Annotated in this window: 115 protein-coding genes, 2 tRNA genes and 1 riboswitch (2 of these 118 running past the window's edge); of the genes, 61 read left to right on the top strand and 56 right to left on the bottom strand. The window is 63.4% G+C overall.

Annotation, left to right across the window (positions count from 1 at the left end; all coding sequences use genetic code 11):
* A protein-coding gene (locus tag AC0C6X_RS08800; protein WP_472952604.1) for a GNAT family N-acetyltransferase crosses the window boundary here: on the bottom strand, positions 1-845 show its 5' portion. Its footprint begins 79 nt before the window's first position; 845 of the gene's 924 nt are visible here — the first part of the coding sequence; its start codon is at positions 843-845; its stop codon lies off the left edge, out of view.
* 134 nt (positions 846-979) lie between these two features.
* Here AC0C6X_RS08800 and AC0C6X_RS08795 point away from each other — a divergent pair, with 134 nt between their 5' ends.
* Positions 980-1,915 carry a tyrosine recombinase XerC gene (locus AC0C6X_RS08795; RefSeq protein WP_472952602.1) on the top strand — a complete coding sequence of 312 codons (936 nt, stop codon included), beginning with the start codon at positions 980-982 and terminating at the stop codon, positions 1,913-1,915.
* 99 nt (positions 1,916-2,014) lie between these two features.
* The gene (locus AC0C6X_RS08790; RefSeq protein WP_472952600.1) at positions 2,015-3,112 is read left to right on the top strand and encodes a TraB/GumN family protein; all 1,098 of its coding nucleotides are present in this window, start codon (positions 2,015-2,017) and stop codon (positions 3,110-3,112) included.
* Positions 3,113-3,139: 27 nt separating this feature from the next.
* Here the strand turns inward: AC0C6X_RS08790 and AC0C6X_RS08785 are convergent, their stop codons facing one another.
* The gene (locus tag AC0C6X_RS08785) at positions 3,140-3,628 is read right to left on the bottom strand and encodes a DUF2867 domain-containing protein (protein WP_247959461.1); all 489 of its coding nucleotides are present in this window, start codon (positions 3,626-3,628) and stop codon (positions 3,140-3,142) included.
* Positions 3,629-3,850: 222 nt separating this feature from the next.
* Here AC0C6X_RS08785 and AC0C6X_RS08780 point away from each other — a divergent pair, with 222 nt between their 5' ends.
* On the top strand, positions 3,851-4,345 hold the full coding sequence (locus AC0C6X_RS08780) for an acyl-CoA thioesterase (protein ID WP_173517742.1): 495 nt from the start codon (positions 3,851-3,853) through the stop codon (positions 4,343-4,345).
* Between the two features lie 136 nt (positions 4,346-4,481).
* Here AC0C6X_RS08780 and lpdA read toward each other — a convergent pair whose 3' ends face one another.
* From lpdA to sdhC, 17 genes are all read right to left on the bottom strand, one after another.
* On the bottom strand, positions 4,482-5,888 hold the full coding sequence (gene lpdA / locus AC0C6X_RS08775) for a dihydrolipoyl dehydrogenase (RefSeq protein ID WP_173517743.1): 1,407 nt from the start codon (positions 5,886-5,888) through the stop codon (positions 4,482-4,484).
* A 24-nt stretch (positions 5,889-5,912) separates the two neighbouring features.
* A complete protein-coding gene (locus tag AC0C6X_RS08770; protein WP_472952598.1) occupies positions 5,913-6,665 on the bottom strand; it encodes an SDR family oxidoreductase in 753 nt (250 codons plus the stop codon).
* Positions 6,662-7,177: a hypothetical protein gene (locus AC0C6X_RS08765; RefSeq protein ID WP_472952596.1), complete on the bottom strand. Its 516-nt coding sequence runs from the start codon at positions 7,175-7,177 to the stop codon at positions 6,662-6,664. Before AC0C6X_RS08765 ends, AC0C6X_RS08770 begins: the two co-directional genes overlap by 4 nt.
* A 2-nt stretch (positions 7,178-7,179) precedes the next feature.
* Entirely contained in the window at positions 7,180-7,821 is a 642-nt protein-coding gene (locus AC0C6X_RS08760; RefSeq protein ID WP_173517746.1) for a LysE family translocator, read from the bottom strand.
* Complete coding sequence (locus AC0C6X_RS08755; protein ID WP_173517747.1) at positions 7,818-8,243, bottom strand: VOC family protein; 426 nt, start codon at positions 8,241-8,243, stop codon at positions 7,818-7,820. The genes AC0C6X_RS08760 and AC0C6X_RS08755 overlap by 4 nt, the downstream gene beginning before the upstream one ends.
* A 32-nt stretch (positions 8,244-8,275) precedes the next feature.
* Complete coding sequence (locus AC0C6X_RS08750; RefSeq protein WP_472952594.1) at positions 8,276-8,689, bottom strand: MAPEG family protein; 414 nt, start codon at positions 8,687-8,689, stop codon at positions 8,276-8,278.
* Positions 8,690-8,844: 155 nt separating this feature from the next.
* Positions 8,845-10,089, bottom strand: a complete 1,245-nt coding sequence (gene odhB / locus AC0C6X_RS08745) for a 2-oxoglutarate dehydrogenase complex dihydrolipoyllysine-residue succinyltransferase (protein WP_472952592.1) — start codon at positions 10,087-10,089, stop codon at positions 8,845-8,847.
* 56 nt (positions 10,090-10,145) lie between these two features.
* The gene (locus tag AC0C6X_RS08740; RefSeq protein ID WP_173517750.1) at positions 10,146-13,142 is read right to left on the bottom strand and encodes a 2-oxoglutarate dehydrogenase E1 component; all 2,997 of its coding nucleotides are present in this window, start codon (positions 13,140-13,142) and stop codon (positions 10,146-10,148) included.
* A gap of 241 nt (positions 13,143-13,383) precedes the next feature.
* The gene (gene sucD / locus AC0C6X_RS08735) at positions 13,384-14,286 is read right to left on the bottom strand and encodes a succinate--CoA ligase subunit alpha (protein ID WP_058321727.1); all 903 of its coding nucleotides are present in this window, start codon (positions 14,284-14,286) and stop codon (positions 13,384-13,386) included.
* A gap of 17 nt (positions 14,287-14,303) precedes the next feature.
* Positions 14,304-15,497, bottom strand: a complete 1,194-nt coding sequence (gene sucC / locus AC0C6X_RS08730) for an ADP-forming succinate--CoA ligase subunit beta (protein ID WP_247959456.1) — start codon at positions 15,495-15,497, stop codon at positions 14,304-14,306.
* 112 nt (positions 15,498-15,609) lie between these two features.
* Entirely contained in the window at positions 15,610-16,575 is a 966-nt protein-coding gene (gene mdh / locus AC0C6X_RS08725; RefSeq protein WP_173517753.1) for a malate dehydrogenase, read from the bottom strand.
* A gap of 183 nt (positions 16,576-16,758) precedes the next feature.
* Entirely contained in the window at positions 16,759-17,913 is a 1,155-nt protein-coding gene (zapE, locus tag AC0C6X_RS08720; protein ID WP_472952589.1) for a cell division protein ZapE, read from the bottom strand.
* 59 nt (positions 17,914-17,972) lie between these two features.
* Positions 17,973-18,518: a protease inhibitor Inh/omp19 family protein gene (locus AC0C6X_RS08715; protein WP_472952587.1), complete on the bottom strand. Its 546-nt coding sequence runs from the start codon at positions 18,516-18,518 to the stop codon at positions 17,973-17,975.
* Positions 18,519-18,822: 304 nt separating this feature from the next.
* Entirely contained in the window at positions 18,823-19,602 is a 780-nt protein-coding gene (locus AC0C6X_RS08710) for a succinate dehydrogenase iron-sulfur subunit (RefSeq protein ID WP_173517756.1), read from the bottom strand.
* An 18-nt stretch (positions 19,603-19,620) separates the two neighbouring features.
* Positions 19,621-21,462, bottom strand: coding sequence for a succinate dehydrogenase flavoprotein subunit (sdhA, locus tag AC0C6X_RS08705; RefSeq protein WP_472952585.1), 1,842 nt, complete (start codon positions 21,460-21,462; stop codon positions 19,621-19,623).
* 7 nt (positions 21,463-21,469) lie between these two features.
* A complete protein-coding gene (gene sdhD, locus AC0C6X_RS08700) occupies positions 21,470-21,850 on the bottom strand; it encodes a succinate dehydrogenase, hydrophobic membrane anchor protein (RefSeq protein ID WP_472952584.1) in 381 nt (126 codons plus the stop codon).
* A gap of 18 nt (positions 21,851-21,868) precedes the next feature.
* The gene (gene sdhC, locus AC0C6X_RS08695; RefSeq protein WP_173517759.1) at positions 21,869-22,261 is read right to left on the bottom strand and encodes a succinate dehydrogenase, cytochrome b556 subunit; all 393 of its coding nucleotides are present in this window, start codon (positions 22,259-22,261) and stop codon (positions 21,869-21,871) included.
* Between the two features lie 305 nt (positions 22,262-22,566).
* Here sdhC and AC0C6X_RS08690 point away from each other — a divergent pair, with 305 nt between their 5' ends.
* Positions 22,567-23,373 carry a hypothetical protein gene (locus AC0C6X_RS08690; protein ID WP_472952582.1) on the top strand — a complete coding sequence of 269 codons (807 nt, stop codon included), beginning with the start codon at positions 22,567-22,569 and terminating at the stop codon, positions 23,371-23,373.
* A 15-nt stretch (positions 23,374-23,388) separates the two neighbouring features.
* On the opposite strand, the gene AC0C6X_RS08685 is transcribed toward AC0C6X_RS08690, so the two are convergent.
* The 6 genes from AC0C6X_RS08685 to tsaD form a co-directional block, all read right to left on the bottom strand.
* Positions 23,389-23,802: a DUF1761 domain-containing protein gene (locus AC0C6X_RS08685; protein ID WP_472952580.1), complete on the bottom strand. Its 414-nt coding sequence runs from the start codon at positions 23,800-23,802 to the stop codon at positions 23,389-23,391.
* Between the two features lie 52 nt (positions 23,803-23,854).
* Positions 23,855-24,520 carry a class I SAM-dependent methyltransferase gene (locus AC0C6X_RS08680; RefSeq protein ID WP_472952578.1) on the bottom strand — a complete coding sequence of 222 codons (666 nt, stop codon included), beginning with the start codon at positions 24,518-24,520 and terminating at the stop codon, positions 23,855-23,857.
* A 66-nt stretch (positions 24,521-24,586) separates the two neighbouring features.
* A complete protein-coding gene (locus AC0C6X_RS08675) occupies positions 24,587-25,018 on the bottom strand; it encodes an EVE domain-containing protein (protein ID WP_247959448.1) in 432 nt (143 codons plus the stop codon).
* A gap of 6 nt (positions 25,019-25,024) precedes the next feature.
* The gene (locus AC0C6X_RS08670) at positions 25,025-25,318 is read right to left on the bottom strand and encodes a YciI-like protein (protein ID WP_472952576.1); all 294 of its coding nucleotides are present in this window, start codon (positions 25,316-25,318) and stop codon (positions 25,025-25,027) included.
* Between the two features lie 78 nt (positions 25,319-25,396).
* Positions 25,397-26,380 (bottom strand): NAD(P)H-dependent glycerol-3-phosphate dehydrogenase, encoded by a 984-nt coding sequence (locus AC0C6X_RS08665; RefSeq protein WP_173518195.1) that lies wholly within the window; start codon positions 26,378-26,380, stop codon positions 25,397-25,399.
* Positions 26,381-26,419: 39 nt separating this feature from the next.
* On the bottom strand, positions 26,420-27,514 hold the full coding sequence (gene tsaD / locus AC0C6X_RS08660; RefSeq protein ID WP_173517765.1) for a tRNA (adenosine(37)-N6)-threonylcarbamoyltransferase complex transferase subunit TsaD: 1,095 nt from the start codon (positions 27,512-27,514) through the stop codon (positions 26,420-26,422).
* A 74-nt stretch (positions 27,515-27,588) separates the two neighbouring features.
* Between tsaD and hemC the strand changes: the two genes are divergently transcribed.
* From hemC to AC0C6X_RS08630, 6 genes are all read left to right on the top strand, one after another.
* Positions 27,589-28,518 carry a hydroxymethylbilane synthase gene (hemC, locus tag AC0C6X_RS08655; RefSeq protein ID WP_472952573.1) on the top strand — a complete coding sequence of 310 codons (930 nt, stop codon included), beginning with the start codon at positions 27,589-27,591 and terminating at the stop codon, positions 28,516-28,518.
* A 4-nt stretch (positions 28,519-28,522) separates the two neighbouring features.
* Positions 28,523-29,233 carry a uroporphyrinogen-III synthase gene (locus AC0C6X_RS08650; RefSeq protein ID WP_173517767.1) on the top strand — a complete coding sequence of 237 codons (711 nt, stop codon included), beginning with the start codon at positions 28,523-28,525 and terminating at the stop codon, positions 29,231-29,233.
* A gap of 156 nt (positions 29,234-29,389) precedes the next feature.
* The gene (locus AC0C6X_RS08645; protein WP_472952571.1) at positions 29,390-30,664 is read left to right on the top strand and encodes a COG4223 family protein; all 1,275 of its coding nucleotides are present in this window, start codon (positions 29,390-29,392) and stop codon (positions 30,662-30,664) included.
* An 11-nt stretch (positions 30,665-30,675) separates the two neighbouring features.
* Complete coding sequence (locus AC0C6X_RS08640) at positions 30,676-32,328, top strand: heme biosynthesis HemY N-terminal domain-containing protein (RefSeq protein WP_472952570.1); 1,653 nt, start codon at positions 30,676-30,678, stop codon at positions 32,326-32,328.
* A gap of 26 nt (positions 32,329-32,354) precedes the next feature.
* Positions 32,355-32,837 carry a tellurite resistance TerB family protein gene (locus AC0C6X_RS08635; RefSeq protein ID WP_472952569.1) on the top strand — a complete coding sequence of 161 codons (483 nt, stop codon included), beginning with the start codon at positions 32,355-32,357 and terminating at the stop codon, positions 32,835-32,837.
* A gap of 1 nt (position 32,838) precedes the next feature.
* The gene (locus AC0C6X_RS08630; RefSeq protein ID WP_472952568.1) at positions 32,839-33,579 is read left to right on the top strand and encodes a glutamine amidotransferase; all 741 of its coding nucleotides are present in this window, start codon (positions 32,839-32,841) and stop codon (positions 33,577-33,579) included.
* A gap of 28 nt (positions 33,580-33,607) precedes the next feature.
* On the opposite strand, the gene AC0C6X_RS08625 is transcribed toward AC0C6X_RS08630, so the two are convergent.
* The gene (locus AC0C6X_RS08625; RefSeq protein ID WP_472952567.1) at positions 33,608-34,849 is read right to left on the bottom strand and encodes an MFS transporter; all 1,242 of its coding nucleotides are present in this window, start codon (positions 34,847-34,849) and stop codon (positions 33,608-33,610) included.
* 134 nt (positions 34,850-34,983) lie between these two features.
* Between AC0C6X_RS08625 and AC0C6X_RS08620 the strand changes: the two genes are divergently transcribed.
* Both AC0C6X_RS08620 and AC0C6X_RS08615 read left to right on the top strand, forming a co-directional pair.
* On the top strand, positions 34,984-35,277 hold the full coding sequence (locus tag AC0C6X_RS08620) for a YggT family protein (protein WP_113535285.1): 294 nt from the start codon (positions 34,984-34,986) through the stop codon (positions 35,275-35,277).
* Positions 35,278-35,279: 2 nt separating this feature from the next.
* Positions 35,280-35,597: a DUF167 domain-containing protein gene (locus AC0C6X_RS08615; RefSeq protein WP_247959439.1), complete on the top strand. Its 318-nt coding sequence runs from the start codon at positions 35,280-35,282 to the stop codon at positions 35,595-35,597.
* A gap of 57 nt (positions 35,598-35,654) precedes the next feature.
* On the opposite strand, the gene ppa is transcribed toward AC0C6X_RS08615, so the two are convergent.
* On the bottom strand, positions 35,655-36,188 hold the full coding sequence (ppa, locus tag AC0C6X_RS08610) for an inorganic diphosphatase (protein WP_173517774.1): 534 nt from the start codon (positions 36,186-36,188) through the stop codon (positions 35,655-35,657).
* A 158-nt stretch (positions 36,189-36,346) separates the two neighbouring features.
* Here ppa and AC0C6X_RS08605 point away from each other — a divergent pair, with 158 nt between their 5' ends.
* The gene (locus tag AC0C6X_RS08605; protein ID WP_472952565.1) at positions 36,347-36,946 is read left to right on the top strand and encodes a hypothetical protein; all 600 of its coding nucleotides are present in this window, start codon (positions 36,347-36,349) and stop codon (positions 36,944-36,946) included.
* Between the two features lie 39 nt (positions 36,947-36,985).
* Here the strand turns inward: AC0C6X_RS08605 and AC0C6X_RS08600 are convergent, their stop codons facing one another.
* The 3 genes from AC0C6X_RS08600 to AC0C6X_RS08590 all read right to left on the bottom strand — a co-directional run bounded on the left by AC0C6X_RS08600 (position 36,986) and on the right by AC0C6X_RS08590 (position 41,407).
* Positions 36,986-37,492, bottom strand: a complete 507-nt coding sequence (locus AC0C6X_RS08600) for a GNAT family N-acetyltransferase (protein ID WP_173517776.1) — start codon at positions 37,490-37,492, stop codon at positions 36,986-36,988.
* Between the two features lie 326 nt (positions 37,493-37,818).
* Positions 37,819-39,645 (bottom strand): translational GTPase TypA, encoded by a 1,827-nt coding sequence (gene typA, locus AC0C6X_RS08595; protein WP_173517777.1) that lies wholly within the window; start codon positions 39,643-39,645, stop codon positions 37,819-37,821.
* Between the two features lie 199 nt (positions 39,646-39,844).
* Positions 39,845-41,407: an alkaline phosphatase D family protein gene (locus AC0C6X_RS08590; protein ID WP_173517778.1), complete on the bottom strand. Its 1,563-nt coding sequence runs from the start codon at positions 41,405-41,407 to the stop codon at positions 39,845-39,847.
* A gap of 260 nt (positions 41,408-41,667) precedes the next feature.
* Between AC0C6X_RS08590 and AC0C6X_RS08585 the strand changes: the two genes are divergently transcribed.
* Positions 41,668-42,978, top strand: a complete 1,311-nt coding sequence (locus AC0C6X_RS08585; protein WP_173517779.1) for an amidase — start codon at positions 41,668-41,670, stop codon at positions 42,976-42,978.
* 199 nt (positions 42,979-43,177) lie between these two features.
* On the opposite strand, the gene AC0C6X_RS08580 is transcribed toward AC0C6X_RS08585, so the two are convergent.
* Positions 43,178-43,339 carry a hypothetical protein gene (locus tag AC0C6X_RS08580; protein WP_173517780.1) on the bottom strand — a complete coding sequence of 54 codons (162 nt, stop codon included), beginning with the start codon at positions 43,337-43,339 and terminating at the stop codon, positions 43,178-43,180.
* A gap of 404 nt (positions 43,340-43,743) precedes the next feature.
* Between AC0C6X_RS08580 and AC0C6X_RS08575 the strand changes: the two genes are divergently transcribed.
* The 4 genes from AC0C6X_RS08575 (at position 43,744) to AC0C6X_RS08560 (ending at position 47,893) form a co-directional block, all read left to right on the top strand.
* A complete protein-coding gene (locus AC0C6X_RS08575; RefSeq protein ID WP_173518196.1) occupies positions 43,744-44,253 on the top strand; it encodes a hypothetical protein in 510 nt (169 codons plus the stop codon).
* Between the two features lie 161 nt (positions 44,254-44,414).
* Complete coding sequence (locus AC0C6X_RS08570; RefSeq protein WP_173517781.1) at positions 44,415-45,548, top strand: PspA/IM30 family protein; 1,134 nt, start codon at positions 44,415-44,417, stop codon at positions 45,546-45,548.
* 5 nt (positions 45,549-45,553) lie between these two features.
* A complete protein-coding gene (locus AC0C6X_RS08565) occupies positions 45,554-46,183 on the top strand; it encodes an OB-fold-containig protein (RefSeq protein ID WP_173517782.1) in 630 nt (209 codons plus the stop codon).
* A gap of 33 nt (positions 46,184-46,216) precedes the next feature.
* Positions 46,217-47,893: a flotillin family protein gene (locus tag AC0C6X_RS08560; RefSeq protein WP_173517783.1), complete on the top strand. Its 1,677-nt coding sequence runs from the start codon at positions 46,217-46,219 to the stop codon at positions 47,891-47,893.
* A 120-nt stretch (positions 47,894-48,013) separates the two neighbouring features.
* Here the strand turns inward: AC0C6X_RS08560 and AC0C6X_RS08555 are convergent.
* Positions 48,014-48,103: transfer RNA gene (locus AC0C6X_RS08555), tRNA-Ser, on the bottom strand.
* A gap of 291 nt (positions 48,104-48,394) precedes the next feature.
* On the opposite strand from AC0C6X_RS08555, the gene rplU reads away from it, so the two are divergent.
* The 4 genes from rplU to AC0C6X_RS08535 all read left to right on the top strand — a co-directional run bounded on the left by rplU (position 48,395) and on the right by AC0C6X_RS08535 (position 50,413).
* The gene (rplU, locus tag AC0C6X_RS08550; protein WP_057254969.1) at positions 48,395-48,769 is read left to right on the top strand and encodes a 50S ribosomal protein L21; all 375 of its coding nucleotides are present in this window, start codon (positions 48,395-48,397) and stop codon (positions 48,767-48,769) included.
* Positions 48,770-48,802: 33 nt separating this feature from the next.
* Positions 48,803-49,072, top strand: coding sequence for a 50S ribosomal protein L27 (gene rpmA / locus AC0C6X_RS08545; RefSeq protein WP_037470908.1), 270 nt, complete (start codon positions 48,803-48,805; stop codon positions 49,070-49,072).
* A gap of 127 nt (positions 49,073-49,199) precedes the next feature.
* On the top strand, positions 49,200-49,832 hold the full coding sequence (locus AC0C6X_RS08540; protein ID WP_173517784.1) for a GNAT family N-acetyltransferase: 633 nt from the start codon (positions 49,200-49,202) through the stop codon (positions 49,830-49,832).
* Positions 49,829-50,413 carry a GNAT family N-acetyltransferase gene (locus AC0C6X_RS08535; protein ID WP_472952559.1) on the top strand — a complete coding sequence of 195 codons (585 nt, stop codon included), beginning with the start codon at positions 49,829-49,831 and terminating at the stop codon, positions 50,411-50,413. The genes AC0C6X_RS08540 and AC0C6X_RS08535 overlap by 4 nt, the downstream gene beginning before the upstream one ends.
* A 37-nt stretch (positions 50,414-50,450) precedes the next feature.
* On the opposite strand, the gene AC0C6X_RS08530 is transcribed toward AC0C6X_RS08535, so the two are convergent.
* A complete protein-coding gene (locus tag AC0C6X_RS08530; protein WP_173517786.1) occupies positions 50,451-51,311 on the bottom strand; it encodes an endonuclease/exonuclease/phosphatase family protein in 861 nt (286 codons plus the stop codon).
* A 146-nt stretch (positions 51,312-51,457) separates the two neighbouring features.
* Here AC0C6X_RS08530 and obgE point away from each other — a divergent pair, with 146 nt between their 5' ends.
* The 10 genes from obgE to AC0C6X_RS08480 all read left to right on the top strand — a co-directional run bounded on the left by obgE (position 51,458) and on the right by AC0C6X_RS08480 (position 61,824).
* Positions 51,458-52,468, top strand: a complete 1,011-nt coding sequence (obgE, locus tag AC0C6X_RS08525) for a GTPase ObgE (RefSeq protein WP_472952557.1) — start codon at positions 51,458-51,460, stop codon at positions 52,466-52,468.
* A gap of 1 nt (position 52,469) precedes the next feature.
* Positions 52,470-53,639 carry a glutamate 5-kinase gene (proB, locus tag AC0C6X_RS08520; RefSeq protein WP_173517788.1) on the top strand — a complete coding sequence of 390 codons (1,170 nt, stop codon included), beginning with the start codon at positions 52,470-52,472 and terminating at the stop codon, positions 53,637-53,639.
* Complete coding sequence (locus AC0C6X_RS08515; RefSeq protein ID WP_472952554.1) at positions 53,632-54,915, top strand: glutamate-5-semialdehyde dehydrogenase; 1,284 nt, start codon at positions 53,632-53,634, stop codon at positions 54,913-54,915. The genes proB and AC0C6X_RS08515 overlap by 8 nt, the downstream gene beginning before the upstream one ends.
* Positions 54,916-54,952: 37 nt before the next feature.
* Positions 54,953-55,540, top strand: a complete 588-nt coding sequence (locus AC0C6X_RS08510; protein WP_173518197.1) for a nicotinate-nucleotide adenylyltransferase — start codon at positions 54,953-54,955, stop codon at positions 55,538-55,540.
* 87 nt (positions 55,541-55,627) lie between these two features.
* Positions 55,628-56,074, top strand: coding sequence for a ribosome silencing factor (gene rsfS, locus AC0C6X_RS08505; protein ID WP_173518198.1), 447 nt, complete (start codon positions 55,628-55,630; stop codon positions 56,072-56,074).
* A gap of 263 nt (positions 56,075-56,337) precedes the next feature.
* Complete coding sequence (gene rlmH / locus AC0C6X_RS08500; RefSeq protein WP_173517790.1) at positions 56,338-56,820, top strand: 23S rRNA (pseudouridine(1915)-N(3))-methyltransferase RlmH; 483 nt, start codon at positions 56,338-56,340, stop codon at positions 56,818-56,820.
* Between the two features lie 159 nt (positions 56,821-56,979).
* On the top strand, positions 56,980-58,377 hold the full coding sequence (locus AC0C6X_RS08495) for a murein hydrolase activator EnvC family protein (protein WP_472952551.1): 1,398 nt from the start codon (positions 56,980-56,982) through the stop codon (positions 58,375-58,377).
* Positions 58,367-59,689: a S41 family peptidase gene (locus AC0C6X_RS08490; RefSeq protein ID WP_173517792.1), complete on the top strand. Its 1,323-nt coding sequence runs from the start codon at positions 58,367-58,369 to the stop codon at positions 59,687-59,689. Before AC0C6X_RS08495 ends, AC0C6X_RS08490 begins: the two co-directional genes overlap by 11 nt.
* 347 nt (positions 59,690-60,036) lie before the next feature.
* Complete coding sequence (locus tag AC0C6X_RS08485) at positions 60,037-61,245, top strand: divergent polysaccharide deacetylase family protein (RefSeq protein ID WP_173517793.1); 1,209 nt, start codon at positions 60,037-60,039, stop codon at positions 61,243-61,245.
* A gap of 51 nt (positions 61,246-61,296) precedes the next feature.
* Positions 61,297-61,824 carry an RNA pyrophosphohydrolase gene (locus AC0C6X_RS08480; protein ID WP_247959432.1) on the top strand — a complete coding sequence of 176 codons (528 nt, stop codon included), beginning with the start codon at positions 61,297-61,299 and terminating at the stop codon, positions 61,822-61,824.
* 236 nt (positions 61,825-62,060) lie between these two features.
* Here the strand turns inward: AC0C6X_RS08480 and bfr are convergent, their stop codons facing one another.
* The 5 genes from bfr to AC0C6X_RS08455 form a co-directional block, all read right to left on the bottom strand.
* A complete protein-coding gene (gene bfr, locus AC0C6X_RS08475) occupies positions 62,061-62,552 on the bottom strand; it encodes a bacterioferritin (RefSeq protein WP_247959431.1) in 492 nt (163 codons plus the stop codon).
* Positions 62,518-62,865, bottom strand: a complete 348-nt coding sequence (locus tag AC0C6X_RS08470) for a (2Fe-2S)-binding protein (RefSeq protein ID WP_349508032.1) — start codon at positions 62,863-62,865, stop codon at positions 62,518-62,520. Before AC0C6X_RS08470 ends, bfr begins: the two co-directional genes overlap by 35 nt.
* 337 nt (positions 62,866-63,202) lie before the next feature.
* A complete protein-coding gene (locus AC0C6X_RS08465) occupies positions 63,203-66,562 on the bottom strand; it encodes an error-prone DNA polymerase (RefSeq protein WP_472952546.1) in 3,360 nt (1,119 codons plus the stop codon).
* On the bottom strand, positions 66,559-68,112 hold the full coding sequence (locus tag AC0C6X_RS08460; protein WP_472952697.1) for a Y-family DNA polymerase: 1,554 nt from the start codon (positions 68,110-68,112) through the stop codon (positions 66,559-66,561). The genes AC0C6X_RS08465 and AC0C6X_RS08460 overlap by 4 nt, the downstream gene beginning before the upstream one ends.
* The gene (locus tag AC0C6X_RS08455) at positions 68,027-68,980 is read right to left on the bottom strand and encodes an ImuA family protein (RefSeq protein ID WP_472952543.1); all 954 of its coding nucleotides are present in this window, start codon (positions 68,978-68,980) and stop codon (positions 68,027-68,029) included. The genes AC0C6X_RS08460 and AC0C6X_RS08455 overlap by 86 nt, the downstream gene beginning before the upstream one ends.
* A gap of 170 nt (positions 68,981-69,150) precedes the next feature.
* Here AC0C6X_RS08455 and AC0C6X_RS08450 point away from each other — a divergent pair, with 170 nt between their 5' ends.
* Complete coding sequence (locus AC0C6X_RS08450; RefSeq protein WP_173517799.1) at positions 69,151-69,585, top strand: metallopeptidase family protein; 435 nt, start codon at positions 69,151-69,153, stop codon at positions 69,583-69,585.
* A gap of 271 nt (positions 69,586-69,856) precedes the next feature.
* Here the strand turns inward: AC0C6X_RS08450 and AC0C6X_RS08445 are convergent, their stop codons facing one another.
* Positions 69,857-70,063 carry a DUF1737 domain-containing protein gene (locus tag AC0C6X_RS08445; protein WP_472952540.1) on the bottom strand — a complete coding sequence of 69 codons (207 nt, stop codon included), beginning with the start codon at positions 70,061-70,063 and terminating at the stop codon, positions 69,857-69,859.
* Positions 70,060-70,965, bottom strand: a complete 906-nt coding sequence (locus tag AC0C6X_RS08440; protein ID WP_472952538.1) for an HpcH/HpaI aldolase/citrate lyase family protein — start codon at positions 70,963-70,965, stop codon at positions 70,060-70,062. Before AC0C6X_RS08440 ends, AC0C6X_RS08445 begins: the two co-directional genes overlap by 4 nt.
* 125 nt (positions 70,966-71,090) lie before the next feature.
* Between AC0C6X_RS08440 and AC0C6X_RS08435 the strand changes: the two genes are divergently transcribed.
* The 9 genes from AC0C6X_RS08435 to AC0C6X_RS08395 all read left to right on the top strand — a co-directional run bounded on the left by AC0C6X_RS08435 (position 71,091) and on the right by AC0C6X_RS08395 (position 78,037).
* Entirely contained in the window at positions 71,091-71,345 is a 255-nt protein-coding gene (locus AC0C6X_RS08435; RefSeq protein WP_247959426.1) for a hypothetical protein, read from the top strand.
* A 204-nt stretch (positions 71,346-71,549) separates the two neighbouring features.
* Positions 71,550-71,981 carry a VOC family protein gene (locus AC0C6X_RS08430; protein WP_173517803.1) on the top strand — a complete coding sequence of 144 codons (432 nt, stop codon included), beginning with the start codon at positions 71,550-71,552 and terminating at the stop codon, positions 71,979-71,981.
* Between the two features lie 152 nt (positions 71,982-72,133).
* Positions 72,134-72,739, top strand: coding sequence for a 3-isopropylmalate dehydratase small subunit (leuD, locus tag AC0C6X_RS08425; protein WP_173517804.1), 606 nt, complete (start codon positions 72,134-72,136; stop codon positions 72,737-72,739).
* A 10-nt stretch (positions 72,740-72,749) separates the two neighbouring features.
* A complete protein-coding gene (locus AC0C6X_RS08420) occupies positions 72,750-73,130 on the top strand; it encodes a RidA family protein (protein ID WP_247959425.1) in 381 nt (126 codons plus the stop codon).
* A 113-nt stretch (positions 73,131-73,243) separates the two neighbouring features.
* Positions 73,244-74,083 carry an AAA family ATPase gene (locus AC0C6X_RS08415; RefSeq protein WP_173517806.1) on the top strand — a complete coding sequence of 280 codons (840 nt, stop codon included), beginning with the start codon at positions 73,244-73,246 and terminating at the stop codon, positions 74,081-74,083.
* On the top strand, positions 74,080-74,505 hold the full coding sequence (locus AC0C6X_RS08410) for an NUDIX hydrolase (RefSeq protein ID WP_173517807.1): 426 nt from the start codon (positions 74,080-74,082) through the stop codon (positions 74,503-74,505). Before AC0C6X_RS08415 ends, AC0C6X_RS08410 begins: the two co-directional genes overlap by 4 nt.
* A gap of 115 nt (positions 74,506-74,620) precedes the next feature.
* A riboswitch (SAM riboswitch) is annotated at positions 74,621-74,698 on the top strand.
* A gap of 61 nt (positions 74,699-74,759) precedes the next feature.
* Positions 74,760-75,686 carry a homoserine O-acetyltransferase MetA gene (metA, locus tag AC0C6X_RS08405; RefSeq protein WP_173517808.1) on the top strand — a complete coding sequence of 309 codons (927 nt, stop codon included), beginning with the start codon at positions 74,760-74,762 and terminating at the stop codon, positions 75,684-75,686.
* A 9-nt stretch (positions 75,687-75,695) separates the two neighbouring features.
* A complete protein-coding gene (locus tag AC0C6X_RS08400) occupies positions 75,696-76,880 on the top strand; it encodes a vWA domain-containing protein (RefSeq protein WP_173517809.1) in 1,185 nt (394 codons plus the stop codon).
* A gap of 140 nt (positions 76,881-77,020) precedes the next feature.
* Positions 77,021-78,037: an aldose epimerase family protein gene (locus AC0C6X_RS08395; protein ID WP_472952694.1), complete on the top strand. Its 1,017-nt coding sequence runs from the start codon at positions 77,021-77,023 to the stop codon at positions 78,035-78,037.
* A gap of 292 nt (positions 78,038-78,329) precedes the next feature.
* Here the strand turns inward: AC0C6X_RS08395 and AC0C6X_RS08390 are convergent.
* Positions 78,330-78,404, bottom strand: a tRNA-Gly gene (locus AC0C6X_RS08390).
* 252 nt (positions 78,405-78,656) lie between these two features.
* Here AC0C6X_RS08390 and AC0C6X_RS08385 point away from each other — a divergent pair.
* The 4 genes from AC0C6X_RS08385 to AC0C6X_RS08370 all read left to right on the top strand — a co-directional run bounded on the left by AC0C6X_RS08385 (position 78,657) and on the right by AC0C6X_RS08370 (position 81,269).
* Positions 78,657-79,166 (top strand): prolyl-tRNA synthetase associated domain-containing protein, encoded by a 510-nt coding sequence (locus AC0C6X_RS08385; RefSeq protein ID WP_247959421.1) that lies wholly within the window; start codon positions 78,657-78,659, stop codon positions 79,164-79,166.
* A gap of 58 nt (positions 79,167-79,224) precedes the next feature.
* Positions 79,225-80,193 carry a thioredoxin gene (trxA, locus tag AC0C6X_RS08380; protein WP_173517811.1) on the top strand — a complete coding sequence of 323 codons (969 nt, stop codon included), beginning with the start codon at positions 79,225-79,227 and terminating at the stop codon, positions 80,191-80,193.
* A gap of 191 nt (positions 80,194-80,384) precedes the next feature.
* Positions 80,385-81,065: an LON peptidase substrate-binding domain-containing protein gene (locus AC0C6X_RS08375; protein WP_173517812.1), complete on the top strand. Its 681-nt coding sequence runs from the start codon at positions 80,385-80,387 to the stop codon at positions 81,063-81,065.
* A 15-nt stretch (positions 81,066-81,080) separates the two neighbouring features.
* Positions 81,081-81,269, top strand: coding sequence for a Trm112 family protein (locus tag AC0C6X_RS08370; protein ID WP_043626122.1), 189 nt, complete (start codon positions 81,081-81,083; stop codon positions 81,267-81,269).
* Positions 81,270-81,513: 244 nt separating this feature from the next.
* On the opposite strand, the gene AC0C6X_RS08365 is transcribed toward AC0C6X_RS08370, so the two are convergent.
* Complete coding sequence (locus AC0C6X_RS08365; RefSeq protein WP_472952534.1) at positions 81,514-82,728, bottom strand: ubiquinone biosynthesis hydroxylase; 1,215 nt, start codon at positions 82,726-82,728, stop codon at positions 81,514-81,516.
* 85 nt (positions 82,729-82,813) lie between these two features.
* Here AC0C6X_RS08365 and tesB point away from each other — a divergent pair, with 85 nt between their 5' ends.
* From tesB to AC0C6X_RS08335, 6 genes are all read left to right on the top strand, one after another.
* Complete coding sequence (tesB, locus tag AC0C6X_RS08360; RefSeq protein WP_247959419.1) at positions 82,814-83,698, top strand: acyl-CoA thioesterase II; 885 nt, start codon at positions 82,814-82,816, stop codon at positions 83,696-83,698.
* Between the two features lie 234 nt (positions 83,699-83,932).
* The gene (locus tag AC0C6X_RS08355) at positions 83,933-84,271 is read left to right on the top strand and encodes a P-II family nitrogen regulator (protein WP_034802765.1); all 339 of its coding nucleotides are present in this window, start codon (positions 83,933-83,935) and stop codon (positions 84,269-84,271) included.
* A 27-nt stretch (positions 84,272-84,298) separates the two neighbouring features.
* Complete coding sequence (locus AC0C6X_RS08350; protein WP_173517815.1) at positions 84,299-85,726, top strand: ammonium transporter; 1,428 nt, start codon at positions 84,299-84,301, stop codon at positions 85,724-85,726.
* Positions 85,727-85,965: 239 nt separating this feature from the next.
* Positions 85,966-88,635, top strand: coding sequence for an FtsK/SpoIIIE family DNA translocase (locus AC0C6X_RS08345; protein WP_472952532.1), 2,670 nt, complete (start codon positions 85,966-85,968; stop codon positions 88,633-88,635).
* A gap of 146 nt (positions 88,636-88,781) precedes the next feature.
* Positions 88,782-89,444 (top strand): outer membrane lipoprotein carrier protein LolA, encoded by a 663-nt coding sequence (locus AC0C6X_RS08340; RefSeq protein ID WP_246304335.1) that lies wholly within the window; start codon positions 88,782-88,784, stop codon positions 89,442-89,444.
* Between the two features lie 195 nt (positions 89,445-89,639).
* Complete coding sequence (locus AC0C6X_RS08335) at positions 89,640-90,446, top strand: exodeoxyribonuclease III (RefSeq protein ID WP_173517818.1); 807 nt, start codon at positions 89,640-89,642, stop codon at positions 90,444-90,446.
* A gap of 133 nt (positions 90,447-90,579) precedes the next feature.
* Here AC0C6X_RS08335 and AC0C6X_RS08330 read toward each other — a convergent pair whose 3' ends face one another.
* On the bottom strand, positions 90,580-91,035 hold the full coding sequence (locus tag AC0C6X_RS08330) for a cyclic nucleotide-binding domain-containing protein (protein WP_173517819.1): 456 nt from the start codon (positions 91,033-91,035) through the stop codon (positions 90,580-90,582).
* A 96-nt stretch (positions 91,036-91,131) separates the two neighbouring features.
* Complete coding sequence (locus tag AC0C6X_RS08325; protein ID WP_034802783.1) at positions 91,132-91,815, bottom strand: response regulator transcription factor; 684 nt, start codon at positions 91,813-91,815, stop codon at positions 91,132-91,134.
* A gap of 143 nt (positions 91,816-91,958) precedes the next feature.
* Here AC0C6X_RS08325 and AC0C6X_RS08320 point away from each other — a divergent pair, with 143 nt between their 5' ends.
* Positions 91,959-92,507 carry a L,D-transpeptidase family protein gene (locus tag AC0C6X_RS08320; protein ID WP_472952692.1) on the top strand — a complete coding sequence of 183 codons (549 nt, stop codon included), beginning with the start codon at positions 91,959-91,961 and terminating at the stop codon, positions 92,505-92,507.
* Positions 92,508-92,529: 22 nt separating this feature from the next.
* On the opposite strand, the gene AC0C6X_RS08315 is transcribed toward AC0C6X_RS08320, so the two are convergent.
* The 5 genes from AC0C6X_RS08315 to rplS form a co-directional block, all read right to left on the bottom strand.
* The gene (locus AC0C6X_RS08315) at positions 92,530-93,066 is read right to left on the bottom strand and encodes a SixA phosphatase family protein (protein WP_472952530.1); all 537 of its coding nucleotides are present in this window, start codon (positions 93,064-93,066) and stop codon (positions 92,530-92,532) included.
* Between the two features lie 239 nt (positions 93,067-93,305).
* Positions 93,306-94,715, bottom strand: a complete 1,410-nt coding sequence (leuC, locus tag AC0C6X_RS08310; RefSeq protein WP_173517821.1) for a 3-isopropylmalate dehydratase large subunit — start codon at positions 94,713-94,715, stop codon at positions 93,306-93,308.
* Between the two features lie 242 nt (positions 94,716-94,957).
* Positions 94,958-95,755: an amino acid ABC transporter permease gene (locus tag AC0C6X_RS08305; RefSeq protein ID WP_210266588.1), complete on the bottom strand. Its 798-nt coding sequence runs from the start codon at positions 95,753-95,755 to the stop codon at positions 94,958-94,960.
* A 29-nt stretch (positions 95,756-95,784) separates the two neighbouring features.
* Positions 95,785-96,594, bottom strand: coding sequence for a basic amino acid ABC transporter substrate-binding protein (locus tag AC0C6X_RS08300; RefSeq protein ID WP_173517823.1), 810 nt, complete (start codon positions 96,592-96,594; stop codon positions 95,785-95,787).
* A gap of 125 nt (positions 96,595-96,719) precedes the next feature.
* Positions 96,720-97,238 (bottom strand): 50S ribosomal protein L19, encoded by a 519-nt coding sequence (gene rplS / locus AC0C6X_RS08295; RefSeq protein WP_173517824.1) that lies wholly within the window; start codon positions 97,236-97,238, stop codon positions 96,720-96,722.
* 327 nt (positions 97,239-97,565) lie between these two features.
* Here rplS and AC0C6X_RS08290 point away from each other — a divergent pair, with 327 nt between their 5' ends.
* Positions 97,566-98,312, top strand: coding sequence for a sulfite exporter TauE/SafE family protein (locus AC0C6X_RS08290; RefSeq protein ID WP_173517825.1), 747 nt, complete (start codon positions 97,566-97,568; stop codon positions 98,310-98,312).
* Here the strand turns inward: AC0C6X_RS08290 and trmD are convergent.
* From trmD to AC0C6X_RS08260, 6 genes are all read right to left on the bottom strand, one after another.
* Positions 98,294-98,986 (bottom strand): tRNA (guanosine(37)-N1)-methyltransferase TrmD, encoded by a 693-nt coding sequence (gene trmD, locus AC0C6X_RS08285; RefSeq protein WP_173517826.1) that lies wholly within the window; start codon positions 98,984-98,986, stop codon positions 98,294-98,296. The genes AC0C6X_RS08290 and trmD overlap by 19 nt on opposite strands.
* 11 nt (positions 98,987-98,997) lie before the next feature.
* Positions 98,998-99,561, bottom strand: coding sequence for a ribosome maturation factor RimM (gene rimM, locus AC0C6X_RS08280; protein ID WP_173517827.1), 564 nt, complete (start codon positions 99,559-99,561; stop codon positions 98,998-99,000).
* Positions 99,562-99,707: 146 nt separating this feature from the next.
* Positions 99,708-100,082 carry a 30S ribosomal protein S16 gene (rpsP, locus tag AC0C6X_RS08275; protein WP_173517828.1) on the bottom strand — a complete coding sequence of 125 codons (375 nt, stop codon included), beginning with the start codon at positions 100,080-100,082 and terminating at the stop codon, positions 99,708-99,710.
* A 37-nt stretch (positions 100,083-100,119) separates the two neighbouring features.
* Positions 100,120-100,455 (bottom strand): chorismate mutase, encoded by a 336-nt coding sequence (locus AC0C6X_RS08270; RefSeq protein ID WP_057254921.1) that lies wholly within the window; start codon positions 100,453-100,455, stop codon positions 100,120-100,122.
* A gap of 13 nt (positions 100,456-100,468) precedes the next feature.
* The gene (ffh, locus tag AC0C6X_RS08265) at positions 100,469-102,034 is read right to left on the bottom strand and encodes a signal recognition particle protein (protein WP_173517829.1); all 1,566 of its coding nucleotides are present in this window, start codon (positions 102,032-102,034) and stop codon (positions 100,469-100,471) included.
* Between the two features lie 352 nt (positions 102,035-102,386).
* Positions 102,387-102,863, bottom strand: coding sequence for a MarR family winged helix-turn-helix transcriptional regulator (locus AC0C6X_RS08260; protein ID WP_173517830.1), 477 nt, complete (start codon positions 102,861-102,863; stop codon positions 102,387-102,389).
* 117 nt (positions 102,864-102,980) lie between these two features.
* On the opposite strand from AC0C6X_RS08260, the gene AC0C6X_RS08255 reads away from it, so the two are divergent.
* The 7 genes from AC0C6X_RS08255 to AC0C6X_RS08225 all read left to right on the top strand — a co-directional run bounded on the left by AC0C6X_RS08255 (position 102,981) and on the right by AC0C6X_RS08225 (position 110,505).
* Entirely contained in the window at positions 102,981-103,994 is a 1,014-nt protein-coding gene (locus AC0C6X_RS08255) for an MBL fold metallo-hydrolase (RefSeq protein ID WP_173517831.1), read from the top strand.
* Between the two features lie 92 nt (positions 103,995-104,086).
* A complete protein-coding gene (dapF, locus tag AC0C6X_RS08250) occupies positions 104,087-104,998 on the top strand; it encodes a diaminopimelate epimerase (protein WP_247959409.1) in 912 nt (303 codons plus the stop codon).
* Positions 104,995-106,269 carry a tRNA (N(6)-L-threonylcarbamoyladenosine(37)-C(2))-methylthiotransferase MtaB gene (gene mtaB, locus AC0C6X_RS08245; protein WP_247959408.1) on the top strand — a complete coding sequence of 425 codons (1,275 nt, stop codon included), beginning with the start codon at positions 104,995-104,997 and terminating at the stop codon, positions 106,267-106,269. The genes dapF and mtaB overlap by 4 nt, the downstream gene beginning before the upstream one ends.
* A gap of 18 nt (positions 106,270-106,287) precedes the next feature.
* Positions 106,288-108,021 (top strand): signal recognition particle-docking protein FtsY, encoded by a 1,734-nt coding sequence (ftsY, locus tag AC0C6X_RS08240; RefSeq protein ID WP_472952526.1) that lies wholly within the window; start codon positions 106,288-106,290, stop codon positions 108,019-108,021.
* Between the two features lie 99 nt (positions 108,022-108,120).
* Positions 108,121-108,753: a septation protein A gene (locus AC0C6X_RS08235; RefSeq protein WP_472952525.1), complete on the top strand. Its 633-nt coding sequence runs from the start codon at positions 108,121-108,123 to the stop codon at positions 108,751-108,753.
* Entirely contained in the window at positions 108,750-109,343 is a 594-nt protein-coding gene (locus AC0C6X_RS08230) for a DUF2585 domain-containing protein (RefSeq protein WP_472952523.1), read from the top strand. The genes AC0C6X_RS08235 and AC0C6X_RS08230 overlap by 4 nt, the downstream gene beginning before the upstream one ends.
* A gap of 220 nt (positions 109,344-109,563) precedes the next feature.
* Positions 109,564-110,505 carry an IS110 family RNA-guided transposase gene (locus tag AC0C6X_RS08225; RefSeq protein WP_472952521.1) on the top strand — a complete coding sequence of 314 codons (942 nt, stop codon included), beginning with the start codon at positions 109,564-109,566 and terminating at the stop codon, positions 110,503-110,505.
* Positions 110,506-110,523: 18 nt separating this feature from the next.
* Here the strand turns inward: AC0C6X_RS08225 and AC0C6X_RS08220 are convergent, their stop codons facing one another.
* On the bottom strand, positions 110,524-111,072 hold the 3' portion of the coding sequence (locus AC0C6X_RS08220) for a DsbE family thiol:disulfide interchange protein (protein ID WP_472952519.1). Its footprint extends 60 nt past the window's final position; 549 of the gene's 609 nt are visible here — the last part of the coding sequence; its start codon lies off the right edge, out of view — the gene reads right to left on this strand; its stop codon occupies positions 110,524-110,526.

Raw genomic sequence — 111,072 nt, 5'->3', positions numbered from 1 at the left:
TCAAGCGCCTTCGTCACCTCGCCAGACTCGCCTTCCAGCGCCTCCGGCGGGATCAGGTTGCCAATGCGGAAATCGAAGAGATCGCCCTTCTTGTTGAGCAACTCGTGGAACACGGTCATGTCGCGCAGTTCCGTCGACCATTTGGCGAACCAGTAGAACAGGCCGGAATTGCGGGCGCTCATGTGCACCGGCAGGATCGGCAAGCCGTATTTGCGCGCAAAGCCCACCGCAGAGGTCTTCCACGGCCGCTCGTTGAGGCACCCGTCGGCCCAATAGGCGATGCGACCGGAGGGAAACAGCACCGTCGCCTTGCCCTCGCCGATCGCCCGGTTGGTCACCTGCAGCGTCTCGCGAGCCTTCAGCTTGCTCTTGTGTTCCTCGCGCCATTCGACCGGGATGACCATCTCGACGAAGCGCGGATTGACGCGGATGGCGTCGCGATTGGCAAAGAACATCATGTCCGGCCGCCGTTCCTTGAGCAGGTCGAAGACCGCGATTCCGTCGGCAATGCCGGTCGGATGGTTGCTGACGAGCAGGAAGCCGCCCTTGGCCGGAATGCGTTCGGCCCGGTCGACCCGCACCTCCAGCGAGAGCAGCGAACTCAGATGTTCGAAGGCCTGAAAGCCCGGCATGTTGGCAACCGCATCGGCGAATTCATGCGCCTTGCGGTAGTTCAGCAACGTGTAGAGAAAAGGCCGCATCAGCGGCCATAGCGGACTCTTGACGATGCGCTGCCCGCGCTCGGCAATCAGGGTGTCGACGACGTGACCAGGCTGCCCCTGTGAGACCAGGGCGATTACTTCAGCAAAATGCGCGAATCCGTTCACCGAATCCCGTCCCGCCATAGTCCCATCCGATTCTTTCCGGCTGACCATCGCAATTCTATATGATCGAAGGATGACAGATTCCAAGGGCGCATTAGCAAAAACATAAGATGCGTCAGGGCATTGTCGCCGATGGACCAACTTGGGAAGCGACAATGAACGAGCTCCTCGTCATCGGCCATCCGGAACTCCTTGCCGAACGCCAACGTTGGCTCGATGGACTCATGCGAGAGCGCCGCCTCTCGGACAACACCGTCGAGGCCTATGAGCGCGACACCCGCCAGTTCCTGACGTTCCTGACCGGGCATCTGGCCGGGCCGCCGCGGCTCTCCGACATCCGAACGCTGCGGCCCGCGGATCTGCGCGGCTTCCTCGCCCAGCGCCGCAAGGGTGGCGCGGGCGCACGAACGCTCGGCCGCGGGCTCGCGGGGCTGCGCTCGTTCCTCCGCTTCCTCGAACGCAATGGCCTCGCCAATGCGGCGGGCGCAACCGCGGTGCGCTCGCCGAAGCAGCCGAAATCCCTGCCGAAACCGCTGACCGATCGTGAAGCGCTCAACGTCGTGACCTCGCAGGCGCAGCTTGCCGAGGAGCCTTGGATTGCGGCGCGCAATGCCGCGGTGCTGACCCTGCTCTATGGCTGCGGCCTGCGCATTTCCGAAGCGCTCGGGTTGACATCGGGCGATTTCGCCGGCGCGCCCTCGTCGCTGCGCATCGTCGGCAAAGGCGGCAAGACGCGGCTCGTGCCGCTGATTCAGGCTGCACGTGACGCCGTCGCCGCCTATATCAAGCTCTGCCCCTACCGGCTCGCGGCCGATGAGCCGTTGTTTCGCGGAGCGCGCGGCGCCAAGCTGCAGCCGGCGATCATCCAGCGCGAGATGCAGAAGCTGCGTGGCGCCCTCGGCCTGCCGGACACGGCAACGCCGCATGCCCTGCGCCACTCCTTCGCCACCCATCTCCTGGCCGGCGGCGGCGATCTGCGGACCATTCAGGAACTGCTCGGCCACGCCAGCCTGTCGACGACGCAGGTCTATACCGGCGTCGATTCTGCAAGGCTTCTGGAAATCTATGATCGTGCCCATCCGCGCGCCTGATTTTCGGCGAAACCTTGGATTAACCATGCCCTTTAAGGAAGCCGTGACCGGCCCGGGCCTAGGGTTCAGCAGCGACCGTCCGTCCGTCGGGGAAGAACGATGACAGCCTTTGCGAGACCTGATCGAAACCTGCACCGCAACCTGCTTGCGCGGGTAGCCGACGGCACTCTGTGGCTGATCGCCCTGCTGCACGTCGTTCTTGCGGCTTGCCTTGTCGTTGCCCTCCTCTTCGTCGCCAAAGCCGATGCCCAGGACGCCGTCCAGGATGGGGAATGCGGCGGTTCGAACGTCCTGACCGCGCTTGCCAAGTCGGACCCGGCAAAATTCGCCGCGCTCGAAGCGGAGGCCGCCGCCGTGCCGAACGGCAAGGGCATCTTCTGGAAGATCGAGAAGGACGGTATCGCGCCCTCCTGGCTGCTCGGCACCATGCACGTCACCGATCCGCGCGTGCTGGCTTTGCCGTCCGAGGCGCCGGGCGCCTTCGAGGCAGCCTCGACCGTCATCGTCGAATCGGACGAGATCATCGACGAAAAGAAATCGGCCGCCGCGATCCTGATGCGGCCCGACCTCACCATGTTCCCGGACAACAAGACGATCGCCGATTTCCTGAAGCCCGCTGACCGTGAGCAGCTCGAAGCGGGGCTCAAGGCACGCGGCATTCCGCTGACGCTGGTTGCGCGCATGAAACCATGGATGATCGCGAGCTTCGTGGCCTTGCCCGCCTGCGAGATCAGCCGAAAGGCGGCGGGCGCCTCCTTCCTCGACAAGAAGATCGCCGAGGATGCCGTCGGCCAGGGCAAGACGCTCAAGGGTCTGGAGACGCTGATCGAACAGCTCTCGGCGATGGATTCGCTGCCGACCGAACTGCATCTGCGCGCCCTCATCGAGACGCTGGCGCTCGGCAAGACGATCGACGACGTCTTCGCGACCATGACCGATCTCTATCTCGCGGGCGACACCGGCATGATCATGCCGATGATGAAGGCCGTTGACACGACATCCAGCGAGGATTTCGGTTATGCCGATTTCGAACAGCGCATCATCGTCGAGCGCAACAGGACGATGGCGACGCGCGCCGAACCGATCCTGAAGGACGGAGGTGCATTCATGGCTGTCGGGGCGCTGCACCTTCCGGGCAAGGAAGGCCTCGTGGAACTCCTGCGTGCCCAGGGGTTCACTCTCACGCGCGCCAACTGACTGGCGGGCGTTCAAGCCGGAGCCTGATCAGCCAATGATGCCGCCTGGACCGGCAACGCCGGCAAGCAGCGTCGGCACGATCACCTTGTGGAACGGTATGACCGCGGCGAGGTAAACCCAACCGAGCGTATTGTGCCGCCGAACGAGCGTGGTGACGCCGACGATCTGATTGACCGCCGACCCTGCCCTGACATCGACGACGATGCGGAAATCGAGATGCTTGTCGTCAAAGCCGAGCACCACTTCGTCGTCGGTCTTCGACAGCACCGGAAACGCCCCGACCAGGCCGAAACGGCCGGGCCTCGGCGCTGCCGATTTCAAGCCGACGAGGGACACCATGCGATTGCGCAGGCGCAACAGCTCGCGAATCCATCGTGGCGAGCGGCCAAGCGAACGTTCGGCCGCTTCCGCGGCGGTCACACCCTTGCCGTCAAGGGCGAGCTCGAAACGGTCGGCCCAATCGGCCTCCGGCAGATGCCGGTTCGGCAGCGAAACGGCCACGGCTCTCGGTTTCATGGTCCCTCCTTGCGCCTCGCGACACTAGTCATCTGAAGCGAGAAACATGATCGCGCCCCTGATCGTCGCCGCACAGACCGCCGCTTGTCGCAGCCCCTCGGGCCAATCGTCACACCTCGTCGTCTCCCGCCCCACGGCCACGAGCTTGCGCGCTCTTCCCTTCGCGGCGACAAGCTGCATAACTCTGTCAAGACGCCGCCAATCGCATCAAGGAGACATACTATGGAACCCAGCCACGACCCGCGCGAGCTCGAGATGGTCGTCCTGATGACGCCGGACATGGCGAATTTCAGCGGCAAGGTCCATGGCGGCGCGCTGCTCAACCTCCTCGACCGCGTGGCGTTTTCCTGCGCTTCGCGCTATTCGCAGCAATATGCGGTGACGCTCTCGGTCGATCAGGTGATCTTCCGCCAACCCATTCACGTCGGCGAGCTCGTCACCTTCCGCGCCGCGGTCAACCATGCCGGCCGCACCTCGATGGAAATCGGCATCCGGGTCGAGGCCGAGAACATCCGCAGCGGCGAGCGCCGCCACACCAATTCCTGCTATTTCACCATGGTCGCGGTCGATGCCGATGGCAGCCCGACGCCCGTTCCTCCGCTCGTCACGGACACGGCCGACCGTAAGCAACGGCAGCGCGCGGCCGAGGCGCGACGCAGCCTCAGGCGCGAATTCGAGGAGCGCTTCCACGCGGTCCGGTCTGCTTCTGAGGAGTAGGATCGCCGGCATCGGACGACGTTCGTGGCGGCAATGTCAGTGCGCGCCGACTCGGCATAGGTCTGCAACGGCAGCTGGCGAGCCGAAACGCGCGGCCGGAATGAGGGGGCCGCTCGCCGCAGCCCCCGCAAAATCATCACATATGGATCGGCTTGAAGAAGGTCGACAGAGCCGCTTCCTTGACCGCTTCCGACATGGTCGGGTGCGCATGGCAGGTGCGGCCGAGGTCTTCGGACGAGCCGCCGAATTCCATCAGCACGGCGATCTCGTGGATCATCTCGCCGGCGCCGAAGCCGACGATATGGCCGCCGAGAACCCGGTCGGTTTCCTTGTCGGCGAGGATCTTCACGAAACCGTCGGTGGCAAGCATCGCGCGCGCACGGCCATTGGCGGTGAAGGGGAACTTGCCGACCTTGTAGGCAACGCCTGCGGCCTTCAGCTCTTCCTCGGTCTTGCCGACGGAGGCAACTTCCGGCTGGGTGTAGACCACGCTCGGGATGACGTCGTAGTTCACGTGGCCGGCCTGGCCTGCCAGGATTTCCGCAACGGCGACACCTTCATCCTCGGCCTTGTGGGCGAGCATCGGGCCGCGCACCACGTCGCCGATCGCGTAGATGCCGGCAACGCTGGTCTGGTAGTGATGGTCGATCTCGACGCGACCGCGCTGGTCCATGACGACGCCGGCCTTGTCCAGGCCGAGGCCATCGGTGTAGGGCTTGCGACCGGTGGCGATCAGCACGACATCGGCGTCGAGCGTCACGGCCTCGCCGCCCTTGACCGGCTCGAAGGTCACCTTGGCGCCCTTGCCGTCCTTGACGACGCCGGTCACCTTGGCGCCGAGCTTGATGTCCATGCCCTGCTTGGCAAGCATGCGCTGGAACTGCTTGGCAACTTCGCCGTCCATGCCGCCGAGGAGGGTATCGAGATATTCGACGACCGTGACCTTTGCGCCGAGGCGGGCCCAGACCGAGCCAAGCTCGAGGCCGATGACGCCGCCGCCGACGACGATCATGCTCGCCGGAACCTTTTCAAGCGCGATGCCGCCGGTGGATGAGATGATCACCTTCTCATCGATGTCGACCTTTACGCCCGGGATGCCTGCCACGTCGGAGCCGGTGGCGATCACGATGTTCTTGGCTTCGAGGATCTGCTCCTCACCCTTGTCGTTGGTGACCGAAACCTTGCCCTGGCCGAGCACTCTGCCGGTGCCCTGGATGCCGTCGATCTTGTTCTTCTTGAACAGGAACGAAACGCCATCGACGTTCGACTTAACGGTCGCGTCCTTGTGAGCCATCATCTTTTCGAGGTTCAGCTTCGGCGCGACGACTTCGACGCCGAGCGCGTCCACGCCGTGAGCGACCTGGTGGAACATCTCGGAAGCATGCAGCAGCGCCTTCGACGGAATGCAGCCGATGTTGAGGCAGGTGCCGCCATAGGTCGCGCGCTTCTCGACGACGGCCACCTTCAGGCCGAGCTGGGCCGCCTTGATGGCGCAGACATAGCCGCCGGGGCCGCTGCCGATAACGATGAGATCATAAGCCATTAGAATATCCTTCCTTCAGGGCGGTTACCGCCCGCCGCTGACATTGAGAATTGCTCCCGTCACATAAGTCGCCTTGTCCGACAGGAGGTAGAGAGCCGCGTCAGCGACTTCCTCGGCGGTGCCGGGTCGCTGAACGGGAATGGTGGAAGCGAGATCGCGTGCCCGGTCCGGCAGACCGCCGGAGGCGTGGATCTCGGTATCGATGATGCCGGGGCGTATCGCGTTGACGCGAATGCCCTCGGTCGCGACCTCGCGCGCAAGGCCGACGGTAAAGGTGTCGATAGCGCCCTTCGACGCGGCATAGTCGACATATTGCCCCGGCGAGCCGAGCACCGCGGCGACCGAGGAGATGTTGACGATGACGCCGCCCTGGTGGCCATAGCGCGTCGACATCCGCCGGACCGCTTCCGCCGCACAGCGAATGGAGCCGGTGACGTTGATGCGGAACATGCGCTCCAGCCGGTCGATGGACATTTCATCCACCCGCTCGGTCGGCCCGACGATGCCGGCATTGTTGACGAGGCCGTCGAGGCGGCCGAACGCCGCATCGACGGCGGCAAACATCGCCTGGATATCCGCTTCAGAGCCGACATCGCCCTGAACTGCAATCGCCGAACCGCCTTCCCGCTCGATTGCGCCGACGACAGCATCGGCGGCCTTGCGGTTGCTCGCATAGTTGACGGCGACGCGCCAGCCGGCCTTGGCGGCGCCGAGGCAGATCGCCGCGCCGATGCCGCGGCTGCCGCCGGTCACGAGGAGAACGGGGCGCACGCTCATGCGGCGCATCCCTTGAGGGTGAAGGAATCCCAGCTGTCGGCCTCCGCCTTGCCCTTGCCCCAGGCGCTGGACGCCCTGAGCGACGGGCCGAAATCGGGAAGCAGCAGTTGCTCGGCCGCCGGCTCGGTCTCGGCCGGGATCTCGCTGACCGCACCGGCCTTGTTTATCGCGTAGACGACGCCCTGCCAGACGGTGCAGGCGCGCAGCTCCTCACCGGTCGCGTCCCCCTCCGGGCAGTTGTGCATGATCAGCCCCGTCGCGCGCTCCGGCTCGCCTGCCGGCATCACGATGCCGTCGAGCAGCAGGCCGGCTTTCAGCACCGCCACCTTGAAGTGGTTGCTGGTCGCCGCGCTTGCCGAGCTGACCGGTTCGAAACGCAGTTCGTAGCCGCCGTCGCGATCGCCATAGATCGCATGCGACTGCTTGCAGTCGGCAGCGGTTGCCGGTGCGGCGAGTGCAAGGCCGAACAGAGCCGAGCCAAACAATGTCGGAACGAAACGACCGGGAACCATGATCAGGCGGCCTTCTCCGTCGCGAGCTTGAGGCCGAGGGCGATGAAGACCACGCCGCTCATGCGGTCGATCCACTTGCTGGCGCGGGTGAAGGCGGCGCGCATACGCGGCGTCGTCATGAACAGACTGACGCCGACGAACCAGAGGATCAGGCAGGAGGCCATGACCAGACCGTAGCCGAACTTGATGAGAATCGGCGTGTGGGCGCTGACGACGGTCGAGAAGATCGACAGGAAGAAGAACACCGGCTTCGGGTTGAGCGCGTTGGCGGCGAAGCCGAGGCCGAAGGCCTTTGCGGCCGACTGGCTCTTGGCGGGCTCAGCGCCTTCCGCGCGCTCGACCTTGATCTCCGTCTGACCGGCGCGCAGCGCCTTGATGCCGATATAGATCAGGTAAGCGACGCCGCACCATTTGACGATGTTGAACAGGTAGATCGACTGCGAAATGATCAGCCCGAGGCCAAGGATCGTATAGGTGACATGGAACATCAGCGACGTACCGATGCCGAAGGATGTGATGATGGCCGGGCGGCGGCCATGCACGATCGACTGGCGCATGACCATGGCGAGGTCGGCGCCGGGCGAGACGATGGCGAAGGCGAAGATCGCCATCAGCGAGGCAAGTTCAAGGAGGTATTGGCTCATGGTTTTGCGACCGGTGCGTTGAAGGCCCAGACGTGGCCGAAGGGATCCTGGATGCGCGCGTAGCGTGCGTGCCAGAAGGTATCCTGCGGCTCCAGCACTGTCGATGCCCCTGCGGCAATCGCCCTGTCATAGGCCGCGTCGACATCGGCAGCCTCCGGCAGGTTGACGTTGATGGCCACACTTGCGCCGCCGACCGTCTTCGGTGAAAGCACGCTCGATCCGAATTCGGGAAATTCGTCGTGCAGCATGATCTCGCCGCCGAAGAGCACGAGATTGGAATGCATCACGCGCTTGCGATCCTCCGCCAACTGGCAAAAGGTGTGTTGGGCGCCGAAGGCCTTCTCGTAGAAAGCAATCGCCGCCATGCCATCCTTGACGCAGAGATGCACCTGGATCGGCGGTATATTGGGTTCGAATGCCATGCCCAGTCTCCTCTTGCCTTGCCGCAGGGATGCTATGCCATGAGCCGGACGACCATCAGCAACAGTGCAATGATCGACACGAACCAGACGATGGAGCGCAATACGGGAACGCCTGCCACGTAGAGGATCATGTAGGCCACCCGTGCCAAAATCCAGGTTAAGGCGCCGATGGCACCGAGGCCGCCGGTCTTCCCAGTCACCGCCAATGCAAGCGCAAGGGCAACGAAGGCAGGATAGGTTTCCAGCATGTTGCGAAGCGCCCGCAGGAGACGTCCCGCCACGATGCTCTTCGAAACGCGCTGCTGATCACGAGGTCCGAGCAGGTACTTGACGCCGAGATCGCCGGCGAGGTCGAGCGACAGCCCCTGCACCAGGATGTGGACGATCAGCAACACGACGCTCCAGCCGAGCACCCAGATTTCAGTCGACGCTGCCGCGGCTTCCATCAACCCTCGCAATCTCAGGATCAATCCAGATCGGTATCACGACCCCGCCGGGGCAGGTCTCTTCGGCAAAGGCGGCGACGAACCATCATTCGCCGTCTCCGACCGACATGAGGAGAGACGCGAGCGCGCAGAGGCGCCCGCGTCCATTGCCAAGATTAGAGATCGAGAACCAGACGCTCCGGATCCTCAAGGCTTTCCTTGACGCGGACGAGGAAGGTCACGGCTTCCTTGCCGTCGACGATGCGGTGATCGTAGGAGAGCGCGAGGTACATCATCGGGCGAATGACGACCTGGCCGCCGATGGCGACCGGACGGTCCTGGATCTTGTGCATGCCGAGAATGCCCGACTGCGGGGCGTTCAGGATCGGCGAAGACATCAGCGAACCATAGACGCCGCCGTTGGAGATCGTGAAGGTGCCGCCCTGCATGTCGGCCATCGACAGCGCGCCATCACGCGCAGCCTTGCCGAGGCGGCCGATGTCCTTCTCGATTTCGGCGATCGACATCTGGTCGGCATCACGTACGATCGGAACGACAAGACCCTTGTCCGTACCGACGGCGACGCCGATGTGGCAGTAGTTCTTGTAGATGATGTCGGAGCCGTCGATCTCGGCGTTGACGGCCGGGATTTCCTTCAGCGCGTGGGTGACGGCCTTGGTGAAGAAGCCCATGAAGCCGAGCTTCACGCCATGCTTCTTCTCGAAGATGTCCTTGTACTTGTTGCGCAGCGACATGACCGCGCTCATGTCCACCTCATTGTAGGTGGTCAGCATGGCGGCGGTGTTCTGCGCATCCTTGAGGCGGCGTGCGATCGTCTGGCGCAGGCGGGTCATCTTGACGCGCTCTTCGCGAACGGCGTCTTCGGCCGTTGACGGCGCACGGGCCTGGACCTTGGCCGGCTCTGCAGCGACCGGCGTCGAGATGCCCTTGGCGACGGCGGCAAGCACGTCACCCTTCAGCACCTGGCCACGCTTGCCAGAACCGTCGACCTGGTCGGCCGAGAGGTTGTTTTCGGCGAGCAGCTTGGCGGCAGCCGGTGCCGGCGGCATCGACGAGGCGGCGGGAGCCGCAGCAGCGGCCGTGGCAGCCGGAGCGGCAGCAGCCGGCTCGGCCTTCTTCTCAGGCGCGGCAGCCGGGGCTGCTGCTGCTGTGGCAGCGCCGTCACCGGCGGCGATCTGGCCGAGCAGTGCGCCGAGACCGACGGTCTCGCCGGCCTGCGCGACGATTTCGGAAAGCGTGCCGGCAGCAGGGGCCGGCACTTCGATCGTCACCTTGTCGGTTTCGAGTTCGAGCAGGGGTTCGTCGGCCTTGATGGCATCGCCGACCTTCTTGAACCAGGTGCCGACGGTCGCTTCGCTGACGGATTCGCCAAGGGTGGGAACGCGGATTTCTGTTGCCATGATTTTTGTTCCGTTGATCAGATATCTGTTTCTGTTGGCTCAGAGCGAGGGGAGCATCAGCCCCCCAGCGCGTCCTCGAGGAAAGCGGCAAGCTGCGCCAGGTGCTTCGACATCAGGCCCGTCGCCGGCGAGGCGGCGGCCGGACGGCCGGTGTAGCGCACGCGCTGATACTTGGCGTCGATATGGGCGAGAACCCATTCGAGATAGGGGTCGATGAACGACCATGCGCCCATGTTCTTCGGCTCTTCCTGGCACCAGACCATCTCCGCATTGCGGAAGCGGCTGAGCTCGTTGATGAGCGCCTTGGCCGGGAACGGATAGAGCTGCTCGACGCGCAGCAGGTAGACGTCGTCGATGCCGCGCTTTTCGCGCTCTTCCAGCAGGTCGTAGTAGACCTTGCCCGAGCAGAGCACGACGCGACGGATCTTCGAGTCCTTCTGCAGCTTGATCGGACCATCCTTGATGACTTCGGCGTCGTCCCACAGCAGGCGGTGGAACGAGCTCTCACCGGCCATTTCCGACAGGCTGGAGATCGCCCGCTTGTGGCGCAGCAGCGACTTCGGCGTCATCAGGATCAGCGGCTTGCGGAAATCGCGCTTCACCTGGCGGCGCAGGATGTGGAAGTAGTTCGCCGGCGTCGTGACGTTGGCGACCTGCATGTTGTCTTCGGCGCAGAGCTGCAGGAAGCGTTCGAGGCGGGCGGAGGAGTGCTCCGGACCCTGGCCCTCATAGCCGTGCGGCAGCAGGCAGACGAGACCCGACATCCGCAGCCACTTGCGTTCGCCCGACGAGATGAACTGGTCGAAGACGACCTGTGCACCGTTGGCGAAGTCGCCGAACTGGGCTTCCCAGAGCGTCAGCGCGTTCGGGCGGGCGAGCGAGTAGCCGTATTCGAAGCCGAGGACCGCCTCTTCGGAGAGCATCGAGTTGATGACTTCGTAGCGGGCCTGTGTCGGCGACAGGTTCGCGAGCGGAATGTAGCGCTCTTCGGTCTGCTGATCGTAGAGCACCGAATGGCGCTGCGAGAAGGTGCCGCGTTCGCAGTCCTGACCCGAAAGACGGATCTTGGTGCCTTCGGTGACGAGCGTACCAAAGGCGAGCGCTTCGGCCATTGCCCAGTCGATGCCCTCGCCGGTCTGGATCATGTTGGCGCGGTTTTCCATGAAGCGCTGGATGGTGCGGTGCGCGTTGAAGCCTGCCGGGATCTCCGAGATCTTGCGGCCGACTTCCTTGAGCTGCTTCATCGGCACCGAGGTCTTGCCGCGGCGCTGTTCGTCCTGGTTGTCGGCCGAGCGCAGGCCAGACCAGGCGCCATCGAGCCAGTCGGCCTTGTTCGGCTTGTAGGACTGGCCGGCCTCGAACTCCTGCTCGAGGTGGGCGCGCCAATCGGCCTTCATCTTCTCGACTTCGCCTTCGGAGATCAGGCCTTCGCCGATCAGTCGTTCCGAATAGAGCTGGACGACCGTCTTGTGGGCGCGAATGACCTTGTACATCTTCGGCTGGGTGAACGCCGGCTCGTCGCCTTCGTTGTGGCCGAAGCGCCGGTAGCAGAACATGTCGATGACGACCGGCTTGTGGAACTTCATCCGGAACTCGGTCGCGATCTTGGCCGCATAGACGACGCCTTCCGGATCGTCGCCGTTGACGTGGAAGATCGGCGCTTCGATCATCTTGGCGACGTCGGACGGATAGGGCGACGAACGCGAGAAGGCCGGATTGGTGGTGAAGCCGATCTGGTTGTTGATGATGAAGTGAACGGTACCGGCAACGCGGTGGCCGCGCAGGCCCGAAAGGCCGAGGATTTCGGCGATCACGCCCTGGCCGGCAAAGGCGGCGTCACCATGCAGCAGAAGCGGCATGACCTTGGAGCGCTCGCGCAGCGGAATAATGTCGCCCTCGAAGACGGTCGCCATCTGGTCCTGCTTGGCGCGTGCCTTGCCCATGACAACAGGGTTGACGATTTCGAGGTGCGAGGGGTTCGCCGTCAGCGACAGGTGAACCTTGTTGCCGTCGAACTCGCGGTCGGAGGAAGCGCCGAGGTGGTACTTCACGTCGCCCGAACCTTCGACGTCGTCAGGCGCGTAGGAGCCGCCCTTGAACTCGTGGAAGATGGCGCGGTGCGGCTTGGCCATGACCTGGGAAAGCACGTTCAGGCGGCCGCGGTGGGCCATGCCGAGCACGATTTCCTTGAGGCCTTCCTGGCCGCCGCGCTTGATGATCTGCTCGAGCGCCGGGATGACGGACTCGCCGCCATCGAGACCGAAGCGCTTGGTGCCCTTGTACTTGACGTCGATGAACTGCTCGAAGCCTTCGGCCTCGATCAGCTTCTGCAGGATCGCTTTCTTGCCTTCAGGGGTGAATTCGACGCCCTTGTCCGGCCCTTCGATGCGTTCCTGGATCCAGGCCTTCTCGTCCGGGTTCGACATGTGCATGAACTCGACGCCGATCGTCGAGCAATAGGTGCGCTCGAGGATTTCGACCATCTCGCGGATGGTCGCGTATTCGAGGCCGAGCACGTTGTCGATGAAGATCTTGCGGTCGAGATCCTTGTCCTCGAAGCCGTAGTTCGAGGGCGAAAGCTCGTTGTAATCCTCGACCGGGGCAGCAAGGCCGAGCGGGTCGAGCTTGGCATGCAGGTGGCCGCGGGCGCGATAGGCGCGGATCATCATGATGGCACGGACGGAGTCGCGCGTCGCCTGATGGATGTCGGCCGCACTGACGGCAACACCGGCGGCAGCGGCGGCTTCCTCAACCTTCGCCTTGACCTTCTTTTCGATGACCTTTTCGACCGTACCCCAGTCGCCATCGAGCGCGGAGACGAGTTCGCCATTGGCCGGGATCGGCCAGTTGTTCTTTTTCCAGGAGGCGCCCTTGGCTGCCTTCACGACATCTTCCGGCCGATCGGCGAGCGCCTTGAAGAAGGCCTGCCATTCGGCCGACACGGACGCCGGGTCCGTTTCATAGCGTGCTTGGAGCTGCTCGATATAGGCGGCATTGGCGCCGTCCAGAAACGAAGTGAGCTGGAATTGCTCGTTGGCCTCTTGCCTTGTCATGGTCTCACGCGGACGTTTCTGTCCGCCTCCTGACTGAAGTTGGGTTGCCGGGTATCCCGGTCGTTCATGTTCGTTCGGCGCGCAGGCGCCTGCTGTTCCTACGGCACCACGCATCGAAAGGACGCGCCGGGATCACCGTGGCACTAAGTTGCCGCGTGTCCTGATCTTCAATCAGCCAAGGAAACTCGCGGCAGGCAGATTGTCCGGGCCGGATCGGCCGGCCCGGACAAACGGTTTGAGATCAGCCCTTGAGGACTTCGACCAGCGTCTTGCCGAGGCGGGCCGGCGACGGCGACACGCGGATGCCGGCCTGCTCCATCGCAGCGATCTTGGATTCCGCATCGCCCTTGCCGCCGGAAACGACGGCGCCGGCGTGACCCATGGTGCGGCCCTTCGGCGCGGTACGGCCCGCGATGAAGCCGGCCATCGGCTTCTTGCGGCCCTTCTTGGCCTCGTCGATGAGGAACTGCGCCGCATCCTCTTCGGCCGAGCCGCCGATTTCGCCGATCATGATGATCGAGGTCGTGGCCTCGTCGGCCAGGAACATCTCCAGCACGTCGATGAACTCGGTGCCCTTGACCGGGTCGCCGCCGATGCCGACGGCCGTCGTCTGGCCGAGGCCTTCGTTGGAGGTCTGGAACACGGCTTCATAGGTCAGCGTGCCGGAGCGCGAGACGATGCCGACCGAACCCTTGCGGAAGATCGAGCCCGGCATGATGCCGATCTTGCATTCTTCCGGCGTCAGGATACCGGGGCAGTTCGGGCCGAGCAGGCGCGACTTGGAGCGGTCGAGACGAGCCTTGACGCGCACCATGTCGGCAACCGGGATACCTTCGGTAATGCAGGTGATGAACGGGATTTCCGCATCGATCGCCTCGATGATCGCGTCCGCGGCGCCTGCCGGCGGAACATAGATCACGGATGCGTCCGCACCGGTCTTTTCACGGCCTTCGGCAACCGAGGCGAAGATCGGCAGGGTTTCGCCCTTGGAGCCGGTCCAGGTTTCGCCACCCTTCTTCGGGTGAATGCCACCGACCATCTGCGTGCCGTAATAGGCAAGCGCCTGTTCGGTATGGAAGGTGCCGGTCTTGCCGGTCAGGCCCTGAACGAGGACCTTGGTGTTCTTGTTGACGAGAATCGACATGTGGTCTGGTCCTTCAGTTAGCCGTTGATCGCGGCGACGATCTTCTTGGCAGCGTCATCCAGATCGTCGGCGGCGGTGATCGCCAGGCCGGATTCATTCAGGATCTTCTTGCCAAGCTCGACATTCGTGCCTTCGAGACGAACGACCAGCGGGACCTTGAGGCCGACTTCCTGCACGGCCGCAACGACACCTTCAGCGATGACATCGCACTTCATGATGCCGCCGAAGATGTTGACGAGGATACCCTCGACCTTCGGGTCGGCCGTGATGATCTTGAAGGCTGCCGCGACCTTCTCCTTGCCGGCGCCGCCGCCGACGTCGCAGAAGTTCGCCGGCTCCTTGCCGTAGAGCTTGATGATGTCCATCGTCGCCATGGCAAGGCCTGCGCCGTTGACCATGCAGCCGATGTTGCCGTCGAGCGCCACATAGGCGAGGTCCCACTTGGAGGCCTCGATTTCCTTGGCGTCTTCTTCGGTTTCGTCGCGCAGCGCCCTGATGTCGTCGTGGCGGAACAGGGCGTTGCCGTCGAACGAGACCTTGGCATCGAGAACGCGCATGCGGCCGTTCTTCATGACGATCAGCGGGTTGATCTCGAGCAGGCTCATGTCCTTCTCGACAAAGGCCTTGTAGAGGATCGGGAAGAGCTTTTCGGCGTCAGCCTTGGCTTCGCCTTCGAGCTTCAGGGCCGAGGTGAGCTTGGCGAGATCAGTGGCGGTGACGCCAGCTTCCGGGTTGATCGCGACGTTGACGATCTTTTCCGGGGTGTCATGCGCAACGGCCTCGATGTCCATGCCGCCTTCCGTCGAAACGACGAAGGCGATCTGGCCGACCGAGCGGTCAACGAGCAGCGAAAGATAGAGTTCGCGATCGATGTCGGCGCCGTCCTCGATGTAGAGGCGGTTCACCTGCTTGCCGGCAGGGCCGGTCTGCGCGGTGACGAGCGTATTGCCGAGCATTTCCTTCGCATGAGCCTTGGCTTCATCGACCGAGAAGGCAAGACGAACGCCGCCCTTGGCGTCGGCAGAGAGTTCCTTGAACTTGCCCTTGCCGCGGCCGCCGGCATGGATCTGGCTCTTGACGACGTAGAGCGGGCCCGGAAGCGACTTGGCAGCAGCCTCGGCTTCGTCGGCGGAGAAGATCGCGACGCCTTCCGCGACCGGTGCGCCATAGCTCTTCAGGAGAGCCTTGGCCTGATATTCATGAATGTTCATGGTGTTTTTCCTGTCTGGAGCATTCCGCAGGCAGGTGAAACACCTGCCCTCGCACAAATGCGGCAAAAACAAAGAAGTTGAGCGGATCTGGCGTCCGCTCAACCGGATGCGATTACTGCTTCAGGCTCGGCGCAATGCCGATGCAGGCTTCGCAAAGACCGGCGACCGAAGCGACCGACTTGTCGAAAGCTTCCTTCTCGGTCTTGTTGAGATCGATCTCGATGATGCGCTCGACGCCACCGGCGCCGATAACGGTCGGAACGCCGACATACATGTCCTTGACGCCGTACTGGCCGGTCAGGTGCGCGGCGCAGGGCAGGACGCGCTTCTTGTCCTTGAGGTAGGCTTCGGCCATTTCGATCGCCGAGGCGGCCGGGGCGTAGTAGGCCGAGCCGGTCTTCAGCAGGCCGACGATTTCGGCGCCGCCGTCACGGGTGCGCTGGATGATTTCTTCGAGGCGCTCCTTGGTGACCCAACCCATCTGAACGAGGTCGGTCAGCGGGATGCCGGCAACGGTCGAGTAGCGGGCGAGCGGCACCATGGTGTCGCCGTGGCCGCCGAGCACGAAGGCGGTGACGTCCTGGACCGAAACGTTGAATTCCTGGGACAGGAACAGGCGGAAGCGCGAGCTATCGAGAACGCCGGCCATGCCGACGACCTTGTTCTTAGGCAGGCCCGAGAACTTCTGCAGCGCCCAGACCATGGCGTCGAGCGGGTTGGTGATGCAGATGACGAAGGCGTTCGGAGCGTACTTCTTGATGCCGGCGCCGACCTGTTCCATGACCTTGAGGTTGATGCCGAGCAGATCGTCGCGGCTCATGCCGGGCTTGCGCGGAACGCCGGCGGTGACGATGCAGACGTCAGCACCTTCGATTGCCGAATAGTCGCTGGCGCCGGTAAGGTTGGCGTCGAAGCCTTCGACCGGGGAGGACTGGGCGATGTCGAGGCCCTTGCCCTGCGGGATGCCGTCGGCGATGTCGAAGAGGACGATGTCGCCCAGTTCCTTCAGGCCGGCGAGATGCGCCAGCGTACCACCAATCATCCCTGAACCGATAAGTGCGATCTTGTTGCGCGCCATGAAAGTGCTTCCTTTGTGATCCCAATATGATCGAGGCCTGAAACGCGGCAAACGCCAAACCTTCGCCGGAAGCCATTAAACGGCAAACAGTAAAATATCAATCGATACTTTCGAGTGAAGTAATTTCAATCGGTTAGATCATAAATTTCTTACGTAAACGTAAGAATTTGCGTCACAACTGTGTCATGGAACAGCAGTATTGGCGGGGTGCGCGGCGGCATATTCCTCGCTTTGCATCTCGATCAGGCGCGAAACCGTGCGGTCGAATTCGAAGCCCTCGGTACCCTTCTTCAGGGTCAAAAGGCCCTGCGGTTCGGCCACGGCCGAAGCGAAAAGGCGGGCGCCGTGATCATAGAGCGTGTCCACCAGGAGGATGAAGCGCTTGGTCTCGTTGCGCATGTGGGGACCCAGATGCGGCACGTGATCGACGAAGATCGTCGTATAGCGTTCGAGGATAGCCAAATAGTCCGCCGCGCCGAGCGGCTGCTGGCAAAGATCGGCGAAGGTAAAGCGGGCGCTCTTTCCGGAGGCGACCGGCACATGGATCTTGCGCCCCTTGCGCGGCACCTCGGCGGGTCCGGCCAGGGCGTTGCCGGTCTCCTGGATCCAGGCCCGCGCCATCGCGGCATCCGCTTCGGCGCCGAGCGGCGAAAGCCAGACCGGGCTGCCGTCCGTCTTCGTCAGGCGGTAGTCGGTGTCCGTGTCGAGGGAGATGACCTCGGCATTGGCCTTCAGGAGATCGATAAAGGGCAGGAACAGACTGCGATTGAGGCCGTCGCGATAGAGATCATCAGGCGCCACGTTCGACGTCGCGACCAGAACGCAACCCTTAGAGAAAAGCTCGCCGAACAGCCGCCCAAGGATCATCGCATCGGCGATATCGGTAACCGAGAACTCGTCGAAGCAGAGCAGCCGCGCCTCGCCGAAAAGCTCCGAGGCGACGGGCGGGATTGGATCGGCCTGCTTCGTCTCGCCATTCTTGAGCTTCTGGCGGTGCCTGTAGATGCGCTCGTGCACGTCGGCCATGAACTCATGGAAATGCGCCCGACGTTTGCGCTGGATCGGCACGGTATCGAAGAACAGATCCATCAGCATGGTCTTGCCGCGCCCGACGCCGCCATGGATGTAGAGACCCTTGACCGGCGCGTGGTCTTTCTTGCGTGAGGCGAACAGCCAGCCGAGCGCATTGGTCTTGCGCGATGGACGGCTGGCCAGCAGCTCTGCGGAAAGATGGTCGAAACGCCGCGCAATCGTAAACTGCGCGGGGTCGCGCTTGCGCTCACCGCTCTCAACGAGCGTTTCGAGCTTGCGGTAGATACTGTCGTCAGGATTGAGCACGTCTCACCCGAGATGGGCCGGAAAACAAAAGCCCGGCGCGAGACCGGGCTGAAAAAGCGTCAGCGGCTGAGGCTGACCGGCTGGCCGCCATTGGTCGAGCCGTCGAAACGGGCGTCGGCCGTCTTGTAGAGACGGGCGATGGCATTGCCGCTGCGGTCCTTGAGAACCACCTGCTTGCCGGCCACTTCCCAGGAACCCATCGTCGTCAGCTCGCCGGCGCAGCCACGGGTGCCGCCGCGCGAGCCGGAGCCGAGATTGGTAAGCGTCAGGAACATGTCGCAGGAGCTGCCGGCGCTCGATACGCGCCAGTTGCCGACCATCGACTCCTTGGTGACATCAAGTCCGCCGCCCGCCGCCGCAGCGACCTGCGTGCCGGGCTGCTGAACCGTGCCGGGCGTCACAGTCCCGCTCGTCGGTGCAGCCGGGAATTGCGAGGTATTTCCGGTCGGCGCCGGAAGCTGGTTCGACGAAACCGAGGGAACCGGTGCGGCCTGAATGGGAGCGGGTGAAGCGTCCTGGGAACTGAAACCGCCCATCGATGTCCGCTGGCATCCGGTCAGCGCAAGCACAACTGCCAGCCCCGCCGCCGCATGAAAAACCCGCATATCCCCTACTCCTGTTCGTGTCCGCGAACCATGATGCAACGCGATAATATAGGCCGAAATACAGCAAATCCACCGGCCAAATCAAGGGACGACGATTCCTGCCGACCTGTTGCAGGATTGAAACGTCTAGCCAAAGTGCAAGCCAGCCCATGCAACTGGGTCTCAACTCGAGGTCGCGAGCGACGATCTGTTGATTTGCGTCCCGCAATCGCGGATTGCTCGACCGGCACCGCCGGCCAACATGTCGAAATGAAAGCGGCGGGCCCGGGACCCGCCGCTTTCGCAATCGAATTCTGCCTGTCGATCAGAGGCGGCGCTCGACCAGCATCTTCTTGATTTCGCCGATCGCCTTAGCCGGGTTCAGGCCCTTCGGACAGGCCTGCGCGCAGTTCATGATCGTGTGGCAGCGGTAGAGGCGGAAGGGATCCTCGAGATTGTCGAGACGCTCGCCAGTCGCTTCGTCGCGGCTGTCGATCAGCCAGCGATAGGCCTGCAGCAGAACTGCGGGACCGAGGTAACGGTCGCCGTTCCACCAATAGCTCGGACAGGAGGTCGAGCAGCAGGCGCACAGAATGCACTCGTAGAGACCGTCGAGTTTCAGGCGATCCTCGTGGCTCTGCTTCCATTCCTTGGCCGGCGTCGGCGACACCGTCTTCAGCCATGGCTCGATCGAGCGGTGCTGGGCGTAGAAGTTGGTGAGGTCAGGCACCAGGTCCTTGACGACCGGCATGTGCGGCAACGGATAGACCTTTACCGCGCCCTTGATCTCATCCATGCCCTTGGTGCAGGCGAGCGTGTTGGTGCCGTCGATGTTCATCGCGCAGGAACCGCAGATACCCTCGCGGCAGGAGCGGCGCAGCGTCAGCGTCGGGTCGATCTTGTTCTTGATGTAGAGCAGACCGTCGAGCACCATCGGGCCGCAATCGTCGATATCGATATAGAAGGTATCGATACGCGGATTGGCACCGTCATCCGGGTTCCAGCGATAGATGCGGTATTCGCGAACGTTGGTCGCGCCCTGAGGCTTCGGCCAGACCTTGCCTTCCGTCATCTGCGAGTTCTTGGGGAGAGCGAGTTCAACCATGTGGCTTATTCCTCAAGATCAGTAGACGCGCGCCTTCGGCGCGATCTTCTGGGGATCGATGCCGTCGGCGATCAGGTCGGTATGGACAGGGCGATAGTCGAGCTTGACGTCGCCGGCCTCGTTCACCCAGGCGAGCGTATGCTTGCGCCAGTTGACGTCGTCGCGGCCGCCGAGCGGGCCCTCGGTGAAGTCCTCGCGGGCGTGCGAACCACGGCTCTCCTTGCGCGCTTCCGCGCCATAGATCGTCGTGATGGCATTGGCCATGAGGTTTTCGAGTTCCAGCGTCTCGACGAGGTCGGAGTTCCAGATCATCGAGCGGTCGGTGACCTTGATGTCGGGAAGTTCCTTCCAGATCGCCGAGATGCGCTTGCAGCCCGATTCCAGTGATTCCTGGGTGCGGAACACGGCTGCGTCTTCCTGCATGGCGCGCTGCATCTTTTCGCGCAGCGCCGCCGTCGGCGTGCCGCCATTGGCATTACGCAGGCGGTCGAAGCGGTCCATGATCCGGTCGCAGGCAACCTTGTTGAGTTCCGGTATCGCCTCGTTGCGGTCGATCACCTGGCCGGCGCGGATGGCGGCGGCACGGCCGAAGACGACGAGGTCGATCAGCGAGTTGGAGCCGAGACGGTTGGCGCCGTGCACCGAGGCGCAGCCGGCTTCGCCCACCGCCATCAGGCCGGGCGCGACGCGTTCCGGGTTCTGGCCGTCGGCGTTCAGGACTTCGCCCCAATAGTTGGTCGGCACGCCGCCCATGTTGTAGTGCACCGTCGGCAGAACCGGGATCGGCTCGCGCGTCACGTCGACGCCGGCGAAGATCTTCGCCGATTCCGAGATGCCCGGCAGGCGCTCGTGCAGCACGGCCGGATCCAGGTGGTCGAGATGCAGGAAGATGTGGTCCTTGTTCTTGCCGACGCCGCGGCCTTCGCGGATTTCCATCGTCATGCAGCGCGAGACGACGTCACGCGAGGCAAGGTCCTTGGCCGAGGGCGCGTAGCGCTCCATGAAGCGCTCGCCTTCGGAGTTGACGAGGTAGCCGCCTTCGCCGCGTGCGCCTTCGGTGATCAGGCAGCCCGCGCCGTAGATGCCGGTCGGGTGGAACTGGACGAATTCCATGTCCTGCAGCGGCAGGCCGGCGCGCGCGATCATGCCGCCGCCGTCGCCCGTGCAGGTATGTGCCGAGGTCGCCGAGAAGTAGGCACGGCCGTAGCCGCCGGTCGCCAGCACCACCATCTTGGCGGCGAAACGATGGATCGTGCCGTCGTCGAGGTTCCAGGCGACGACGCCGGTGCAGCGGCCGTCATCCGACATGATCAGGTCGAGCGCGAAATACTCGATGAAGAATTCGGCATTGTTCCTGAGAGACTGGCCGTAGAGCGTGTGCAGGATCGCGTGGCCGGTTCGGTCGGCGGCAGCGCAGGTACGCTGAACCGGCGGGCCTTCGCCGTAGTTCTGCATGTGGCCGCCGAACGGCCGCTGGTAGATCTTGCCTTCCGCGTTGCGCGAGAACGGCACGCCGTAATGCTCGAGCTCATAGACCGCCTTCGGCGCTTCCATGGCGAGGTACTGCATGGCGTCGACGTCGCCGAGCCAGTCGGAGCCCTTGACGGTGTCGTATAGGTGCCACTGCCAGCTATCCGGCGTCATGTTCTGCAGCGAGGCGGCAATGCCGCCCTGGGCGGCAACCGTGTGCGAGCGGGTCGGGAAGACCTTGGTGATGCAGGCGGTCTTCAGACCCTGTTCAGCCATGCCGAGGGTCGCGCGCAAGCCCGCGCCGCCGGCGCCGACGACGACGACGTCGAAGGCGTGATCGACATATTGGTAGGCCTTGCCGTTTGCAGCAGGTGAATTGTTCGATGCCATGGCGAAATTACCCTGCAAAAGCGATCTTCAGGATGGCGAAGAGACAGAGCCCGCCAACCGCGATCGGGAAAAACGTATTGAGCATGAGAAGGGCGATCTTCATGCCTTCGCCATGCACGTAGTCCTCGATAATCACCTGCATGCCGAGACGCATGTGGATCAGGCCCGAGAGCACGACGAGGGCCATGACGACCGCGACGAAGGGGTTCGCAAGCGCGGCGACGACATCCGCGTAAGGGGCGCCTGCGTAGCGAACGAGGAAGATGACGAAGAAGATCAGGAGCGGAACGTTGGCGACCGCCGTCAGGCGCTGGCGCCAGAAGTGATCGGTGCCTTCCTTGGCGGAACCGAGACCGCGGACCTTGGCGAGAGGTGTGCGCATATCCATGGGTGTCTTTCCTCTCAGTTAGCGGACGAGATAGCCGACCACCCAGATCAGCAGCGTGAGCGCCACCGAACAGATGATCGTCGCCTTGGCCATCTTCGTGGCGAAGTGCTTCTCGTAGCCGTAGCCGAGATCCCAGACGAAGTGGCGCAAGCCCCCGAGCATGTGGTGCACCAGGGCCCAGGTGTAGCCGAAGAGCACCAGCTTGCCGATCAGCGTGCCGAACAGCCAGCTGACCCAGTCGTAGTAGGCCGCACCCGATGCGGCGGCGATCAGCCACCAGGCAACGAGGATGGTGCCGAAGTACAGCGCGCCGCCGGTGATGCGGTGCACAATGGACATCACCATCGTCGGGATCGGTTTATAGATTTGAAGATGCGGCGAGAGTGGCCGGCTTCTTGTGACATTCGTCATCGGAACCTCACGGAATGCCCGGATTTTCGCCCAAGAAACTGGACGATTTTAGTCCGGTATCGCACCTGATTGTGCGCAATTCAGTCATTCGGACCTTTAATCACCATAATGCTTAACGACAAGTGTGTTTGCGGTGCAAAATCAATTTAATCGATTAGACGAATTGCGCCATTTTCCTGCCTGCGGGAGACATGGGCATCCGTTAACGATAGCAGCAAAAAGCCAAGCAATTCCGTGACTTTCCGGCGAAACTGGCCCAAGGTGATCTTAACGATTTGTTAAGCGTCATCCGGAGGGCGAACAGAATGACTCTGTTCACGGCAATCCATGCGACCAAAGTGCTAGCGCTCGCCGGCCTGGTCATCGCCACGACCTGCATCCCCTTGGAGGCCCGCGACTGGGGCGGAGCACGTGGTTTTCAGACGCGCACCAACCATATCCGCATGCATTCGGACCGCTCAGGCTATCGCAGCGGCTGGGACCGCAATCACATGCCGCGTCGCGACTGGATGGCCAACAATGGGCTGCCGGAAGTGAACACGCGCACCCGGCATGTTCGGCTCCCCCGATATCGCCCCTACCCCGGCCACTATGCCGGGCGCTGGGAACATCGCGGCGGATGGGTTCGTGACAGGGCAGGCAATGACATCTGGACCTCCGGGGGCCGCCGCCACGACGGTCGCCCACGCATCGCCGATGGCCTGCCGGAAGTCGAGACACGCACGCGGCATGTTCTCCTCCCGCAATACCGTCCCTATCGCGGTGCCTATGCCGAACACTGGGGAACCGGCGGCGGGTGGGTTCGCGACCGGGCGGGGCGCGAGATCTGGACATCCGGTGGCCAGCGCCGCGACTACCGCCCGAGCTACTATGGCGGCGATGAGTATCCGGACATCATCCCGGGCATTGGCACCTATGTCGGCGGCATTTCCGCCTATGTCGACCTCGGCAACGGCATCTATTTCAACCAGGAAGGCGATTACGGCTATGCCGAGGGCGGCGAGTACGCGCCGCCACCGCAGGCGAACCGCGGCAAGATCATCAATGTCACGCCGCAAACGATGAACGGTTCCTGCGCCTATGAACACGGCGTCTGCGTGATCCGGCGGTAAGCGCTTCCGGCCGGATCAGCCCGATACGCCCATGGCGCCGATGATGGCGCCCATCGCCAGAAGCACGAGCAGCCAGTGCACCCCGTCAATCAGCGACAGGTCCCAGCCGAAACCCTGATAGCGATGGTTGACGACGAGGGTCGTGGCGACGAAGCCGAGCCAGAGGAAGAAGCCCGAGGCGATGCCATTGACGAGTGTCACCTCGCCCGGACCGAGATGGCCGACGACACCGGCGACCATGGTCGCCATCACCAGTTCCGAGGCGAAGGAAATGGCAAAGAGCACGGGCGACATCTGCGCGCTTGCGGGATCGATGCGCGCGGCCTTCATCCAGGGCTTGCCGAGAACGCCGTAGTAGATCGCGCCAATGATGAAAGCCGCGATGGCGGCAATCAGCACCGCCAGATAGTTCATGCCCGCAAATGCCATGTTCGATCCCCTCGTTTTTTTTGAGGGATTGGAATCGAAGGCCTTTGGGCTGTCAACCGCCCGTGTCCGCAGCAGCAGCGAAGCGCCAGACGGTCGTGCGCTTGACCTCGCTGTCTTCCAGTGCGCGCGTCACGGGAACCTCGTAAGTCGCAAGCGCCGTCATCATCTCGCGCGGGCAATAGGCACGGCCGGGATCGCCGACGATCACCGTCACGCCTTTTGCCGCCATTTCCGAAAACCACGGTTTCAGACGATCGGCGAAAGCCTTGTCGTAGAAGACGTCGCCGGCGAGGCAGACATCGGCCCGAAGGTCGCGGCCGGTCACGTCCTCGCCCGTATAGGAAAGCGTGACGCCGTTGAGATCGGCATTGAGCCGGACCGCCGTTTCCGCCCAGGGATCGATATCGGCAGCGAGAACCGAGGCCGCGCCGGCCTTCATCGCGGCGATCGCCACCAGACCGGAGCCGGAGGCGAAATCGACGACCTGCCTGCCGCGCACCACCTCCGGATGATCGAGGATATAGCGCGCAAGCCCCTGCCCTCCGGCCCAGGCAAAGGCCCAGAACGGCGGCGGCAGGCCAATCTCCTGCAATTCCTCCTCGGTCTTCAGCCAGAGTTCATGCGCCTCGGTTGCCAGATGCAGACGGACCTCCGGCACGTGCGGCGGCGAGAGCACGCCGGTATTGGCGAGAATGAAGCTTTCCGGATCGGTCTTCAAACAACTCTCCAAGCGTGATCCGAAAGGCGGGGAACCGGTGTCGGACCAATCATGCGGAAAAACAAACTACCGCGGCGGATTGTCGAGCCCGCCCATACGGCAGACCTCGATCCATTCGTCCTCGGTCACCGGCTGCACCGACAGGCGCATAGAGGTGACGAGCGACATCTTGGCGAGCTTCGGGTTTTCCTTGATTTCCTTCAGCGTCACCGGACGCGGCATGTCCATCACCGCGCGGATGTCGACGCAGTCCCAGCGGGCGTCACCCTCTGCGGTCGAATCCGGGTGCGAAAGCGCCGAGACCTCGGTGATGCCGACGATCTCCAGGCCCTCGTTCGAGTGATAGAAGAAGCCCTTGTCGCCGATCTGCATCGCCCGCATGTTGTTGCGCGCCTGATAGTTGCGCACGCCGGTCCACTCGGTGCCCTTGGCGCCCGCATCCTTCTGCATCTGCCAGGACCATTTGAATGGTTCGGACTTGTAGAGCCAGTGCGCCATCGCCGCTCAAGCCTCCGGATTATTGAAGACCCAGTTGAAGGCCTTGATCTCGACCTTGGAGAAAAGACCCGCCTTGGCATAGGGATCCGCTTCGGCGAAAGCACGGGCTTCGCCGATGGTCTCGGCCTTGACGATCACCAGGCTGCCGGTCGGCTTGCCGTCCTCGCCGAGGAACGGGCCTGCCATTTTCAGGATGCCCTTGGCGTTGAGATCATTGAGATAGGCGACGTGATCGGGGCGGGTATCGAGCCGAAGCTGCAGCGCGCCTGGGTAGTCGGTGCAATGAAGTGCGAAGAGCATGCTTCCTCCTGGTGTTGTCGTTTGGCGCGGGATGCAAGCGGAAACCCGCCTTACACTTTTCCTCATCCCGCTGCCGGATTATTCCTGGGTAATCGGGCGTGTCATCAATTGTTCGAGAGCGGTGCGGACATCGAGCTTGCCGTCGATGATCGCCGCCACCGCTTCGGTAATCGGCATTTCAACCCCGAGATCATGGGCGACACGGGCGGCGACCGAGGCAGCAAACGCCCCTTCGACCAGTTCGCCCTTGCGCCCATCGGCGCGGCCGTTCTTGCCGAGCGCGATGCCGAAGCGCAGGTTGCGCGACTGGTGGCTGGTGGCCGTCAGCACGAGATCGCCGAGGCCGGAAAGCCCGCGCACCGTATCGGCCTCGCCACCCTCTGCGGCAATGAAGCGCGACATCTCGGCAAGGCCGCGCGATATCAGCGCTGCGCGGGCGGAATCGCCGAGACCTGCACCCTCGACGATGCCGCAGGCAATCGCCAGCACGTTCTTGAGCGCACCGCCGAGCTGGACGCCGATGCGATCCTCCGACGGGTAGAGACGGAAGGTCGGGCCTGAAAGCACCTCCGCCAGCATGGTCGCCGTTTGGGCATCGGCCGCAGCGATCACCATCGCAGTCGGCAGACCCTTGGCGATGTCGGCGGCAAAACCGGGACCTGAGAGCACGCCAATCGAACGGCCGGGCAATTCCTCCGACAGGACATCGGTCAGCAACCGGCCGGTTGCCTGCTCCATGCCCTTGGCACAGGTGACGATCGTGGCGGCGACATTGATCTGCGGGCCATATTGCCGCGCCGCATCGCGATGCGCCTGAGACGGCATGGCGAAAAGAACGACCTCGGCATCGGCCAGAACGGAGACGTCGGCCGTATGTTTCAGCGCTGCAGGCAGGTCGATGCCCGGCAGGTGCTCCTCGTTGCGACCGGTGCTTTGGCACGCCGCTACGGTCTCCTGGCGGCGGGCGAGCAACGTCACGTCGCTGCCTGCGGCCGAGGCCGCAACCGCTGCGAGCGCGGTGCCAAAGGCGCCGGCACCGACGACGACGATCTTCGGCCCGATCTTGGAATTATCGTTCATCTCTATCCGTCACATTCTGCATCATGCCTTGGCGCCGCGTTTGCCAGAGCCAAGCAGTGCCTGTGCCTGGGCATCGAGCGGCCAGCGCGAGCGCGGCGCGACGTCGAGGCCATCGGCCGCCATGCCCGCCGCCAGGCGTTCCGCACCGGCCCAGGCGATCATCGCGGCATTGTCGGTGCAGAGCGAAAGCGGCGGCGCGATAAACTCGAAACCGAATTGGGCGCACAGGGTCTGCAGCGTCGAGCGCAGCACCTGGTTGGCGGCAACGCCGCCGGCAACCACCAGCGCCGGGCGCGCCACGCCGGCATGCTCCGCCTTGAAACGCTTCAGCCCGCGACCGACGCGATCCTTGAGCGTGCGCGAAATCGCACGCTGGAAGGAGGCGCAGATATCGGCGATGTCCTCATCCGTCACCGGCTCCAGCGATTGCGCCGCCTGGCGCACCGCCGTCTTCAGACCCGAAAACGAGAAATCGAGCCTCGCGTCACCGACGAGCGGGCGTGGAAAATCGAAACGTTCGGGGTTGCCGGCAAGTGCCGCACGCTCCACCGCCGGGCCTCCCGGATAGGGCAGGCCGAGCAGTTTCGCCGTCTTGTCGAAAGCCTCGCCGAGCGCATCGTCGATCGTCGTGCCCCAGCGCTCGTATTCGCCGACGCCCTTGACGAGGATGAGCTGCGTGTGGCCGCCGGAGACGAGCAGCATCAGATAGGGGAAGGAGAGCCCGTCGGTCAGCCGCGCCGTCAGCGCGTGGCCTTCGAGATGGTTGACGGCGTAGAGCGGTTTGCCCGTCGCCCGCGCGATCGCCTTGCCGGTCATCAGCCCGACGATCAAGCCGCCGATCAGACCGGGACCACTTGTCGCAGCTATGGCATCGATGTCCGAAAGCGTCACACCTGCGCGCAGCAGCGCTTCCTCGATCAGCGTATCGAGCGCCTCGACATGGGCGCGCGCTGCGATCTCCGGAACCACGCCGCCATAGGCGCTGTGCTCTTCCAGCTGGCTGAGAACGACGTCCCCGAGAATGTGGCCCTTGCCGTCGGAATCGCGCAAAATGACGGAAGCGGCGGTTTCGTCGCAGCTTGTTTCTATGCCGAGGATGCGCAGGGGCGGAGACATCAGAGTATACTCAAAGATTGCGGTCGCACCGAAAGGTGGGTACACGGAACTCCGGTAACAATGGATAGCCTTTGATGCAAACAAAACCTTTCCGGATCGGCACGCGCGGCAGCCCGCTGGCGCTCGCTCAAGCCCATGAAACGCGCGATCGGCTCGCAGCGGCGCATGGCCTGGCGCCGGAAATGTTCGAGGTCGTGATCCTCTCGACCAAGGGCGACCGCATCACCGACCGCTCGCTCGCCGAGATCGGCGGCAAGGGCCTGTTCACCGAAGAGATCGAACAGCAGTTGCTGTCGGGCGAGCTTGATTTTGCCGTGCATTCGTCCAAGGACATGCCGACTAAGCTGCCGGACGGGCTCTGTCTTTCCGCCTTCCTGCCGCGCGAGGATATCCGCGACGCCTTCATCGGCCGCACGGCGCGCAAGCTGATGGAACTGCCCGAAGGCGCGACCGTCGGCTCCTCGTCGCTGCGCCGCCAGGCGCTGATCCGCCGGCTGCGCCCGGATCTCAACGTCATCACCTATCGCGGCCAGGTGGAAACACGGCTGCGAAAGCTCGCCGAGGGCCAGGTGGACGCCACGCTGCTCGCCTATGCCGGCCTGAAGCGGCTCGGCATGACCGACGTCGTGACCGAACTGCTCGACCCCAAGGATTTCCCGCCGGCCCCAGCACAAGGCGCGATCTGCATCGAGAGCCGGATCGGCGACAGCCGCATCAACGATCTGCTCGCCGCGATCGACGATCCGCGCACGCACGAGGCGGTCGCCTGCGAGCGCGGTTTCCTGGCAACGCTCGACGGTTCCTGCCGCACGCCGATCGCCGGTCTCGCCACCTCTGATGGCACCCATCTCAAATTTTCCGGCATGATCCTCACGCCCGACGGCCAGACTCATCATCGCGTCACGATCGAAGGCAAGGCCACCGACGCCGAAGCGCTCGGCAAGAAGGCCGGCGAGGAAATCCGCGCCAAGGCCGGTCCGGGCTTTTTTGCAAGCTGGACCTGAGCCGATGCGCGTGCTCGTCACCCGGCCGCTTCCCGCCGCCGAGGCGACGGCACGCCGGCTGGAGGCTGCCGGCCACCAGCCGATCCTCCTGCCATTGATGCGGGCCAAACATCTCACGGCCGTTGCCACGGCGGCGCTCGAACAACCATTTGCCGCCATCGTCCTGACCAGCGCCGAAGCCGTTCGGGTGCTCGCAGCGCTGGGCAGTGAAATGGAAAAGCATCTGAAAACCCCGTGCTTCTGCGTCGGCGAAGCGACCGCACGGGCGGCAGGGGAGCTTGGCTTCACCGATATCCGCGTCGGCGACGGCACCGGCGAAGCGCTGGCCGGGCTGATCGTTTCGGCCGGCACCTTGCCGAAACAGCCCCTCCTCTACCTGACCGGTTCGCCTCGCTCCGACGGTCTCGAACGCACGCTCCGCCAGCACGGCGTCGAACATAGAGCGGTCGAATGCTATCGCATGGAACCGATCGCGCACGCGCCCGGCGCGTTGCACGATCTCGCGCAGGCCGGCCGGCCCGACGCCGTCCTGCTCTATTCGCGGGAGACGGCTCGACGGCTCACGACATTGCTGTCGGAGGCCGGTTTGGACGCTGCGTCCTTCGCCCCGCGCTACCTTTGCCTGAGCGCTGCCGTTGCCGGGGCGCTGCCGGGCAACGTCATGTCGCAGATTGCCGCAAAGCCCGATGAAGAAAACCTTTTTAGATTGCTCTAAATTGGGGTGAGGAGATGTGTGGCCGGTTTTCCGCCCGCATTCCGCGCTAGTCCGACGCCGATTCGGTCAAAATCGGAACGGAGGGGCTTTCCCTCACCGGTCCGGCTGACTAGGTTTGAGAGAAGAGCCGACAGGCACCAACGGGAAGAGGTCACCATGGTATCGGAAAACCCGCCGCGCCGCTCGAAGTCCGAGAAGGAACCGCTGACGATCGACCTCGAAGCGGAAAAAACCGTTGCGGAATCGGAGGCCGAAGCCAGCCGCGAGACGGTGACGGACGTTGCAGCCGCAAGCTCGGCAAGCGACGCGGAGGCGGATGACACGGCAACGGACAGCAGCGACGACAGCGCCGCCGGATCGCGTCTGGAAGAAGAGATCGAGGAGCAGCGTGCCGATGCGGCCGCAGCCGTCTTCGCCGAAGAGCCGCCCCACGCGGCACATGAGCCGGAGCCGACGCTGCGGCAGAAACCGGTATCGAACTCTGGCGCGCTTGCGGCCGGCATCGTCGGCGGCCTCGTGACGCTGCTCGGCTTCGGCGGCCTGCAATATGCGGGCATCGTCCCCGGACTTGGCCCCGATCGTGGCGCTTCCGGCATCGAGCAGAACATCTCCGGTGAACTGCAGGCGCTGCGCGACCAGATCGCAGCACTCCCCAAGTCCGCAGCAGTCGTCGACAACACGGCGCTCGAAACCCGTATCGCCGCCCTGGAGCAGTCTGCCTCCCAACCCGGCACGAACGGGGCGCCCAGCGCCGAGGTCGAAACGCTGAAGGCGGAGATAGACACGCTCACCAAGGAGCTTGCAGGCCTGAAGACGGCGCTTGCCGATGCGCAACAGACGGCAACCGCCGAGAAGGCCGAACTCACGAACCGCATCGAATCCGCCGAGCAGAAGCTCAACGAGCCGGTCAACGACATCCAGATGGCCAAGGCGGTCGCGGTCACGGCGCTGAAGTCGGCAATCGATCGCGGTGGCCCCTTCCTTGCCGAACTCGATGCCCTGCGCAGCATCGCACCGGAAGAGCCGGCAGTCGCCGCTCTGGCTAAGGATGCCCAGGTCGGCGTGCCGACCCGCACCGATCTGCGCCGCGAATTCCCGAAAACCGCCGACGCCATGCTCGACGCCCTCAATCAGCCCGATCCGAATGAGGGCATCTTCGACCGGCTGGTGTCCAGCGCCATGTCCGGCATTCGCGTGCGCCCCGTCGGCAGTGTCGAGGGTGAAACGCCCGAAGCCGTCATCGCCCGCATCGAGGACAAGCTGAACAACGGCGATCTCAAGGGCGCCGCTCTGGAATGGGATGGCCTGCCGGATGCCGCCAAGCCGGCGGGCGAGACCTTCAAGGCCAAGCTCGACCAGCGTTTGCGTGTCGAAGCCGCGATCGATGCCGCCGTCGCCGCGACGATGGCAAAGCCAGGCACAGAGGGCTGAGGGTACCAGATATGATCCGCATTCTGATTTTCATCCTGATCGTGCTCGGTCTCGGCCTCGGCTTCGCGTGGCTCGCGGACCGACCGGGTGAACTTTCGCTGATCTGGCAGGGTCAGCTCATCGAGATGAGCCTGATGCGCGCTGCGTCACTCCTGATCTCGCTGATCGCCGCGGTGCTGATCGCCGTCTGGCTGATACGTACCATCTGGCTCTCGCCGCACACCGTCACCCGCTATTTCCGCGCCCGCAAGCGCGACCGTGGCTACCAGGCGCTTTCGACCGGCCTGATCGCCGCCGGCGCCGGCGATGCCAACCTCGCCCGCAAGATGACCGCCCGCACCCGCGGATTGATCAGCGCCGACCAGGAGCCGCTGATCCATCTGCTCGAAGCGCAGACCGCCCTCATCGAAGGCAAGTACGACGATGCGCGCCGCAAGTTCGAACTGATGGCCGACGATCCGGAGACCCGCGAGCTCGGGCTCCGTGGCCTCTATCTCGAAGCCAAGCGCCTCGGCGCGCACGAGGCCGCCCGGCAATATGCCGAACGCGCCGCCGAGAAGGCACCACATTTGCCCTGGGCAGCGCTCGCGACGCTCGACAGCCAGAGCCAGGCCGGACAGTGGGACGATGCTTTGCGTCTCCTCGACCAGAGCCGCGCGGCCCATGTGGTCGAGCGCAAGGAAGCCGACCGCAAGAAGGCGGTGCTTTTGACCGCTCGAGCGATGACCAGGCTCGATGGCGACGTGAAGGCGGCGCGAGACGATGCACTCGCCGCGCTGAAGCTCGACGAACATCTGGTGCCGGCGGCGCTGACCGCCGCCAAGGCACTGTTTCGCGAGGACAACCTGCGCAAGGGGGCCTCGATCCTCGAAAAGAACTGGAAGCACGAGCCGCATCCGGACGTGGCGCGGCTCTATGTGCGCGCCCGCGGCGGCGACACCGCCGTCGACCGCCTGAAACGGGCGCGCAAGCTCGAAGCCCTCAAGCCCAACAACGCCGTGGCCATGGCTGCCGTCGCCGAAGCCGCGCTCGAAGCGCGCGAACTGCTTCTCGCCCGTACCAAGGCGGAGGCCGCCGCCAGGCTCGACCCGACCGAGAGCATCTTCCTGCTGCTCGCCGATATCGAAGAGGCGGATACCGGCGACGAGGGCCGCATCCGCCACTGGATGGCGCAGGCGCTGCGCAGCCCGCGCGACCCGGCCTGGACGGCCGACGGCGTGACGTCACCGACCTGGCTGCCGGTCTCGCCGGTCAGCGGGCGGCTCGATGCGTTCGAATGGAAGGCGCCGCCGCATACGCTTTCGGCGACCGTCGACCACGAGCAATCGAATGCCGACGCGGCGATCCGCAGCCTGCCGCCGGTGGCGGTGGAGCCGCATGCGCATGAACCGGCACCCGCAGCCCGCCGTGGCGAAGCGCCCGTCATCCTCGAAGCCGAACAGGAGGAGGCAAGCCCGGAACCGCAGCCGATCAAGGTTACGGAGCGCAAGCCATCCGAGCCGATAGCCGACAAGGCTCCGGTCAAGAAGACGGAGAAGGAAGAGGTTACCAACGGCGAGCGTATACCCGATCCTTTCTTCGGCCGTCCGCCGGATGATCCCGGCGTGCGCGATCCGGCCGCCGGCGAGAGGGCGCCGGAAAAGACTGGTTTCCGACTGTTTTGAACTCGCATGGGGTTGTGGCGAAATATATGCTTGAACGCTTACGAACGTTTCTCGACGGCCTGACCGGCCCGGCGACGCGGATAGAGCATGGCGATCCGCGCGTGGCCGTCATCGCCCTCTGTTTCCAGGTGATGGAAGCCGATGGCCGGATCCTTGCGTCCGAACGGCGCAAGATGCGGTCAGTCATCAAGAAACACTACAAGCTCGACGATGCCTCGCTTGCCGCGCTGATCGAAGCGGGGGAGACTGCGGAAAGCGAGGCGATCGACTTCTACCAGTTCACCGCCGAGATCAAGCGCCACCTCTCGGAAGAACAGCGGATCGAACTCGTCGGCATGCTCTGGGATATCGTCTATGCCGACGGCGAGCGCAGCGAGATGGAAGACCACGTGATCTGGCGGATCGCCGATCTGCTCGGCGTCTCCGGTCGCGATCGGGTGCTGCAGCGACAGGTGGCTGCGGCGAGAAGCGACGCCGTCGAAGAAGCCGAGCCGCAACAGGAAAACTGAAATGCCGATGCCGGACACCAGCGCCCGAAAGCCGATCCTGATCATCCTGCATCAGGAGCGTTCGAGCGCCGGCCGTGTCGGCCAGATCCTGGAGCAGAAGGGCTTTCGGCTCGACATCCGTCGGCCGGCGCTCGGCGATGACCTGCCGCCGACACTGCAACATCATAGCGGCACGATCATTTTCGGCGGCCCGATGAGCGCCAATGACGAGGAAGAATTCGTTCGCCGCGAGATCGACTGGCTGTCCGTGCCGCTCAAGGAGAACAAGCCCTATCTCGGCATCTGCCTCGGCGCCCAGATGCTGGCGCGCAATCTCGGTGGCTCCGTGGCGCCGCATCATGAAGGCATGACCGAGATCGGCTGGTATCCGCTTATCGCGACCGAAGCCGGCAAGGCGCTGATGGACTGGCCGGCCATGGTCTACCATTTCCACCGCGAAGGTTTCGACCTGCCCGCCGGCGCCGAACTGCTGGCGACCGGCGATACCTATCCCAACCAGGCGTTCCGCTATGGCGACAATGCCTGGGGCATTCAGTTCCACGGCGAACTGACCCGCGCCATGATGCACCGATGGGTGGTGCACGGCGCCCACCGCTTCGAGATGCCGGGCGCCCAGGTGGGCAAGGCGCATCTCGACGGCCGCATGCAGCACGACGGGCCGCTGCGCACCTGGATGGAAAACTTCCTGGAACTGATCTTCCTGCGCGACGAGCGGCCGAAATCAAATTCGACAAAAGCTTAAGCGGCCTGACCCTTGCGTCGTGTGCCCGCTACTTGTGGTGATCGGGCACGTCCAGCGTGTCGATCCTGCGCAATTGCGGGAAACCGAGCGCCCAGAGCCCGGACACGAGCAACGTTCCTATGCCGCCGAAGACCACCGCGAAGACGGCGCCGAAGCCGGATGCCATCATGCCGGCGCGGAATTCGCCGAGCTCGTTGGACGCACCGATGAAGACCATGTTGACGGCGTTGACCCGGCCGCGCAGCTCGTCCGGCGTCCAGAGCATGATCAGGATCTCACGCACATAGACCGAGATCATGTCGGCAGCGCCCATGACGACGAGCGCGGCGATCGAGATCCAGGGCGTCGCCGAAAGACCGAAGACAACGGTGCCGAGGCCGAAGAGCGCCACCCCGGTGAACATGTAGAAGCCGGCGCGGTGGCGGATCGGGTGCGCCGCCAGCCAGACCGCCATGCTGACGGCACCGATGCCGGGAGCGGCGCGCAGGAGGCCGAGACCCCAGGGACCGAGATCGAGAATGTCGCGGGCAAAGACCGGCATCAGCGCGACCGCACCGCCGAGCAGCACGGCGAAGAGATCGAGCGATATCGCGCCGAGGACCACCTTCTCCGCCTTGATATAGCGGAAACCTGCGGTGATCGTCTCCCAGCTCTGGGCCGCGGCTTGCGTGCGCGCTGCCGGTTTCGGGATCGCGAAAACCATCAGCGCCGAGGCCAGAAAGAAGCAGACGCCGACGGCATAGGGCGCAACGGCGCCGAGCGCATAGATCAGGCCGCCGGCAACCGGACCGACGATCATCGCCGTTTGCCAGGACGTGGAATTCCAGGCAATCGCATTGGGCAGATCTTCGGGCGGCACGAGGTTGGGCGCCAGCGACTGCGACGCGGGCGCCAGGAAGGCGCGTTCGATGCCGAAGACGATCAGGACCGCATAGACCGGCCAAGGTGAAAACAAGCCGGATATGGTCAGCAACAGCAATGCCGTCGCGCAGAGCGTGCTGACGACCATGCAGATCCCCATGATCATGCGCCGGTTGTAGCGGTCCGCAGCTGCGCCGGTAACGAGGATCAGCACCAGGGACGGCAGAAACTGGAAGAGGCCGATCAGGCCGAGATCGAAGGGATCGCGGGTGAGATCATAGATCTGCCAACCGACGGCGACCGAGATGATCTGGATGGCGAAATAAGCCAGGAACCGCGAGAAGAAATAACGGCGATAGCCGACATGCCGAAAGGCGGCAAAACGATGCGAGGCATGAACGGCGGACATGCGGAAGAGACTCCTGCTGAGGGTCGGTTATCACGCGTTCTCACGTTAAACATGATCGCGCCCGATAAACCGGCGTACTTGCTCGTTTAGGTCTCAATGTCTACATGTCTGTCAATAACGATTTGGAGACCGGCATGCTTGCTGTTATCGGCACCTTGAACTTCATCATCAACATCGCGTGGTTTCTGGTCATCGCGTCGGCCATCTTTTCCTGGCTCTACGCGTTCAACGTCATCAACGTGAACAATCAGGCGATCAACATGATCGGCCGCTCGCTCTACCAGCTGACCGAGCCGCTCTATCGCCCGATCCGCCGTGTGCTGCCCGACATGGGCGGCGTGGACCTGTCGCCCCTGGTGGTGCTGGTGATCCTCTATTTCATCCAGCTCTTCCTGAACACGACGATCGCACAGGCGCTGCTTGGCTGACGATGGCCAACCCGGCCTTCACCGCGCATGGCGACCACGTTCGCCTGACGGTACGCTTGACGCCGAACGGCGGTCGCGATGCCATTGATGGCCTGGAAGCGGCCGCCGACGGAGAAGAACATCTGAAAGTGCGCGTCAGCGCGGTTCCGGAGAAAGGCAAGGCCAACCAGGCGCTGATTGCCCTTCTCGCGAAGAAGCTCGGCCTTGCCAAGAGCAAGCTCTCCCTCATTTCAGGCGATACGCAGCGTAAAAAAATCCTCCGGATCGATGGCGACCCGGAGGACATATTCAGACGACTTGCAGAACTTGTCGGTCGGTAGCGCAGTTCCAGGAAAACTCTGAAGCGGTCTTCCGTCCGGAACTGCGCCGCTCGAAGCTTACTTGGCGCCCTTGGCGCGCTCGACGGCTTCCTTGATCAGCTGCCTGGCGGTGGAAGCATCCTTCCAGCCGAAGATCTTCACCCACTTGCCGGGCTCCAGATCCTTGTAGTGCTCGAAGAAATGCTCGATCTGCTTGAGCGTGATTTCCGGCAGGTCGGTGTATTCGACAACCTTGTCGTAACGCTTGGTCAGGTGCGACGACGGCACGGCGATGATCTTTTCATCCTGGCCGGAATTGTCTTCCATCATCATCACGCCGATCGGGCGGACGTTGATGACGCAGCCGGGAACCAGCGGACGGGTGTTGCAGATCAGAACGTCGATCGGGTCGCCGTCGTCCGAGAGCGTATGCGGCACGAAGCCGTAATTGCCCGGATAGGTCATCGGCGTGTAGAGGAAGCGGTCGACGACCAGCGTGCCGGCTTCCTTGTCCATCTCGTACTTGATCGGATGGCCGCCGACGGGAACTTCAACGATGACGTTGACATCTTCTGGTGGATTCTTTCCGATGGAAATCGCGTCGATGCGCATGGACTACTCCAGGGTCGGTTGAGAAGTGTGCCCGTCGGATAAAGGGAAACATGCCGCGATGCAACATAACTTTCGTCCGTAGCGCAGATTCAACCGCTCGTTTTGTCTTCGCGAAACGTCTTGCAAGAGCGCCCAAATCTCGTTCGAGGGAGATGACGATGAACGGAAAGGTTGCAGCCGTGGCGCTGGTCTTGTTGTCCGCCGGATCAGTGATGGCCAATGAGAGCGTCTACATCGACATCGGCCGCGACAAGTGCAAGACGATCGCGGAAGAGGAAGGCATGTATGTGCTGATGACCTGCCCCGGGCACGCCGATTACCCTGTTCGGTTCAAGGAAGCCGACATCCGCCAGAGCGTCTCCTTCGGCCACCTGAACCAGCGCTATGCTGACGATGCCTTCGAGAGCTTCATCCCGTTCAACCATACCGGCACGACGGTGGAGTGGCGGATTGCCAGGGGCGGCACCCCGGTCGCGACGATCTTGCGCTGGTTTATCGAGAACACGGACGCCTCGGGCGCCTCGGTCCCCGCGCTTCAGGGCCAGGTCCTCGTCGTCTCCAAGGTCGCGCAGAAGGATGACGGCAAGGGTTGTGTCGCCGACTATGTCGATGCGCTTGCCAATCCCGATCCGAACGCCCTTGCCCGCAAGATCGCCGACGAAGTGGCGCCGACCTTCCGCTGCGGCATCGACAAGGCCAGCTATCACGGCACGCGCGGCGACAAGGCGGCCGAGCCCAACAATCAGCTGCCGGAATAAGCCCTCGATTTCAGGGGGTTGTCCGCAGGGCGGAGCGGATCAGTTCCAGACGAAGCCGACCTTCTTCAGGTGCTTGTCGCCGAAGTCTTCCATGCCTTCGGCGATATCGGTGCCGCCGGCGCCCTGGAAAAACTGGTAGGCGTGTTCGCTGTCCTCGAGGCACCAGACGACGAGGCCGCGGCAACCGAGCGAACGCAACAGGCTCTTGGCTTCGCCGAAGAGGATGCGTCCGAGACCAATGCCCTGATATTCCGGCCTGAGATAGATCTCGTAGATCTCGCCTTCCTGCGGCAGCGCCTTGGCGCGGCTGAGGCCGAGCGTTGCATAGCCGGCAATGGTTCCGGCAACGTCAACGACGAGCAGCGTCGCCGGCCCGCGCGTCGCTTTGCGCCACCACACTTCATCGCGGCGGTTGACCATCTGAACCAGTGGACGATGGGGAATGAGACCGCCATAGGCCTGCAACCACGAAACGCGGTGCACGTCGGCAATCGCCGCCGCTTCCTGCGGCTCTCCAGGCCGGACCTCGATCGAAACAGTCTTCATGACTCGCGACTCTAAACGCACACAGGGCGAACAGGAATCCCGCCCGGTTGCCGGCCAGCGTTAACCCACAGGCAACTTTAACGGCTCCCTGTGGAAGGTTAACGCCTTTTTAACTTTATCCGCAAGTCGCCCATCCGTGGCACACACAGCAAAAAACCCCGGATCGCTCCGGGGTTTCATAGTCGACGAAGTCGCAGCATGGGACTGCCCCTCACCCTGGCCCTGTCCCCGCAAGCGGGGAGAGGGGACTTGAGCGAGCGCGGCATTTCCCTTCTCCCCGTCTGCGGGGAGAAGGTGCCGGCAGGCGGATGAGGGGCATTCTTCCTTTACGCAGCGCCGGCGGTGCGGGCCTTTTCGAAGCGCTTGCGCTCGTTCGGGTCGAGATGCAGCTTGCGCAGGCGGATCGACTTCGGCGTCACTTCGACGAGTTCATCGTCCTGGATCCAGGAGAGCGCGCGCTCGAGCGTCATGCGGATCGGCGGCGTCAGGCGAACGGCTTCGTCCTTGCCGGCGGCGCGCATGTTGGTGAGCTTCTTGCCCTTCAGCACGTTCACTTCCAGATCATTGTCGCGGGTGTGGATGCCGATGATCATGCCGGCATAGACCTTCTCGCCGGCGTCGATGATCATCGGGCCGCGGTCTTCCAGGTTGAACATCGCGTAGGCAACCGATTCGCCGGCGTCGTTCGACAGGAGAACGCCGTTCACGCGGCCGCCGATCTCACCCTTGTAAGGCTGGTAGTCGTGGAACAGGCGGTTCATGATCGCCGTGCCGCGGGTGTCGGTCAGAAGTTCCGACTGGTAGCCGATGAGGCCGCGGGTCGGCGCGAAGAACACCAGGCGGACGCGGTTACCGCCGGACGGACGCAGCTCGACCATTTCGGCCTTGCGCTCCGACATCTTCTGCACGACGACGCCGGAATGCTCTTCGTCGACGTCGATGACCACTTCTTCGATCGGCTCGAGCAGCTGGCCGTTGTCGTCCTTGTGCATGACGACGCGCGGACGCGACACGGCCAGTTCGAAGCCTTCGCGGCGCATGGTCTCGATCAGGACCGCGAGCTGCAATTCGCCGCGGCCGGAGACGAAGAACGAATCCTTCTCGGACGATTCTTCGATCTTCAGCGCGACGTTGCCTTCCGCTTCCTTGAACAGGCGGTCACGGATGACGCGGCTCGTGACCTTGTCGCCTTCGGTGCCGGCAAGCGGACTATCGTTGACGATGAAGGACATGGTGACGGTCGGCGGGTCGATCGGCTGGGCGGTCAGTGCTTCGGTGACCGACGGGTCGCAGAAGGTATCGGCGACGGTGCCCTTGGTGAGGCCGGCAATCGCGACGATGTCGCCTGCCTGGGCCTCTTCGATCGGCTGACGCTCGATGCCGCGGAAGGCAAGAATCTTCGAGATACGGCCGGATTCGAGCAGCTTGCCGTCCTGACCGAGGACCTTGACGGCCTGGTTCGGCTTGACCGAGCCCGAGTGAACGCGGCCGGTGATGATGCGGCCGAGGAAGGGGTTGGCTTCGAGGATCGTTCCGATCATGCGGAACGGGCCGTCGGCAACCGTCGGCTCCGGCACGTGCTTCAGGACGAGATCGAGTAGCGGCGCCATGCCCTGGTCCTTCGGACCTTCGGGAGCGACGTTCATCCAGCCATCGCGACCCGAACCGTAGAGGATCGGGAAGTCGAGCTGCTCGTCGGAGGCGTCGAGATTGGCGAAGAGGTCGAAGACCTCGTTGATGACTTCCTCGTGGCGGCCGTCCGGACGGTCGATCTTGTTGATCGCGACAATCGGCTTCAGGCCGACCTTCAGCGCCTTGCCGACGACGAACTTCGTCTGCGGCATCGGGCCTTCGGAAGCGTCGACGAGAACGATGGCGCCGTCCACCATCGACAGGATGCGCTCGACTTCACCGCCGAAGTCGGCGTGGCCGGGGGTGTCGACGATGTTGATGCGGGTTCCCTTCCATTCGACCGAAGTCGCCTTGGCAAGAATGGTGATACCGCGCTCTTTTTCGAGGTCGTTCGAGTCCATGACGCGTTCGGCAACGCGCTGGTTTTCGCGGAACGAGCCCGACTGCTTCAGGAGCTCGTCAACAAGGGTCGTTTTCCCATGGTCGACGTGCGCGATAATCGCGATGTTACGAATGCTCATTTTTCGTCTCGGAGGTTCAGGGCAAGCCCCGATGGGCCACGCCGCTTTTTCAATGGTCGCGCTCATACAGGTTTTTTTGCGATTGCGAAAGGGGGCGCGCGCACGAGCGCCGCGTTCAAATGCCGGTAGGCCATGGGTTTGCACCCGCCGGGGGTCTCGCAAACAGGGTTTGGGAAGTGGCCGACCCGGACCAGATTCGTCATGCAATCGCGGCCGGATCGAGCGTCACCCGCCAGAGTTCCTGGTCCTGCCGGTCCATCAAACGGACCGTCATCTGCTCCGTCTGGCCGTTGATATCGACGATGCCGAAGAACTGCAGACCGGCCGATGGCGGCAGGTTGCTGTCGATGCCGCCGCCGGACGCCTTGATGAAGCGGACCTCCGGCCCGAAGGTCATGTCGAGTTCCTTCGGCCCATAGGTGCCGGAATGAAGCGGCCCCGACACGAACTCCCAGAAGGGCGTGAAGTCCTTGAAGGCAGCGCGTTCGGGATCGTAGCGATGCGCGGCGGTGTAGTGCACGTCCGCCGTCAGCCAGACGAGGTTGTTGATGCCATTGTCGCGGATGAAGGTGAGGAGATCGGCGAATTCGCGCTCACGTCCCTGAGGCGCACCATTGTCGCCATTGGCGATCGCGTCCGAACCGCGCCTGTTGGCATAATCGTCCCAGACGACGAGTCCAACAGGCATGTCGCAGGCGATCACCTTCCAGACCGCGCGCGAGGCGGCAAGTTCGCGCTTCAGCCAGTCCGCCTGCCGCCAGCCGAACAGCGCGCCGCCGCCCTCGCCCTGGTTGGCGCCGCGATAGGACCTGAGATCGACGAAGAACACGTCGAGCAGCGGCCCGTAACCGACCTTGCGGAAGATGCGTCCGGGCTGCGTCGCCGGCGTGCGGATCGGCGTCATTTCGTTGAACGCCCGCGCCGCCCGCTCGGCATAGACGGCGACATCCTTTTCCGGATAGCGCGGATCGTCGCGAAGATCGGTCGAGGCCGACCAGTTGTTCAGGACCTCATGGTCATCCCACTGATAGAAGGTGGGGCAGACGGCATTCAGCTGCCGGACATGCTCGTCGAGCAGGTTGTATTTCCATTGGCCGCGATATTCTTCCAGCGTGCGCGCCACGTCGCGCTTCTCATGCGTGACCACCCGGTTCTTCCAGACGCCGCCATCGCGAAGCGGGACCTCGTCGGGGATGGGATTGTCGGCATAGATCGTATCGCCGGAATGAATGAAGAAATCCGGCTCGTGCAGCCGCATGGTCGAATAAGTCTTCATACCGATATCGTCGATGCCCCAGCCCTGGCCCGCGGTATCGCCGGACCAGACAAACCGGACCGAGCGCTTGCGCAAAGGGGCGGTGCGAAACTGGCCGACCACCGGCTCGGAGACACGATTGACATCATAAAGATCGGTGGCGGTGAAACGGTAGAAGATATCCTGGTCCGGCAGCAGCCCGTCGAGCGAACACTTGACCGCGCAATCGGTTTGGGGCGTCGCCGTGAGATCGGCAAGCCGAACCGAATTGGCGAAGCTCTCGGTCGTCGAATATTCGACCGACACGCGCGACGGTCGATCCACTCGTGTCCAGATCATGCCGGAGGATGTATCGACATCGCCCGATTGCACGCCGTGAATGAACTCCGGTCGGCCGTAGCCTCTGGCATAGAAGGGTGTTGCAAGGCCGGATGAGGCGACGAACCCCGCGGCACCGGCGGAAAGCAGGAAAGAACGCCGGGAAAGCGTCTTGAGGATATCGGCCAAACAGACCTCCGATTCGGCAGCGCGACCGCGCGTGCCGGACCTTTGGTCATGCCGATGTCAGCGACGTAACAGCCGCATGAAACTATTTGAACGATTTGGCGACAGTTCGGTGAAGGTCGAGACCATCTCATCGGCATCGCAGCAATGGCTTTCGCCGCCAATGCTGCTATCAAAGAAGAACGCCTGACCGCACTGCGAATCCGGGCAACGATCCCGCCTCACGCCGCCGCGCCGCGACACCAAATCGACAGGTCATCATCGTGTCTCACTTCGCCAACGCTCCCGCCCGCGACCGCCTGGAACAGATCCTGAGCCGGCTCAACGATCGCCGGCGCGAAGAAAAAGCCTTCGTACGCCTCTGTGCGGAAAATGCCCGCGCGGAAGCCGATGCCTCCGACCGACGCCGACGGGACGGCGCGAGCCTTGGTCCGCTCGACGGCAAGATCGTTTCGATCAAGGACCTGTTCGACATTGCGGGCGAACCGACGCTTGCCGGCTCCATCATCCGCCGCAATGCGGTCCCGGCCGAGAAAGATGCCCTCGTCGTCCAGCGACTGCGCGCTGCCGGTGCCGTGATCATCGGCAAGACCCACATGACCGAGTTCGCCTTCACCGCGGTCGGCCTCAATCCGCACTACCCGGTGCCCGGCAACGCCACCAACGAGAGCCTCATCCCCGGCGGCTCATCTTCCGGCGCCGGGGTTTCGGCTGCCGAAGGCACCTGCGACATCGCCATCGGTTCCGACACCGGCGGCTCCATACGCATCCCTGCGGCACTGAACGGCATCGTCGGCTTCAAGCCGACCGCCAGCCGCATCCCGCTCGCCGGCGCCTTTCCGCTGTCGCCCGTCCTCGATTCGCTCGGGCCGCTTGCGCGAACGGTTGCCGATTGCGCGATGGCTGACGCCGTGATCGCCGGCGAGCAACCGAAACCGCCCGTCGCCCGCCCGATTGCAGGGCTTCGCATCGGCCTTCCCCGGGGAAGGCTGCTCGAAGACCTCTCGCCCGAAATCGCCGATGCTTTCTCGGCAAGCCTCGACCGGTTGGCCAAGGCCGGCGCCGAAATCGTCGACTTCACGCTAGAGGACCTGATCGAGAAGCTCGGCGAAGCAACCAGGATCGGCTCGATCGCCGGCATGGAGGCAAGCCGCATCCATGCCGGCTGGCTGAATGACGCCGCGGCCCCCGTCGACGACAGGGTCAAGCTCCCGCTTCGGCGCCGTCTCACCGTACCCGATGCGGCCATCGCCGCCTTGCTGGAAACGCGGCGCGGGCTCGCCGCCGCAATGGACGAGCGGCTTTCGCCCTACGATCTCATCGCGCTGCCGACGACGCCGATCGCCGCCGTGCCGATCGCAAGCGTCGAAGCGGACCGGGCGGAATACAACCGCGTGGAGGATCTGTTGCTGCGCAATTGCCAGATCGCCAACCAGTTCGACCTGAACGCCATCACGCTGCCGATGCCGGGCCTCTTGCGCCCGGCCGGCATGATGCTGGTGGGGCAGAATGGAACGGATGCGGCCGTGCTGACGGCCGCGCTTTCGGTGGAGGCGCTGCTGCGGAATAACTGACGTGGCAGGCGATCGCTATGCAACGGCGCCCCGGCCTGTGAGCAGCCTGGCTTGGCCGGTGGCCTGAGCCAGCGCATCCGTTAGCAAGGGGGGCTTACCCAAGCGGACCCCTACAACCCCTTATCCGCTGTGGTCAATGCGAGCCCACCGAAGCACGCCTACGCCGCTTGGCGCTGACGCTTCCGGATGCGTCACCGCTTCAGTGCATCGTCTCGCCGGAGATCTCGTCGCGCAGAATTCGGAACGCGTCTTCAAGCGCGGCAACCAGGGCATCGGTGAGTTCGTCGCCGTCGTTGTTGGCGAGATAGAGGGCGACCATCGAATCGGATGGGTCGCGGTAATGTTCGATATCCTTTGACATATCATTGTCCTTCATTCGCCGTGTCACATCCCGGCCATTGAGGTGACGATAGGCGAAGGGACTTGCGTAAAGCTGGATGCATGACGTCAAGGCGTCGAGCGAACATACCGATCGGATATCGCGCCGCAGCACCGCTTCGATCCCGGTTCTATCGGCAATGGTCCGCAAAGGACAGAGGATAGTGGGCTATTTCGCTCGCGCCGGGCGATCGACCACGCTAGAGCATGTCGCGCAGAAGCGCGGAGCGCGGCGGAGGCTTGGACGAGATCAGCTCGGCTCAGGCACGCTGCTTGATCCGCGCCGCTGCGCCAGAAACGCGAAAGCGCCCCTTCGCCTTATTTACACGGCTGCGGAGACGGGACGTTTCCGCTGAAACGGCCTGGACGAACGACGCGGGAATGAGCATGTCGAAGAAAACCAAGCGCGACGAAACCGGTGACATGCAGCGCCTGAAGCTCGATTTCCCTGAGATCCATGCGGACCTGCTCTCCGGCCGCATCCCGTCGCTGCGCAAGGCGCTCGTCGCGGCCGGGCTCAAGGACGAGCGCACCCGTCTCGACAAGCTCAAGAATTCCTGGACCAAGGCAAGCCCCGCCGAACGCGAGGCTTTCCTGAACTGGCTGAGCAGCAACGACGCCGTGAAACTGGCCACGACACCGGTTGAAATCGATCCGCCACGCGCAGCGCACCAGCCCTCCGCCATCGCCAGCGGCCGCTACCTGCTTCCCGAAGCGATCGCCGAAATCCGCACCGTCATGAACCGCCGCCGGATGCGCGCGAACGACATCATGGCCGAGATGGGTTTCGCAGGCGACGACATGTCCCTCACCCACGCCTTGTCCAAGGGCGCAAGCCTGCGGCTGTCGGTGATTGCGGCGCTGGAGATTTGGTTGCGGGACAACAAGGGGGATTGATTTCGCCGGGCGATTTTCGCGCTTCCGATGTCACCCGCCTCTGCTGGTTCCGTCCCGCTTTGCAAGCGCTGAAACCGTAGTCGCGTTCAACGTAAGAAAATTGCAACCTAAAACTGAGCTGATCCTTGAAAGCACAAAAGCGGTGCTTTATGTAATTGTTTATGGCTCAGAGCAACCACACGTCGATCTTGTGTTACGATCTCGCGCCTGACGAGGAGGCCAGGCACGCTCTGGAGGAAACCTTCGTTGCTTACGCCAACATGCTGGCAATGCTCAATGAACTCGCTGGTCAAAAGGCGGGGGCCAATCTCGTAACGCTGCACGAGCTTGCTTACGAAACAGTCCGGGAGCGCACGGGGCTTCCGGCGCGGATGGTCACGCTGGGCCTGCGCGATTTCGCGGCGAACCGGGGACAGGTGGCCAGCGCCGACAGGCTGCCTCTGGACGACAAGCTTTTTACGCTCAAGGGCCCGTCGGACCTGACCGTTGCCACCGTGCGCGGTCGCGTCGCGATCCCATACGATGTCGCCGGCTATTCGCCCGGCACCTTGAATATCTTCGCCGCCCAGCTCGCTGCACAAAACGGCGGCTACCAGATCCACATCGGCGTCACCACGCATTCCGACCGAACGGAGAAGAAAACGATGACGAATGAAGGCATCCTCTCCCGCATGGGCCGCTTGATCGCAGGCCTCGCCAATGCCGCCATCGACAAGGCGGAAGGCAGCAACAAGATCGTGATCGTCGAACAGGCGCTCCGCGAAATCGACGCGGCCGCCGAAGAGGCTCGGGTCGATATCGGCCAGGCGCGCGCCGAGGAATATCGCATCCTCAGCCGCCGCGACGAAATCGGCGCCGATCTCGAGAAACTGGACGAAAAAATCCGGACCGCGATCTCCGCCGCCCGCGAGGACCTTGCCAAGGCCGGTGTCGCGCGCCAGATCGATCTGGAATCGCAACTTGCCGCGCTGGACAAGGCTCTGGCCGGCGCCCGCACCGATCTCGAAGAGGGCCAGCAGGCGCTGCAGGCGGTGCTTGCCACCCGCCGCGAAGCCGAAGCGCGGCTTGCCGATCTCAAGCGCAGCATCGCCCAGTTCCCCGAGAGCAAAGCGCCCGGCCTGGCAAAAGCGAGCCCCGTGGAAGGTGCCGCCCGTGCCGCCGCCGCCGTCTCCCGCGCAACGGGCGTTCCGGGCGGAGAACACAGCAACAGTGCCGTACTGGACGAGCTCGACCGCCTGCATCGCGACAGGGCCATCGAGGCGCGCTTGGCTGAGTTCAAGGCAAAGCAGCACTGACGCCCATGCAGTTCTTCCTCGCTCCAGAATCCCTGCCATTCGCGATTGCAGCGGTGATGCTGACCGCCTTCACCGGCATAGAGATCCTCTGCCTGCTGCTCGGTTTTTCGCTGGGCGAGGCGATCGACAAGGCCTGGCTGGACGACCACAACGCGCTGGGCGGCCTGATGTCCTGGTTCAATGTCGGTGGCGTGCCGCTGCTTGTTCTGCTGATGCTTTTCCTCGGCCTCTTCGCTATGACCGGTTTTGTCATTCAGGCGGTGGCAGGAGCCTTGTGGGTGCCGTTGCCGGCGCTTGCAGCAGCCCTGCCGGCGCTTGCGCTCTCGTTCCCCGCCGTCCGCACGTCGAGCCGGTGGGTGGCGAAGATCGTCCCGCGTGACGAAAGCTATGTCGTCGATCTCGGCGATTTCGTCGGCCGCAGCGGCGAAGTCACGGTCGGTCCGCTGGACCAGGGCCTGCCGGGACGCATCCGCCTGAAGGATCGCCACGGCAACTGGCATGTGCTGCGCGCACGGGCCGCCCGTAACGAGCAACCGATCGCCATCGGCGCACAGGTCCTCGTCGTCGATCGCGTTTCCGACATTTTCATTGCGATATCCGCGCCGTCAGACCTTTTGACGCCGCCCAATCCTTAATTCTCCCCGATCCTTCATCCTCACGGAGCAACCATGTTTTACGAACTCTTGGTGCCGGCCGGCATCGGCATTGTCCTGATCCTCGGCATCGGCTTTGTTCTTGCATCGCTCTATACCCGCTCGAGCCGCGACGAAGCCTATGTGCGCACCGGCCTCGGCGGCCAGAAGGTGGTCCTCGACGGAGGCTCCATCGTGCTTCCGATCTTCCACTCGATCGCCCGCGTCAACCTGAAGACGCTTCGCCTCGAGGTTCGCCGCGGCGAGGGCGACGCGCTGATCACCAAGGATCGTATGCGCGTGGATATCGGCGCGGAATTCTATGTCCGCGTGAAGCCCGATGCCTCCTCGATCGCGCTTGCGGCCCAGACGCTTGGCGACCGCACCAATGATGCGGAGCAGTTGCGCGTGCTGATCGAGGCGAAGTTCGTCGACGGTCTGCGCTCCGTCGCCGCCACCATGAGCCTCGACGCGCTGCAGGAACAGCGCATGGATTTCGTCAAGGCGGTGCAGGAGGCGGTCGGTGCCGACCTGCAATCGAACGGTCTCGAACTCGAATCCGTTTCGCTCACCCGTCTCGACCAGACGGATATCAAGCATTTCAATGCCAACAACTTCTTCGACGCCCATGGTCTTGCGGCGCTGACCCGCATCACCGAGGGCCGCAAGAAAGAGCGCAACGAGATCGTGCGCGACACCGAAGTCGCCATCGCTCAGAAAGACCTGGAAGCCCGTCAGCAATCGCTGACCATCGAGCGCACCAAGCGCGAGGCGGAACTGAACCAGGAACGCGACATCGCCAACAAATCGGCCGCCACGCGCGCCGAAACCGCGCAGCAGGAACAGGCGGCCAAGCGCGCCGAGGAAGAGGCCCGCATCGCCGCCGAACAGGCGATCGCTGAACGCGAAGCGCTCGCCAAGCAAGCGCGTGAAAGCGCCAACATCGATGCCACCCGCGCCGTGCAGCAGCGCGACACGGAAGCCAAGCGCGACCTGCAGATCGTTTCCCAGGAAAGCGCCATTGCCGTCGCCAACAAGAGCCGAGAGGAATCGGAAGCCAAGGCCAAGGCTGAAACCGCCCGTGCGCTGGCGATTGCCGCGGAAGAAAAGGTAGAAACCGCAAAGGCCGTGGAAATCGCCGAACGTGAACGCCAGATCGCCGTCATCGACGCGCGCAAGAATGCCGAAACTGAAGCAACGGCCGTGACCGTCGGCGCCGAAGCCGAAAAGCAGGCGGCCCTCGACCAGGCCGATGCGATCAAGACGCTTGCCACCGCCGAGGCCGACGCCGCGATCATCAAGGCCAAGGGCGTGCTCGAAACCGGCAAGGCCGCAGCGGAAAGCGAAGCGCTGCTCAACGAAGCCCGCAACAAGCTGAGTTCTGCGATCATCGAGTTCGAAATCCTGCGCGAACGCATCCGCATCATTCCCGAAGCGCTGGCCGAGGCGGTCAAGCCGATCGAGAAGATCTCCGACATCCGCATCTTCGACACCGGCGGCCTGCTGGGACGCGGAGCCAGCGGCGAAGGCACCACCAACGGAATCGGACTCGGCGACGGCCTGGCGGGTCAATTGCTCGCCTACCAGGCCAATAAACCGGTGCTCGATCAACTCTTGAAGGAAGCCGGCTTCAACGGCGAAAACGCCATTTCGTCGCTCCTCGGCGACCTGCAGGCCGCTCCAACGCCCGCGGAGAAATCACCGAAGAAGTGATGCAGGACGGATCCGATCCTTGGCCTTGCGAGGGGCCGGGGATCAAACGTCGTGCAAGACCGCCCCCCCAAAGTGGGGCTGCCCCGTGACATCATACTGTGGCGAGATAAAAGAAGAGTCTGGCGGAGAGGGGGGGATTCGAACCCCCGATAGGCTTGCACCTATGCCGCATTTCGAGTGCGGTGCATTCAACCACTCTGCCACCTCTCCGCATAACTGGTTGGCGCTCGGTGAGCGCGGTCGGGTTCATAGCGGCAGATTCGGGTGCTGGCAAGTGCCTGTTTGAAGAATATGTAACGGCCCTGTTGCTTTCGCCTTGACACACACGCGCGATTCCCGTAATCCGCGCAATGAAGTGGTGTGGCCTGGCTGCTCCGCATCGGGTGTGATTTGCGCCCTTTCACTGGTGGAAACCTATAAGTCTCCACTTTACCTGTCGACTGACAAAAAGACGGCCTTGTCCTTGGGCAAAGAGCCGGATCGAACATGAAAGGATAAAGAATGTTCGCAGTCATCAAGACCGGCGGTAAGCAGTACCGCGTGGCCGCCAACGACGTCCTCACCATCGAAAAGCTGGAAGGCGTTGCAGGCGACAAGATCGAATTCACCGAGATCCTGATGGTCGGCGTCGGCGCCGATGCAACCATCGGTGCTCCGTTTGTCGAAGGCGCCGTTGTCAGCGCTGAAGTTGTGGAACAGGGCCGCGCCAAGAAGGTCATCGCCTTCAAGAAGCGTCGCCGCCAGAACTCCAAGCGCTCGCGCGGTCACCGCCAGCACCAGACGACCGTCCGCATCCTGGACATCGCTGCTGCCGGTGGCAAGGCGAAGAAGGCTTCGAAGAAGACCGAAGCTGCCGCCGAAGCCGCTGCAAACTGAGTTCCTGGATCTAAGGTTTAAAGGAGAACACCAATGGCACACAAAAAAGCTGGCGGTTCGTCGCGTAACGGTCGCGATTCTGAGTCCAAGCGCCTTGGCGTGAAGAAGTTCGGCGGCGAAAACGTCGTTGCAGGCAACATCATCGTGCGCCAGCGCGGCACGAAGTGGCATCCGGGCGCCAATGTCGGCCTCGGTAAGGACCACACGATTTTTGCACTTACGGCCGGCAACGTGGACTTCCGTACGAAGGCCAATGGCCGCGTGTACGTGTCTGTAATGCCGAAAGCCGAAGCAGCGGAATAAGCCGGTAGCGCTCTAAAACAGCCGGCGTCTCATCGACCCGGCTGACGCACCTGATGGTTCCAGGCCAGACTTGAAAAGGGGAGATGGGGCAAGACCCAACTCCCCTTTTTCGTTTCTGGAGGAAACCATGCAAACCGAGTTGTTGAGGGAAGACCAATCCCGGTCTCCCGAGCAGAGGCTGAGGCCCCAACGGTCAAGGACCGATTGCCCGATATTGTTGTCACCCAGGCTCGTTCTGCGCGCCCCTCATGAAGACGATATCGACGCCCTTGCCCATCTTGCCAACAATGCCAATGTCGCGACCATGGTCTCGCGCATGCCGCACCCGTACACGACGGCCGATGCCGCCGACTTCGTGCGACGCGCGAAAGCCGGCACGATTGGCAAGTGCGTCTACGCGATTACCAAGGCGGACAACGGCGCATTTCTCGGTTGCTGCGGTATCGAGCCGCATCCGGACGGCAAGACGGCGGAACTCGGCTACTGGCTGGGCGAGCCTTACTGGAACCAGGGTTTTGCCACCGAGGCCGCCCAGGTCCTGACCGACATGGCCTTCCGCACCCGCGACATCGACCAGATCGATGCGCGCTGCCGGGTCATGAATCTGGCGTCCCGCCGGGTCATCCAGAAGTGCGGCTTCCAGTTCCAGGGCAGCGGCATGGTCGGCAGCCTGGCGCTCGGCGGCTCGATCGCCGTCGAGTGGTACCGGCTCGACCGCAAGACCTGGGTCTCCTTGAGAAGCTGGGGAGGCATGCGATGAACGCGCTCGTTTCCGAACGCCAGCGGCTCGTCGCCCGCCCCGGTCCGGGCCCCTGCCCGGTCATCGAGACGAAGCGCCTCATCCTGCGCCCGCACCGGCGAGATGACGCCGAGGCGATCGCCCAGTCGCTCGGCGATTTCCAGGTGGCGCGCATGCTGGCGCGCGTGCCGGCGCCTTACGATCTGCAGGATGCGCTCGACTGGTTGACCGCGCAGACCTCGGGGCTGACGCCCGACTGGACCTTCGCCGTCACCACGGGCGACGACGTGCATATCGGCTGCGTCGGCATCGAGCTCCGGCACGGCCAATGGCATGTCGGCTACTGGCTGAACCGTTTCTACTGGGGCAAGGGCTTTGCCTCCGAAGCGACCTATGCGGCGGTCGAACGCTTCTTCCGCCGCATGCCGGAAACGACGCTGCATTCGGGCGTCTTTGCCGACAATCCGAGCTCGCTGAAGGTGCAGGAGAAGATCGGGTTCCAGATCACCGGCTGCAGCCAGGTCTACGCACTCGCCCGCAATGCCATGGTCGCGCATATCGAAACGCGGCTGACCGCTGCCGATCTGCGTCGACCACATTGAAAGACACCCCCGCGAAGCTCACTTCGCGGGGGATTTATCATGCGAGCGTGAAGCCGACAGGCAGGTGGTCGGAGCCCTTGGCGTCATAGTCAATCCAGGCGTCCGTCAGCCGCGAAACAAGGCCGGCGCTCAGGAAACAATAGTCGAGATGCATGCGTCTTTCGGGGTTTTCGGGATGAATCCAGCTGTAGCTTTCCGGCGTCAGCCGACCGAGATGGGCGAGCGCATCGACCGGGTTCTCGAGCCGCAGCGAGCGACCGTAGTAGGCGTCGCGCGAACCGACCATGGTGTTGTATTCCGGCGTCTCGGGCTCCATGTTGAAATCGCCCATGACGACGAAGTCTTCCGGATGCGGCGGCTCGGCCAGGCCGAAATCGGCCGCCCCGGTGATTGCGCCGCCTTCGAGCGGATAGCCGAGCAGCCGGTCCTTGAGATAGCGGATCTGGGCGATGCGCTCTGCCGGCAGCACATGGTCGAGATGTACGGAATAGACCCGGAGCGGACCGCCGGGCGTCGCGATCAACGCTTCGGTCGCACCGCGCTGCAGGTTCATCGGGCTGATCGTGCGGGTGCGCGGCAGGGGGATCGGCCGCGTCGAAAGGATCGGCCAGCGCGACAGGATCATGTTGCCGAATTGAAAGCGGCGGCTGACGGCCCGCCCGTCTTCGATCGCCGAGCCGATGTCGATGTCGCAAGGCGCGTGAAAGACCGCGAAATGACCCGGGAACAGCTTTCCGAAGCGAGCGACGAGATCGACGTGATCGTTGCGGTGGAAGCCGCGCGTCACTTCCTGCAGCGCGATGATATCGGCGTCCCCGATCGAGGCCGCGATCCTTTCGGGATCGAAGCGGCCGTCGAGACCGATGCCGTATTGGATGTTGTAGCTGACAAACCGCACGATATTCTTTGACCTCCGAATAAACCGCCTATATCGATGGCGGCAAAATAAAGCGGGATGAGGAAAAGTGTATGCGGTTTTCCGCCCGCATCCCGCTCTCACCATGAACTAAGACCGCGCACCTTTACCGAACAGATGGCAGCCCAATGAAATTTCTCGACGAAACGAAAGTCTATATCCGCTCCGGCGACGGCGGCGCAGGCGCCGTCTCGTTCCGGCGCGAGAAGTTCATCGAATTCGGCGGACCGGACGGCGGCGATGGCGGTCGCGGCGGCGACGTCTGGGTGGAGGCCGTCAACGGTCTCAACACGCTGATCGACTTCCGCTACCAGCAGCACTTCAAGGCCAAGACCGGCCAGCATGGCATGGGCCGCAACCGCACCGGCGCCGGCGGCGACGACGTGACGCTGAAGGTACCGGTCGGCACGCAGATCTTCGAGGAAGACAACGAGACCCTGATCGTCGACATGGTGGCCGAGGGCCAGCGCTACCGGCTAGCCGCCGGCGGCAATGGCGGCTTCGGCAACGCGCATTTCAAGTCGTCCACCAATCAGGCGCCGAACTGGGCCAATCCGGGCCTCGAAGGCGACGAGAAGACCCTCTGGCTGCGGCTGAAGCTGATCGCCGACGCCGGCCTCGTCGGCCTGCCGAATGCCGGCAAGTCGACCTTCCTCGCCGCCTGCACCCGCGCGCGTCCGAAGATCGCCAACTATCCCTTCACGACGCTGCATCCCAATCTCGGCGTCGCCACCATCGACGGCAACGAGTTCATCATCGCCGACATCCCGGGCCTGATCGAAGGGGCGCATGAAGGCGTCGGCATCGGCGACCGCTTCCTCGGCCATGTCGAGCGCACCCGCGTGCTGCTGCACCTGGTTTCGGCCCAGGAAGAAGATGTCGCCAAGGCCTACAGGACGGTGAAACACGAGCTCGAAGCCTATGGCGGCGGCCTTGAGGACAAGCCGCAGATCGTGGCGCTGTCGCAGATCGACGTGCTGGACGAGGACGAGTTGAAGGCGAAGAGCAAGGCGCTGGCGAAGGCCTGCGGCTCGCCGCCGCTCTTGCTCTCCGCCGCCGTCGGCAAGGGCATGACCGAAGCGCTGAGGGCCCTTCGTGGCGTCATCGTCGCTGCGAAGGCAGGCGAGGAGAACGTCTGAGATGACCAAGACCCGCAAGCCGCTCCTGAAGTATCGCCGGGTCGTCATCAAGATTGGCTCGGCACTCCTCGTCGATCGCGCGACAGGGCTGAAGAAATCCTGGCTCGACGCGATGTGCGCCGATATCGCCGGCCTCAAGGCCAAAGGCGTCGAGGTGCTGGTCGTTTCGTCAGGCGCAATCGCGCTCGGTCGCACGGTGCTCAAGCTGCCGTCCGGCGCGCTGAAGCTGGAAGAAAGCCAGGCGGCGGCCGCCGTCGGCCAGATCGCGTTGGCCCGCGCCTGGTCGGAGAGCCTTTCGACCGACGCCATCGTTGCCGGCCAGGTGCTGCTGACCCTCGGCGATACCGAGGAGCGCCGCCGCTATCTCAATGCCCGCGCAACGATCAACCAGTTGCTGAAGCTCGGTGCCGTGCCGATCATCAACGAGAACGACACCGTGGCAACCACGGAAATCCGCTATGGCGACAATGATCGCCTCGCCGCCCGCGTCGCCACCATGGTCGGCGCCGACCTGCTGGTGCTGCTCTCCGATATCGACGGGCTCTACACCGCCCCGCCGCATCTCGACCCGAACGCCCGCTTCCTGGAAACGATCGCCGAGATCACGCCCGAAATCGAAGCGATGGCCGGCGGTGCGGCCTCCGAGCTTTCACGCGGCGGCATGCGCACCAAGATCGATGCCGGCAAGATCGCGACGACCGCGGGCTGCGCCATGATCATCGCTTCCGGCAAGCCGAACCATCCGCTCGCCGCGATCGAGGAAGGCGCCCGCTCCTCCTGGTTTGCCCCATCGGGTTCGCCGGTGACCGCGCGCAAGACCTGGATCGCCGGGCAATTGCTGCCGGCCGGAACGCTCAGCGTCGACGCCGGCGCCGAAGAGGCGCTGCGCTCGGGCAAGAGCCTGCTGCCGGCCGGTGTCCGCAACGTCACCGGCAGCTTCAGCCGCGGCGACACGATCGCCATTCTTGGCGTATCGGGCCGCGAGATCGCCCGCGGCCTCGCCGGCTACGACGCCGACGAGGCTCGCCAGATCGCCGGCAAGAAATCGGCCGAGATCGCCGCGATCCTCGGCTATGCCGGCCGCGCCGCCATGGTGCACCGCGATGATATGGTGATGACCGGAAAACGCGCCCAAGACGAGGGCAGCCGGAAGGATGAGGTCCATGCTTGACGAGGTGAAGAACAAGGACGACGTCGAAAGCGTCATGCTGGAGATCGGCCGCCGAGCCAAGGCCGCCAGCCGTCCGCTTGCCGTCGCCAGCGCCGAACGCAAGCACGCCGCCTTGATCGCCATGGCCGACGCCATCCTTGCGCGCAAGGACGAGATCCTCGCCGCCAATGCGATCGACCTCGAAAACGCCCGCAAGACCGGCGTCGCCAGTGCCTTCATCGACCGCCTGACGCTCACCGAAGGCCGCATCCGCGACATGGCGAACGGCATTCGCGCGATTGCCGAGTTCAAGGATCCGGTCGGCGACGTGATCGCCGAATGGGACCGGCCGAACGGCTTGCATATCGAGCGCGTGCGCACGCCGCTCGGCGTCATCGGCGTCATCTATGAAAGCCGGCCGAACGTAACCGCCGACGCCGGCGCGCTCTGCCTCAAGGCGGGCAATGCCGTGATCCTGCGCGGCGGCTCCGACAGCTTCCATTCCTCAAGCGCGATTCACGCCTGCCTGGTCGAAGGGCTGAAGGCCGCCGGCCTACCCGAACACGCCATCCAGATGGTGCCGGTCGCCGATCGCGCCGCGGTCGGCGCCATGCTCTCGGGTCTCGCTGGCGCGATCGACGTCATCGTACCGCGCGGCGGCAAGAGCCTCGTCGCCCGCGTCCAGAACGAGGCGCGCGTGCCGGTCTTCGCCCATCTCGAGGGGCTCTGCCACATCTATGTCGACGCCTCGGCCGACCTTGCCATGGCGGAAAAGATCGTCGTCAACGCCAAGATGCGTCGCACCGGCATCTGCGGCGCGGCCGAAACGCTGCTGATCGACCGCAACGACGCCGAGCGGCTGGTCAAGCCGCTGCTGAGCGCCCTGCTTGCGGCCGGCTGCGAAGTGCGGGTGTCGGATGAACTCGCAGGGTCTGTCGACGGACTGAAGACCGCAACCGATGAGGACTGGGCGACGGAGTATCTCGACGCCATCATCTCCGTGAAGCTGGTCGACGGCATTTCCGGCGCCATCGAACACATCTGCACCTGGTCTTCGGCGCATACGGAAGCGGTGATCGCCGAGGATCCTGCGGTGGTCGACCGTTTCTTCTCGGAGATCGATTCCGCGATCCTGCTGCACAACGCCTCGACGCAGTTTGCCGATGGCGGCGAGTTCGGCATGGGCGGCGAGATCGGCATTGCCACCGGCAAGATGCATGCGCGCGGCCCCGTCGGCGTCGAGCAGTTGACATCCTTCAAGTATCGGGTGCGCGGTGCTGGACAGGTCAGGCCCTGAGGTGACGGCGGGCAAGGTGAACGCCCGCTACCTGCGCATGCCCCATGTCGAAAGCGGCATGGTGGTCGGCCTCTTCGGTGGATCCTTCAACCCGCCGCATCAGGGCCATGTGCTGGTGGCCGATACGGCCATCCAGCGGCTCGGGCTCGACCAACTCTGGTGGATGGTGACGCCCGGCAACCCGCTCAAGGACCACAACGACCTGGCGCCGCTCGCCGACCGCATCGCCATGAGCGAAACGATCGCGCGCAACCCGCGCATCAAGGTGACGGCCTTCGAACAGGCGCTCGGGCAGAGCTATACGGCCCGCACGCTGGAGATCGTGCGCGCCCGCAATCGCGACATTCGCTTCGTCTGGATCATGGGCGCCGATAACCTGAAGAACTTTCACCGCTGGCAGAACTGGCAGAAGATCGCCCGCACCTTCCCGATCGCCGTCATCGACCGGCCGGGTTCGACGCTCGCCTACCTCTCCTCGCGCATGGCCAAGACCTTCGACCAGGCGCGCATCGACGAGGACGACGCACGCCGCCTCGCCTATCACGCAGCTCCCGCCTGGACCTTCATTCACGGACCGCGCTCGTCGATGAGCTCGACCGCACTTCGGGCTGCGGGCGGAGTATGATTTTCTGGGAATCAGATCTGCTGTCTTGAAACCGCTACGGTTTGATGCCTAAATTCACGGACGGTTCGATCTTTGTTCGAATCGAAAGTGCCTGTTCTGTTCATATGGAAAGGAAAGACCCTGACAACAGCACACGCCAAGGGATATGCGGTTTCCGCATTCCCGCGCAGCACGGGATCGAGCGACGAAGCCGCTGTCCGTGCGCTTCAACTGGTCCTCGAAAGCCTAGAGGACTCGAAGGCAGAAGATATCGTCAGCATCAACATTGCCGGAAAGTCGGCGCTGGGAGACTTCATGGTCGTGGTCTCCGGGCGATCGAACAGGCATGTGATGGCCATTGCCGATCACCTGACGACCGACCTCAAAGACGGGGGCTTTGGCAATGCCCGTGTCGAAGGTCTGGAAGGCGGTGATTGGGTGCTGATCGACACCGGTGATGTGATCGTTCACATTTTCCGGCCGGAGATCCGGGAGTTCTACAACATCGAGAAGATGTGGGCAGCTCCTGAGATCGAGGACGGCACCCTGCATTGAGACCGACCGGGTCGCCGCGCAACTGAATGCCGGACGAGCCGAGTTGCGGTCATGCATGAATTTGAAGGGCTGTCGCCGTCTTGAGCGGCGCTTTCAGCCGGAAGTTTGTTGCGACTGATCGTGACCTTCAGGGCCGTTAACCGGACAAGGCGCGCAACGACGCTGCAAGGCTCCATGAACGCTGCATAGAATTCTCCTTGAATCGACCCGATTTCAGGAACTATGCAGTGCGCGGTGCAGCGCAAGCGAGGACGGAAAAGGTCATGCGTATCGGCTTATTCGCAGTCGGCCGCCTCAAGGCGGGGCCGGAAAAGGATCTCGCGGCCCGCTATCTCGATCGTTTTTCCAAGGCCGGCCCGGCGATCGGCCTCGAGCTCTCCCGTGTCGTCGAGGTCAACGAAAGCCGTGCCTCGAACGCCGACACGCGCAAGCGGGAGGAAGCCTCCCAGCTCGAGAAGGCACTCGCCGATGGCAGCCTGCTCGTGCTTCTCGACGAACGCGGCAAGGCGCTGGATTCAGACGGCTTTGCATCGCTGCTCGGCACGTTCCGCGACAGCGGCAAGCGCGACCTGATGATTGCGATCGGCGGCGCCGATGGCCTCGACCCGAGCCTTCACGCCCGCGCCGATGCCGTGCTCAATCTCGGAAAGATGACCTGGCCGCACCAGCTCGTCCGTATCCTGATCGCCGAACAGCTCTACCGCGCCGTCACCATTCTCTCCGGGCACCCGTACCATCGCGTCTAACGCGCGGGTTCTTCGTCCGTACTCCTGGCGCAGCACACGCAGTGATAACGAGAATATGCTTGGTCGCGCGCGCCAAATCAGATTAGGTTTTTTCTTCATATTTTTCGGATGGACGCACGCGAACCGATGACGCGCCGAGGCAGGGCCAGCGTTTTCAGCATGGGAAGAGGCGACGCAGGGCGGCTTGGCCGCAAGGCGGCGGCGCTTGCGGTCGCGCTTGCGATCGGCCTGCCGGCAGGCGCCCAGGAAGCCACGCCACCCGGCGCCACGATGGCCGGCCAGGAACAGGGTCCGCCGGATCCTGCCGCCGACCTCACCCTTCGCCGCAACAGCACGCGCAGCGAACTCGACGCACTTTCGAAGACCATTACGCTGTCGCAGGAGCGTGCCAACGCGCTGAGCGAAACCATCGCCGAGATCGACAAGACCAACGAGACGCTGCGCGCCGCAATTGTCGATTCCGCCAAGAAGCGGCAGGGTCTTGAGCAACAGATCGTCGACGGCGAAAAGAAACTGAGTGACCTGCGAACCAAGGAGGATGCTGTCCGCAAGTCGCTGCACGCGCGCCGCGGGGTGCTTGCCGAGGTTCTCGCCGCGCTGCAGCGAATGGGGCGCAACCCGCCGCCGGCGATCCTGGTGACGCCGGAGGACGCGCTGGCCTCGGTGCGAAGCGCGATTCTGCTCGGCGCCGTCGTGCCGGGTCTGCGCAAGGAAACTGAAAACCTGGTGGCGGACCTCAAGGCGCTCTCGGACATCCGCGCCGGCATCGACCGGCAGCGTGAAGAGTTGACCGCAGCGATGACGGCCAATCTCGAAGAAGAGCGCCGCATGTCGATGCTGGTCGCCGAAAAGGAGAAGCTGCGCCAGTCGAGCGCCAGCGAACTTGCCGCCGAACAGCGCAAGGCGCAGGAACTTGCCGGCCAGGCCACCAATCTTCAAGGTCTGATCGGCTCGCTCGAAAGCCAGATCGCCTCCGTTCGCGACGCCGCGGAAGCGGCCCGCGCGCAGGAGGAAGAGCGCCGACGCATGAGCGAGGCCGAGCGCGAGGCGGCGCGCGAATTGGCCCGCAATGCCGTGCCCGACAAAAACCGCATTGCCCCCGCATATGTGTTTTCGGAGCTGAGGAACAAGCTTGCCTATCCGGCTGCGGGATCGCTGTTGCGCAAATTCGGCGATGCAGATGGCACGGGGCACTCCCTGCAAGGGATCATGTTAGAAACCAATCCGGGCGCGCTGGTGACTGCGCCGTCAGATGGCTGGATCGTCTATGCAGGCAATTTCCGCAGTTATGGGCAGATGATCATTCTCAACCCGGGCGACGGCTATCACGTCGTGCTGTCGGGGATGGAGAGGGTGGGCGTACAGCCCGGGCAGTTCGTCGTGGCCGGTGAACCATTGGCGACGATGGGCGCAAAAAGAGTGGCGAGCGCTGCGGCCTTGGCGCTGGAAACAGACCGGCCGACGCTTTACATTGAATTCCGGAAAGACGGGAAACCGGTTGATTCCCGACCGTGGTGGACCGCAGCAGAGGTTGGAAAGGCGCGAAATGATACGTAGGGCTTCACTTGTTCTGGTCGGGGCGCTGATGGGCGCGACCGCGATGGGCGTGGTTTATTCGGCTGTCGTTCCGGCTGTCGCGGCCAACACCTCGACCTATCGCGAACTGGCAATTTTCGGCGACGTCTTCGAGCGCGTACGCGCGCAGTACGTGACGCCGCCGCAGGACGACAAGCTGATCGAGAATGCCATCAACGGCATGCTCTCCTCGCTCGATCCGCATTCCAGCTACATGAACTCGGCCGATGCCGAGGACATGCGCACCCAGACCCGCGGTGAGTTCGGCGGCCTCGGCATCGAAGTCACCATGGAGGACGATCTCGTCAAGGTCACGAGCCCGATCGACGACACGCCGGCCGCACGCGCCGGTGTGCTTGCCGGCGACTTCATCTCGAAGATCGACGGCCAGGACGTTCGCGGCCTGAAGCTTGAAGACGCCGTGGAGAAGATGCGCGGCGCGGTCGGTACGCCCATCAAGCTGACCATCCTGCGCAAGGGCGCGGAAAAGCCGATCGAACTGACGATCGTGCGCGACGTCATCGCCGTTCGCGCCGTCAAGTTCCGCACCGAAGGCGACGTCGGCTATCTGCGTGTCATCTCCTTCACCGAGAAGACCTTTGACGACCTGAAGAAGGGCATCGAGAAGATCAAGGCCGAAGTGCCGGCCGACAAGCTCAAGGGCTACGTCCTCGACCTGCGTCTCAACCCGGGCGGTCTGCTCGACCAGGCGATCAACGTCTCCGACGCCTTCCTGGAGCGTGGCGAGGTCGTTTCGACCCGCGGCCGCAACCCGGACGAGACCCGCCGCTTCAACGCGACGCCCGGCGACTTGACCGATGGCAAGCCGGTCATCGTGCTCGTCAACGGCGGTTCGGCCTCCGCGTCGGAAATCGTCGCCGGTGCCCTGCAGGACCTGAAGCGCGCGACCGTGCTCGGTACCCGCTCCTTCGGCAAGGGTTCGGTCCAGACGATCATCCCGCTCGGCGAAGCCGGTGCCTTGCGTCTGACGACGGCGCTCTACTACACGCCATCAGGCAAATCGATCCAGGGCACGGGCATCTCGCCCGACATCAAGGTCGAACAGCCGCTGCCGCCGGAACTGCTCGGTAAGGTCGAGGCCCAGGGCGAGTCCGACCTGCGCGGCCACATCCAGGGCCAGAGCGAGACCGAAGAAGGATCGGGCTCGGTCGCCTATGTGCCGCCGGAGACGAAGGACGACCTGCAGCTCAACTACGCGCTCGACCTCTTGCGCGGCAAGAAGACGGATCCGGCCTTCCCGGCCAATCCGGAACAGGCTCAGCTCAAGAAGTAAGCCTGCGAGCATGGAATGAGAGCGCCGCGTGTTCGAACGAACACGCGGCGCTCTGCATTTCAGCCGAGCGCATCCGCTCCGCCGGAAGCAGACTCACTGGTCAACGCGACACAGCTAAATTATAGGGGTAAGGACGCTGCCGCGGCCGCTGATTCTCAGGCACCGGTGCGCTCGGAGAGGAATTGCGAAGCGTCTCAACGCCGCCTTGCTCTAGAGCGCCGCACGTCCTGTCAGACGCGCAAAGCCGCTGCAGCGCCTTGAATTGCTGCATGTTTGTCCTTTGATCGACCATGATCAAAGCAGGCATGCAGGAGCGGCAACATCGCACAGATCGACCGAGGCTCCGTTTGGGAACTGATCTCAATGCCCCCCTGGGCCAGAACCGGCGGGTGAAGCCAGCGGCGAGGCGCGATCCCCGACGGATGCTCGGGCTCTCTTTTCTTGGTATTTGTATTGCGTCGATTGTCGGACTGTCGCTATGGGGCACGCTTGCGCCGGACGGACTGAAGCGGGGCCAGCCTGAAACGGCAGCAACCGAGAGCGCCAAGGGCGCCGCCGAGAAGCCAGCGAAAGCGGCAAATGGCCAGTCCGGTGCGGGCGGAACGATGGAGCCAGGGACCGCCTATTCCGGCGCCGACGTCGAACACACGCTCACCGATGACGGCTCTACCGTTACCAAGTTTTCACCGCGCAGCCGCGACGGCAAGGGCCCGGCCCTGATCAATGTCGGTCCGATCCGCGGCCAGGATCCGCGGATGGCGGCCATACCCAACGACGATCTCCTGGAAGACAGCCCAGCCGGACGTTTGCCGATCATCGGTCCGGACGGTCTGCGCTCCATGGATCAATATGCACGGCCCTGGTCCGGCGCGCGCGGCACACGCATCGCGCTGGTCGTCGGCGGCCTCGGCCTTAGCCAGACCGGCACCCAGAAGGCGATCCGCGACCTGCCGGCCGAAGTGACGCTGGGCTTTGCCACGGCCGGAAACAGCCTGCAGCGCTGGATGCAGGAGGCGCGCCGAAGCGGCCATGAGATCCTGCTGCAGATACCGATGGAGCCCTTCGACTATCCGGCGAACGATCCTGGGCCCAACGCGTTGCGCGTCGGCCTCGGCGCCAAGAAGAACCTGATGGAGCTGCACCGGAACCTCGCCGAGATCACCAATTACACCGGCATCATGAACTATCTCGGTGGTCGCTTCCTGTCGGACGCCGATGCGCTGGAACCGGTGATGCGCGATCTCGGCAAGCGCGGCCTGCTGTTCCTCGACGACGGAACGTCGGCGCAATCGCTCTCGGGCAAGCTCGCCGATGCCTTCGACGTACCGCACGGCTTTGCCGACCTGACGCTCGACACGGAGCTCAGCCGCAGCGCGATCCTGAAGAAGCTTGACGAACTGGAGCGGATTGCGCGCCGCAATGGCACCGCCATCGGCGTCGCTTCCGCCTTCGACGAAAGCGTCGGTGCGATTGCCTCCTGGATCGGCGAGGCACAGGGACGCGGTATCGAGATCGTCGGCGTTTCCGCGCTCGTCAAGGATCCGCAACAGAACTAGCTTACAGCCATCCGACAGGATGATTTGGCGATTGAAGAGAAGAGGCAGCCGATGAGCAAGGAAAAGGGCAAGAAACTCAGAGCGGAGGACCTTCCCTATCGCCCCTGTGTCGGGGTCATGGTGCTGAACCGCGCAGGCCTCGTCTGGGCCGGGCACCGGATCGCCGTCGGCAATTCCGAATATGACGGCTCGCCGCAGCGCTGGCAGATGCCGCAGGGCGGCATCGACAAGAACGAGGATCCGTTGAAGGCCGCCTATCGCGAGCTCTACGAAGAAACCGGCATGAGGACGGTCTCGCTGCTCGCGGAAGCGCCGGGCTGGATCAACTACGATCTGCCCGAGCATCTGATCGGCATCGGCCTCAAGGGCAAGTATCGCGGCCAGACACAGCGCTGGTATGCCTTTCGCTTCGAGGGCGAGGAGGACGAAATCGCCATCAACCCGCCGCCGGGTGGACACGATCCGGAGTTCGACGCCTGGGAGTGGAAGCCAATGCACGAATTGCCGGAGCTGATCGTGCCGTTCAAGCGCAAGGTCTATGAGGAGGTCGTCACCGCATTCGCGCATCTCGCGCCCTGAAGGACGTCGCGCAAGAGTGCGCAGCGGCTTTGCGGAAGCGAGGGAATATCAAGAACCTGAAGCGCGAGCGGCAAGTCTGAAGGATCGCGACGCGCTTAAGACAATTCCGGGAAAAGCGTGAAGCGGTTTTGCGTTCGGAATTGCGTAATTTCAAAGGACCCAAGCGAGAGTTCGTCTCACAGACGAAAAAGGCCGGCGATGTCGCCGGCCTTTGCCTTTGGAAAGCTGCGCCGAACTCAGTCGGCTTCGGCCTCGTTGGCCGGTGCGGCGTTGAGCTGGCCGTATTTTTCTTCGCCGATCTTGTCGAGCAGATCGAGCTGGGTTTCCAGGAAGTCGATGTGGCCCTCTTCGTCGGCGAGCAGTTCTTCGAAGAGCTTCATGGAGACATAGTCCCCGGCGGCGTGACAGATGTCGCGTGATTTCTTGTAGGCGGTGCGGGCGTCGTATTCGCCGGCGAGGTCAGCCTTCAGCACTTCCTTGACGTTCTGGCCGATGCGTAGCGGCGCAACCGTCTGCAGGTTGGGGTGGCCTTCAAGGAAGATGATGCGCGCGACGAGCTTGTCGGCATGCTGCATCTCCTCGATGGATTCCGCGCGCTCCTTCTTGGCGAGAAGCGTGTAACCCCAGTCTTCGAGGAGGCGGTAATGCAGCCAGTATTGGTTGACGGCACCGAGTTCGAGATAAAGCGCTTCGTTAAGCTGCTCGATGACCTTTTTGTCGCCTTTCAATGTCCGCCCTCCGGTTCTCTTCGTGGAATTGTCTGAGGCGGGTCATGAAATCAAATATCTCGGCGTCCGTCGAGTCGCGGTGCGCGTGATATTGCTCGGTGGTGCGGATGATGATGTCGACGACATTCGGGAAGCAGCCGCAGCAACGGCCGCGTTTTTCCATCGCGTGATAGACTTTCGCCGGCACGATCAGCTGCCAACAGTCCTCGTCGAGGAGGCCGACAATCGTGTCTTCGATCTCTTTTTCCGTGATGAAATTGCAGCTGCAAACCAGCATTTCGTCTCGCCTGTCGTACGCAACGCCCTGTGTCAGCGCTTAAAGCAAAACAGGACATTTAGTGTCAACTAAAAACTCCGCGAGCGGAAGTTGCAGGTCGATTAGAACGACTCTAAACTTTATAAAAAGCTTCGTCTTTTCAAAATTTTAGAGAAATATGAACGACTATTCTTGCAGACCTTAAGTCGATCTTGCCGCACGCCGACTGCGACATTTTTACACACTATCAGACCGCTTTCGTCGAGCGCGCCGACTGTAGCCTTTGCCGAATGGTGATGCGGACCGTCCCGATCCGCGCGTCAGATGACCTGCCCATTTTATCGGAAAGCCCATCCGGCTGCCCTGTGCGGCGGCCGGGATCCGAGCCCTGTCCTCAATGGAAATTGCGCCCCTTCGGCATCACGTCCGCCACCTCGGCCGTCGTCTGCTCCGGACTGCTGCCGGAACGCCGCGCCCTCGCCAAGCGTAGATCGCCCTGCGCTTTCTTCTCGCGCGCGTCGCCGGTCGGTCTCAGCGTTTCATCGGCACGGTCGTTCGCGCCGAACCGTCTCACCTCTGCACGCAGCAATCCCAGCATCGGCGTGATGTCCTCGATGTGTTCGGCGACCACATGGATGACGCTGCTTTCGCGCTGCAGCCGGCCGCGGATCTTGACGAGGCGCGCCCCCATGACCACCGGCCGATAGGTCGCGAACACCTTCGGCCAGACGATCGCATTGGCGACGCCGGTCTCGTCCTCGATCGTCATGAAGATCACGCCCTTGGCGGAGCCCGGGCGCTGGCGGACGAGCACCAGCCCGGCGACCGTTATCCGCCGTCCGACCGGGGCCGTCGCAAGCGTGCGGCTGGTGACGATGCCCTGCTCGGAAAGCGCCGCCCGCAGGAAGGAGACCGGATGCGCCTTGAGCGAGAAGGAGAGATAGCGATAGTCGTTGATGACCTGCTCGCCCGGCAGCATCTCCGGCAGGATCATCGCCGGTTCCGGCCGCAACTCTTCCTTCGCCGCCCGGTCGAAGAGCGGCAACCGTTCGGCGGCACTCTTTTCGTCCAAGGCCTTTACCGCCCAGAGCGCCTTGCGCCGATCGAGCCCGATCGAGCGGAAGGCATCCGCGTCCGCAAGCCTTTCGAGCGCGGAGCGGGAGAGGCCGGAGCGCAGCCAGAGATCGCGGACTGTCCGGTAGCCGGCGCCGCGGTTGGCAACGAGCTTATCCTCCATCTCCTTTTGGTTCAGGCCCTTGATCGAGTTGAAGCCGAGGCGCATGGCCTTGTCCGTCTTGATCACGTCCTCCATCTCGCGATGGCGCGGCTCTATGGCGCCGCGATTGAGGCTTCCTTCTTCAAGATCGGCATCCCAGACCGAATGGTTGATATCGACGGGCCGTACCCGGACACCATGCTCCCTTGCATCGCGCACCAATTGCCCGGGCGCATAGAACCCCATCGGCTGCGAGTTCAGGAGCGCCGCGCAGAAAACATCGGGATAATAGGTCTTGAGCCAGGAGGAGACATAGACCAGGAGCGCGAAGGACGCGGCATGGCTTTCGGGAAAACCGTATTCGCCGAAACCTTCGATCTGCTTGAAACAACGCTCGGCAAAATCCCTGTCATAGCCATTCTTGACCATGCCTTCGATCATCTTCTCGTGGAAGGTATGGATGGTGCCGGTGCGCTTGAAGGTCGCCATGGCGCGCCGTAGCCGATCAGCCTCGCTGGGCGAGAAACCGGCGGCCGTGATGGCGATCTGCATCGCCTGCTCCTGGAAGAGCGGCACGCCGAGCGTTCGCTCCAGAACCACCTTTAGTTCGGGGCTCGGATATTCGATGGGAATCTTCAAAGCATGCTGTTCCCGCCGCTTCAGATAGGGATGCACCATGTTGCCCTGGATCGGCCCGGGCCGGACGATCGCCACCTCGATGACGAGATCATAGAAGACGCGCGGTTTCAGCCGCGGCAGCATGCTCATCTGCGCCCGGCTTTCGATCTGGAAGACACCGATCGTATCGGCCCGGCAGATCATGTCGTAGACGTCCTTCTGGTCGTCCTTGAAGAGCTGATGCAGCGTTCTCTTCTCGCCGTAATGCCGGTCGAGCAGCGCGAAGGCCCGGGCGATGCAGGTGAGCATACCGAGCGCCAGCACGTCGATCTTCAGGATCTTCAGCGTGTCGAGGTCGTCCTTGTCCCACTCGATCATGTAGCGATCGGGCATTGCCGTGTTCATGATCGGCACCACCTCGTCGAGCCGGTCGCGGGTGATGACGAAACCACCGACATGCTGGGAGAGATGGCGCGGGAAGCTCATCAGTTCGGTGGCATAATCGAGCACCTTCACCGTCGTCGGGTCCTTCGTATCGAGACCGGCAGCCTGCGCCTCACGCTCGGAAAGATCGGCGACCGACCAGCCCCAGACCGAGCCGGCGAGCGCCGACTGCACGTCCTCGGAAAAGCCGAAGGCCTTGGCGGTCTCGCGGCCGGCCGAGCGCGCCCGATAGCTGATGACGGCGGCCGTCAGCCCCGCATGTTCCTTGCCGTAGGTGCGGTAGATGTGCTGGATCACCTCTTCCCGCTTCTCATGCTCGAAATCGACGTCGATGTCCGGCGGCTCGTCACGCTCGGTCGAAAGGAAGCGATCGAAGAGCAGGGTGGTCTCACATGGATCGACCTCGGTAATGCCCAGGCAATAGCAGACGGTGGAGTTTGCCGCCGACCCGCGGCCCTGACACAGGATAGGAACGCTGCGCGCAAACTGCATGATATTGCGCACCGTCAGGAAATAGGGCTCGTAGCGTTTGCCCGCGATCAGCTCGAGCTCGTACTCGATCTGCGTTGAAACCTTCTCCGGAATACCTTCAGGATACCGCTCGCGCGCGCCCTCCATCGTCAGCCGCCGCAAGGTCTCAGTCGGCGTCTCGCCCGGAATGCTCTCGTCCGGATATTGATATTCGAGTTCAGACAGCGAGAACTTCAATCTCCCAAAGAAATGCCCGGTATTGGCGATCGCTTCCGGGTAGTCGCGGAAGATGCGCGTCATTTCCTCAGGTGTCTTCAGATGCCGTTCGGCATTGGCATGCAGCCGGTAGCCGGCCGTGGCAATGGTCACATGCTCACGGATGGCGGTGACGACATCGGCGAGCGGCCGCCGGGCGGCGGCATGGAACAGCGGACTGTTGGTGGCGACGGGCTTCACCGCCGCATGGCGGGCGATGGTCGCAAGTCCGGCAAAGGCAAGCTGGTCGAAGCCGTCATAACGCGGCACCAGCGCCAGATAGAGCCGATCGGCAAAATGCGGTTTCAGCCGCTTGAGGAAATCGGCAAGCAGGGTTGCCTCCGGCGCGCCGATCACCGGATCGGGCAGCACGGCAAGCAAGAGGTCCTCGCCCCATTCGACGAGATCGGCTTCGTAGAGTGTGCAGGTGCCCTTTTTGGCGCGCAGGTTTCCGGCGCTCAGCATCCGGCAGAGATTGCCCCAGCCGCGGCGATTTAAGGGATAGGCAAGCACGTCAGGCAGATCTTCGGCAAAGGAGAGCCGCGCACCGGGCTGGAAGGCATATTTCTCCACCTTGGCCTGCGCATGAGCGCGCACCACGCCTGCCACCGTATTGCGGTCGGCAATGCCAAGGCCACCAATGCCGAGGCGGCTTGCCGCAACGACCATCTCGCCCGGATGGGAGGCGCCTTCGAGGAAGGAGAAATTCGACCAGGCGCCGATCTCGAAATAGGGAATGGCACCGCTCATGCGAAGACTCCATGCATGAACCAGCGGGGCGGGGCGGCAGCCCCGTAATGGCCCTCGCGAAACAGCCAGAACCGCCGGCCGCGCTCATCTTCCACCCGGAAATAGTCGCGCTCCATCGCCGGCTCGCCATCGAGCCACCATTCGCCGGCAATCCGTTCCGGTCCTTCGGCGCGCGCGATGCGATGCAACGTGCGGCGCCAGCGGAAGCTTCTCGGCGGCCCCTCCGGCACCTCGGCCACGGCCTCCACCGGCTCGGGGCTTGGAAAGAGCCGCTGTGGCCGGGCCGCAGCGGCAAGCAGGGGCGCGGGAATGTTTTCCCCCGGCTCCTCGGTCTTGCCGATCAGCGCCAGATCCGTGAGCGGACGGAAAGTCGCTGCCCGCTCCGGCACATGGCTTTCCGAGAGAGCCGGGACCAGCAGGCTCTCCGCGCCGAACCGCGCCATGACCCGATCGGCAAAGGCCGCCAGCGGCCGCTCGCGATCCGGCGTGCCGGAAAAATCCTCCTGCATCACCTCGTATTTTTCGCTCTTCGGCACCGAGAGCCTGAGGATTTCGAAGCCGAAGCCGGCGTCGAGATCCTCATGCACCGCCTGCAGCCGCTCGCGGAAAAGACCGGCGACACGCCGCGGCTCGTTGAGCGGCGAGGATGTGCCGGCGGCGATGCGGAAGACCGCACCGTCGACGCGAAAGAGCAGAAGCTCGAACAGCCGTCCGCCTTGCCCGCGCTTTTCCAGTTCCGGCTTCAGCCGCAACGCCAACTCTTCCGTCAGGCCTAAAATATCGTCTTCGCCCTGGACCGGCTCGCCGAGACGGCGCTCGACCGAAAGGGCGGCGACGGGCAGCCGTGGCGACAAAGGTTCGTCCTCCCGCCCGAGCGCCTGATCGAGACGCAGAAGCAGGATCGCGCCGAACCGGCGGGCAAGCGGCGCGCGCGGCGCTTCGAGGATGTCGCCGACCTGCTTGAGCCCGACCCGGCCAAGCGTTTCGATCGTCTCCCGCGGCAGCCGGAGCGCCGCCATCGGCAGCGGCGCCAGCACCCGTGTGGCCTCATCCGGGGCAATGATGCCTTCGGACCCGAAGCGCGCCACCGCCCAGGAAAGCCCGGCGGAAGAGGAGATCGCTGCGCGGGCCTCGACCCCCAGATGGAAGAGGCGGGCAAGCAGATCGTCGAGAAGCGCCTTTTCCCCACCGAGAAGATGGGCGCAGCCGGTGATGTCGAGAAAGAGGCCACTGTCGCCATCGAGCGCGACCAGCGGCGTATAGCGGCAACACCAATCGGCAAGGCCCTCGAGCAGAGCCCGGTCGGCGGCGGGATCGGCCGGCAGCACGTCGATCTCGGGACACATGGCCCGAGCCTCGGCAACCCCTTGGCCAATGTGAAACCCACGCTTCTCGGCATAACCGTCGAGCGCGACGAGACGCATCGCACTCTTCACCTTGTCGGCGAAGACAACGGGCGGATGCTCAGGACGCCCGCGGGAAAGCCACGAGTTCCCCCAGCGCTTGCGGGCGACCCGATCGGCCGGAAGATGCGGGAAGGCGAGCGACAGAATGCGCTGGTTCTGGATCTGCCGCAGCAGCGGCTGGTAGGGGCTCGACGGGGTAAAGGCGGCGGTCATGGGGATTCCACTCCAGGAAGAAGCCGAGCGGTGCAGGAGTCCTGCTCTTCTCGGCAATGACGTGAAAGACGGGATGGCCGATGCTGCCGCGAAGCATCGATCCATCCGGCAGGGGGCGCTCTCGCGCCGGCGCCGGCTCGACGAGGAGGCGAAAGAAGGCGCTGCTGGCCTCCTCGTGTCCGGACTGGCGCAGGAGCAGAAGAGGAACGTGGCCCGCCCGCGAGCGGACATGCAGGCGCCGGCTTTCACTAAGCGCCAGGGCTGCGGGATTGCCGCGAATTTCCAGGATGACGGCACAGAAGCTTGGGACGGAAAGCGCGGCTTCAGCGATCCAGAGCGCATCCTTCACCGTGCGTGGCAGGCTGAAGACGAGGCCGCGCACATCGAGCCCGTAAGCTTTCAGACCGAGCCCATAGGGCATGCCCGCTTCGTTGGAGGCCATCGACTGGCTGATCCAGAGAACGGGAGCTGCCGTCTCGCCCTTTTCCAGGCGCGCCTGCTGGCAGAGCACACCGAGTGCGGCGGCAAAACCGGCGGCAGCACCAGCATCACGCGTCTCGGCATTGCGGATTTCCGTCATGCCTTCGAGCGGCAGGCCGCCTTCGAGAAGCGCGTCCAGATCCGGAACCCCGAGCGCAAGCGCCTTGCGGCCGGATTCATCTTCCTCGCGCTGACGGAAGCCGCCGGGGTCAGCCGCCTTGGCGGCACGCACGACGCCCGGAAGTCGACGGTTTTCGATCCTGGCTATGGTCTCTCGGAGCGAAAGTACCGTCTCCCGCTGCACGGCTTTGTCGGCCATGACGGTCAACTCCCATCATAAATGTTCACGTTATGTTCTAATTGATTCCAGAGCTTCCCAAATGAGTCAACAGCCAATTCTAAGAATTTATTCCTGCCCCTGTGTCCGCGGAATTCAACACTCGAAAAACAAAGGCAAAATCGTTATATGGAGGGCAACAAGGAGTGCCTATGGCCAGCATTGACCACACCGATGATTGGCGGGAACGCCACGCACCGACGCTTACCACTTTCGAACAGCTCGCGCTGGAAGCCTATGGCCACCTGCCGCAGGAGTTCCGCCAGCTGACGACCGACCTCATCATCGAGGTCGCCGACTTCCCGAGCGACGACGTTTTCGAGGACATGGCGCTGGAAACGCCCTTCGACCTGCTCGGCCTCTTCGAAGGCCGCGGCATCGGCGAACGCTTCACCATGGAAACCGGCCAGTTCCCCAACCGGATCACGCTCTATCGCCGCCCGATCATCGATTATTGGGCAGAGAACGAGGAGACGCTGGGCGACATCATCACCCATGTCCTGATACACGAGATCGGCCACCATTTCGGCCTTTCCGACGACGACATGGAACGGATCGAGGCCAGCGTCGAGCACGTCGGCGGTTAGAGCAATTCCAGGAAAACTGTGAAGCGGTTTTCCGTCCGGAATTGCGTCACTTCAAAAAGCTCGGTTCTTAAACCGTCATCCGCCTGCCGGCACCGTCTCCCCGTCAAGATGGGGCGAAGGAGACTCGCGGCTTCCGCTCGCTTCAACAAGCTCCCTCGATTTCTCCTGACGACGCTCCGTTCGGCAACGCTGCGCGCCGGGCACGTCCCCTCGCCCCGCCTGCGGAGAGAGGGCAGGGTGAGGGGCCGTCATGGGCGACAGACAGTATCAACTACTGCTCCGACAGCTTCATGTCCGGGTGATAATCCTTGCCCTCGACCTCCTTGACCACCGCCTGGCCGCACTGCATGTGCTGGGTGTCGGCATTGAAGGCGTAGGTGGGCGAGCCATGCAGGCTCCAGCCCTGGTTCAGCGCCGCCGTCACCTTGTGGCAGAAGGAGGCGTCGTCGGGGCCGGTCAGGAAGCGGTAGAGTTTCAAGATCTTGCCTTTCGTTTCTCGATAAGGTCCGCCTTGGCGGCAAGCGTCACGGCCTGATCGAGATGCAGTCGCTCGACCATGCGTCCATTGAGATTGATGACGCCCTTGCCGGTGTTTTCCGGAGCCGCGAAGGCGGCGATGATCGCGCGCGCCTCGTCGACGGCGACCTGCTCCACGCCGAAGCGCTCGTTCGCCGGGCCGATCTGGGCCGGATGGATCAGCATCTTGCCGTCATAGCCCATGTCGCGGCCCTGCCGGCATTCCTCGTCGAAGCCCGCCGCATCGCGGAAATCGTTGAACACGGCGTCGATGACGTCGAGCCCGCCGCCCCGCGCTGCCAGCAGGATCTGCATCAGCCAGGGGGCGAGATGGGGCCGGCCCGGACGATCCGGTACGCCGGTCTCCTTGCGCAGATCGTTGAGGCCGACGACGAAGCAATCGAGCCGCCCGCCGAAGGTGCGGCCGGCCTCGGCGATAACAGGCGCGTTGATGACGCCGCGCGGCGTCTCGATCATCGCCCAGAGACGCAGCGTCTCCGGCGCATCGTTCTCGGCCAGCCAGTCGGCCGCCGCCTGGATATCCGCCGGGCTTTCGACCTTCGGCAGTAAAATGGCGTCCGGGTTGGCAGAAAGTGCCGCAGCGAGGTCACCTTGACCGAAGTCGGAGCCGATCGCATTGATGCGGATGATGATTTCGCAATCCGGTCGGCTCGCTGTCAGAAACTGCACCAGCGCCTCGCGCGCTTCCACCTTGCGCTCGGGCGCAACCGCATCCTCGAGATCGAAGATCGCAGCGTCCGCCGCGAGTTCAGCGACCTTGGCAAGTGCACGGGCATTGTCGGCCGGCACCGAGAGCACCGAGCGGCGCAGGCGCACGGGGTGATGTTCGATCGATTTGTTCATGTTTCAGTTGTGCCCGCCTTTCCTTCGTTCCGCAAGACGAGGCGAGCCGCCGCACCCTTTCATAAGAGCCACCCCTTGCAAGCGCAGCTGCGAACCACCACATCGCACCCAGAAAGGTGACGATTATGCAAAGCATTCGCTCTGTCCTCTTTACGGCCGCAGCCTTGACCATCACGTTCGCGGCCTTTGTTCTGACCGCTTCGCTGGCGCTGGCACTGGCCGGCATCGCCGCCGTCGTCGTGATCGGCAGCGCCATTGCCGCCCGTCTGAACCTCAAGCCAGGCCGCGCCACCACGCGCCCGGCCGCCGCAGGCGCCGCCCATGGCCAGCGCGAGATGCGCATCTGGAACGACGGCCGCGGCACAATCATCGACCTCTGATCCCCAGCGATCGGGATCGATCCTCACAGGCTGTGGTGACCCGGGCCGATCGATGATCGGCTCGCCGGCCATTGCTTCCTGTGAAAAGCCACGGCTCCCCAGACTGCGAAATTTTTTCCACCTTCCTGTCGGATCAGGCGCGTTATCCCCGTCCTTGAGACAGGCCAGCACGGTCCTGGCTCTTCGAACAGAATGGAGGACGACATGGACATCGAGACGCAGCAGACTGAAACGAAGCAGCCGGCACCGGTCCTGAACGGGCTTCTGCCCTATCTTCAGGTCGATGGCGCTGTGAAGGCGGCCGAATTCTACACACGGGCTTTCGGCGCCAAGGAAGTCAACCGCCATCCGGTGGACGAGCAGGGCCGGACGATGCACATCCATCTCTACGTCAACGGCAGTTCGCTGATGTTGGCCGATGCCTATCCGGAATACGGCCATCCGCTCGAAAAGCCGCAGGCCTTCACCCTGACGCTCACCGTCGACGACATCGATGCCTGGTGGGACCGCGCCGTTGCCGCCGGCGCCGAGGTGGTGATGCCGATCGAGGTGATGTTCTGGGGCGACCGCTACGGCCAGCTTCGCGATCCCTTCGGCGTTCTCTGGGCGATGAACAGCCCGGTGAAGGCAGGCTGACCCTTACCAGGGACGAAAACCGGACGGAACTTTGGGCGGGCGGGCATTTTCACCCGCCCGACGACGCGTGTTTGGAGAGATTTTCCTTCATTTCTGCGTAGAACTGCTCTAAACGCTACGCAACATTCTTCTGAAATCGAAGGCCTGAAGTTATGGAAAAATTCGTCAAGCTCACCGGTGTCGCAGCCCCCCTCCCCGTCGTCAACATCGACACGGACATGATCATTCCGAAGGATTACCTGAAGACGATCAAGCGCACCGGCCTTGGCAAGGGCCTCTTCGCCGAAGCCCGCTACAACGAGGATGGCTCGGTCAATCCGGACTTCGTGCTCAACAAGCCCGCCTACCAGAACGCCAAGATCCTCGTTGCCGGCGACAACTTCGGCTGCGGCTCCTCGCGCGAACATGCCCCCTGGGCCCTGCTCGACTTCGGCATCCGCTGCGTGATCTCCACGTCCTTTGCCGACATCTTCTACAACAACTGTTTCAAGAACGGCATCCTGCCGATCGTCGTCAGCCAGGCCGACCTCGACAAGCTGATGGACGACGCCTCGCGCGGCTCCAACGCCATCCTCTCGGTCGATCTGGAATCCCAGGAAATCACTGGCCCGGACGGCGGCTCGATCAAGTTCGAGATCGATGCGTTCAAGCGCCACTGCCTGCTCAACGGCCTCGACGACATCGGCCTGACGCTGGAAAAGGCAACCGCCATCGATAGCTTCGAGAAGTCGGCCGCCACATCGCGCCCCTGGGCCTAAAGCGGGCAACATGGCGCGCAAGCTGATCTCCTCGGGTTCGCCCTTCGAAAAGACGGCAGGCTATTCGCGTGCCGTCGCGATGGGCGACTGGTGCTTCGTCTCCGGCACGACCGGCTACGACTATGCCACCATGACCATGCCGGAGACGGTGGAGGAGCAGGCGCGCAATTGCCTCAGGACGATCGAAGGCGCGCTGAAGGAAGCGGGCTTTTCGCTTTCCGACGTGGTGCGCAATCACTATTACGTCACCGATGCCAGCTTCGCCGACCGGGTGTTCCCCATCTTCGGCGAAGTCTTCGGCGAGATCCGTCCGGCCGCAACCATGATCGTCTGCGACCTGATCCGCCCGGAAATGCTGATCGAGATCGAAGTCACCGCCCTTCGTGGCTGACGTCGAGCCCTTCTGCCCGCGCCATCTCCTCTCAAATCGATTCCGAATTAAGCCAATATGCGATAGTCCATGGGCATCGCTTTGCTAGACCTATGCTGAACCGGAAGACGACCATGCAATTCGAAGGCACCACCGACTATATCGCCGACAAGGATTTGATGATCGCCGTCAATGCCGCGATCCGGCTGGAGCGGCCGCTGCTCGTCAAGGGCGAACCCGGCACCGGCAAGACCGAGCTTGCCCGCCAGATCGCCGCCGCGCTTGGCCTCGAGCTCATCGAATGGAGCGTCAAGTCGACCACCAAGGCGCAGCAGGGCCTCTACGAATATGACGCGGTGTCGCGCCTGCGTGACAGCCAGCTCGGCGACCAGCGCGTCAACGAGGTCAGGAACTACATCCGCAAGGGCAAGCTCTGGCAGGCCTTCGAGGCGGACCGGCGCGTGGTGCTTTTGATCGACGAGATCGACAAGGCCGACATCGAGTTTCCGAACGACCTCTTGCAGGAACTCGACCGCATGGAATTCCATGTCTACGAGACCGGCGAGATGATCAGCGCGCGCCAGCGGCCGATCGTCATCATCACCTCCAACAACGAGAAGGAACTGCCGGACGCATTTCTGCGCCGCTGCTTCTTCCACTATATCCGCTTTCCCGATGCCGAAACGCTCGCCCGCATCGTCGAGGTGCACTATCCCGGCATCCGCAAGACGCTGCTTTCGGCAGCTCTTGCCGCTTTCTACGACATCCGCCAGGTGCCGGGCCTCAAGAAGAAGCCCTCCACCTCGGAAGCGCTCGACTGGATCCGGCTGCTCGTCGCCGACGAGGTCGATCCGGCCGATCTCAGGGCCGATGCCAAGACCATGCTGCCGAAGCTGCACGGCGCGCTTCTGAAGAACGAGCAGGACGTGCACCTCTTCGAGCGCCTGGCCTTCATGGCGCGTCGCGACGGATGAGCCCGGACGCGCACAAGGTCCTGATCTATGCCACCTGGCAGGACCGCCTGCTGGTCTTCGACGAGCCGGATTTCCCCGAAATCGAACTACAGGTGCCCGGCGGCACGATGGAGCCGGGCGAGAGCCCGCAAGCAGCGGCTCGGCGGGAATTCATCGAGGAGACCGGGCTTACGCCATTGCAGCCGCTCGTGCACCTCGTCACGCAGGACTATTCTTACTGGAAGGACGGTAGAACCATCTGCCATCGGCGACACTATTTTCACGTCGCCCTTGCCGGCGAGCAACGGCAGACGTGGCTGCACCGCGAGATGACGCCGGATAGCGGCGGCCCTCCGATCCGCTTCCGCTTCTTCTGGCTCGACATCGACGAGGCACGGCATCAACTGGGGTATGGCATGCAGGATGCCCTGGATTTTCTATAGGCCAGCGCATTTGCCCTCCCCCTAACCCTCCCTGGGAGAAGGTCGCGGCAGCGAGATGAGGGGCCAGCCCCACCCCGAATCGTTTTTCTTGACCCCCGCGTCCCACTCGCGCTATCAAAATCCCCGTGGTGATTTGGCCGGCCGGCTTGCAGCCACGTTAAACAAGTCGCTAAAGGGCCGAGGAAAGTTGGATTTCCGAGGACCGGTCGCGATCAATCGCCGCCGGTTTTTTTGTATTGATCGAGTGGAAGCCCATGCCCATCAAGATTCCCGATACACTGCCCGCTTTCGAAACCCTCGTGCATGAGGGCGTGCGGGTGATGACCGAGACCGTGGCGATCCGTCAGGATATTCGCCCGCTCCAGATCGGGCTGCTGAACCTCATGCCCAACAAGATCAAGACCGAGATCCAGATGGCGCGCCTGATCGGCGCCTCGCCGCTGCAGGTGGAACTGTCGCTCGTGCGCATCGGTGCCCACCGGGCGAAGAACACCTCGGAAGATCACCTGCTCTCCTTCTATGAGACCTGGGACGAGGTGAAGGGCCGTAAGTTCGATGGCTTTATCATCACCGGCGCGCCGGTCGAGACGCTCGAATACGAGGACGTCACCTATTGGGAGGAACTGAAGCGGATCTTCGACTGGACGGCGACCAACGTGCACTCGACGCTCAATGTCTGCTGGGGCGCGATGGCGGCGATCTACCATTTCCACGGCGTGCCGAAATACCCACTCGCCGAGAAGGCCTTCGGTGTCTACCGTCACCAGAACCTCAACCGCTCCTCCGTCTATCTCAACGGCTTCTCCGACGACTTCGCCGTCCCGGTCTCGCGCTGGACCGAGGTCCGACGCGCCGACATCGACAAGGTGCCGAGCCTCGAAATCCTGATGGAATCGAAGGAGATGGGCGTCTGCCTCGTGCACGAGAAAAAGGGCAACCGGCTCTACATGTTCAACCACGTGGAGTATGATTCGACCTCGTTGTCGGACGAATACTTCCGGGACGTGGACGCCGGCGTGCCGATCAAGATGCCGCACGACTATTTCCCGCATAACGACTCGACCCTGCCGCCGCAGAACCGCTGGCGCAGCCACGCGCATCTCTTCTTCGGCAACTGGATCAACGAGATGTACCAGACGACGCCCTATGATCTCTCGGAGATCGGCACCGGAGAAAGTTGAGGCTTAGCGATGTTCGTCCCCTTCTTCCTCGAACTCAAGGCGGCGAAGGTCCCGGTGACGCTCCGGGAATTCCTGTCCCTGATCGAGGGGATGGAGGCGGGCATCGCCGCCTTCGACGTCGAAGCCTTCTACTACCTGGCGCGCACGGCGCTGGTGAAGGACGAGCGCCATATCGATCGCTTTGACCGGGTGTTTCAGCACTGCTTTTCCGGGCTGGAGGCGGTCAATCCGATGGAGACGGGCGAAGAGGCCGTCATCCCCGAGGATTGGCTGCGCAAACTCGCGGAAAAACACCTGACCGAGGAAGAAAAGCGCCTGATCGAATCGCTCGGCGGTTTCGACAAGCTGATGGAGACCCTGCGCCAACGGCTGCGCGAACAGCAGGGCCGGCATCAGGGCGGCTCGAAATGGATCGGCACTGCCGGCACCTCCCCCTTCGGCGCCTATGGCTACAATCCCGAAGGCATCAGGATCGGCCAGGACCAGTCGCGCCATCGCCGCGCCGTCAAAATCTGGGACCGGCGCGAGTTCAAAGACTATGACGACACGGTCGAACTCGGCACCCGCAACATCAAGGTAGCGCTGAAACGGCTGCGGCGCTGGGTGCGCCAGGGTGCTGCCGATGAGTTCGACCTTTCCGGCACGATCCGCGCCACCGCCGAGCACGGCTATCTCGACGTGGTGACGCGGCCCGAGCGCCGCAATGCCGTGAAGCTCCTGATGTTCTTCGATGTCGGCGGATCGATGGACGATCACATCCGCATCGTCGAGGAGCTGTTCTCTGCCGCCCGCGGCGAATTCCGCCACATGGAACATTTCTACTTCCACAATTGCATCTATGAGGGGCTGTGGAAGGACAACCGGCGCCGGCGCGCCGACATCACCCGCACGACGGAGGTGCTGCGCACCTTCGGTGGCGACTACCGCGCGATCTTCGTCGGCGACGCCTCGATGAGTCCCTACGAGATCAGCCATCCCGGCGGCTCGGTCGAACATTGGAACGACGAGGCCGGCGCGCTCTGGCTCTCGCGCATGACGGCACATTTCCCGCGCTCGATCTGGCTCAATCCCGTGCCCGAGCAGCACTGGGGCTACACCCAGTCGATCGCCATGGTGAGAAAGCTCTTCGAAGGGCGGATGTTCCCGTTGACGCTCGCTGGCCTGCAGGATGCCACCAAGCAACTATCCCGCTGAAATGACGGCGAATCCTACAGCGCCGCGCCTCTTTCGAGACGCGCCAGGGTCGCCGTGGCTCTGCACTAAGATTTCCGGTTGCCGCATCCTCGGAAATGACGCAGGTTGCTGTGGTCACGAAGAGGGAGCCAGCGGTGAATATGCATCAGAACACGGAAGTTTTCGGCCACCTGCCATCCGGCGAGCCGGTCCATCGTGTGGTGCTCTCCGGCGGCGGCCTTACAGCGCATGTGCTGACCTGGGGCTCTGTCATCCAGGATCTGCGGCTGGAAGGCCATGAGCCGCCGCTGGTGCTCGGTTTCAGCGACCTCGAAAGCTATCTCGCCCATTCGCCCTATCTCGGCGCCACGCCCGGACGTTACGCCAACCGAATCGGAAACGGGCGCTTCACGCTCGACGGCGAGGCCTATCAGCTCGAACTGAACGAGAAGGGCGTCACGCACCTGCATGGCGGCAGCGACAATATCGGTAAGCGCAACTGGACGATCGCCCGCCAGGCGCCCGACAGCGTCACGCTTGTGATCACCGATCCGGACGGACGCGCCGGCTATCCCGGCAATTGTCAGGTCACCTGCACCTACGCGCTGAAGCCCGGCGGCATTTTGAGCGTCGTCTATGAAACCGAGACCGATCGGCCGACGCTCGCCAATGTCTGCCAGCACAGCTATTTCAATCTCGACGGTAGCGCCGACGCGCTCGGCCACGACATCATGATCGCAGCCGACCACTATCTGCCGACCGACGAACGGCAAATCCCGACGGGCGAGATCCGTGCGGTCGAGGGCACCGCCTTCGATCTCCGGGAAATGACGCCGCTTCGCTGCCAGACCGAAGGCGAGCGCATCGCCTACGACCACAATTTCTGTCTTTCGAACGAGCCCATGGCGAAACACTCGGTGGCGCTGGCCCGCAGCATCAATTCCGGCGTCACGCTCGAAGTGCTGACCACCGAGCCCGGCGTGCAGCTCTATACCGGCGCAAAGCTCGACGTCCCCGTCCCCGGCCTCGAGGGCCGCCGGTACGGCCCCTTCGCCGGTTTCTGCCTGGAAACCCAGATCTGGCCGGACGCCATCAACCATCCTGATTTCCCGAGTGCTGTGCTCAGGCCCGGTGAAACCCGCCGGCAGGAGACGGATTACGTCTTCATGAAGAGCTGAGTGCGACCTGCACGGGCGCTGACGATCTCTACAGCGCCGCGCGTCTTATCAGACGCGCAAAGGTCGCTGTAGGACTTTGATTTGCTGCATGTCTTCGTCCTTAAATCGAGGTCGATTTAAGGAGACATGCAGTAGTGAGGGAAGGGTACGAGCGGCCCAAGGGAGCGGCGTCGTGTTCGGCAGAGCGCACCTGTTCGCACGGCGCTGCGGTCGGCCTCGAGGTGCAACGTGCCTTACGGCAGATGCCGTCTCATTTCCAAAAAATCTGTGAAATGAAATGGTTGGGAGAAATTGGAGCGGGTGAGGCGATTCGAACGCCCGACCCCAACCTTGGCAAGGTTGTGCTCTACCCCTGAGCTACACCCGCTCACTTTCCGCGGCCCGGGGGTAGTCGGTGGACCGTGGCGTCGGCGCTGTCTTGCGGCGACGGGCGGTATATGGCCTAAGCGATTTTGGAATGCAACAGGGAAATGACGAGAAATCGAATATTTTTTTGGAGGCCCCCAGCAAAGCCCGGAAATGCCGCGTTTTCGGTGATCGTCGCCGCCTGTGAGATTGCGCCCCGATGGGCTTCTCCCCTAAAGCAGGATCGAAATCGAATGCCCGAGGGATGAGAATCATGAGTGAATCACAGCCGAAGACCGCCGAAGACCTCTTTCGTTTTCTCGACGGACTTGGGATCGAGCATAAAACCAAGAACCACGAGCCGGTATTCACCGTCGCCGAATCGGTGGCGCTGCGTGACGAGATCCCCGGCGGCCACACGAAAAACCTTTTCGTGAAGGACAAGAAGGACAACTATTTCCTCCTCACCGTCGAGGAGCACGCGACGGTGGACCTGAAGACCGTTCACCAGGTGATCGGCGCGGCGAGCCGGGTCTCTTTCGGCAAACCGGAAAAGCTGATGGAATATCTGGGCGTCATTCCGGGGGCCGTGACCGCCTTCGGCGCGATCAACGACACCGGCGGCAACGTCAAGGTCATCCTCGATGAGGAGCTGATGAAGTTCGACATCGTCAACTGCCATCCGCTCTCGAATGACGCGACGACCTCGATCGCATCCAGGGATCTGCTGCGCTTCATGGAAGCGACCGGACACGAACCGCTTGTCTTGAAAGTCACGGCCTGACATACGATCTTTGGCGCGAATGCAAAAAGCCGGCCAGCGAGCCGGCGAGGAGAGAAGAATGACGGGCAGCGACAATCCCTATGCAGGGTCTTTCGGCACTCAGATGACGGGTTCGGCCTCCTTCGGCCAGCCGGCGGCCGCGTCGAATGGTGACCTGATCAAGGAAACCACCACCGCCAACTTTGCCAAGGACGTGCTCGACGCCTCCCGCCAGCAGCCGGTTCTCGTCGATTTCTGGGCACCCTGGTGCGGCCCCTGCAAGCAGCTGACGCCCGTAATCGAAAAGGTGGTCACGGAAGCCGCAGGCCGCGTCAAGCTCGTCAAGATGAACATCGACGATCATCCCTCGATCGCCGGCCAGCTCGGCATCCAGTCGATCCCCGCCGTCATCGCCTTCGTCGGCGGACGACCGGTCGACGGCTTCATGGGCGCGGTGCCGGAAAGCCAGATCAAGCAATTCATCGAAAAGATCGCCGGCCCCGCGGTCGACGACAGCAAGGCCGAAATCGAAGCCGTACTCACCGATGCCAAGGCGCTGCTCGATGCCGGCGACGCCCAGAACGCCGCCGGCCTCTACGGCGCCGTGCTTCAGGCCGATCCCGACAACGTCGTGGCGATCGCCGGCATGGTCGATTGCATGATCGCCCTCGGCCAGTTCGCCGAAGCCCGCGAGGCCCTTTCCGGCCTGCCGGAAGATCTCGCCAAGGACGCAGGCATCGCAGCGATCGGCAAGAAACTCGACCAGATCGAGGAAGCGCGCAAGCTCGGCGATCCCGACGAGTTCGAGCGGCGCCTTGCGGCAAACCCCGACGATCACGAGGCGCGGATGCTGCTCGCCAAGATCCGCAATGTCGAAGGCGACCGGACGGCTGCCGCCGACCACCTGCTGACGATCATGAAGCGCGATCGCGGCTTCGACGACGACGGCGCCCGGCGCGAACTCCTGTCCTTCTTCGAGGTCTGGGGGCCGAAGGATCCGGCAACGGTCGCCGCGCGACGCAAACTCTCGTCGATCCTGTTCTCCTGAACCGTCAGGCTTGGCCTAAAATAGGGCGCCGTCGGTGCCCTTTTTTGTGCGCACCTGATCACGATCCGCATTCCCCCATGAAGATCGATGTGCCCGTCTCTTGAGATTTTCAAGGAATGCACCATCTTTTGGTCTGGTGACCACGCTTCCTCGGCGGGGCAAGAGCGGATACCTGCAGGGTCTATCGGAAAATGCACGTCGGAAATGCACGCTACCTCGGTCCTCAGGACTTGCCGGAGATCATTCCGGTGTTTCCGCTGACCGGTGCGCTGCTGCTTCCCGGTGCCCAGCTTCCGCTCAACATCTTCGAGCCGCGCTATCTCGCCATGCTCGATGACGCGCTTTCCGGCAACCGCTTGATCGGTATCGTGCAGCCCTCCTTCTGCGAGGGCCGCAACGAGACCGCCACCGGTCCGACGCAGGCACTCTGCGAGGTCGGTTGCATCGGCCGCATCACCTCCTTCGCCGAGACCGGCGATGGCCGCTACATCACCTCACTCACGGGGGTCTGCCGCTTCCGGCTGTTTTCGGAGGTAAGCGGCACGCGCGGCTACCGCCGTTTCCGCATTGGCCCCTTTGCCGCCGATCTCGAGAACCGCGACGACGAAACCCTGGTCGACCGGGCAGCTCTGCTTGCCGCCTTCAAGGCCTATCTCGAAGCCAACAAGCTCAAGGCCGACTGGGAAAGCGTCGAACGGGCGAGCAATCGCACCCTGGTCAATTCCATGGCGATGATGTCGCCCTATGGCCCTGCGGAAAAACAGGCGCTGCTCGAAGCACCCGACCTCAAGACACGCGCGGAAACCTTGATCGCCATCACCGAGATCGTGCTCGCGCGCGACTTCGGCGATATGGACAGCATCCTGCAGTGAAGCGAGCGACGGATAATGGATATCAACGCCAGCAAGGTCGACCCGAAACTGCTTGAACTGCTCGTCTGCCCGCTGACGAAGGGCCGCTTGAGCTACCACGCCGAAGCCAACGAACTCGTCTCGGAAAAGGCCCGCCTCGCCTATCCGATCCGCGATGGCGTGCCGATCATGCTGGTCTCGGAAGCGCGCAAGATCGAGGATTGAGGTCGCGGCGGCTCGGCCGATTTGACGAACGCGGGACTTCGCAGTTGCCCCTCATCCGCCTGCCGGCACCTTCTCCCCGCAAGCAGGGAGAAGGAACGCCGCTGCACCTCCTGCACTTCAGCAGCAACCGTTCCCTGCCCAATTGTTGTTCGATGGCCGAATACCAAGTGACGCCGCAAAGACATGCCGAGTCCCCTCTCCCCGCCTGCGGGGAGAGGGTGAGGGGCAATCCCAAGGTCGGTGTTCAGATCGGCTGACCCGACAATAGCCGTGGATCCGCCTCACCGGCGATGCCGGCGGCCTGGCGGATGAAGAAATTCTTGAGAGACGGCAACCGATCGACGATACCGAGGCCGAAATCGCGGGCGATACGGACCGGGGTGATGTCGTTGGAAAACAGCCGGTTGAGCACGTCGGTCGTAACTCCCATGCGGAAGGTGTCGAAACGCCGCCAGGTCTGGTAGCGCTCGAGCACCGCGAGCGAGCCGATGTCGAGCCCGAGTCGGTCAGCCTCGACGATCGTTTCCGCCAGAGCCGCGACGTCCTTGAAGCCGAGATTGAGCCCCTGTCCCGAGATCGGATGAATGCCGTGGGCCGCATCGCCGGCAAGAGCAAAGCGCGGCTTGACGAAATCGCGGGCGAGCGTCAGGCCGAGCGGAAAGGCTCGTCGTCCGCCGACCACCTTCAGATGTCCGAGCTTGTGGCCAAAACGGCGCTCCAGCTCCTCCTCGAACAGGAAATCGTCTCCCTTGACCAGCCGTTCGGCGTCTTCGGTGCGCTCGGTCCAGACCAGCGACGAGCGATTGTTCTTGAGCGGCAGCGTCGCAAACGGACCGGCCGGCAAGAAATGCTCCTCCGCCGTGCCGTCGTGCGGCCGCTCGTGCTCGACCGTCGTGACGATGCCGGACTGGCCGTAGTCGAACTCGACCGTCTTGATGCCGGCGGCATCACGCAGCCTGGAGCGCACGCCGTCACAGGCCACAAGCAGGCGCGCTTCCAGTTTTTCGCCGCCGGAGAGGGTGACGTCGACCGCATGGTCGCCGCTTTTGAAGGTTTCGACCATCGTCGACTGGCGATTGACGACGCCGAGTTCGTCGCATGCTCCACGCAGCGCGCCGACCATTGCCGTGTTCGGCACCATGTGGGCGAAGGGCCGGCCATTGCCGCCGTCGCCATCGAAGGTCAGGAACACAGGGCGCACCGGATCGGCCGCCTTCGAATCGGTAATCACCATCCGGCGGATCGGCTCGGCCTCCGGCGCGATCTGATCCCAGACCCCGAGCACGTCGAGCATGCGTTCGGCAGCCGACGCCACCGCCGAGGCGCGCTGGTCCTTCTTCCAGGCGCCTTCCGGTGCACCGTCGATCACCATCACATCGAGATGCGGCGCCGCTTTCTTCAGGGAAACGGCGAGCGAAAGGCCGACATAGCCGCCACCGGCAATCAAGATATCGAGCATCGGCTTTCTCCCGTCGCACTTGAGCATCGTTTTATGTCTATATAGATCAATGCCATCGACGTTCCTACCATCGGAGACAGCCGAAATGTCGCGCCCCACTGAGACCGCCACGCCCATGGATGCGCTGCTCGCCATTCTCAACCTCGAGAAGCTGGAGGAAAACCTGTTCCGGGGCTTGAGCCCGCAGGTCGGCTGGCAGCGGGTCTTCGGCGGCCAGGTCATCGGCCAGGCGCTGGTGGCGGCCCAGCGGACCGTCGACGCCGGCCGCTTCGTCCATTCGCTGCACGCCTATTTCATGCGGCCGGGCGATCCATCGGTGCCGATCATCTACGAGGTCGACCGTATCCGCGACGGCTCGAGCTTCGCCACCCGCCGTGTGGTCGCCATTCAGCACGGCAAGGCGATCTTCTCGATGTCCGCCTCGTTCCAGTACGACGAGGACGGTTTCGACCACCAGATCGAGATGCCGAAGCTGCCGATGCCCGAGACCTTGCCGGGCGAACAGGAGCTGAAGGAGAAATTCCTCGTCCGCGCGCCGGAAGCGATCCGGCGCTACTGGGAGCGGCCGCGGCCGATCGAGATCCGCCCGGCTTCGCTGCACCACTATTTCACCCGCAACGACGGCAAGCCGATCCAGGACGTCTGGGTCAAGGCGGTCGGCACGGTTCCGGACGAGCGCCATATCCAGGCGGCCATCCTTGCCTATCTCTCCGACATGACCCTGCTCGACACCTCGCTCTATGCGCACGGCACTTCGGTTTTCGACCGGAACCTGCAGGTCGCAAGCCTCGATCACGCCATGTGGTTCCACCGTCCCTGCAAGATGGACGACTGGCTGCTCTATACCCAGGACAGTCCGAGTGCACATGGTGCCCGCGGGATGACCAGAGGCAGCCTTTTTACGCGTTCCGGCGTGCTGATCGCCTCCGTCGCCCAGGAAGGGTTGATCCGGAAAAAGGCATCTGAATAGAAAACGGGCAGATTCAATAATCTGCCTATTTTTTGATCTTCTAAATTGACGAATTTTTAGTACGCCGTAGCACCCGTGCTGCGGCTTTCGTTTTTCTTCTTGTTTTTCATAATCTTAGCGGAGGCGTCTGAATCTGGCACGCCCCTTGAATGTCATTGTCCGGTTGCACGGCGCTCTGGCGCTCCGCAGCAAGGAGAGACGGCCTCCGCCGGAGGCGAACAAGGATGAAACCAGATGAAAATTGTGATGGCCATTATCAAGCCGTTCAAGCTCGATGAGGTTCGCGAAGCCCTCACTGCTGTCGGCATCCAGGGCCTGACCGTAACCGAAGTCAAAGGCTACGGCCGCCAGAAGGGACATACCGAAATCTACCGCGGCACCGAATATGCCGTGAGCTTCCTACCGAAACTGAAGGTCGAGATCGCAGTCCCCTCGGAGCTCGTCGACAAGGCCGTGGAAGCGATCGCTGCAGCCGCCAAGACCGGCCAGATCGGCGACGGCAAGATCTTCGTCTACGCCATTGACCATGCCGTGCGCATCCGCACCGGCGAAACCGATTCAGAAGCGTTGTAAATCACGCCGTTCAGGGAGCACTACTCGATGTCATCAATGAAATTCTCCACCTCTCTCGGACGCCTGGGCGCACTGACCGCCGCCCTGCTTGCGCCGGTTGTTGCCTTCGCCCAGGAAGCGGCGCCGGCCGCAACAGAGGCTGCCGCGGCCGTCCCGGTTCCCGACAAGGGCGATACCACCTGGATGCTCTTGTCCACCATCCTCGTGCTCCTCATGACCGTTCCGGGCCTTGCCCTCTTCTATGGCGGCCTGGTGCGCGCCAAGAACATGCTGTCGGTGCTGATGCAGGTTCTGATGATCACCGCGATCGTCATGATCATCTGGGTCACCTACGGCTACTCGCTGGCCTTCACGGACGGCGGCTCGCTCAACCTGTTCGTCGGCGGCCTGTCGAAGATGTTCCTGGCCGGCGTCGACACGACCACGCTCGCCGAGAGCTTCTCCAAGGGCGTGTTCATCCCCGAATACGTTTTCGTCGTCTTCCAGATGACTTTTGCCTGCATCACGCCGGCGCTGATCGTCGGCGCCTTCGCCGAGCGCATCCGCTTTTCGGCCGTCGTGCTGTTCGTCATTCTCTGGGTCACGTTCGTCTACTTCCCGATCGCCCACATGGTCTGGTTCTGGGGCGGCCCGAGCGCTTATACCGCTCCGACCGGCCTGATCTTCTCCTTCGGCGCGATCGACTTCGCCGGCGGCACGGTGGTTCACATCAACGCTGGTATCGCCGGTCTCGTCGGCGCCATCCTTCTCGGCAAGCGCACGGGCTATAAGAAGGAAATCATGGCGCCGCACTCGATGACGCTCACCATGGTCGGCGCGTCGCTGCTCTGGGTCGGCTGGTTCGGCTTCAATGCCGGGTCCAACCTCGAGGCCAACGCCTATGCCGGCCTCGCGATGATCAATACCTTCCTCGCAACCGCCGCCGCCATCATCTCCTGGGCCGTCGTCGAAACGCTCGTCCGCGGCAAGGCCTCGATGCTCGGTGCAGCGTCCGGTGCCGTCGCCGGCCTCGTCGCCGTCACGCCGGCTGCCGGCTTCGCAGGCCCGATGGGTGCGATCGTGCTCGGCTTCATCGTCTCGCCGGTCTGCTACTTCTTCGTCGACGTCGTGAAGAACAAGTTCAACTACGACGACAGCCTTGACGTCTTCGGCGTGCACGGCGTCGGCGGCATCCTCGGTGCCATCGCCACGGGCATTCTCGTCAATCCGGCCCTCGGCGGCGCAGGCATCGTCGACTACTCCACCGCGGATTTCGCCGCCGGTTATGCCGGCACGGCAACCCAGGTCCTGTCGCAGCTCAAGGGCGTGCTCGTCACCGTGGTCTGGTCCGGTATTGGTTCGTTGATCATCTTCAAGGTGGTGGACGCAATCGTCGGCCTGCGCGTCTCCGTCGAAGCCGAACGCGAGGGCCTCGACCTCTCGTCCCACGGCGAAGCCGCCTACCACGCCAGCTAAGTGCATCGTGGCGCCACAAACGGCGCCACCCAAGTCCCGTCGCGATCCGTCTGATGCGGATCGCCTTTGGCCCGGATCGCAAGATCCGGGCCTTTTTTTCTTTCGGCGCCTACAGAAGCCCAGCTCACCGTTATTTTAGCGGCAACTACGCATGGTTAATGTCGCATTAACCGTACTCCGCTTAGGTTGATTCCATGGCACGCAATGTGCCCTCGATATCGACACGGGCAGCAGGCAATATGAGCAGAAGCAATCCGGCAACGCTTGACAGCCGTTCCAACCGGTTCGTGCTAACCACCTTCGTTTGGCGACAGATCGCGTCGCTGGCGGGCTTTGCGCTGTTCGGCGCATTGGCGCTGGCTGTCGCGGCGCTATCGACATGGAACGTCGCCGATCCGAGCTTCTCCTATGCCACATCGGAAGCGCCGACCAATGTGCTTGGTTATCCGGGTGCGGCCTTTGCCGATATCTTCATGCAATTTTTCGGCCTTGCCAGCGTCGTCGCGCTGCTGCCGGCCGTTGCCTGGGCGCTGGTGCTGATCAGCGGCAAGCGCTTCGACAAGATCTTCAAGCGCCTCGGCGTCTGGTTCATCGGCTCCGTGCTTGCCGGTGCGGCGCTGAGCTGCGTCCCCGCCCCCATCACCTGGCCCTTGCCCAATGGCCTCGGCGGCGTCTTCGGCGACATGATTCTCCGTTTTCCCGCACTCTTCACCGGGGCCTTCCCGACCGGCACGCTCGCGACCGTGCTTGCCTGCATCTTTGCGGCACCCGCCGCCTGGGGCCTGATCTACAGCGCCGGTCTCATCGGCGTCAGCGACGAAGAGGAAGACGAGGAGGTTGTCGAACCGACGCCGAGCAAGGCGCGTACCGTTCGCGACGAGCTGGACGAGGACGACAGCGAAGGTCCCTTCACCCTGCTGATGGGCTCCTTCGCCCATATGCGCTACACGATGCACGCGCGCGTGCGCCGTATTTTCGGCATGAGCGGCACGCGCAGTTCGCCCAAGCGCCAGTATGACGAGCCTTACGACTTCAACAATGACGAGTTCGGCACGCTGAACGAGCCGGTCCGGCCGAAGCCGATGGCTGCCGGCGACCGCATCGAACCCTCGCTCGACCGCTCCGAACGCCGCATCGTCACGCCCCCGCCGATCATGGCCGACGGTGAGGACGATGATCCGTCCTTCGACATCGACGAGTGCCGCCCCGCCGGCATCCTGCCGGACGACGAGGACGACGATCCGGCATCCGACTGGGCGCCGCGGGCAGCGCCGCCGAAGCAGGGCCTGCCGAAATCGGGCTCGCGCGTGGCAACGCCGGCGCCCCGTCCGAAAGCCGGCCAGCGGATCGAGCGCGAAGCCCAGCGCTCCTTCGTCGAGGATGATGGCGACTTCACGCTGCCGCCGATGCATTTCCTTGCCGAACCGAAGAACGTCAGCCGCGACGCGTCGCTGTCGCCCGACGCACTCGAGCAGAATGCCCGCATGCTCGAGGGCGTGCTCGAGGACTTCGGCGTCAAGGGCGAGATCATCCACGTGCGCCCGGGTCCGGTCGTCACCCTCTACGAACTGGAGCCGGCACCCGGCATCAAATCGTCCCGTGTCATCGGCCTTGCCGACGACATCGCCCGATCGATGAGCGCAATCGCTGCCCGCGTCGCCGTCGTTCCGGGTCGCAACGCCATCGGCATCGAACTGCCGAACCAGCGGCGCGAAACCGTCTACCTGCGCGAACTCATCGGCTCGCGAGACTTCGAGACTTCCAAGGCACGCCTTGCCATGGCGCTCGGCAAGACGATCGGCGGCGAGCCCGTGGTTGCCGATCTCGCCAAGATGCCGCATCTGCTCGTCGCCGGTACCACCGGCTCGGGCAAGTCGGTGGCGATCAACACCATGATCCTGTCGCTGCTCTATCGGCTACGCCCGGATCAGTGCCGCCTGATCATGATCGACCCGAAGATGCTCGAACTCTCCGTATATGACGGCATCCCGCACCTGCTTTCGCCGGTCGTGACCGATCCCAAGAAGGCAGTCGTCGCGCTGAAGTGGACGGTGCGCGAGATGGAAGAGCGCTACAAGAAGATGTCGAAAATCGGCGTGCGCAACATCGACGGTTTCAACAGCCGCGTCGAGCAGGCGCTTGCCAAGGGTGAATCGATCACCCGCACGGTACAGACTGGCTTCGACCGCCAGACCGGCGAGGCGATGTACGAAACGGAAGAATTCGACCTGTCGCCGATGCCCTACATCGTCGTCATCATCGACGAAATGGCCGACCTGATGATGGTCGCCGGCAAGGACATCGAAGGCGCTGTCCAGCGCCTCGCCCAGATGGCGCGTGCCGCCGGCATCCATGTCATCATGGCGACGCAGCGCCCGTCGGTCGACGTCATCACCGGCACGATCAAGGCCAACTTCCCGACCCGCATCTCGTTCCAGGTCACCTCGAAGATCGACAGCCGCACGATCCTCGGCGAACAGGGCGCCGAGCAACTGCTCGGCATGGGCGACATGCTCTACATGGCCGGTGGCGGCCGCATCCAGCGCGTCCACGGTCCCTTCGTCTCCGACACCGAGGTCGAGGAAGTCGTTGCCTATCTGAAGACCCAGGGCGTGCCGCAGTATCTCGATGCCATCACCGAGGACGACGACGAGGATGGTGAGGGCGGCGGACCGGCCGGCACCTCCAACCTCGCCGATTCCGACGACCCCTACGATCAGGCGGTCGCGATCGTTCTGCGCGACGGCAAGGCTTCCACCTCCTACGTGCAGCGCCGCCTCGGCATCGGCTACAATCGGGCGGCATCGCTGATCGAGCGCATGGAGCAGGAAGGCATCATCGGCCCGGCGAACCACGCCGGAAAGCGCGAGATCCTGGTTCCGACCGAAGCGGAAATCACCGGCCGCTGATGCGACCGACAGACGAGGGCAGACGCCCCGGACCAGGGGCCGAACCGGTAACGGTCATGTGAGAGCATAAGCCGCAAAGCTCGGAAACGGCGCCTTGAAGGCGCCGCACTTGCGCTCCAGATGATCGGTAAATGAAGGAGACTGAGATGACAGAGACCAAAATCGGCGAGCGCAATCCTCCGGTGATTTCGCGCCGCCTCTTCGTGTGCGGGCTTGCGGCGCTTGCCGGCATCGGCGGCACCGGTCTCGACCTCACCCAGGCATTCGCGCAGGCGCCGAGTGCCGCCCAGAAGATCGCCGACCACTTCTCCTCGGTGAAGACCATGGCCGGTGAATTCGTGCAGTTCGGCCCGCGCGGCGAACAGACCGGCGGCAAGTTCTACATCCGCCGCCCCGGCCGCATCCGCTTCAACTATGAGGCCCCCTCGCCGATGCGCGTCATCGCCGACGGCAAGTCGGTGGTCATCGGCAACATGAAGCTCAAGACCTGGGACATCTATCCGCTGTCGAAGACGCCGCTCAACCTGCTGCTCAGCGAGAAGATCGACCTGACCGGCAAGATGGTGCGCGGCGTCAAGGAAGAGTCCGACCTCATCACCATCGTGCTTGGCGACCGCTCGATCTTCGGCGATTCGACCATTACCATGATGTTCGACCCGAAGACCTACGACCTGCGCCAATGGACGATCACCGACGCGCAGAAGAAGGATACCTCGGTCATGATCTTCAATGTCCAGACCGGGATGCCGTTGGACGACAAGGTCTTCCAGATCCCCTATGACGAGGTCCGCAACAAGCGGGGCGGCTAGAGATCCAACCGCCGGCATCCCGACCGCTGGCATGATGGACATGCGGCCGCCGGATGGCAGCCTTTTTTCGTGCGATCCCGTTCGCCCATTTCTTGTCCCGGCGCGTCGGACCTGCTTAAAGCTCAGGTCAAACATCCATCCCGAGCCGGCCTTCCCTTCGCGAACGTCCGGCCCCAGCCGATCAGGGAATGACGAATGGCCCTTTCCGTTGCCACATGGAACATCAATTCCGTTCGCCTGCGCATGCCGCTTGTCGAGCATCTCCTGAAGACCTGGCAGCCGGACATCCTCTGCCTGCAGGAGACCAAGTGCCCGAACGACCAGTTCCCTTCCAAGCCTCTGAAGGCGCTCGGCTACAATCATATCGAGATGCACGGCCAGAAGGGCTATCACGGCGTGGCAACGATCTCGCGCCTGCCGCTGCATGAGCTCAGCGACCGCCGCGACTATTGCGGCGTCGGCGATGCCCGCCACCTGTCGGTCGTCTTCGAGGCCGGCGGCAAGAAGATCCGGCTGCACAATTTCTATGTTCCGGCGGGCGGCGACGAGCCGGACCGCACCATCAACCCGAAGTTTGGCCACAAGCTCGACTTCGTCGAGGAGATGAAGCTGCTGCACGCGGAGGCCGAGGCCGGCATCTCCTCGATCCTCGTCGGCGACCTCAACATCGCACCACTCGAAGACGACGTCTGGTCGCACAAGCAGCTCTTGAAGATCGTCAGCCACACCCCGATCGAGACCGAAGGGCTGACCACGGTCATGACCGGCGGCGGCTGGGTCGACCTGATGCGCCAGCACACACCGGCACCGACCAAGCTCTACACCTGGTGGAGCTACCGCGCGAAGGACTGGGAGGCTGCCGACCGCGGCCGCCGGCTCGACCACATCTGGTCCTCCGCGGACCTGGCGCCGGTGCTGAAGCACGTCGACATCCTGCGCGAAGCGCGCGGCTGGGAGCGTCCCTCCGACCACGTGCCGGTCATCGCCCATTTCGACATCTAGCCGGAGCGTCACCAATCTCGGCGACCGCCGCGAAGAGGTCTGCACCGATGGTTATTGCTATTTCGGCCAGGGCCGCACGGTGCTCGGTTCGCTGAAATACCGGCGGTAACGGACAGAAGCCCTTTACCCGCGCTCAGGCAAAGCGGCCGGCGAGCGCGCCGGCCCGGCGGATCATCGCCTGCAGGTTCTCGCGGATGCGCACTTCGACGAGCTCCGCCACTTCCGGATACTCTTCCAGCATGCGGCGGAAGAGCGGCCGGTTGATGCGGATGACCTCGCTGTCTTCCTCGGCGGTCGCCGTGAACTTGCGTTCGACCATCGAGATCAGGGCCAGTTCCGACAGAAGTGCGCCACGGCCAACCGTGGTAACCGTCGCCAGGGAACCGTCGGCGCCTGCCTTCGACAAGGACAGGCTGCCGCTCGCAATCGCATAGGCGCAATCGGCGGGCGCCCCTTCGCGAAACAGTTCCTGCCCCTTGAATATGCGGCGCCGCTCCGCGCCGAAGGCGATCAGTCTGAGCTTGTCCTCGCTGATATCGGCAAACAGCGGCACGTTGGACAGAAGCACGATATCATCGTTGAGCGCCAAGCGGCTAACCTCCGGAAGTCACGTCGCTGCCGACCGGCAGGGCGATAACGGAAAACGGAACATGGCATGGAGCAGGTTGCGCCATGCATAGCCCGGCTACGGAACGATCTTGTAGCCGCCGTTCTCTGTCACCAAAATCTCGGCATTGGAAGGGTCCCGCTCGATTTTCTGGCGCAGCCGGTAGACATGGGTTTCCAGTGTATGGGTGGTGACGCCGGAATTGTAACCCCAGACTTCTTCGAGCAGAACATCGCGCGTCACCACCTTCTGGTCGGCGCGATAGAGGTAGCGGATGATCGCCGCTTCCTTCTCGGTGAGACGAATCTTCTGGCCGTTCTCAAGCGTCAGCAGCTTCTGGCTGGGCTTGAACGTGTAGGGCCCGACGCTGAAGGTCGCGTCCTCGCTCTGCTCGTGCTGGCGCAACTGCGCGCGTATGCGGGCAAGCAGCACGGCGAAGCGGAACGGCTTCGTCACATAGTCGTTGGCGCCGGCTTCCAGCCCGAGGATCGTATCCGAATCGGTGTCGTGGCCGGTCAGCATGATGATCGGCGCCTTGAAGCCGCCCTTGCGCAGAAGCTTTACCGCCTCGCGGCCATCCATGTCGGGTAGGCCGACGTCCATGATCAGCAGATCTACCTGCTGCGCCCGCGCGGTCTGGATGCCCTTGCCGGCGGTCGCCTCCTGGATGAGATCGAATTCTTCGTAGAGCGAGAGCTGCTCGACCAATGTCTCGCGCAGGTCATTGTCGTCATCGACAAGAAGAATGGTACGGGTCGCCATGGGACAATTCCTGTTTGCTTCCGTTTTCAAACTAGCTCAAATGCCTGTATTGGCAAGCGAACCAGCCTTGCTGGATCGTTATATTCGCAACTGTGCTTATGGTGCCCCCCAAATCACGGGCAAAGCAAAAATCCGTGAGAATGATGCGCAAGAAAACGTCGGGAAAAAGACCAGCCAGAACCATCATCACAGTTCGCCCGGCGCCGCGCGATCGAAAACGGGCCCTGGTCTGCTTCGACGGCCGCGTCGAGCAGGCGGCGATCGGGCGAAGCGGCATCACCAGCCTGAAGCGAGAGGGGGACGGCGCCACCCCGCGCGCCGCAATGAAGCTGATCGGCGGCTATGTCAGGCGCGATCGGCTCTCCCTGCCGCCGACGCCGCTGCCGACGCGGACCACGCGCAAGGGCATGCTGTGGTGCGACGCGTCGGGCCACGCCCAATACAATCGCCCGGTCATGGCGCCCTTCACGCCGAGCCATGAGGAGTTGATGCGCGAGGACGGGCTCTATGACATCTGCCTGGTCATGGACTGGAACCTCATCGCTCGCCGGCGAAATGCCGGCTCGGCGATCTTCTTCCACCTGATCCGGCCAGGCTACGAGCCGACGCAGGGCTGCGTCGCGGTCAGCCTGCCCGCGATGTCGCGGCTGATCCCGCACATGCGGCGCGGCACCATCATCCAGGTTCTCTGATATCGATCAGGGCTGGTGTCACTCAGGTCAGCGACCGGGGCGTCACGAAACGCCGGAGCTTGGCGCCGCCGGGCATAAGCTCCCGCCAACCCGCTGCTTCGAATTCGAGGACGGCAAGAGCAGCCGTCGGAAACTTGTCCGCCATCCGCATGCGCAAATCCGCATCGCCGGAACCGACGAGTTGGAACGCCAGGTCCTCCATGCCGGGATTGTGGCCGACGACGAGCAGCGTCCTGACGGCGGGATCGGTCTCACGGAGGACGCTCAGGATCTGGGCCGCTCCCACCTCGTAGATCGCGCGGGTATTCTCGACAGCGATCCCCGGCGGCAGGGCGGCCGCGACCAGTTGCCAGGTCTCTTGTGCACGTTTCGCCACAGAGACGAGGACTCGTTCCGGCACGAGCTCATGCTGCTTCATGTATTCGCCCATCCGGGGCGCCGCCTTGCGGCCACGTTCGCCAAGCGGACGATTGATATCGGCGACACCGTCCGGCCAGGCGGACTTGGCATGCCGAAGCAGCATCAGGCAGTAGTTGTGAACAGGCAAATCGTCGCTCATCCATCGTCCTCCCAAGGCTCTTCGGGCCATGAGCGGACAGCTTAGCGCATTTCGCCGAGCCGCGCGGAATACCTGCTGCATGTCTCCTTAAATCGACATCGATTTAAGGAGACAGCAGCAAATCAAAGTGCTGCAGCGACCTTTGCGCGTCTGATAAGACGCGCGGCGCTGTAGGATGCGCAGACAAAAAAGGCCGCCCCGAAGGGCGGCCATTTGCGCCGGAAAAGCTCAAATCCGGCTTACTTCCATTCGCGGATGTCGACGAAGTGACCCGCCACCGCCGCGGCGGCCGCCATGGCCGGCGAGACCAGATGCGTGCGACCCTTGAAGCCCTGGCGACCTTCGAAGTTGCGGTTCGACGTCGACGCACAACGTTCGCCCGGCTTCAGCCGGTCGTCGTTCATCGCCAGGCACATGGAGCAGCCCGGCTCGCGCCAGTCGAATCCGGCTTCCTTGAAGATCTTGTCGAGGCCCTCGGCCTCGGCCTGTTCCTTCACCAGGCCCGAGCCCGGAACGATCATCGCCGAAACGGTCGAGGCGACCTTGCGGCCTTCGACGACCTGGGCGACGGCCCTGAGGTCCTCGATGCGGCCGTTGGTGCAGGAGCCGATGAAGACGCGGTCGATGGCGATGTCGGTGATCTTCGTGCCCGGCTTCAGGCCCATATAGTCGAGCGCGCGCCACTTGGAGGCCCGCTTGGTCTCTTCCTGGATGTCGTCCGGGTTCGGAACGATGCCCTGAACCGAAATGACGTCTTCCGGAGAGGAGCCCCAGGAAACGATCGGCGGCAGGTTGGCGGCGTCGAGCACGACGACGCGGTCATAATGCGCACCTTCGTCCGTGTGCAGCGTCTTCCAGTATTCGAGCGCCATATCCCAGGCCTTGCCCTTCGGGGCGCGCGGCTTGTCCTTGATATAGGCGAACGTCGTCTCGTCGGGCGCGATCAGGCCGGCGCGGGCGCCGCCTTCGATCGTCATGTTGCAGATGGTCATGCGGCCTTCCATCGACAGCGAGCGGATCGCCTCGCCGGCAAATTCGATGACGTGGCCGGTGCCGCCGGCGGTGCCGATCTCGCCGATGATCGCGAGAATGATGTCCTTGGCGGTGACGCCGGGCGGAAGCTGGCCGTCGACGCGCACCAGCATGTTCTTCGCCTTCTTCTGGATCAGCGTCTGGGTGGCGAGCACGTGCTCGACCTCGGAGGTGCCGATGCCGTGGGCCAGCGAACCGAAGGCGCCGTGCGTCGAGGTGTGGCTGTCACCGCAGACGATGGTCATGCCCGGCAGGGTGAAGCCCTGCTCCGGGCCGACGATGTGCACGATGCCCTGGCGCTTGTCGTTCTCGGAATAGTATTCGACACCGAAGTCGGCGGCGTTCTTGGCGAGCGCCTCGACCTGGATGCGGCTTTCCTCGTTCTTGATGCCGAGGTGGCGGTCGGCCGACGTCGGAACGTTGTGGTCGACGACGGCGAGCGTCTTTTCCGGGGCGCGGACCTGGCGGCCGGCCATCCGCAGGCCCTCGAAGGCCTGCGGGCTCGTCACCTCGTGAACGAGGTGACGATCGATGTAGAGAAGACAGGTGCCGTCTTCCTGCTCGTTGACCAGGTGGTCGTCCCAGATCTTGTCATAGAGGGTACGCGGTGCGCTCATGGCGGTATATCCATCGAGTTTTCAAAAGGTAGGGAAAGCCGGCGGCAGGGCGGCCGGAAACGCTGATCAGGAGATCAGGATAGGCGGCTTGTGAGCGCCCCGTGGACGCGCGCAAAGAAGCGTGCCGGCAGGCGCTTGTGATCCTGCAGCACGACAATTTTCTGTTCGCGACATCCGAATTTGGATTCCATGGCCGTGTTCATATCAATTTTCTGACAGGTCGGCAATCGGTGGAAGCGGCCTCAGCGCTGCTCGGCACGTCGCAGCCGCCGCTCCAGCGCCCGCAATGCCAGAGACAGGCCGATGGTCAGCACCAGATAGACATAGGCGACGATCGAGTAGGTCTCGAAGAAGCGGAAGGAACCGGAGGCGTAGACCTTGCCCATCTGCGTGATGTCGGCGACGCCGAGCACCGACACGAGCGACGAATCCTTGACCATGGCGACGAAGTCGTTGCCGAGCGGTGGCAGGATCACGCGGACCGCCTGCGGGAAGATGACGAGGCGAAAACGCTGATAGCGCGTAAGTCCCAGCGCTTTCGCGGCCTCGACCTGCCCCTTGTCGACCGAAAGGATGCCGGCCCGGAACACCTCGGCGATGAAGGCGGAATAGCCGATCATCAAGGCGATGATTGCGCGCCACATCAGCGAGATGTCGCGCACGACGACCGGGTCCATCCAGCCGGCACCGATCAATGGCGCACAGACGAAATTGGCGGCGACGACCAGCGCCGGCGCTCCAACGAAGGCAATGTAGAACAGCAGAACCAGGATCGGCACGCCGCGGATGACTTCGGTATAGAAGCGCGCGATCTGCCGCAGCGCCGTATGCTCGGAGAGCGCCATCAGCGCGATGCCGAGACCGAGCGTCGTCGCCAGCACGAACCCCATGAGGGTCACGAAAACGGTAACGCCGAGGCCCTTGAAGACGACGGTGAAAACTTCGGAAAAGATGTCATTGCTGACGATCACGGCGGCAAGCGCCACCGCGATCACGAGAAGGGCGACCAACCACCAGGGATAGTCGCCCTTGCCGGACATATCAGGAGATTGCGGGGCAGCCACTCAGATCAGCCGCCCATCTTGTATTCGAGGAACCACTTCTTATCGAGGGCATCGAAGGTGCCGTCTTCCTTCAAGGCCTTGATCGCGGCGTTGACCGGAGCGACGAGATCCGAGCCCTTCGGGAAGATGAAGCCGAAATCCTCGGTGCCGAGCGGACCACCGACGACCTTGAGCTTGCCTTCGGAGGAGTCGACATAGCCCTTGGCGGCGACGCTATCGGTCAGCACCACGTCGACGTCGCCGGCCTTCAGCGCCTGGACGGTCGCACCGAAGGTCTCGAACAGCTTGATGCGCGGGTTCTGTTCGTTGCCGTCAAGCATTTCGTAGACGGCGGTGTAGAACGGCGAGGTGCCCGGCTGAGCGCCGACGAGACCGTCGGCAAAGGCGCCGAAGCTCTTGCCGTCGTTGAAGCGGTTTTCATCGCTGCGCACCAGCATGAACTGCTGCGAACGCATATAGGGGTCCGAGAAGTCGACCTTCTCCTTGCGGTCATCCTTGATGGTGATGCCGGTCATGCCGATCTGGTACTGGCCGTCATGCACCGCCTGGATCATCGCGTCCCAGCTGGTGTTCTGGTATTCGACCTTGAAATTCAACCGCTTGGCGATCTCGTTCATGGCGTCGTATTCCCAGCCCTTGGCTTCGCCGGTCTTCGGATCGACGAACTGCAGCGGCGGGTAGGCGTTCTCCGTGACGACGACGACCGTCTTGCCGCCGAGATCGGGCAGGTCGCTGGCAGTGGCCGGTGCAGAAAATGCGAAAGGAACGGCAAGTGCGGCTGCGATGCCCGCAAGCACGTGGCGACGGATTGTCATTGGAGGGCTCCCGAAAATTGTGGCAGCGGAAAATGTCACAAATTCCGTCGAAAAGACAAGCGCATAGTACCAAAAAAGAAAGGCGGCCGAGGCCGCCTTTCCACCAATCCAAGAAGATTGAAATCTTATTCTGCTGCGGCTTCCGCTGCTGCCTTTGCTTCGGCGGCTTCGGCTGCTGCCTTCTCGGCGGCGAGCGCCTGAGCTGCTGCAACCTTTTCAGCCTCGATGCGTGCCTTTTCCTCGGCAATCGCCTGGCGCTCGGCTTCGTTCAGCTTGCGGGCGCGCGTGCCGGTGTTCTCGACGATACGAGCCGACTTGCCGCGACGATCGCGCAGGTAGTAGAGCTTGGCGCGACGGACCTTACCGCGGCGAACCACTTCGACGCTCTCGACGAGCGGAGAGTAAACCGGGAATACGCGCTCGACGCCTTCGCCGTAGGAGATCTTGCGAACCGTGAAGTTTTCGTTGATGCCGCCGCCCGAACGAGCGATGCAGACGCCTTCATAGGCCTGAACGCGGGTACGGTTGCCTTCGACGACGCGGACGTTGACGCGCAGCGTGTCGCCTGCGGAGAATTCGGGGAGCGTGCGCTTGGCGGCGATCTTGGCGGCCTGTTCGGCTTCCAGCTGCTGGATGATGTTCATCGGTCTAAACCTTTCAAGTTCTTCTGAAACAGCCAGAGCGCTCTCGATGAACCTGTCGGGCTTGCCTTCAGGTCTTGCCGGAAACCGACAGGAGCGGATTCGCCATTCTTTGTTTTGGTCGACGGGCACAGAACCCGAACCGGGGCGGCACATACACCAATCGGTTCGGCTTGTCATCCCCGGAAGCCATATTTTCTCGGCGATCCGCGCCGAACATGATGATTCTATCAGAAAATCCGCAAACACGCGCGGGCGATTATCGGATGCAACGGACTTGCGGCCGTCACAACCACCGGCTATCCCGAGCGTGGTGGGTCGGGGGAGACCATGCATATCTTCGAAGTGCTCATGCTTTTTACGGCCGGCTTCCTGTCCGGTATCGTCAATGCCATCGCCGGCGGCGGAACGTTCCTGACCTTCGGCGCGATGACGCTTGGCGGCCTTTCGCCGATCGTCGCCAATGCGACCTCGTCGATCATCCAGTTCCCGGGCTATATCACCTCGGCACTCGCCTATGCCAAAGAGATCCGCGCCGACAGCCGCTATGCGATGCTGCTCGGCGTGATCTCGGCGCTCGGCGGTCTGGGCGGTGCGCTGCTTCTCGTCTCGCTTTCCAACGCCTCCTTCCGCGCGCTGGTCCCCTGGCTGCTGCTTGCGGCAACGGCGATCTTCGCCGCCGGGCCGCTCTTGAGGCCCAAGGCGCGCGTTGACGAGCATGCGATCAATCCGGCCGGGATCGGCGCCCAGTTCGTCACCTCCGTCTATGGCGGCTTCTTCGGCGCCGGCATGGGCATCATGATGCTGGCAGTGCTGGGGCTGGCGACCGGTGGCGGCTACCACCGGCTGAACGCGCTCAAGAACTTCATCTCGATCGTGATTGCCGCGATCGCCATCGTCGTCTTCGCCGCCGGCGGCGTCGTTTCCTGGCTGCATGCGGCAATCATGGTACCGGGAGCGGCCCTTGGCGGTTACTCCGGCGTCTGGGCGGCCAGGCGCGTGCCGCAGGCGATCATCCGCGCCCTCGTCGTCGCCGTCGGCCTGCTGCTGGCCGCCTATTATTTCTTCACGGGCTGATCGAGAAGGTCGGGCCTGCGCTCGGCGGTGAGGCGCTTCGCCTCCGCCTCGCGCCACTTGGCAATGGCGCCGTGGTTGCCCGAGGTCAGCACCGCCGGGATTTCGCGGCCCTCGAAGACCTGCGGCCGGGTATAATGCGGATGCTCGAGCAGCCCGCCTTCGAAACTTTCATGAACCCCCGAAAGCTCGTTGCCCATGACGCCGGGCAGGATGCGCACCACGGCATCGAGCAGCGTCAGCGCCGCCGGCTCGCCGCCGGAAAGAATATAATCGCCGATCGAAACCTCTTCGAGGCCGCGGGCGTCGATCACCCGCTGGTCGACGCCTTCGAAGCGTCCGCAGACGATGACGACACCGGGACCGGCGGCAAGTTCGCGCACCCGCGCCTGCGTCAGCGGCCGGCCGCGCGGGCTCATCAGCAGCCGCGGGCGATCATCGCCCTCAGAAACATGGTCGATCGCCCGGGCGAGCACGTCGGGCTTCAGCACCATGCCGGCACCACCGCCGGCCGGCGTGTCGTCGACGGTGCGGTGCTTGTCCTCGGCAAAATCGCGGATCTGCACCGCCTCGATCGACCATTGGCCGCGCTCCAGTGCCTTGCCCGAGAGGGAAACGCCGAGATGGCCCGGAAACATCTCGGGATAGAGCGTCAGAACGGTCGCACGAAAGGTCATTGCCGCATCGTTCACTTGCGTTTTGTGGAAAACGGATTGTCCGAATCCTGGTCCTTGTCGTCGGAAAGACCGGCGGCAACCGGATCGACCAGCAGCCTGCCCGCCTCCAGATCGATCTCCAGCACCGACCATTCGGTAAAGGGGATCAGCACCGGGCGCCTGCCCGGCCCCTTCAGCTCCAGGAGATCACCGGCGCCGAAGTCGAATACGCCACTGACCTTGCCATAGCTGGTGCCGTTGCCGTCGATCGCTTCCAAGCCCTCGAGATCGGCATAGAAGAACTCGTCCTCGTCGAGATCCTCGTCCGGCAGGTTGTCCCGCTCGATGAAGAGCTCGAGGCCATTGAGCGCCTCGGCGGCGTTACGGTCGTTGACGCCGCGGAAGCGCACGATCACGACGTTCTTCGCCTCGCGGATTTCCAGTACCTCGAACACGCGGCCGTCGGCACTGTGCAGGTTGCCGTAGTCGCCGAGCGCCGTCGGATCGTCGGTAAAGGACTTGACCCTGACCTCGCCGCGCAAACCTTGCGCCGCGCCGATCGTCGCCATCAGAACCGGGTTTTCGAGTTTGCTCATCGTCCGCGTCCGTTTCGGGATATATCGGTGCACATAACGGAAAACGGGCGGCATGGAAATGCCACCCGTTTCCTTATGTCACGGCAAGCCGAAGCAGGGATGCGGTCGAAAGACCGCCGATCCCGCTCCAAACCGATTGCCGGCTATTATTCCGCGGCAGCTTCTGCAGCGGCAGCAGCGGCTTCTTCAGCCTTCTGCTTGGCTTCGGCAGCGCGCTCCTGAGCCTTCTTGCCCGGAACGGCCTTGGTCGGGTTGTTGCGAGCCGGGCGCTTTGCCAGGCCAGCCTGGTCGAGGAAGCGCAGAACGCGGTCGGTCGGCTGGGCGCCCTGGGCGATCCAGTGAGCGACGCGCTCGGCGTCGAGCTCGACGCGCTTTTCGTCGTCCTTGCCGAGCATCGGGTTCCAGGAGCCGATCTTCTCGAGGAAGCGGCCGTCGCGCGGGCTGCGGGCGTCGGCAACGACGATCTGGTAGTACGGACGCTTCTTGGAACCGCCACGGGCGAGACGAATTTTCAGTGCCATTTCAGTTACTCCTTGCAGGCTTTCTTGACCGCTTCGTTCAAGCGGAATGGTTTGTGCCGGCGTTGCCCGCGCTATGCGAGCGATCGGCGGCGATGGCTTCATGATGCCGGATGACTTCCTTGATGATGAAGTTCAGGAACTTCTCGGCGAAATCCGGGTCCAGATTGGCATCCTTGGCCAGGCGGCGCAGGCGTTCGATCTGGTATTCTTCGCGCGCCGGGTCGGCCGGCGGCAGATCATGCTTGGCCTTGAGAACGCCGACTGCCTGGGTGCAGCGGAAGCGTTCGGCCAGCATGTGGACGAGCGCGGCATCGATGTTGTCGATCGACTGCCGGTAGCCCGCCAATTCCTGTTTGATTTCGGGATCAATCATCTCTTGCCGATCCTCACTTCTTCTTCGGCAGGCCGGGAAGGCCGGGGAAGCCGCCACCGAGGCCCGGAAGCTTGGCGCCGCCGAGACCCGGCAGGCCACCGCCGCCAAGGCCCGGCATTCCGCCCGGCTTGAGGCCGGCTGCTTCCGCCTGCTTCTGCAGCGCTTCGAGCTGCTTGGGGTCGAGCTTCGACAGGTCAGGCATGCCGCCGCCACCGAGGCCACCGAGCCCCATCTTGTTGGCAAGGCCGCCCATCATCTGCTTCATCATGCCGCCTTTGCCCTTGCCGCCCATCATCTTCATCATGTCCGCCATCTGGCGGTGCATCTTCAGAAGCTTGTTGATGTCGGCGGCATCGGTGCCGGAGCCGCTAGCGATGCGCTTCTTGCGCGAATGCTTGAGCAGGTCCGGGTTGGCGCGCTCGGCCTTGGTCATCGACGAGATGATGGCGAGCTGGCGCTTGAAGAGCGTGTCGTCGAGACCGGCCGCAGCCATCTTGTCCTTCATGCCGGCCATGCCGGGCATCAGGCCCATGATGCCGCCCATGCCGCCCATCTTCTGCATCTGCTTGAGCTGGTCGGCGAGGTCGTTCAGGTCGAACTTGCCCTTGGCCATCTTGGCGGCCATGGCCGCCGCTTTCTCGGCGTCGATGTTCTCGGCCGCCTTTTCGACCAGCGAGACGATGTCGCCCATGCCGAGGATGCGGTCGGCGACGCGGCGGGGATGGAACTCTTCGAGCTCGCCCATCTTCTCGCCGACACCGATGAGCTTGATCGGCTTGCCGGTGACGGCGCGCATCGAGAGCGCCGCACCGCCGCGGCCGTCGCCATCCATGCGGGTAAGCACCAGGCCGGTGATGCCGACACGTTCGTCGAAGTTGCGGGCGAGGTTGACGGCGTCCTGACCAGTCAGCGCATCGGCGACGAGCAGGATTTCATGCGGATTGGACTTCCGCTTGATCTCCGCCATCTCGATCATCAGCGGCTCGTCGATATGGGTACGGCCGGCGGTGTCGAGGATGACGACGTCATGACCGCCGAGCTTGGCAGCCTGGACGGCGCGCGCGGCGATATCGGTCGGCGACTGGCCGGCAATGATCGGCAGCGTGTCGACGCCGGTCTGCACGCCGAGCTGACGCAGCTGCTCCTGCGCGGCCGGACGGCGGGTGTCGAGCGAAGCCATCAGGACCTTTTTCTTGTCCCGCGACTTCATCCGGTTGGCGATCTTGCCTGTCGTCGTCGTCTTACCCGAGCCCTGCAGACCGACCATCATGATGACGACGGGCGCCGGCGCATTGAGGTCGATGGTGACCCCCTCGGAGCCGAGCATCTCGATGAGCTGGTCATGGACGATCTTGACGACCATCTGGCCGGGCTTGATCGACTTCAGGATCTCGGCGCCGACGGCCTTCTCGCGAACCTTTTCGGTAAAGGAGCGCACGACGTCGAGCGCGACGTCGGCTTCGAGCAGCGCACGGCGAACCTCGCGGAGCGCGGCGGAAACATCGGCTTCCGACAATGCGCCGCGGCCGGTCAGTCCATTCAATATGGAACCAAGGCGGTCCTGGAGGCTCTCGAACATTCTTACTTCCTTCTGGTTTCCGGTGGCGATCAACTCGCCGGAAACGTGGGTTCCCTCGCCAAGAAAACAAGGCGCAAAGCCAAAAACCACCCGAGGGCGCGACGCGCTGTCGGATGGTGACCTCCGGGTTCTCTTTATACCTTTGCGGGACCCGGTCGGCGGCTTCGAAGACTTGAGCTTGCGAAGGAATTGCGGCGGATAAACAGGAAAGCGCGGCAAAAGTCAAGGACGGCAGGGCAATGAAGCGCTTTCTGCCTTGGGCGAGGGCATTTCGTGGAAGCCGTTTCGGATTCCATCGACCCGCCATGGACCTTCCCGGAGGATGAATACCCGCACGACGGAACGAGCGCTGTCAGCGCACTTCTCCGTCGGTCTCCAATTCGCCGGCTAGACGCTCGAAAGCCGTCGCCACACGCGTCATCACCCGAAGCGCCGCCACCACCTCGGTCTGGTTGATGTCGCCGAGCATGGCGTGCAGCATCTCGACTTCGCGGCGGTGAATTTCCTCGAACAAGGCACGTCCGGGGACGGTCGGGGCGCAAAGATAGGCGCGGCGATGTTCCGGGTTCGGCTGTTTTTCGAGCAATTGTTTTTCCATCAGGCCGATGGCGACGCGCAGCACGAACTGTCGCTTCATCGACAGTCGCCGTGCCGCTTCCGGCACCGTCAGCGGCTCGTCGCAAAAAAGTTCGAGTACCGCCCGCTCTGCCACTGAAACGCCGGCGCCATCGAGCATATGTTCTGTCGAACGCTGCATATTGAGATGGATAGAGCGGACCAGTTTGAGGGTCTTGTAGAGGCGTTGATGCGGATCGAATCGGACGAGCATGCAATCACGATAGCAATTCAGTTGCTGTTTTCAACAAATTGTTAAACTTTGACCTTTCAACCGAACGCGACCGGCGCGACACTTGATGCAACAAAGACACACGCCGGAAGGCCAGGGATGAAGATCCGAAATCCATACTATCAGGGCTCCGTCTCCGATCATTTCGACGGAACGCGCTTCTTCAATCCCGGCGGAACGGAGCCGCGCGGGCTACCCGACCTTCTGCGCTGGCAATTCGGCCGAGGCAAGGTGCGGTGGCCGACGCACTATCCAAGCCCGTTCGCACAGGCGAAGCCCGAACTCAGCGTCGAAGGCGAGCGTCTCAGAGTAACGATGGTCGGACACGCCACGCTGCTCATTCAGGTGCATGGCACGAACATCCTCACCGATCCCGTATGGGCGCATCGCGCCAGCCCCTTCGCCTTTGCCGGCCCGCAGCGCCGCAATGCCCCCGGCATCGAGCTCGACGATCTTCCGCCGATCGACATCGTGCTGGTCACCCACAACCATTACGACCATCTCGATGTCGAAACCCTGGCTGCGCTTCACGAAGAGCACACGCCCCGGATCATTACTCCGCTCGGGAACGACACGATCATCCGCCACGCCGTTCCCGATGCCGAAATAACGGTGGTCGACTGGCACGATCGGGTCGATTGCGGCGACGACGTCGTGATTCACGCGGAACCCTGCCACCACTGGTCGGCCCGCGGCTCACGCGACCGGCGCATGGCGCTATGGGCCGCCTTCGTCCTGGAGACGCCGGCCGGCAAGATCTACCATGTCGGCGACACCGGCTTTCACGACGGCATAAACTATCGGGCCGCCCGTGAAAAACACGGCGCCTTCCGCCTCGCCAACCTGCCCTTCGGTTCCTACGAACCGCGCTGGTTCATGCAGGACCAGCACCAGAACCCGGAAGAAGCGGTGCGCGGCATGATCGATTGTGCCGCCGCCCACGTCGCCGGCCACCACTGGGGCACGTTCCGCCTGACCGATGAGGGTGTCGATGAGCCGCGGCTTGCGCTGGAACGGGCGCTCGATGCGGCCGGCATCGCCCGCTCCCGCTTCCGGCCGCTGCGCCCCGGCGAGGTCTTCGACGTGCCTGCTGCCGCATCCGCCGGAGAATGAAGGCGGCACTGGTAATTTCCGGGCTTTTCCGCCATATACAGCCCGAATGAAGGGTGCCTCGCTTGATGCAGGCCGGTTTGGACCATCGCCACATGACCGACAACGTGCAATTCGCCAGAATGAACGGGCTTGGAAACAAGATCCTCGTCGTCGACATGCGCGGCCGGAAGGATCGGGTGACGCCCGCAGCCGCGATCGCGCTCAATGCCGACCCGGCGACGGCCTTCGACCAGATCATGGCGATCCACGACCCGAAGGCGACCGGCACCGACGCCTGGATCGACATCGTCAATTGCGACGGCTCCATGGCCCAGGCCTGCGGCAACGGCACGCGCTGCGTCGTCCAGGCGCTTGCCGCAGAAACCGGCAAGAAGGCGTTCACCTTCCAGACCGTCGCCGGCATCCTGAATGCCGCGGAGCATGAGGACGGCACGATATCGGTCGATATGGGCAAGCCGGTCTTTGCCTGGAACAGGATCCCGCTTGCCGAGGAGTTCGCCGATACGAGCCGCATCGAATTGCAGATCGGCCCCATCGACAATCCCGTCCTGCATTCGCCCTCGGCCATGTCGATGGGCAATCCGCACGCGGTCTTCTGGGTCGACAAGGATCCGATGTCCTTCGATCTCGATCGCTTCGGTCCGCTGCTTGAAAACCATCCGATGTTCCCCGAGCGCGCCAACATCACGCTGGCACAGGTGCTTTCGCCGTCGTCGCTGCGCACCCGCACCTGGGAACGGGGTGCGGGGCTGACGCTGGCCTGCGGCTCTGCAGCCTGCGCCGCAGCGGTCAGCGCCGCGCGCACGGGTCGCACCGGCCGAAAGGTGACGATCGACGTCTCTTCCGCCCCTGCTCCGGCTAGGCTGACGATCGAATGGCGCGAGCGCGACGATCATGTGATAATGACCGGCCCGGCCGAATGGGAATGGTCCGGCACGCTGAACCCCTCCACCGGCACCTGGCAGCGCGACGAAACCGGGGCCAGCGGAGCGCAGGCGCTTTGAGCGGCGTCGAGGTCATAACCTTCGGCTGCCGCCTCAATACCTACGAATCCGAAGTGATGCGGGCGGAAGCCGAGAAGGCGGGGCTGAACAACGCCATCCTCGTCAACACCTGCGCCGTCACCGGCGAGGCGGTGCGCCAAGCGCGCCAGGCAATCCGCCGCGCGCGCCGCGACAATCCGCATGCCCGCATCATCGTCACCGGTTGCGCCGCGCAGACGGAAAAGGAGACCTTTGCCGGAATGGCCGAGGTCGACGCCGTGCTCGGCAACGAGGAAAAGCTCAAGAGCGCCTCCTATCGCGCCCTGCCCGATTTCGGCGTCTCGGCGGAAGAAAAGCTGCGCGTCAACGACATCATGAGCGTGCGCGCCACGGCACCGCAGATGGTCAAGCACATCGACGGCCACGTGCGCGCCTTCATCCAGGTGCAGAACGGCTGCGACCATCGCTGTACTTTCTGCATCATCCCCTATGGCCGCGGCAATTCCCGCTCCGTGCCGATGGGTGCCGTCGTCGACCAGGCGCGCAAGCTCGTCGGGGCAGGCTACTGCGAGATCGTGCTGACCGGTGTGGACGCCACCAGCTACGGCGCCGACCTGCCGGGCACGCCGACGCTCGGCCTGCTTGCCAAGACGCTGTTGAAGCAGGTGCCGGAGATCCGCCGCCTGCGGCTATCCTCGATCGACGGAATCGAAGCCGACAAGCACCTCTTCGACCTGATCGCCGACGAGGCGCGCTTCATGCCGCATCTGCACCTGTCGCTGCAGCATGGCGACGACCTGATCCTGAAGCGCATGAAACGCCGGCATTCGAGCGCCGATGCCCGCGCCTTCGCCGATCAAGTCCGTCGGCTGCGATCGGAGATCAGCCTCGGCGCCGACATGATCGCGGGTTTCCCGACGGAGACCGAGGAGATGTTCGAGAATGCTGCGAGGCTCGCTGAGGATTGCGGCATCGCGCATCTGCATGTGTTCCCCTATAGCCCGCGTCCGGGCACGCCGGCGGCACGCATGCCGCAGCTCGATCGCGGCCTCGTCAAGGATCGCGCCGCCCGCCTGCGCGCCGTCGGCGCAACGCTTTACGCGCAGCATCTCGAAGGCATGATCGGCAGCGAACAGACGATCCTGGTCGAGAACAACGGGCTCGCCCATACCGAAAACTTCACGCTCGTCGACGCCGCCGGCCTGAAAGCCCGCGCGCTTGTCCCGGTCACGATCACCGGCCACAATGGCAAGCATCTGACGATGCAGGTAAAACAGATGGCTGCGGCCTGATTTATGCGGAATTCCTGAATGGCAATGGGTTTCATCAAAAGGATCTTCACCTTCGGCAAGGGCGCGGTGGAGGAAACGAAGCCGCCGGAAGGTGTGCCTGACGAGACGATTGTCTCTTCGCCCGAGGCGGAGCGGCAGCCCGTGCCAAATGCTGAGGCAGTGGAACCGTCCGCCTCTGTCGCCGAGGCAGAGATCGTCGAGGAAAGCCCCGAGGCCGCCTTCGAACCGCCTGTCGACATCGAGACGCTGCCTCTCTCCGAGGACGATCCGGTGCTCGAAGCCGAGATCGAAACCGCCGGCGGACCGGCTTCGGATGACGCCGAAGAGCTGGCGCGTGACGAGATTGAAACCGCGATCGTCGAAGATGCTGCAGTACCCCCCTCTGTCCCTTCGGGACATCTCCCCCACAAGGGGGGAGAACAGGTGGAGACCGCGTCGACCTCCAATGACATGCCTGCAGCCATCGAGGCTGCGGAAACTATCTCTGCCGAGAAGCCGGCGGAATCCAAAGAAACCATCGTAGCCTCCCGCAAGGCCGAAACCGAAGCAAGCGACATCACGGCAGTCGAAACGCTTGTGCCTGACGCCGAGAGCGAGCCCAGCGCAATCTCCCCCCCTGTGGGGGAGATGCCCGGCAGGGCAGAGGGGGGTGAAGCCGTAGCCCTCCAAGAAAGCTCAGAGACCACAAAGAGCGACGCCGCGGAAACGACGGCCGACGTCGCACAAATCGAGGCAGGTGAAGCCGAGACAGCCTCCACCCCCGCCCTCCCCAAGGGCTTCTCGGCCGCCGAACGCAAACCCAGGGAAGAGCCGGCCGCCGCGCCGAAGGAAAAGCTCACCTGGTACCAGCGGCTGCGCCGCGGCCTCGCGCGCACCTCGTCGCAGCTCACCGGCCAGATCGCCAGCCTGTTCACCAAGCGCAAGCTCGACGAAGCGACGCTGCAGGATCTCGAGGACCTGTTGATCCAGGCCGACCTCGGCGTCGAGACGGCGATGCGCATCACCGACACGCTCGCCTCCGAGCGCTACGGCAAGGATGTTTCCGGCGAGGACGTCTCGCGCATCATGGCCGGCGAGATCACCAAGGTTCTTTCGCCCGTCGCCAAGCCGCTGGAGCTGGATCTCAGCCACAAGCCGCACGTCATCCTGGTGGTCGGCGTCAACGGCACCGGCAAGACCACGACGATCGGCAAGCTCGCCGCCAAACTTTCGGGCGCGGGCCTCAAGGTCATGCTCGCCGCCGGCGACACCTTCCGCGCCGCGGCGATCGAGCAGCTCAAGATCTGGGCGGAGCGCACCAAGTCCGACATCGTTTCCTCCAAGCTCGGCGCCGATGCGGCCGGCCTTGCCTATGAGGCCTTCCAGCAGGCGCGCGAGAAGAAGTCCGACGTCTTGATCATCGACACCGCCGGCCGCCTGCAGAACAAGGCGGAGCTGATGGCCGAGCTCGAAAAGATCGTCCGCGTGCTCGGCAAGCTCGATCCGGATGCGCCGCATACCGTGCTGCAGACCCTCGACGCCACCACCGGACAGAACGCCCTGCAGCAGGTCGAGATTTTCCGCAACGTCGCCGGCGTCAGCGGCCTGATCATGACCAAGCTCGACGGCACGGCGCGCGGCGGCATCCTCGTCGCCATCTCCGCCAAGCACAAGCTGCCGGTCTATTTCATCGGCGTCGGCGAAGGCGTCGACGATCTGGAACCGTTCGAGGCCAAGGATTTTGCCGAAGCGATCGCTGGCGTTGCCGCCTGACGAGGCGTTGCGCGTTTGCGTGAGACCGCCGTCTTGATATGGTTTTGCCGCAAAGCTGGTGTTATGAGCAGCAGGCACATGCGAAAACAGGACCCCCAGATGTCGACGATCGAGGCTACCAAGCCGCAGAAGGAAGTCAGCCCGTTGCTCAAGATGGTGCTGGAGCTTGGGCCTTTGATGGTCTTCTTCTTCGCCAATTCGCGCGGCGAATGGCTGGCCGGGCATTTCCCGGCGCTCGCCGAGCTCGGCGGTCCGATCTTCATCGCCACCGGGCTCTTCATGGCCGCGACCGCAATTGCGCTCGCCGTTTCCTGGATGCTCACCCGCACGCTGCCGATGATGCCGCTGATCTCGGGCATCGTCGTCTTCGTCTTCGGCGCGCTGACGCTCTGGCTGCAGAACGACACCTTCATTAAGATGAAGCCGACGATCGTCAACACGCTGTTCGGCGCGATCCTGCTCGGTGGCCTCCTGTTCGGCAAGTCACTGCTCGGCTACGTCTTCCACTCCGCCTTCAAGCTCGACGAACCCGGCTGGCGCAAACTGACGCTGCGCTGGGGCCTGTTCTTCCTGTTCCTGGCCATGCTCAATGAGGTGGTCTGGCGCTCGTTCTCGACCGATTTCTGGGTCGCCTTCAAGGTCTGGGGCACGATGCCGATCACCATTCTGTTCACGCTCGCCCAGATGCCATTGATCATGAAGCACTCGCTTGACCAGGAGCACGCCGAGTGAGCACCGCTATCGAGGAGAATGACAGCCGCAACCGTCGCGCACTCCTCTGGCTGGTCGCCTGTTTTGCGGTCCTCATCATCCAGATCATTACCCAGCATCTGATGGGACGTCTCTGGATCTGCGAGTGCGGCTACATCAAACTCTTCGAACCCGTGGTAAAATCCAGCGGCAACTCGCAGCACATCGCCGACTGGTACACGCCGTCCCACATCATCCACGGCTTCCTGTTCTACGGTCTCGGTCACCTGCTGTTGCGCGGCAAGCCGCTGTCGGCAAAGCTCTTCCTGGCGACGGTGATCGAATCCGCCTGGGAGATTGCCGAAAACACCCCCATGGTGATCAACCGCTATCGCTCGGCAACCATCTCGCTCGACTATTTCGGCGACAGCGTCCTCAATTCCACCATGGACACGCTGGCCATGGTCGCCGGCTTCCTGTTCGCCGCCCGCATGCCCATCTGGCTGACGATGACGGTCGCCATCGTCTTCGAGCTCTTCACCGGCTGGCTGATCCGCGACAATCTCACGCTCAACGTGCTGATGCTGGCCTGGCCACTCGATGCCATCAGGGAATGGCAGGCGGGGATTTAGGCGGGCGTCAGACTTCGGCTCCGCCCCTTGTGTGTAGCGAATCAGCGATTGTGTCGCCACCACGGACGCGAGGTGATCGCCTGGCGTTCGTGGTGGCGGTCGAGAGCCCGTCGCCCCTCAGGAGCCTAAACCGTGGATGAGCTGGGGCCTCGACCGCCTTCTTTTTGAACCCGAACAGTTGCAAGGGGCAAGCCCCCGCACCGCAAGGAAGGGACAAGAGATGGCAGAAGAGGGTCTGGTGGTCGGTATCGACGTCGCCAAGGGGTGGCTGGACGTTGCCATTCAGGAGACGGGCGAGAGCTTTCGCGTCGACAACGACGCGATCGGCTGGGCGGAGCTGTTGCAGCGGTTGAAGGGCCGGCGAGTGCGAGCGGTTGGCCTAGAGCCGAGCGGCGGCTATGAGCGCGACGTGAAACAGGCGCTGCGCAAGGCCGGGCTGCCGGTCAGGAACGTCAACCCGCACAAGCTGCGCCATTTCGCTCGGGCGCTCGGCCGGCTGGCCAAGAACGACCGTCTCGATGCGGCGGTCATCGCCCGCTACACCGCCGACATGCCGACCCGGGAGATGCGCGTCGATCCGCTCACCGAACAGCTCGCCGAGCTGGTCGGCGCCCGCCGCCAGCTCAGCGACGACAAGGTCAGCCTGAAAAACCAACTCGCGCAGGTGCGCGACCCGGTGGTCCGGCGCATCTTTGCCCGCCGGCTGCGCGGCATTGAGGCCAACATTCTCTTGCTTAACAAGCGGCTGGCCGAGCTCGTCGCCAGCGATGCCGGACTGGCCGAGAAGGATCGGCTGATCCAGTCCTTCAGGGGCGCCGGCCCGGTGCTCAGCCACACCCTGCTGGCGCTCGCCCCGGAGCTCGGCCAGGCGTCCAGGCGAGAGATCGCTGCGCTTGCCGGTCTGGCACCCTACGACCACGATACCGGCATCTTCCGCGGCCGCCGCAGCATCTGGGGCGGCCGGGCCGAGGTGCGCGGCGTGCTCTATATGGCGGCCCTGACCGCCTGCCGCTCAAATCCGGTCCTCAAGGTCTTCCACCAGCGGCTTCTTGCCGGCGGCAAGAAGCCGAAGGTCGCGCTCATCGCCGTCGCCCGCAAAATCCTCACCATTCTCAGTGCCATGCTGCGCGACGCCCGCCCATGGAGCCCCACGCTAGACTAGGCTGAAAAACACAGTTGCTCATCCCGCTGCCGCGACCTTCTCGATCGCCGGCAGCAGGCCGGTCTTGACGCTGTTCTCGTCGAACGGACCGACGCGCTTGTAGAGGATCGTACCATCCGGTCCGACGAGGTAGGATTCCGGGATGCCGTAGACACCCCAATCGATCGCCGCCTTGCCGCGCGGGTCGACGCCGATTGCGGCGAAGGGGTTGCCGAGTTCGCCGAGGAAGCGCAGGGCGTTCTCGTTCTGGTCCTTGTAGTTGATACCGACGACGGTGAGCCGCGGATCCTTGGACAGTTCCAGAATGAAGGGATGCTCCTGACGGCAGGGCACGCACCAGGAGGCCCAGACGTTGACGAGCGTCAGCTTGCCCTTGATCGCAGCATCGGTCAGCGCCGGCATCGGCTGGCCGTCGCGGGTCGCCCCTTCGAGCGCCGGCAGGTCGAGCTTCGGCGCCTTGGTGCCGATCAGTGCCGACGGGATCTCGCTCACATCCTTGCCGGAATTGAGCTGGCTCCAGAAGATCGCCGCAAGCCCGGCGAAGATGATGAGCGGCAGTGCCGCGAG

Source organism: Ensifer sp. VA4 (assembly GCF_055710065.1).
Note: the sequence above shows the minus strand (reverse complement) of the source record. Positions and strands in the feature narration are given on the sequence as shown.

Bases quoted from the DNA above. Each gene is read 5' to 3' on its own strand.
- AC0C6X_RS08795 (WP_472952602.1), top strand. From the start codon at position 980: ATGAACGAGCTCCTCGTCATCGGCCATCCGGAACTCCTTGCCGAACGC.
- AC0C6X_RS08790 (WP_472952600.1), top strand. From the start codon at position 2,015: ATGACAGCCTTTGCGAGACCTGATCGAAACCTGCACCGCAACCTGCTT.
- AC0C6X_RS08785 (WP_247959461.1), bottom strand. From the start codon at position 3,628: ATGAAACCGAGAGCCGTGGCCGTTTCGCTGCCGAACCGGCATCTGCCG.
- AC0C6X_RS08780 (WP_173517742.1), top strand. From the start codon at position 3,851: ATGGAACCCAGCCACGACCCGCGCGAGCTCGAGATGGTCGTCCTGATG.
- lpdA (WP_173517743.1), bottom strand. From the start codon at position 5,888: ATGGCTTATGATCTCATCGTTATCGGCAGCGGCCCCGGCGGCTATGTC.
- AC0C6X_RS08770 (WP_472952598.1), bottom strand. From the start codon at position 6,665: ATGAGCGTGCGCCCCGTTCTCCTCGTGACCGGCGGCAGCCGCGGCATC.
- AC0C6X_RS08765 (WP_472952596.1), bottom strand. From the start codon at position 7,177: ATGGTTCCCGGTCGTTTCGTTCCGACATTGTTTGGCTCGGCTCTGTTC.
- AC0C6X_RS08760 (WP_173517746.1), bottom strand. From the start codon at position 7,821: ATGAGCCAATACCTCCTTGAACTTGCCTCGCTGATGGCGATCTTCGCC.
- AC0C6X_RS08755 (WP_173517747.1), bottom strand. From the start codon at position 8,243: ATGGCATTCGAACCCAATATACCGCCGATCCAGGTGCATCTCTGCGTC.
- AC0C6X_RS08750 (WP_472952594.1), bottom strand. From the start codon at position 8,689: ATGGAAGCCGCGGCAGCGTCGACTGAAATCTGGGTGCTCGGCTGGAGC.
- odhB (WP_472952592.1), bottom strand. From the start codon at position 10,089: ATGGCAACAGAAATCCGCGTTCCCACCCTTGGCGAATCCGTCAGCGAA.
- AC0C6X_RS08740 (WP_173517750.1), bottom strand. From the start codon at position 13,142: ATGACAAGGCAAGAGGCCAACGAGCAATTCCAGCTCACTTCGTTTCTG.
- sucD (WP_058321727.1), bottom strand. From the start codon at position 14,286: ATGTCGATTCTCGTCAACAAGAACACCAAGGTCCTCGTTCAGGGCCTG.
- sucC (WP_247959456.1), bottom strand. From the start codon at position 15,497: ATGAACATTCATGAATATCAGGCCAAGGCTCTCCTGAAGAGCTATGGC.
- mdh (WP_173517753.1), bottom strand. From the start codon at position 16,575: ATGGCGCGCAACAAGATCGCACTTATCGGTTCAGGGATGATTGGTGGT.
- AC0C6X_RS08715 (WP_472952587.1), bottom strand. From the start codon at position 18,518: ATGCGGGTTTTTCATGCGGCGGCGGGGCTGGCAGTTGTGCTTGCGCTG.
- AC0C6X_RS08710 (WP_173517756.1), bottom strand. From the start codon at position 19,602: ATGGTTGAACTCGCTCTCCCCAAGAACTCGCAGATGACGGAAGGCAAG.
- sdhA (WP_472952585.1), bottom strand. From the start codon at position 21,462: ATGGCATCGAACAATTCACCTGCTGCAAACGGCAAGGCCTACCAATAT.
- sdhD (WP_472952584.1), bottom strand. From the start codon at position 21,850: ATGGATATGCGCACACCTCTCGCCAAGGTCCGCGGTCTCGGTTCCGCC.
- sdhC (WP_173517759.1), bottom strand. From the start codon at position 22,261: ATGACGAATGTCACAAGAAGCCGGCCACTCTCGCCGCATCTTCAAATC.
- AC0C6X_RS08690 (WP_472952582.1), top strand. From the start codon at position 22,567: ATGACTCTGTTCACGGCAATCCATGCGACCAAAGTGCTAGCGCTCGCC.
- AC0C6X_RS08685 (WP_472952580.1), bottom strand. From the start codon at position 23,802: ATGGCATTTGCGGGCATGAACTATCTGGCGGTGCTGATTGCCGCCATC.
- AC0C6X_RS08675 (WP_247959448.1), bottom strand. From the start codon at position 25,018: ATGGCGCACTGGCTCTACAAGTCCGAACCATTCAAATGGTCCTGGCAG.
- AC0C6X_RS08670 (WP_472952576.1), bottom strand. From the start codon at position 25,318: ATGCTCTTCGCACTTCATTGCACCGACTACCCAGGCGCGCTGCAGCTT.
- tsaD (WP_173517765.1), bottom strand. From the start codon at position 27,514: ATGTCTCCGCCCCTGCGCATCCTCGGCATAGAAACAAGCTGCGACGAA.
- hemC (WP_472952573.1), top strand. From the start codon at position 27,589: ATGCAAACAAAACCTTTCCGGATCGGCACGCGCGGCAGCCCGCTGGCG.
- AC0C6X_RS08650 (WP_173517767.1), top strand. From the start codon at position 28,523: ATGCGCGTGCTCGTCACCCGGCCGCTTCCCGCCGCCGAGGCGACGGCA.
- AC0C6X_RS08645 (WP_472952571.1), top strand. From the start codon at position 29,390: ATGGTATCGGAAAACCCGCCGCGCCGCTCGAAGTCCGAGAAGGAACCG.
- AC0C6X_RS08640 (WP_472952570.1), top strand. From the start codon at position 30,676: ATGATCCGCATTCTGATTTTCATCCTGATCGTGCTCGGTCTCGGCCTC.
- AC0C6X_RS08635 (WP_472952569.1), top strand. From the start codon at position 32,355: ATGCTTGAACGCTTACGAACGTTTCTCGACGGCCTGACCGGCCCGGCG.
- AC0C6X_RS08630 (WP_472952568.1), top strand. From the start codon at position 32,839: ATGCCGATGCCGGACACCAGCGCCCGAAAGCCGATCCTGATCATCCTG.
- AC0C6X_RS08625 (WP_472952567.1), bottom strand. From the start codon at position 34,849: ATGTCCGCCGTTCATGCCTCGCATCGTTTTGCCGCCTTTCGGCATGTC.
- AC0C6X_RS08620 (WP_113535285.1), top strand. From the start codon at position 34,984: ATGCTTGCTGTTATCGGCACCTTGAACTTCATCATCAACATCGCGTGG.
- AC0C6X_RS08615 (WP_247959439.1), top strand. From the start codon at position 35,280: ATGGCCAACCCGGCCTTCACCGCGCATGGCGACCACGTTCGCCTGACG.
- ppa (WP_173517774.1), bottom strand. From the start codon at position 36,188: ATGCGCATCGACGCGATTTCCATCGGAAAGAATCCACCAGAAGATGTC.
- AC0C6X_RS08605 (WP_472952565.1), top strand. From the start codon at position 36,347: ATGAACGGAAAGGTTGCAGCCGTGGCGCTGGTCTTGTTGTCCGCCGGA.
- AC0C6X_RS08600 (WP_173517776.1), bottom strand. From the start codon at position 37,492: ATGAAGACTGTTTCGATCGAGGTCCGGCCTGGAGAGCCGCAGGAAGCG.
- typA (WP_173517777.1), bottom strand. From the start codon at position 39,645: ATGAGCATTCGTAACATCGCGATTATCGCGCACGTCGACCATGGGAAA.
- AC0C6X_RS08580 (WP_173517780.1), bottom strand. From the start codon at position 43,339: ATGTCAAAGGATATCGAACATTACCGCGACCCATCCGATTCGATGGTC.
- AC0C6X_RS08575 (WP_173518196.1), top strand. From the start codon at position 43,744: ATGTCGAAGAAAACCAAGCGCGACGAAACCGGTGACATGCAGCGCCTG.
- AC0C6X_RS08570 (WP_173517781.1), top strand. From the start codon at position 44,415: ATGGCTCAGAGCAACCACACGTCGATCTTGTGTTACGATCTCGCGCCT.
- AC0C6X_RS08565 (WP_173517782.1), top strand. From the start codon at position 45,554: ATGCAGTTCTTCCTCGCTCCAGAATCCCTGCCATTCGCGATTGCAGCG.
- AC0C6X_RS08560 (WP_173517783.1), top strand. From the start codon at position 46,217: ATGTTTTACGAACTCTTGGTGCCGGCCGGCATCGGCATTGTCCTGATC.
- rplU (WP_057254969.1), top strand. From the start codon at position 48,395: ATGTTCGCAGTCATCAAGACCGGCGGTAAGCAGTACCGCGTGGCCGCC.
- rpmA (WP_037470908.1), top strand. From the start codon at position 48,803: ATGGCACACAAAAAAGCTGGCGGTTCGTCGCGTAACGGTCGCGATTCT.
- AC0C6X_RS08540 (WP_173517784.1), top strand. From the start codon at position 49,200: ATGCAAACCGAGTTGTTGAGGGAAGACCAATCCCGGTCTCCCGAGCAG.
- AC0C6X_RS08535 (WP_472952559.1), top strand. From the start codon at position 49,829: ATGAACGCGCTCGTTTCCGAACGCCAGCGGCTCGTCGCCCGCCCCGGT.
- obgE (WP_472952557.1), top strand. From the start codon at position 51,458: ATGAAATTTCTCGACGAAACGAAAGTCTATATCCGCTCCGGCGACGGC.
- proB (WP_173517788.1), top strand. From the start codon at position 52,470: ATGACCAAGACCCGCAAGCCGCTCCTGAAGTATCGCCGGGTCGTCATC.
- AC0C6X_RS08515 (WP_472952554.1), top strand. From the start codon at position 53,632: ATGCTTGACGAGGTGAAGAACAAGGACGACGTCGAAAGCGTCATGCTG.
- AC0C6X_RS08510 (WP_173518197.1), top strand. From the start codon at position 54,953: ATGCCCCATGTCGAAAGCGGCATGGTGGTCGGCCTCTTCGGTGGATCC.
- rlmH (WP_173517790.1), top strand. From the start codon at position 56,338: ATGCGTATCGGCTTATTCGCAGTCGGCCGCCTCAAGGCGGGGCCGGAA.
- AC0C6X_RS08495 (WP_472952551.1), top strand. From the start codon at position 56,980: ATGGGAAGAGGCGACGCAGGGCGGCTTGGCCGCAAGGCGGCGGCGCTT.
- AC0C6X_RS08490 (WP_173517792.1), top strand. From the start codon at position 58,367: ATGATACGTAGGGCTTCACTTGTTCTGGTCGGGGCGCTGATGGGCGCG.
- AC0C6X_RS08480 (WP_247959432.1), top strand. From the start codon at position 61,297: ATGAGCAAGGAAAAGGGCAAGAAACTCAGAGCGGAGGACCTTCCCTAT.
- AC0C6X_RS08465 (WP_472952546.1), bottom strand. From the start codon at position 66,562: ATGAGCGGTGCCATTCCCTATTTCGAGATCGGCGCCTGGTCGAATTTC.
- AC0C6X_RS08455 (WP_472952543.1), bottom strand. From the start codon at position 68,980: ATGGCCGACAAAGCCGTGCAGCGGGAGACGGTACTTTCGCTCCGAGAG.
- AC0C6X_RS08450 (WP_173517799.1), top strand. From the start codon at position 69,151: ATGGCCAGCATTGACCACACCGATGATTGGCGGGAACGCCACGCACCG.
- AC0C6X_RS08440 (WP_472952538.1), bottom strand. From the start codon at position 70,965: ATGAACAAATCGATCGAACATCACCCCGTGCGCCTGCGCCGCTCGGTG.
- AC0C6X_RS08435 (WP_247959426.1), top strand. From the start codon at position 71,091: ATGCAAAGCATTCGCTCTGTCCTCTTTACGGCCGCAGCCTTGACCATC.
- AC0C6X_RS08430 (WP_173517803.1), top strand. From the start codon at position 71,550: ATGGACATCGAGACGCAGCAGACTGAAACGAAGCAGCCGGCACCGGTC.
- leuD (WP_173517804.1), top strand. From the start codon at position 72,134: ATGGAAAAATTCGTCAAGCTCACCGGTGTCGCAGCCCCCCTCCCCGTC.
- AC0C6X_RS08420 (WP_247959425.1), top strand. From the start codon at position 72,750: ATGGCGCGCAAGCTGATCTCCTCGGGTTCGCCCTTCGAAAAGACGGCA.
- AC0C6X_RS08415 (WP_173517806.1), top strand. From the start codon at position 73,244: ATGCAATTCGAAGGCACCACCGACTATATCGCCGACAAGGATTTGATG.
- AC0C6X_RS08410 (WP_173517807.1), top strand. From the start codon at position 74,080: ATGAGCCCGGACGCGCACAAGGTCCTGATCTATGCCACCTGGCAGGAC.
- metA (WP_173517808.1), top strand. From the start codon at position 74,760: ATGCCCATCAAGATTCCCGATACACTGCCCGCTTTCGAAACCCTCGTG.
- AC0C6X_RS08400 (WP_173517809.1), top strand. From the start codon at position 75,696: ATGTTCGTCCCCTTCTTCCTCGAACTCAAGGCGGCGAAGGTCCCGGTG.
- AC0C6X_RS08395 (WP_472952694.1), top strand. From the start codon at position 77,021: ATGCATCAGAACACGGAAGTTTTCGGCCACCTGCCATCCGGCGAGCCG.
- AC0C6X_RS08385 (WP_247959421.1), top strand. From the start codon at position 78,657: ATGAGTGAATCACAGCCGAAGACCGCCGAAGACCTCTTTCGTTTTCTC.
- trxA (WP_173517811.1), top strand. From the start codon at position 79,225: ATGACGGGCAGCGACAATCCCTATGCAGGGTCTTTCGGCACTCAGATG.
- AC0C6X_RS08375 (WP_173517812.1), top strand. From the start codon at position 80,385: ATGCACGTCGGAAATGCACGCTACCTCGGTCCTCAGGACTTGCCGGAG.
- AC0C6X_RS08370 (WP_043626122.1), top strand. From the start codon at position 81,081: ATGGATATCAACGCCAGCAAGGTCGACCCGAAACTGCTTGAACTGCTC.
- AC0C6X_RS08365 (WP_472952534.1), bottom strand. From the start codon at position 82,728: ATGCTCGATATCTTGATTGCCGGTGGCGGCTATGTCGGCCTTTCGCTC.
- tesB (WP_247959419.1), top strand. From the start codon at position 82,814: ATGTCGCGCCCCACTGAGACCGCCACGCCCATGGATGCGCTGCTCGCC.
- AC0C6X_RS08355 (WP_034802765.1), top strand. From the start codon at position 83,933: ATGAAAATTGTGATGGCCATTATCAAGCCGTTCAAGCTCGATGAGGTT.
- AC0C6X_RS08350 (WP_173517815.1), top strand. From the start codon at position 84,299: ATGTCATCAATGAAATTCTCCACCTCTCTCGGACGCCTGGGCGCACTG.
- AC0C6X_RS08345 (WP_472952532.1), top strand. From the start codon at position 85,966: ATGAGCAGAAGCAATCCGGCAACGCTTGACAGCCGTTCCAACCGGTTC.
- AC0C6X_RS08340 (WP_246304335.1), top strand. From the start codon at position 88,782: ATGACAGAGACCAAAATCGGCGAGCGCAATCCTCCGGTGATTTCGCGC.
- AC0C6X_RS08335 (WP_173517818.1), top strand. From the start codon at position 89,640: ATGGCCCTTTCCGTTGCCACATGGAACATCAATTCCGTTCGCCTGCGC.
- AC0C6X_RS08325 (WP_034802783.1), bottom strand. From the start codon at position 91,815: ATGGCGACCCGTACCATTCTTCTTGTCGATGACGACAATGACCTGCGC.
- AC0C6X_RS08320 (WP_472952692.1), top strand. From the start codon at position 91,959: ATGCGCAAGAAAACGTCGGGAAAAAGACCAGCCAGAACCATCATCACA.
- AC0C6X_RS08315 (WP_472952530.1), bottom strand. From the start codon at position 93,066: ATGAGCGACGATTTGCCTGTTCACAACTACTGCCTGATGCTGCTTCGG.
- leuC (WP_173517821.1), bottom strand. From the start codon at position 94,715: ATGAGCGCACCGCGTACCCTCTATGACAAGATCTGGGACGACCACCTG.
- AC0C6X_RS08305 (WP_210266588.1), bottom strand. From the start codon at position 95,755: ATGTCCGGCAAGGGCGACTATCCCTGGTGGTTGGTCGCCCTTCTCGTG.
- AC0C6X_RS08300 (WP_173517823.1), bottom strand. From the start codon at position 96,594: ATGACAATCCGTCGCCACGTGCTTGCGGGCATCGCAGCCGCACTTGCC.
- rplS (WP_173517824.1), bottom strand. From the start codon at position 97,238: ATGAACATCATCCAGCAGCTGGAAGCCGAACAGGCCGCCAAGATCGCC.
- AC0C6X_RS08290 (WP_173517825.1), top strand. From the start codon at position 97,566: ATGCATATCTTCGAAGTGCTCATGCTTTTTACGGCCGGCTTCCTGTCC.
- trmD (WP_173517826.1), bottom strand. From the start codon at position 98,986: ATGACCTTTCGTGCGACCGTTCTGACGCTCTATCCCGAGATGTTTCCG.
- rimM (WP_173517827.1), bottom strand. From the start codon at position 99,561: ATGAGCAAACTCGAAAACCCGGTTCTGATGGCGACGATCGGCGCGGCG.
- rpsP (WP_173517828.1), bottom strand. From the start codon at position 100,082: ATGGCACTGAAAATTCGTCTCGCCCGTGGCGGTTCCAAGAAGCGTCCG.
- AC0C6X_RS08270 (WP_057254921.1), bottom strand. From the start codon at position 100,455: ATGATTGATCCCGAAATCAAACAGGAATTGGCGGGCTACCGGCAGTCG.
- ffh (WP_173517829.1), bottom strand. From the start codon at position 102,034: ATGTTCGAGAGCCTCCAGGACCGCCTTGGTTCCATATTGAATGGACTG.
- AC0C6X_RS08260 (WP_173517830.1), bottom strand. From the start codon at position 102,863: ATGCTCGTCCGATTCGATCCGCATCAACGCCTCTACAAGACCCTCAAA.
- AC0C6X_RS08255 (WP_173517831.1), top strand. From the start codon at position 102,981: ATGAAGATCCGAAATCCATACTATCAGGGCTCCGTCTCCGATCATTTC.
- dapF (WP_247959409.1), top strand. From the start codon at position 104,087: ATGACCGACAACGTGCAATTCGCCAGAATGAACGGGCTTGGAAACAAG.
- ftsY (WP_472952526.1), top strand. From the start codon at position 106,288: ATGGCAATGGGTTTCATCAAAAGGATCTTCACCTTCGGCAAGGGCGCG.
- AC0C6X_RS08235 (WP_472952525.1), top strand. From the start codon at position 108,121: ATGTCGACGATCGAGGCTACCAAGCCGCAGAAGGAAGTCAGCCCGTTG.
- AC0C6X_RS08225 (WP_472952521.1), top strand. From the start codon at position 109,564: ATGGCAGAAGAGGGTCTGGTGGTCGGTATCGACGTCGCCAAGGGGTGG.